The 86,477-nt window shown below is 53.4% G+C and carries 67 protein-coding genes, 1 tRNA gene, 1 pseudogene and 1 riboswitch; of the genes and pseudogenes, 34 read left to right on the top strand and 35 right to left on the bottom strand.

Features of this window, described 5'->3' with window-relative positions:
- Positions 1-208 precede the first annotated feature (208 nt).
- Positions 209-1,228: an alpha/beta hydrolase-fold protein gene (locus RDV48_25890; protein ID MDQ7826260.1), complete on the top strand. Its 1,020-nt coding sequence runs from the start codon at positions 209-211 to the stop codon at positions 1,226-1,228.
- A gap of 36 nt (positions 1,229-1,264) precedes the next feature.
- On the opposite strand, the gene RDV48_25885 is transcribed toward RDV48_25890, so the two are convergent.
- Positions 1,265-1,759: a hypothetical protein gene (locus tag RDV48_25885; GenBank protein ID MDQ7826259.1), complete on the bottom strand. Its 495-nt coding sequence runs from the start codon at positions 1,757-1,759 to the stop codon at positions 1,265-1,267.
- Between the two features lie 193 nt (positions 1,760-1,952).
- On the opposite strand from RDV48_25885, the gene RDV48_25880 reads away from it, so the two are divergent.
- Together RDV48_25880 and RDV48_25875 are read left to right on the top strand one after the other, a co-directional pair.
- Positions 1,953-2,588, top strand: a complete 636-nt coding sequence (locus RDV48_25880) for a class I SAM-dependent methyltransferase (GenBank protein MDQ7826258.1) — start codon at positions 1,953-1,955, stop codon at positions 2,586-2,588.
- A 25-nt stretch (positions 2,589-2,613) separates the two neighbouring features.
- On the top strand, positions 2,614-3,432 hold the full coding sequence (locus tag RDV48_25875) for an ankyrin repeat domain-containing protein (protein ID MDQ7826257.1): 819 nt from the start codon (positions 2,614-2,616) through the stop codon (positions 3,430-3,432).
- On the opposite strand, the gene RDV48_25870 is transcribed toward RDV48_25875, so the two are convergent.
- Genes RDV48_25870 through RDV48_25860 form a run of 3 tightly spaced genes read right to left on the bottom strand, consistent with a single transcriptional unit; the run spans position 3,415 to position 8,714 of the window.
- Positions 3,415-5,949, bottom strand: a complete 2,535-nt coding sequence (locus tag RDV48_25870) for a radical SAM protein (protein MDQ7826256.1) — start codon at positions 5,947-5,949, stop codon at positions 3,415-3,417. The genes RDV48_25875 and RDV48_25870 overlap by 18 nt on opposite strands.
- On the bottom strand, positions 5,936-7,732 hold the full coding sequence (locus RDV48_25865; protein ID MDQ7826255.1) for a YgiQ family radical SAM protein: 1,797 nt from the start codon (positions 7,730-7,732) through the stop codon (positions 5,936-5,938). The genes RDV48_25870 and RDV48_25865 overlap by 14 nt, the downstream gene beginning before the upstream one ends.
- Positions 7,716-8,714: an alpha/beta hydrolase gene (locus tag RDV48_25860; GenBank protein ID MDQ7826254.1), complete on the bottom strand. Its 999-nt coding sequence runs from the start codon at positions 8,712-8,714 to the stop codon at positions 7,716-7,718. The genes RDV48_25865 and RDV48_25860 overlap by 17 nt, the downstream gene beginning before the upstream one ends.
- Positions 8,715-9,179: 465 nt before the next feature.
- Here RDV48_25860 and RDV48_25855 point away from each other — a divergent pair, with 465 nt between their 5' ends.
- Positions 9,180-9,341, top strand: a complete 162-nt coding sequence (locus RDV48_25855; protein MDQ7826253.1) for a hypothetical protein — start codon at positions 9,180-9,182, stop codon at positions 9,339-9,341.
- 51 nt (positions 9,342-9,392) lie between these two features.
- On the opposite strand, the gene rph is transcribed toward RDV48_25855, so the two are convergent.
- Complete coding sequence (rph, locus tag RDV48_25850) at positions 9,393-10,160, bottom strand: ribonuclease PH (protein ID MDQ7826252.1); 768 nt, start codon at positions 10,158-10,160, stop codon at positions 9,393-9,395.
- 29 nt (positions 10,161-10,189) lie between these two features.
- Complete coding sequence (locus tag RDV48_25845; GenBank protein MDQ7826251.1) at positions 10,190-11,566, bottom strand: FHIPEP family type III secretion protein; 1,377 nt, start codon at positions 11,564-11,566, stop codon at positions 10,190-10,192.
- A 127-nt stretch (positions 11,567-11,693) separates the two neighbouring features.
- Here RDV48_25845 and RDV48_25840 point away from each other — a divergent pair, with 127 nt between their 5' ends.
- The 4 genes from RDV48_25840 (at position 11,694) to RDV48_25825 (ending at position 17,079) form a co-directional block, all read left to right on the top strand.
- Positions 11,694-13,193 carry a hypothetical protein gene (locus tag RDV48_25840; GenBank protein ID MDQ7826250.1) on the top strand — a complete coding sequence of 500 codons (1,500 nt, stop codon included), beginning with the start codon at positions 11,694-11,696 and terminating at the stop codon, positions 13,191-13,193.
- A gap of 62 nt (positions 13,194-13,255) precedes the next feature.
- A complete protein-coding gene (locus RDV48_25835) occupies positions 13,256-14,956 on the top strand; it encodes a hypothetical protein (GenBank protein MDQ7826249.1) in 1,701 nt (566 codons plus the stop codon).
- A gap of 105 nt (positions 14,957-15,061) precedes the next feature.
- Entirely contained in the window at positions 15,062-15,955 is an 894-nt protein-coding gene (locus RDV48_25830) for a hypothetical protein (protein ID MDQ7826248.1), read from the top strand.
- A gap of 53 nt (positions 15,956-16,008) precedes the next feature.
- Positions 16,009-17,079: an SIS domain-containing protein gene (locus RDV48_25825; GenBank protein MDQ7826247.1), complete on the top strand. Its 1,071-nt coding sequence runs from the start codon at positions 16,009-16,011 to the stop codon at positions 17,077-17,079.
- Here RDV48_25825 and RDV48_25820 read toward each other — a convergent pair.
- From RDV48_25820 to RDV48_25800, 5 genes are read right to left on the bottom strand one after another with little or no spacing between them, the layout of a single operon-like run.
- Positions 17,054-19,330 carry a transglutaminaseTgpA domain-containing protein gene (locus RDV48_25820; GenBank protein ID MDQ7826246.1) on the bottom strand — a complete coding sequence of 759 codons (2,277 nt, stop codon included), beginning with the start codon at positions 19,328-19,330 and terminating at the stop codon, positions 17,054-17,056. The genes RDV48_25825 and RDV48_25820 overlap by 26 nt on opposite strands.
- Complete coding sequence (locus tag RDV48_25815) at positions 19,314-20,591, bottom strand: DUF58 domain-containing protein (protein MDQ7826245.1); 1,278 nt, start codon at positions 20,589-20,591, stop codon at positions 19,314-19,316. The genes RDV48_25820 and RDV48_25815 overlap by 17 nt, the downstream gene beginning before the upstream one ends.
- A 1-nt stretch (position 20,592) precedes the next feature.
- Entirely contained in the window at positions 20,593-21,390 is a 798-nt protein-coding gene (locus RDV48_25810; protein MDQ7826244.1) for a DUF4352 domain-containing protein, read from the bottom strand.
- 20 nt (positions 21,391-21,410) lie between these two features.
- Positions 21,411-22,712 carry an ABC transporter substrate-binding protein gene (locus RDV48_25805; protein ID MDQ7826243.1) on the bottom strand — a complete coding sequence of 434 codons (1,302 nt, stop codon included), beginning with the start codon at positions 22,710-22,712 and terminating at the stop codon, positions 21,411-21,413.
- Positions 22,713-22,768: 56 nt separating this feature from the next.
- Positions 22,769-24,127 carry a DUF4352 domain-containing protein gene (locus tag RDV48_25800; protein MDQ7826242.1) on the bottom strand — a complete coding sequence of 453 codons (1,359 nt, stop codon included), beginning with the start codon at positions 24,125-24,127 and terminating at the stop codon, positions 22,769-22,771.
- A gap of 406 nt (positions 24,128-24,533) precedes the next feature.
- Between RDV48_25800 and RDV48_25795 the strand changes: the two genes are divergently transcribed.
- The 5 genes from RDV48_25795 (at position 24,534) to RDV48_25775 (ending at position 33,922) form a co-directional block, all read left to right on the top strand.
- Positions 24,534-28,211, top strand: a complete 3,678-nt coding sequence (locus RDV48_25795; protein MDQ7826241.1) for a tetratricopeptide repeat protein — start codon at positions 24,534-24,536, stop codon at positions 28,209-28,211.
- Between the two features lie 83 nt (positions 28,212-28,294).
- A complete protein-coding gene (locus RDV48_25790; protein ID MDQ7826240.1) occupies positions 28,295-30,736 on the top strand; it encodes a roadblock/LC7 domain-containing protein in 2,442 nt (813 codons plus the stop codon).
- 84 nt (positions 30,737-30,820) lie between these two features.
- Positions 30,821-31,168, top strand: a complete 348-nt coding sequence (locus RDV48_25785; protein ID MDQ7826239.1) for a roadblock/LC7 domain-containing protein — start codon at positions 30,821-30,823, stop codon at positions 31,166-31,168.
- Positions 31,168-33,114 (top strand): histidine kinase, encoded by a 1,947-nt coding sequence (locus tag RDV48_25780; protein ID MDQ7826238.1) that lies wholly within the window; start codon positions 31,168-31,170, stop codon positions 33,112-33,114. Before RDV48_25785 ends, RDV48_25780 begins: the two co-directional genes overlap by 1 nt.
- Positions 33,115-33,244: 130 nt before the next feature.
- On the top strand, positions 33,245-33,922 hold the full coding sequence (locus RDV48_25775) for a response regulator transcription factor (GenBank protein ID MDQ7826237.1): 678 nt from the start codon (positions 33,245-33,247) through the stop codon (positions 33,920-33,922).
- A gap of 5 nt (positions 33,923-33,927) precedes the next feature.
- Positions 33,928-34,041: riboswitch (TPP riboswitch) on the bottom strand.
- Between the two features lie 233 nt (positions 34,042-34,274).
- On the opposite strand, the gene RDV48_25770 is transcribed toward RDV48_25775, so the two are convergent.
- Both RDV48_25770 and RDV48_25765 read right to left on the bottom strand, forming a co-directional pair.
- Positions 34,275-36,689: an HNH endonuclease gene (locus RDV48_25770; GenBank protein ID MDQ7826236.1), complete on the bottom strand. Its 2,415-nt coding sequence runs from the start codon at positions 36,687-36,689 to the stop codon at positions 34,275-34,277.
- Positions 36,690-37,031: 342 nt separating this feature from the next.
- Positions 37,032-38,393 carry an ankyrin repeat domain-containing protein gene (locus RDV48_25765; protein MDQ7826235.1) on the bottom strand — a complete coding sequence of 454 codons (1,362 nt, stop codon included), beginning with the start codon at positions 38,391-38,393 and terminating at the stop codon, positions 37,032-37,034.
- Positions 38,394-38,597: 204 nt separating this feature from the next.
- On the opposite strand from RDV48_25765, the gene RDV48_25760 reads away from it, so the two are divergent.
- Positions 38,598-38,672, top strand: a tRNA-Asn gene (locus RDV48_25760).
- A 369-nt stretch (positions 38,673-39,041) separates the two neighbouring features.
- Here the strand turns inward: RDV48_25760 and RDV48_25755 are convergent.
- Positions 39,042-39,215 carry a hypothetical protein gene (locus tag RDV48_25755; GenBank protein ID MDQ7826234.1) on the bottom strand — a complete coding sequence of 58 codons (174 nt, stop codon included), beginning with the start codon at positions 39,213-39,215 and terminating at the stop codon, positions 39,042-39,044.
- Between the two features lie 441 nt (positions 39,216-39,656).
- Here RDV48_25755 and RDV48_25750 point away from each other — a divergent pair, with 441 nt between their 5' ends.
- Together RDV48_25750 and RDV48_25745 are read left to right on the top strand one after the other, a co-directional pair.
- A complete protein-coding gene (locus tag RDV48_25750; protein MDQ7826233.1) occupies positions 39,657-40,973 on the top strand; it encodes a radical SAM protein in 1,317 nt (438 codons plus the stop codon).
- Between the two features lie 11 nt (positions 40,974-40,984).
- Positions 40,985-41,464, top strand: coding sequence for a hypothetical protein (locus tag RDV48_25745; protein MDQ7826232.1), 480 nt, complete (start codon positions 40,985-40,987; stop codon positions 41,462-41,464).
- Between the two features lie 86 nt (positions 41,465-41,550).
- Here RDV48_25745 and RDV48_25740 read toward each other — a convergent pair whose 3' ends face one another.
- From RDV48_25740 to RDV48_25705, 8 genes and pseudogenes are all read right to left on the bottom strand, one after another.
- A complete protein-coding gene (locus RDV48_25740) occupies positions 41,551-42,879 on the bottom strand; it encodes a PQQ-binding-like beta-propeller repeat protein (protein MDQ7826231.1) in 1,329 nt (442 codons plus the stop codon).
- Positions 42,880-43,058: 179 nt separating this feature from the next.
- Positions 43,059-44,072: a PQQ-binding-like beta-propeller repeat protein gene (locus tag RDV48_25735; GenBank protein MDQ7826230.1), complete on the bottom strand. Its 1,014-nt coding sequence runs from the start codon at positions 44,070-44,072 to the stop codon at positions 43,059-43,061.
- Positions 44,073-44,140: 68 nt separating this feature from the next.
- A complete protein-coding gene (locus tag RDV48_25730) occupies positions 44,141-44,611 on the bottom strand; it encodes a hypothetical protein (protein MDQ7826229.1) in 471 nt (156 codons plus the stop codon).
- A gap of 261 nt (positions 44,612-44,872) precedes the next feature.
- Complete coding sequence (locus tag RDV48_25725) at positions 44,873-46,204, bottom strand: AAA family ATPase (protein MDQ7826228.1); 1,332 nt, start codon at positions 46,202-46,204, stop codon at positions 44,873-44,875.
- A gap of 378 nt (positions 46,205-46,582) precedes the next feature.
- Positions 46,583-46,933 carry a DUF5615 family PIN-like protein gene (locus RDV48_25720; protein ID MDQ7826227.1) on the bottom strand — a complete coding sequence of 117 codons (351 nt, stop codon included), beginning with the start codon at positions 46,931-46,933 and terminating at the stop codon, positions 46,583-46,585.
- Complete coding sequence (locus tag RDV48_25715; GenBank protein MDQ7826226.1) at positions 46,934-47,182, bottom strand: DUF433 domain-containing protein; 249 nt, start codon at positions 47,180-47,182, stop codon at positions 46,934-46,936.
- Positions 47,183-48,183: 1,001 nt separating this feature from the next.
- Positions 48,184-48,324, bottom strand: a complete 141-nt coding sequence (locus tag RDV48_25710) for a hypothetical protein (protein ID MDQ7826225.1) — start codon at positions 48,322-48,324, stop codon at positions 48,184-48,186.
- Between the two features lie 3 nt (positions 48,325-48,327).
- Positions 48,328-48,474, bottom strand: a pseudogene (locus RDV48_25705) (DUF4143 domain-containing protein).
- 380 nt (positions 48,475-48,854) lie between these two features.
- Here RDV48_25705 and RDV48_25700 point away from each other — a divergent pair.
- The gene (locus RDV48_25700; protein MDQ7826224.1) at positions 48,855-50,165 is read left to right on the top strand and encodes an MFS transporter; all 1,311 of its coding nucleotides are present in this window, start codon (positions 48,855-48,857) and stop codon (positions 50,163-50,165) included.
- 21 nt (positions 50,166-50,186) lie between these two features.
- Here the strand turns inward: RDV48_25700 and RDV48_25695 are convergent, their stop codons facing one another.
- Positions 50,187-50,567 (bottom strand): hypothetical protein, encoded by a 381-nt coding sequence (locus tag RDV48_25695; GenBank protein ID MDQ7826223.1) that lies wholly within the window; start codon positions 50,565-50,567, stop codon positions 50,187-50,189.
- Positions 50,568-50,865: 298 nt separating this feature from the next.
- On the opposite strand from RDV48_25695, the gene RDV48_25690 reads away from it, so the two are divergent.
- Positions 50,866-52,116, top strand: coding sequence for a hypothetical protein (locus tag RDV48_25690; protein MDQ7826222.1), 1,251 nt, complete (start codon positions 50,866-50,868; stop codon positions 52,114-52,116).
- A gap of 110 nt (positions 52,117-52,226) precedes the next feature.
- Here RDV48_25690 and RDV48_25685 read toward each other — a convergent pair whose 3' ends face one another.
- On the bottom strand, positions 52,227-52,790 hold the full coding sequence (locus tag RDV48_25685; GenBank protein ID MDQ7826221.1) for a hypothetical protein: 564 nt from the start codon (positions 52,788-52,790) through the stop codon (positions 52,227-52,229).
- A gap of 333 nt (positions 52,791-53,123) precedes the next feature.
- Between RDV48_25685 and RDV48_25680 the strand changes: the two genes are divergently transcribed.
- From RDV48_25680 to RDV48_25655, 6 genes are all read left to right on the top strand, one after another.
- The gene (locus RDV48_25680; GenBank protein MDQ7826220.1) at positions 53,124-54,059 is read left to right on the top strand and encodes a hypothetical protein; all 936 of its coding nucleotides are present in this window, start codon (positions 53,124-53,126) and stop codon (positions 54,057-54,059) included.
- A 686-nt stretch (positions 54,060-54,745) separates the two neighbouring features.
- Positions 54,746-55,177 (top strand): hypothetical protein, encoded by a 432-nt coding sequence (locus tag RDV48_25675; GenBank protein MDQ7826219.1) that lies wholly within the window; start codon positions 54,746-54,748, stop codon positions 55,175-55,177.
- 324 nt (positions 55,178-55,501) lie between these two features.
- Positions 55,502-56,569 (top strand): type IV pilus twitching motility protein PilT, encoded by a 1,068-nt coding sequence (locus tag RDV48_25670; GenBank protein ID MDQ7826218.1) that lies wholly within the window; start codon positions 55,502-55,504, stop codon positions 56,567-56,569.
- Positions 56,570-56,595: 26 nt separating this feature from the next.
- Positions 56,596-57,708, top strand: a complete 1,113-nt coding sequence (locus RDV48_25665; GenBank protein MDQ7826217.1) for a type IV pilus twitching motility protein PilT — start codon at positions 56,596-56,598, stop codon at positions 57,706-57,708.
- 25 nt (positions 57,709-57,733) lie between these two features.
- Entirely contained in the window at positions 57,734-58,702 is a 969-nt protein-coding gene (locus RDV48_25660) for a cyclic nucleotide-binding domain-containing protein (protein ID MDQ7826216.1), read from the top strand.
- 489 nt (positions 58,703-59,191) lie between these two features.
- Entirely contained in the window at positions 59,192-59,941 is a 750-nt protein-coding gene (locus RDV48_25655) for a hypothetical protein (protein ID MDQ7826215.1), read from the top strand.
- A gap of 37 nt (positions 59,942-59,978) precedes the next feature.
- Here RDV48_25655 and RDV48_25650 read toward each other — a convergent pair whose 3' ends face one another.
- From RDV48_25650 to RDV48_25640, 3 genes are all read right to left on the bottom strand, one after another.
- Positions 59,979-61,244 carry a serpin family protein gene (locus RDV48_25650; protein ID MDQ7826214.1) on the bottom strand — a complete coding sequence of 422 codons (1,266 nt, stop codon included), beginning with the start codon at positions 61,242-61,244 and terminating at the stop codon, positions 59,979-59,981.
- Between the two features lie 164 nt (positions 61,245-61,408).
- Positions 61,409-62,833, bottom strand: coding sequence for a serine/threonine-protein kinase (locus tag RDV48_25645; GenBank protein ID MDQ7826213.1), 1,425 nt, complete (start codon positions 62,831-62,833; stop codon positions 61,409-61,411).
- A 70-nt stretch (positions 62,834-62,903) separates the two neighbouring features.
- Complete coding sequence (locus RDV48_25640; GenBank protein ID MDQ7826212.1) at positions 62,904-64,508, bottom strand: aldehyde dehydrogenase (NADP(+)); 1,605 nt, start codon at positions 64,506-64,508, stop codon at positions 62,904-62,906.
- A 395-nt stretch (positions 64,509-64,903) separates the two neighbouring features.
- Between RDV48_25640 and RDV48_25635 the strand changes: the two genes are divergently transcribed.
- Positions 64,904-66,583 (top strand): carboxypeptidase regulatory-like domain-containing protein, encoded by a 1,680-nt coding sequence (locus tag RDV48_25635; GenBank protein ID MDQ7826211.1) that lies wholly within the window; start codon positions 64,904-64,906, stop codon positions 66,581-66,583.
- A gap of 258 nt (positions 66,584-66,841) precedes the next feature.
- On the opposite strand, the gene RDV48_25630 is transcribed toward RDV48_25635, so the two are convergent.
- Together RDV48_25630 and RDV48_25625 are read right to left on the bottom strand one after the other, a co-directional pair.
- The gene (locus RDV48_25630) at positions 66,842-67,261 is read right to left on the bottom strand and encodes a hypothetical protein (GenBank protein ID MDQ7826210.1); all 420 of its coding nucleotides are present in this window, start codon (positions 67,259-67,261) and stop codon (positions 66,842-66,844) included.
- A gap of 192 nt (positions 67,262-67,453) precedes the next feature.
- Positions 67,454-67,825, bottom strand: coding sequence for a YccF domain-containing protein (locus RDV48_25625; protein MDQ7826209.1), 372 nt, complete (start codon positions 67,823-67,825; stop codon positions 67,454-67,456).
- Positions 67,826-68,077: 252 nt separating this feature from the next.
- Here RDV48_25625 and RDV48_25620 point away from each other — a divergent pair, with 252 nt between their 5' ends.
- Positions 68,078-68,671 (top strand): ankyrin repeat domain-containing protein, encoded by a 594-nt coding sequence (locus RDV48_25620; GenBank protein MDQ7826208.1) that lies wholly within the window; start codon positions 68,078-68,080, stop codon positions 68,669-68,671.
- Between the two features lie 13 nt (positions 68,672-68,684).
- On the opposite strand, the gene RDV48_25615 is transcribed toward RDV48_25620, so the two are convergent.
- Positions 68,685-70,142: an ankyrin repeat domain-containing protein gene (locus RDV48_25615; GenBank protein ID MDQ7826207.1), complete on the bottom strand. Its 1,458-nt coding sequence runs from the start codon at positions 70,140-70,142 to the stop codon at positions 68,685-68,687.
- 381 nt (positions 70,143-70,523) lie between these two features.
- Between RDV48_25615 and RDV48_25610 the strand changes: the two genes are divergently transcribed.
- Positions 70,524-72,167 carry a YkgJ family cysteine cluster protein gene (locus RDV48_25610; protein ID MDQ7826206.1) on the top strand — a complete coding sequence of 548 codons (1,644 nt, stop codon included), beginning with the start codon at positions 70,524-70,526 and terminating at the stop codon, positions 72,165-72,167.
- Between the two features lie 144 nt (positions 72,168-72,311).
- Here RDV48_25610 and RDV48_25605 read toward each other — a convergent pair whose 3' ends face one another.
- Positions 72,312-72,587 (bottom strand): hypothetical protein, encoded by a 276-nt coding sequence (locus RDV48_25605; GenBank protein MDQ7826205.1) that lies wholly within the window; start codon positions 72,585-72,587, stop codon positions 72,312-72,314.
- 57 nt (positions 72,588-72,644) lie between these two features.
- Here RDV48_25605 and RDV48_25600 point away from each other — a divergent pair, with 57 nt between their 5' ends.
- From RDV48_25600 to RDV48_25590, 3 genes are all read left to right on the top strand, one after another.
- Complete coding sequence (locus tag RDV48_25600; GenBank protein ID MDQ7826204.1) at positions 72,645-72,959, top strand: hypothetical protein; 315 nt, start codon at positions 72,645-72,647, stop codon at positions 72,957-72,959.
- Positions 72,960-73,002: 43 nt separating this feature from the next.
- Positions 73,003-73,974 (top strand): DUF362 domain-containing protein, encoded by a 972-nt coding sequence (locus tag RDV48_25595; protein ID MDQ7826203.1) that lies wholly within the window; start codon positions 73,003-73,005, stop codon positions 73,972-73,974.
- Positions 73,975-74,174: 200 nt separating this feature from the next.
- Entirely contained in the window at positions 74,175-75,068 is an 894-nt protein-coding gene (locus tag RDV48_25590; GenBank protein MDQ7826202.1) for a hypothetical protein, read from the top strand.
- A gap of 45 nt (positions 75,069-75,113) precedes the next feature.
- Here the strand turns inward: RDV48_25590 and RDV48_25585 are convergent, their stop codons facing one another.
- Together RDV48_25585 and RDV48_25580 are read right to left on the bottom strand one after the other, a co-directional pair.
- On the bottom strand, positions 75,114-76,094 hold the full coding sequence (locus RDV48_25585) for a sugar ABC transporter substrate-binding protein (GenBank protein MDQ7826201.1): 981 nt from the start codon (positions 76,092-76,094) through the stop codon (positions 75,114-75,116).
- A gap of 82 nt (positions 76,095-76,176) precedes the next feature.
- Complete coding sequence (locus RDV48_25580; GenBank protein ID MDQ7826200.1) at positions 76,177-77,322, bottom strand: 4Fe-4S binding protein; 1,146 nt, start codon at positions 77,320-77,322, stop codon at positions 76,177-76,179.
- Positions 77,323-77,530: 208 nt separating this feature from the next.
- On the opposite strand from RDV48_25580, the gene RDV48_25575 reads away from it, so the two are divergent.
- Positions 77,531-79,267, top strand: coding sequence for a YkgJ family cysteine cluster protein (locus tag RDV48_25575; GenBank protein MDQ7826199.1), 1,737 nt, complete (start codon positions 77,531-77,533; stop codon positions 79,265-79,267).
- Positions 79,268-79,404: 137 nt separating this feature from the next.
- Positions 79,405-81,105, top strand: coding sequence for a hypothetical protein (locus RDV48_25570; protein ID MDQ7826198.1), 1,701 nt, complete (start codon positions 79,405-79,407; stop codon positions 81,103-81,105).
- 20 nt (positions 81,106-81,125) lie between these two features.
- Here RDV48_25570 and RDV48_25565 read toward each other — a convergent pair whose 3' ends face one another.
- Positions 81,126-83,165: a M15 family metallopeptidase gene (locus tag RDV48_25565; protein ID MDQ7826197.1), complete on the bottom strand. Its 2,040-nt coding sequence runs from the start codon at positions 83,163-83,165 to the stop codon at positions 81,126-81,128.
- Positions 83,166-83,396: 231 nt separating this feature from the next.
- On the opposite strand from RDV48_25565, the gene RDV48_25560 reads away from it, so the two are divergent.
- On the top strand, positions 83,397-84,620 hold the full coding sequence (locus RDV48_25560; GenBank protein MDQ7826196.1) for a galactokinase: 1,224 nt from the start codon (positions 83,397-83,399) through the stop codon (positions 84,618-84,620).
- Entirely contained in the window at positions 84,586-86,142 is a 1,557-nt protein-coding gene (locus RDV48_25555; GenBank protein ID MDQ7826195.1) for a galactose-1-phosphate uridylyltransferase, read from the top strand. The genes RDV48_25560 and RDV48_25555 overlap by 35 nt, the downstream gene beginning before the upstream one ends.
- An 8-nt stretch (positions 86,143-86,150) precedes the next feature.
- Here the strand turns inward: RDV48_25555 and RDV48_25550 are convergent, their stop codons facing one another.
- Positions 86,151-86,399 (bottom strand): hypothetical protein, encoded by a 249-nt coding sequence (locus RDV48_25550; GenBank protein MDQ7826194.1) that lies wholly within the window; start codon positions 86,397-86,399, stop codon positions 86,151-86,153.
- Positions 86,400-86,477 lie beyond the last annotated feature (78 nt).

The following is an 86,477-nucleotide window of genomic DNA, read 5'->3' as shown; positions in this document are numbered from 1 at the left end:
AGTAGGCGCTTGGAGCAAAGCTGACAGATTGCATTTCATTGTGCAGGGGTCTCATGTTGACAATTCCCCTTTGAAAAAGGGGAATGTCTGTTGACAATTCCCCTTTGAAAAAGTAAAATAGTGTGTCTCACTCAAGGGCCTTAATTGCAGAAAACGGAGCAATTAATGGATTTCTTACTCTTTACCGATATAAGAAAGGGATCAGATCATGGTAATCAAGGAAACAATCTATTCGGAATCACTGAAAGGTGACAGGGACATCTACATATACCTCCCTCCCGGCTACGAAGAGGAAAGTGACAGGGAGTATGCGGTCCTCTACATGCAGGATGGACAGAATATTTTCAGCGAATACGGCGATGCCCCGGTCCGCTGGGATGTGGATACCACAGCCACCGACCTGATAGGGAGCGGCGAGATCGAGGAGCTCATCATCGTGGGAGTCTCAAACTCGGAATGGAGAGACGACGAGTATACGCCCACCGCCGACGCCGGCGAAGGCACAGGCGGATATGCCGACGACTACATGGAGTTTCTCATAGATGAGCTGAAGGATCATATCGACAGCCACTACCGCGTGAAGCCATTCAGGCACGACACTGCAATTGCGGGCTCTTCACTCGGAGGGCTCCTCTCGCTCTACGCGGCCATTCAATACCCTGACTACTTCGGGAAAATAGCAGCTATCTCGCCTGCCCTCTGGTGGGATGAGCACATTATTTTCTCCATGGCAAAAGAGTGGCCCGTCACTCCCGATGAGCTCAGGGTATGGATAGACATAGGGTACAACGAGGATGAGGAAGACGATGAGGATGGCGGCGAGGACGCCGAGGTGGGCTCAGGCAGTGAGAATGACGAAGATGCAGGAGTTGACGAAGACGCAGGAGATGACGAAGACGCTGAAGATGACGAAGACGCTGAAGAGGAAGACGTCGAAGAGGTAGACGAAGAGGAGGAAGATGCCGGAGACGATGACGGGAGCGCCGGAGATGACAGCAGTGAAGCCTCCGGAGACGAAGACGACGTTGATTCCGTTGAAGATGCGAGGACCCTCAGGGCAATTCTGGTAGAAAAAGGCTTTGTGGAAGGCAAAAACCTGCTTTACTTCGAGGACCCCTGGGGGCACCATGACGAGATCTCCTGGGGAGGCAGGATCGGCCTGGTGCTCAAGTTTCTCTTCGGAGTCTCACGGGAAGCCCCTGGAGACGACGATGATGACCTCGAGTGACAGGGGCATTCCCGGTGCTTTCTCAAGACAGCGCCTTTAAGGGTTCCCGAAGAGGTAATAATCGGAATCACCACCGCCCATGGGAGGCATGTAATCATCTCTCTCCTCATAGGCCTCGTAGCTTTTGATCTCGCCCGTGCCCTTGTCTACGACCACTTCCTCGATAGAGCGGCACATGGGGAACTCCTGGTACATATCGTCCCTGCGGTATGATACAGTGTTGTCCTCGTGGCTGTGAAGAGCATAATTGACGCCCACTCCATCTTTCTTATCATAATTCCTGGTGACAAAGAGCTCTTTCACTTCACTGGTCTGGGGATCATAGGTGACAGAGCCGCTGTACTTGCCGCGCTCATTCTTTCCGAGGCCTATGAAGTCAACTTCCACCTTTCCCTTTGAGGAATCAAGGTCCACCGTGTCCTGGTTGTCGGCACCGATCATCTTCTGCGCCACCTCGCCGAACTCTGATACCACGCGGCGAGCGGAGTTAATCTGCGACTGCGAGAGGGGTTCATTATTTCCTATCTGCATGGAGCTCATCCTTTCCATTCACCAGAATAAATATCTGATGCTATTATAACACCGGGCCTTACCAATGTATATTAAATATTTGTTACACCTTCGGTTTCTTCCCCGGGAGCCCCGGGGGGCCCGGTGCAGGATTTTTCCCGCCCCTTTCGAAAGTACCGTTCTCAACTACCCTTTGTTCCACCAGGGGAGGACCATGGTGGCGGAAAAATATACTCAGGCTTTTTCACTTCAGGCATCGCTGAAACACTATTACAGTATTCACAGCCTCTTTTATGATCTCTCCAGGCCCCTCTTCCTTTTTGAGAGAGAGCGGGCCGCCCGCAGGATCCGCGTGCCCGAGGGAGGTACCGTCATGGAGGTAGGGTGCGGTACAGGCTTCAACCTTGATACGCTGGTCCAGGCCGCTGGTCCCTCGGGCCATGTCATTGCCCTTGACCTTTCCCCTTCAATGCTTGCCGTGGCAAGAAGGAAAGCAGGCCGGAGAAAATGGCTCACCCTGTCCCTTGTAGAAGGTGATGCCGCCGATTTCACCCCGGCGCGGAAAGCCGACGCCATTCTTTTCAGCTACTCCCTCTCCATGATTGGAAACTGGAAAAAGGCCCTGGACAAATGCCTGTGCTCGCTCAGGGAAGGAGGGCAGCTCGTGGTGCTTGACTTTTACCGGTGGGAGGTGCTGAGGAGCCTATATCCGCTCTGGGAAAAATGGCTCTCCCTCAACCATGTCCATATCCCGGAAGAGCCGCTCCGCTACCTCATGGAGCGGGCTGGCTCCTCCTGCCTCTCCATCTACAGGAAAGGATATAACTGCATCTTGGAAGCGACCCTGTAGCCTTTCAGGCGCATTGGAAGAAAAGATGACCGAAAAAAATGGCTCGGTAAAATGCCCCCACTGCGGCGACACGAACCTCTTCTCCGGGAAGGAGAGCAAGATACAGTGCGAGTTCTGCGGCGCATTCTTTTCCACTTCCGTGGAGAAAACCGTTAATCTGACCTGCCCCGAGTGCGCAGGTGAGGGAAAAGTGAAATGTCCCCGCTGCCGGGGCGATGGTCAGGCAGAAATCAAGTGCGCAACCTGCAGGGGAACAGGCTTGAATCCCCTCATCACCTGGAAGGACTCGCCCTGCGTGGTGTGCGGGGGAAGTAAAACCGAGCTGGAGCCATGCAGCTGCGGCAGCGGCCAGGTGAAATGTGAGTTCTGCTCGGGCCGCGGGAGATTCGGCAGTGCCGGGGAATTGCAGGAGAGGCTCAGTGAGAAGAAGGCTGCCAGCACGATAAGGGAGAAGGAAAAGGAGAGACGCTCCTCCAGGGAGTTCCTCCTTCTCGGCGTGTTCGGCATGGTCACCATTATCATCATTGTCTTCGCCCTTCTCGGCTCATCGGCCAATATCCATAACGCCGTCTATTCAGGCGACAGGCAGAAGGTGGCAGCCCTCATAGAAAAGGACCCCTCCCTTGTCAACAAGAGGGATGACCTCTCAAAGACGCCACTTCACAAGGCAGCTGAGCAGGGATTCACCTCCATTGCCGAGTACCTGCTCTCAAAAGGGGCCGATATTGATGCCAGAGACAGCTTCGGGAAAACCCCCCTCGACTACGCGAGAGCGGGAGATAACACAGAGCTTATCAGGCTCCTTGAGTCAGCAAAGAGCTCCAGATCAGGGCCGTCCCGCTGAACCGCAGGGATGGGAGCTCACAGGCTCTCCGCTCAGGGCATCGACCCAGAGAGGTTTCCCGCATTCCCCGCAGCGCAGGCTTTCGCTTTCCCGCCACCAGGCCACAATGCGGGGAGGAGCGATGGCGTTTTTCTCCCAGAGGGACCTGATGCCGCTCCGCTCAAAGATCTTTTCGCAGCCCCCCCTGTAACGCACCGCACAGTGCAGGACCTGCCTGCGGTAATCAAAGAGCACGTGAGAAATCCCGGTCCTCCCTGAGGCCTTCCCTGAAAAGAGGTAAACCCTTGCGTCCCCTCTTTTCCTTATGGAGTGCTGGAGGCCCAGAGAGGTGAGCATGGTGGAGAATTGCCGTGCATAGTGCTCATTGATGAAGCCTTCCATGGCGAGCTCAAGGATGAAACCGCCCGGCAGGGCCTCAGGGCCTTCCCGATAATGGCCTTTCACAGACCATGCCCATTGAGGCGCAATCCTGGCGATGCCGCCCTGAAGGTCACAGGCCGGGGCATCATGAAATATCAGGCTGAAATGTCTCGTTCCCCACAGTGGAAAGAGCGGCTCGTCAAGGGGAGGACCCGGCTCCCTGTAAAAAGCCGCAAGTGAATCGCATCCGAGCATGAGAGCCCGGGCCAGGGCAACCTGGAAAAACCGGAGGGGCACCCCTGCCAGCTCCCGCCCGCTCTCTACGGTAAACCAGATGGTCTTTTGGGACTTTTCTTTCTCCCTGATGAGAGTGCCCCTTGAAGGGGGACTGCTCCTCACGGCATCCGGAGGGCCCGGCTCATTGAGCTTCTCTTTCAGTGCCAGGTATGCCCGGTAAAGCGCCTCCTTGCCGGCTCCGGCTCCGATACAATCCCATGGGAAGCTGTCCCGGGATGTCTTCTCTCCTTCAGCCCAGAGCTTCCAGGGGGCGGGAAGAGCATCGACAAAAGCCTTGTATATCGCATGGGTGATCTCTTTGCCGTAAAAGCCCTTCCCCGAAGCCTCGATGAGCGCCGAAGCCTTCGTGCTGTCGGCAAAGAGGAGGAGCTGCGCCATGTGCGCCTCGCGGGGCGTGATGCTCTCCCTCACCACCATGCCCATTGATTCTCCCAGGAGGACAAGCTTTCTGGTGCTTTCCGAGAGCGCGCCAATGCCGGGAAAAGGATTGAACTGCATGGGGGTATGGGGCATCGAGATGAGAGGGGTCAGGGAGAGCACAAAGGGCGACTTCCCGCTGCCCCTGTGACGGGACCGGAGGTCTCTCACCCTCACAAGGAAGGAGTGGAACTCAAGATAATCCCTCTCCTCCTCGAAGCCCGTGAGAATGAGGAACAGCTTTACCTGCCTCACAGGGCCCTCATAGAGGGAGGCCAGGGCTCTCAATGCCTGGGCTTCCGAGATGTTCTTGGCGAGAAAAGCCCTCAAGCGGGCGCTTATGCCTTCAAGCCCGAAGGTGAAATTGTTTTTCCCGAGAGCCCTCTGGGCCTCGATAAGCTCAGGGTGACGGGCTGCATAATCAAATCGCTGGCTTTTCACAAGGACGCGGGCAAGAGCCTCTCCCGCCTTCCTGCATATGGCGAGAATATCACGATGGCTTGTCACGTTGAAGGAATGAATGTTCACCGAGTCCAGCCCCTGGAAGCGCTTCGCCTGCTCCAGGGCCGCCGCTATTTCTTCCACGGGGCGCATCCTGTAAGGGCGGGCCTCCCAGGCCTCCTTGCAGAAGGCGCAAAGGTGGGGGCACCCGGCGTCAATGGCAAGACTCCCCGTTCCGAGGGACTCTTCGTCATACCAGAGGGGATTCTTTACAAGGGGCTCCACTCCTTCAAGGCTGCTGCAGAGGGAACGCTCCCTCCCGGCCGATCCCCCTGCGGCGGTGTAAACTGCCGGGATTTGCTGCTGCAGGCTCTTGAGAATCTCAGGTTTCGGCGCTCCCTCAAGGAGGCCTTCCTTGATCAGGGAGAGCATCCCGGCGAAATATTTCTCAGCCTCGCCGAAAAAGAGGGCATCAACCATGGAGTGACGGGGATCTCCGCATGCTGCGAAGGCGGATTGCCCGTTGGCGCCGCCCATGACAAGCAAGGGCATGGCCTTCATCGCCATGCGCTGCTGAAAATCAAGAGGAATACGCGAATTGCCGAGAAGCCAGGGGAGATTCACCAGTTCCTGGGCCACCGAGTTGCTGAAAGCAATCACATGGAAGTCACTGAAGGGCCTTCCCGAGGTGGTACCGAAGAGCGGAGGCATGGACCGGCGGATCAGCTGCCCCGCCTCCATTGAAGGCGGCATGAAACCATAATCCACATAGGTGCCGGCGATTCCCGAGGCGATCTGCCCCAGGAGGCCCTGGGTCATCGAAGTGCTTGTCGTGTGATAGGGCGAAAGGCGGAACACGAGGACCCTGAGGGCGGCACCTTCCCATTGGTCGGGAGGAGCCGTATTGGGCTCATTGCCGATAAGCCATACACCGTATCCAGGGAAGCGGAGCCTGTGGCTCTTTATCCACTCCCTGACAGGCTGATTGCTACTTTTTTCCACTGCCGGCCTTTCTCCCGGGGGCACTTTTCCCCTGAGGCTCCCTTTCTGTGCCCTGCCTCCTTCTCCTGCCGGTGAGCATGGTCTTCTGCCTCTCCCGCGGGCCCGTTCCCTTGATTACGGCCACGGGCTTTCCCGTGGCGTAGTCAAGGCCCGTGAAAAACATTGCGGCAGCCGGCGTCATCGGCAGGGGAATGAAGCTCTGGACCTGCCTGAGATTCCATTTCCTGGCCTTGAGGAAATCCCTGACGGCCTTCATCTCCTCCTCGCCGCACCCGGGAAAGCCTGCAATGAAGTATGGCACGATATACTGCTCTTTTCCCGCCTTCCTGCTCTCTTTTTCAAAAAGCCCGCAGAACTCGTGGAAGACCTCGGCGCGGGGCTTGCGCATCCTTGCCGTCACCGAGGGATGGAGGTGCTCGGGAGCCACTTTCAGGTGCCCCGGCACATGGTGCCTGCAGAGCTCCCTCACGTAGGGGGGACATCTCAAAGCCACGTCCATCCTGATACCGGAGCTTATGAAGAGGTGCTTCACCTGCGGCATCGCGCCGATGGACCTGTAAAGGCCCAGGGCCTTCGCGCCGTCTACGGCGAAATTGCTGCAGATAAAGGGATAAAGGCAGCTCCCTCTCCGGCAGGTTCTGCATTTTTTCGATATCCCGTTGGCGCACCCGTAAAGATTTGCCGTGGGACCGCCAAGATCGCTTATGGTTCCCCGAAACCCCGGCTGCTCAGCAAGGCGCGTCACCTCCCTCTTCACCGAGGGCAAGGTCCTGCTGGTAAGGAGCCTTCCCTGGTGAAAGCCCAGGCTGCAGAAGCTGCAGCCCCCGGCGCATCCCCTCACGACGGTGACGGAGTCCTTCACCATGGTGTACGCGGGGATTTCGCCCTTGTGGAGAGGATGGGGCCTTCCCGTGAAGGGAAGCTCATAGATCCTGTCAAGCTCCTCAGGTGAAAGGGGCGGCTGAGGTGGCTCAACCACCAGGGGCCTCTCGCCGTGAAACTGCACCAGGCGGCGGCCGCACCATGGGTTCTGCTCTCTCTCCACAGCCTTGGTAAGCTCCAGGAGCTTTCTCATGTCTGCCCGGCATTCCTCCCAGGAGGGAAGGAGGCACAAGGCCTCGAGGGAATAATCCCTTCCTTCCCTGGCACCCAGCAGGCGCGCTGTCCCCCTTATCCCCGAGAAGTCATGGCTTCCCCCTGCGCAGCGCCGGGCCACTTCCCTCACTGCCTGCTCTCCCATGCCATAGACAAGGAGATCGGCCTTGGAATCGGCAAGAATTGAGGGCCTCAGCCTGTCATCCCAGTAGTCATAATGGACGGTCCTGCGCATGCTCGCCTCTATCCCGCCTATTACCACCGGTGTCCCGGGGAATGCGGCCCTGACGCACTGCGAATAGACTGTCGTTGCCCTGTGAGGTCGCTTCCCGGCGGTCCCGCCCTCTGTATAGTCATCATCATGGCGCTTATGCTTCTCAGCCGTGTAATGGGCAAGCATTGAGTCGAGGTTTCCCGCGCTTATCCCGCAGAAGAGCCTGGGGAGGCCCATCACCGTGAAGGCATCGCGGGAGCGCCAGTCCGGCTGCGGCAGAACACCTACGCGGAGGCCCTCTGCCTCAAGAACCCTCGCAATGACGGCAGGGCCGAAAGAGGGATGATCCACATACGCATCGCCTGTCACAATGAGCACGTCAAGCTGATCCCAGCCGAGGGCATCCATCTCTTCCCTTGTGGCGGGGAGAAAAGGGCGTGGAGAGCGCGGTGCTCCCTTAATCGGCCGATGCAAGCGCGTTGGCGACCATGAGCATTATCTTGGGATCGCTGAGGATCTTGCCGTGGCGATCCTTCATTGGGCCATAGACAGAGAGGAAGTCGGCACCGTCCATGTGGGCGCTTTTCTCTGTCACCATGTCATCGCCCTGCCTGGTGATGCCGGTGTCGTGGTCCAGGGTGGGCGTTCCCACACCGGTAATGATGGTGACGTTGGCGCGCTTTGCCTGGGTGGGCCATTCGCTGTTGAGCCTGGCAAGAAAAGGATTGATGATCATTCCCTCTTCAACGCGCACCTCCCTGAGCTCGTTGAGGGACTTTATCACGTCGGGATTGCTCGTGGGGGGGAAGAGAGGCACTCCAAGCTCCTGGCGGATCCTGAGCTCCACGTCTGCCCCGTAGGCCCCGTGGTTGGGCGGCGACACCATCACAAGGTTATGGATCTTCTCTCCCTTCTCCATAAGGCAGTAACGTGCATCCAGGCCTCCCATGCTGTGCGTCACAAGGTCAACCTCCCTGGCGCCTGTCTTGCTGCAGATGAGCTCTATGGCTTCCTTGAGCTCCTTTGAATTTTTCTCAACAGGGTTCCATCGCTCGCTGAACCGTATCTCAAAGACGTTCCCCTGGGGGTCAATCCTGTTCCGGGAGCCTGCCTTGATGAGGCCGCCGTACTTGTTGACGGGAGAATCTCCCCCCGTGAGGTACTCCCTGAGGGGCTTGAATTTCCTCTCGTTGCTGTTATAGCCATGGACCATGAGCACAGGACGCTTCAGGGCAGGCGGCGGCACATCGGGCTTTTCGAGGGGCTCGGCAGGCACCTCCTCGTCGGCAGGCAGGGAGGGAAGGGAGACTCTTTCCATCCTCTCCATGTGGTCAAGCCCGTCTTCCACCACGAGGAAGGCCTCCGGTGAAGGCGGCTCAGGCAGGGGCTTGTCGGCCGGCGCCCCCGGCTGCCAGGTGAATTGATTGAGTGGTGCTGCAGAGTGTATTCCGTCCATTGCAAAATGCCTCCTGAAAATACAGGTGTCCGTTTTCATGATACAGGAAGAGAAGCAAAAAATACATTAACGGAATGTTAAAATTTCTCACTGAGCTGTCTGATATATATTTTCCCTGTGAATCCTTGTGCAGGCAGAGGGCATCTGGTATAATAGTGCCATACTAAATTTCCCAAGGAGGATAATGTGAGAAAGTTCTCAACGCAGCTTATTCTTGCCTGCTTTCTTGTCCTGATGTTTGCCATGCCGCCGCCAGTGTGCGCAGGTTGAGGGCCGCCTCCTTCTCTGGGTCAGGGAGCGAGCGCGACTGTCACTGCCGAGGGAGCAGTCACCAGCTATTTCCAGTTCATCAATTCCGGAAATCTCAAGAACGCCTATGATTCCCTTTCAAAAGCCTACCAGGGAAAGCTGAAGTACGCCGATTTCCAGAAGACTTACAAGGACGGGCAGCAGTATACCATAAAAATGCTCTGCAGCGGCGGCAGCAAGCCCACCGCCACGGTGAGCGAGCTGAACACCACATTGGAAAAGTCTTCCAGGAACGGAAGCAACAGAAAATCCATGAGCTATAAAGTGAGGGTCATAAAAGAGGGCGATAAGTGGAAGATAGACTCACTGGGGAACTGAACTCCCCGCAAGGATCCGGAAAACCAGGCTCCCCCCCGGGGGAGCTTTTTTTTACTCTGCGGCGTGGAGGCTCTCCAGGGCGGCGGCGGTAAAAAGAAGGGGCATATCGTCATGGATGGTCTTTTTCTGCAGCCTGATCACTTCTTTTATCCCCAGCGCGCCGAGATCAAGAAGGGCCTCAAGCTGAGGCCTGCTGAAGGGCTCGTGCTCAGCCGTGCCCTGGACCTCGATCATCTTTCCCGAGCCTGTCATGATGATATTCATATCCACACCGGCTTCCCTGTCCTCGAGGTAGTCGAGGTCCAGCAGCACCCTCCCCTCCAGGATGCCCGCGCTGATCGCCGCCACAAAATCAGTCAGTATGCCCTCCTGGAGGGCTTTCTTCTCCCGAAGGTGCTTTACCGCGTCGGCGAGGGCTATCATTGCCCCGTTAATCGAGGCCGTCCTTGTCCCCCCGTCGGCTTCAAGGACATCGCAGTCAATCCATATGGTCCTCTCGCCGAGCCTGCCGAGGTCAATCACGGCGCGCAGAGACCGCCCGATGAGGCGCTGTATCTCGTGGCTTCTCCCCGAGGAGAGGCTTTTCTCCCTGTTGATGCGGACCTGTGTGGACCGCGGAAGCATCCCGTACTCGGCGGTGACCCATCCCTTCCCGCTGTCCTTGAGCCAGGAAGGCACTTTCTCCTCGACGGTGGCGGTGCAGATCACCCTTGTCTTTCCCGAGGAGATGAGGACCGATCCCTCGGCATGGGGTATGTAGTTTCGCTCAAGGGTAACGGTGCGGAGGGCGTCATCACGGCGGTCATCTCTTCTTTTCATAGCCTTCAATCCTCTTCTTTCCTCGCTTATCAGTCGGTCTTGTTCCAGAATTTCCTTGGTTTTCTCGGCTTCCTGTCGGCCCTGGCCTCCTTCTCCCCGCGGGGGAAGAGGCTTCCCTTTACCTGCCCTGCGGCATGAAGCCTGACGCCCGGGGTTATCTCCTCCGTGGAGAGAAATGCCAGGTGGGGGAAGTAGCTCCCCAGGAGCCCGGAGAGGTAAATCCTCACCGCGGGCCCCGTGATGATCACCGGGGGATGCTCATGCTCCTCAAGGGACTTTCTCACCAGAGAAATCAGCTGCTCCTCGCTTTCCTTCTGAAGGGAGAGGTAAGCGCCTCCCAGGGCATCGACAAGCGATGCCGAAAGCTCCTTCTCAAGGCTCTCGCTCAGAGCAAGGGCACTTATAATGCCTTCCCTGTCGGCCAGGGACCAGCATATCTGGTGCGCGAGGCCGCGCCTCACGTGCTCCGTCATAAGGCTTGAAGCGTTCAGGTCCTCGGCATTGTCGCCCACTATCTCCATGATGGTCACCAGGTCTTTTATCGAGACATTCTCCGCAAGAAGGTTCTGGAGCACCTTTCTCACCTTGCGGAGCTTCTTTGCATCGCTCAGGAACTCTTCAACGACAACGGGATGGGAGACAGAAAGCCTCGAGAGCAGGTCATGAGTCTCCTGGAGGCCCAGGATATCCTTCCCGTGGGCAACAAGGACACTGTCTATGTGGGTGATGAGGACGTTAAGGGCGCCCTGCACTATGCACCCCGCCTCTTCGGCCTTCTCCCTCTCACCGGGCTCTATCCACTTGGCATTCATCTTATAGGTGGGCTCAAGCATGCTCCATCCCTTTATGGCGCCAAGCTGATCAAGGCTGCCCATCGCGAGGAACCGCTCGAGGTAAAGCTCTCCTGAGGTGACGGGGGATTCCCTGAGCCTTATGAGATAGGCATTAGGCTCGAGTGAGAGGTTGTCTTTCACGTTGATGCTCGGGATGACAAACCCGAGGGCCTGTGCGATCTCGTCCCTCAGCACGTTGAGGCGCTCAAGGAGGGGCGTTCCCGCGTAGGGATCCACGAGGGGAAGGAGGGATGTCCCCAGCTCTATGGTGATGGCATCACGCTCCAGGAAACGGTCGGTGAGCATGTCGCGGTCACCTTCAAAAGTGACGTGGACCTCGCCCTGGGCGGACCACCCCTCGTTGACGAGGCGCATCAGCGCTTTCTGCACTTCGGCGTGGAGAACCGATCCCACTCCGGCGTAAAGATAGGCTACTTCATCCTTTCTCTTGAGCTTGATGAAGCTCTGCTGGCCCCTGTCGCCAAGGGACCAGGGCAGAAACTCCCCCTTGAGCTCAGAAGTGGTGAGAAGCGAGAATGTCGTGGCCTGCTCCTCGATTTTTCCTGTTTCCATGATGACCTCCCGGCATTGTCTTCGTGATGGGGGCCTTTACTTCTTCGACAGAAGGGGACAGGCTCCTCTCCAGGGTCTCTCCCTTCACCTTGACTCCCCATCGGGAAAATACTATGATGGAAGGGCCATGAAAAAAGAGACCTTTTTCTCTTCCACTCTCTTGGTTGCCGCCCTCCTTGCTGCGGCGCTCTTTGCTTTCACGCCGCCGCCGGAAGCGCAGGAAAATCCCGCGAAGAAGCCTGAAAAGCCTCTCGCCATGGTGATTCCGCTGGGGAAGAGCAGGGAGATAAAAATTGACCGCACCATGCAGGGCGATCTCCGCTTTGAGGAGTACGATGAATCGGTCATAGAAGTGACCTATGAGGGGAAAAGAAAAGTCATCACCGTGAGAGGAATCAATACGGGCTCCACTGATCTCACGGTGCGCTCAAAGAAGGGGCGGAGACTCTATGCCATAACGGTGATGGAAGAAGCCGGGACGCTCCCCTCCGGCGTACGGGTGGAAGTCACGGGCAGCACCGTGCCCCGCGAGGTTATCAGGGAAGCCGTGACGGCCTCGGCGAGGCTCAGGGCCGAGGTGAGGCCCGGGGCCAGGATCTCAGTGGCCATGGGGAAAGGAGACACAATCCCCGCTGCCTTCGAAGGCGAGCGCCTGGAGCTTAAGCTGAGGCTCTCCATTGCGGGCCCCGGCTATATCACGGTGGAGAAGGAGCTCCCTGTGACAGTGGAGCGTGTCGCCGGGGAATACCGCAGGGATGATCTGCTGCTCTTGAGCAACGATCCCGAGAAAATTTCGAAAGAGGCGGTGCTCCTTGAGGCTGCCGTTCCTCTCAACAGGGCGGCAAGGCTCATGGTCCACCACCAGAACTACCGGGAGGGGGGCACAAGGATCATGAGGGTCCTTCTCTCACCTGCGGGCTCCTCGCCGTCAAGGGTTCTTCTGGTACAGTCGCTTGTGGGCCCCAGCACCGACGAGATGTATGCAGGGCACCTGGCCGCCTCGAATTTTCTGACAAGGCTCAGGGCTATGCAGGGGTGGATCGTCGATATCCCCGAGGGGAAGGAGTACGCCGCCGTGGAAGTGCCGATAAAACCGGGGGGGACTGTGAGCGGCCTTCTTTATATCGTCCCATTGAGCGGTGCAGCCCTCAAGGTGGTCGTTGACGCAAAGGGTGGGGAAAACATCGAGATCGGGCCCGACACCTCATCAAGGACCAGGGGGGTGTTCCAGAATCCAGAGATTTCAATCCAGAAAACCCACACGGTGGGAAAAGGATATACCTTTATCTCCCTTGGGGGAAAGCCCTACCTGAGGGAAAAGACCACGGGGAGCGAGAACACCGGTAATTACGGCGTCACGTACCGCATCACGGTGGACCTGGAAAATCCCTATGAAGAGGAAAATGATGTGGAGGTGTGCTTCATCCCGGGAGCGGGCCCCGCCAGCGGCATTATAACGGTAAACGGCTCCCTCATGAACATTCCTCACGCCGTGAACCTCCAGGAGATTTCTCTTTTCAAGGAAAAACTCGGTCCCCTCGAGAAGAAGACCATTGAGCTCTCCATCTTCCCCCAGGCGGGGTCCAACTACCCTGTCCGCATAGTGGTGAAATCAAGGCTTATATGACCAGGAGCACAACAGCGCCAGCACAGGGATTTTTCGGCAGAATGGCAGGCAGGGGCCATTCATTGAAGGGTACTGGGGCTCATGCGGCGATAATGCTCATTTTCCTCCTTGCCTCCCTTTCGCCCTGGGCCTGGGGAGCCGGCGAGGAACTATACGGCCGTGACGCGTGGACGACTCTCAAGCTCAGGGTGATCCCCTCGATCATCGTCTGCATTCAGGATTCCTTTACCACGAAATCAAATCTCCAGAAGTATTACTACAAGAAATATCCCCGCTGCGAGATGGACGCCGCTGAAAAATCGGTGGCTGCAATCCTCCCCCACCTTGACGAAGATCAGCATGACCAGGCGGTGAAGGAGGTCATGGCCTTCCACCACGTGGTCTACCACGGGACGGAATGGCACAGGATGGATCAAAATGTAAAGGTGGCCCGCACCTATGAGAGCATGGTGGAGCGCTATGCCCTCCTCCATCACGTGCCCCCTGAAGTGGCAAAGGCCGTCATCTGCTGGGAGAACAGCGGCGACATCTCAAAAATTTCCTACGCAGAATGCGGCGGCCTCGGTCAGCTGAGCTGGGGCGCCGTGGAGCGCGCCCACAAGCACGGGAAGAAGATGGCAGCGGCATTGAGGGAGAAAGCGAAAGCCTCCAAGGTGCTTTACGAGCAGACTGGCAGCGAGGAGCACCTCAGGGAGGCCAGGAGGCTCAACAGCGAAGCCGATTTCTACCACTTCGAGAAGAAGCACAAGGTGCTCGCAAAAAAATACGGCATTAGCGACGAGCGCCTCGTGCCCGAATGCAACGCCGAGGACACCGTAGTCTTCCTGAGAGTGCTTCTGGATTATTTCCAGGATCGCAGGGACTTTGCCATTGCTGCTTACCACAACGGCGTGGCAAACATGGACGAGCTCACAGTGGATTACCTTAAGCGCCGGGTGCCCTGGACATGGAACAGCGAAAAGCCTGACAGGAGCTTTCTTCTCCAGGCCCTTGAGAAATACAGGATAACGTACCTCACCCTCTGGGATGACACCCGGTGCCGCGAGATGCTCTCAGGCTTCAGAACGATGGATGGCGACATCACCACCGGCGCCAACAGCAGCGAAGCCCTGGGCGATGAGAGCGACATCTACCTCTGGAAAGTCCTTGCCGCATATGGAGCTCTTATCTCCAGTGACGATTCTCTCACCCGCCTCATTGACCGTTACCGGTACCGCTGGGACATTGCAGAATGCATGGGCCTCAGGGTTTACGACAGTGACGGGATCATCGAGGAGGCGATAAAAAAGGGGGAGCTGGTGAGACTCCCCCCGGTCTTCCACGACGGGGGAATAAGCACCATCGAGACGCCTTCCCGTGATTACGAACAGTTCTTCAAGGGATCCAACTATTATGTGACCCCTGAGCTGGCAGGGTTCCTCTGCCGTCTCAGCCACGAGCTCGCGGAGGCAACAGGAAAGAAGCAGGTGCGGATTCCTGTCACTGCGGCCCTGGAAAGCCGCCAGGTGTACCTCGCGCCTGCCGGTGCTCCCGGCGAAAGCGTGAAATACCGCACCCACCTCCAGGGAGTGGCCTTTGACTGCAAGCCTTCTCTCTCATCGCACCGCGAGATGCTCAGGCTGCTCCTTAAGCGCTGGTATCTCAGGGACCGCCTGTACCTCATCGTCGAAGGGGATCACTACCATGTGTGCCTCAATCCCCGTTACGGCACCGAGTTCTACCAGTACTACTGCGAGTATACCTCAAAGCCTGCAGCGAGATGACCTCCCATACTCACCGGCATTACTGACGGCATCATTATACCTGCAAGTATAATGTGCGTCAGCATAAGAAGGAGAAATGCTCCTTCCACCATAACTATTTCCATAATGGAATTCTTCAAAGTCTTTCATCCGCTTTTCCTGATATTTTATATTTCCCTTTTCTTCTGCAGCGTCGCCATCTTCAAGATATATTTCGTCAACAATGAGGTGCCGAGCATTTTCCTCTCCTCGCTCTGCCTCATCTCTCTTTTTATCAGCGTCTGGAAATTCCCGCAGAACCTGGGGGAGAACCTCATGGCCTTCGCAGGCTACATCGCGCTTGCGAGCGCTCCCTCTTCATTTCTTGTCATCATCATGTCCAAGATGCTCGCCGAGTTTCTTGTCGGGGCGAAGGACTTCATGGGCATTTCAAAGCGCGACCTGATGGAGGAGCTTCAGGAACAGGTGGAGGCCCTGGTGATTGCCGGCAAGTTTGACGAGGCCATCGCGCTGCTGCGCGACAAGATGAAGAAATGCCCGAAGGACTTCCGCTTCAACAACGAGATCGCCACCATCAGCCTTATGTACCTCAAGGATTACAAGACCGCTCTCTCGGAGTTCCACCAGGTCCTCAAGAAAACCGACAAGGACGAGCCCGTGGCCTTTGCCCTCTACCGCATGGTGGATATCTACCTCACTTACATGAATGACAGGGAGAAAGCCATCGAGTACCTCAGGAAGCTCATCACGCAGCTCCCCGATACCGAGTACTCCGAAAGCGCCAAGATCCGCCTCGAATTCCTTGAGAAGTCACAGCAAGAGGACGAAATGGGTATCTCTACCGGGGGATGGCGCTCGGGTGAGAGCGAAAAGAAGGCGCCTTTCGATTTCTCACCGGATGAGGAGGGCGGCGAAAAGCAGGAAGAGCCGTTTATGCCCAAGGGGGACTGGCGGAAGGGCTTTACTGAAAGTGAAAGCCCGAAGGCCAAAAGGCCCTATGACGAAGATGACGATTTTTAGAGGAGATTCCCGGGAAATAAAGAACAAGTGTTCAGGAAAGCGAGGCGATAGGTATGCTTCAACAGCGTGGTGCCATTACCTATAATGAAATCAACCAGCAGCGTGATACCCTGCAGGACACGATAAAAATCATCAATGAGATGCGCCAGGATCTTGTCACATGGTTCAGGCAGGAAGCTTTCACCCAGGTGGTCTTCACGGGGGCGGGAAGCTCCTATAATGCAAGCCTGGCAAGCGCGAAGCTCTTTATGAGCCTCACCGGCGTCACCTCTTATGCATTCCCGAGCTCAGAGATACTCTTTTCAGGCAAGCTTCCCTTCGAGGAGAGGAGAAAAACCCTGATCGTCGCCATGAGCCGGAGCGGCCAGTCCTCGGAAACCTTGTGGGCCATCGATAAAATCAAGGAGCTCTCGAAGAACTCCAAGATTATGGTCATCTGCCCCCACCCCGACAGCGAGATTATCCCAAAGGCCGACAAGACCATCGTCATTGAGAAGGCCAAAGAGGAAGCCACTGTATCGACCAAGGCCTTCTCCAGCTTTGTCTTTGCCGTCAAGATCATTACCGGCCTCCTCATGCAGAACATGCCCTTTCTCACGGAGCTCACCAAGGTGCCCTCCATGTTTGAAACCAAGAAATACCAGGTGGAGATCCAGCAGAAAGTCATTGCCAGCAAGTTCACCAGCGTGCTCGTGGCGGGAAGCGGCTCCTATTACGGGCTTGCCTGCGAGGGAAGCCTTCTGATGAAAAAGATTTCCAACACGCCTTCCGAAGCGTGCCATGTGCTGGAGCTCCGCCATGGCAATGCAGCCTACGGAACAAACCAGTCTCTTGTGGTGATTCTCGCGTCAGACTCGCTGAAAAAGGGCGAGGGTGTCGTGGTGGGCGAGCTCGCCGCGATGAAATGCCCCAGGCTGGTCATATGCGAGGAGGCAGACAGCCGCCTGGGCAACAGCGACTTTGTCTTTGAGCTGAAATCAGGCCTTTCGGAGCTCTCAAGGGATATGCTCATGATGCCGATCCTGCAGGAGCTCGCTTTCTATACCGCCATATCCAAGGCTTACAATCCTGACAAGCCGAAGCATGTCGTGCCCTTCATCAAGTGGAAGGAGCCCTACTTCTAGTCTTTTTCCTCTGCCTGAGGCTCCGCTTCACCTTCCTGAGGGCTTTGATGCTTTCCTGGAGCATCATGGTGCTCACAGGCCGGGCTCCATAACGGGAAAGATGAAAATACCTCACAAGCTCCAGCATCTCGCTGCTTTCACCTGTCTCTGCCGCCACCTCGGCAACAAACTCCTGGGGTGTCTGCGATTTTTCTTTTTTCCATCCTTTCCTTGCGAGACATGAGAGCATCCCATGGAACTGGTCCTGGATCTTCCTGCGCAGCGGATCATCTTTTTCCCTGCGGGAGAGATCCTTTCTTGAAGAAAAGCCCGCTCTTTTCTTCTTCAGGCCCTGTAAGGCAAGTAAAACCCCGTGGTAAAGGGAAAAGAGAGTCTTCCTTCTCCTGAAGCAGATTACGGAGATCACAAGGACTGCTGCCACTGCGGAAACAAGAGGCAGCAGCCTGAAGGCTTCTTTCCTGGAAGGCACGATGAACACCGGGCGCAGCAGCAATGAAAACCTGCCGAGAACACTGCGCCAGGCGGCTGAGAGGCGGCTCTCAAAGTATTCATAAAGGGCCGAACCTATCCAGGTCTTCTTCTTCGGGAGGCTTCCCGGGTCATCATTGAAGCCCGGCGTGGGATCAAAAGCCATCCAGCCGTACCGTGCGAAGTATACCTCCACCCAGGCGTGGGCATCTTCACTCCTGACCTCGTAATACCCCGTTATGGGGTTGTAGGTGCCGGGGGCGAAACCTGCCACAAGGCGTGCAGGGATGCCGCAGGTACGGCACATGACCGCGAAGGCCGTGGCAAAGTGCTCGCAGTAGCCTCTTTTCTGCTCAAAGAGGAAATAATCCACGTGCTCCGCGTTTCCGGGAAAGGGGGGGATGTCAAGATCGTAGGGATAACTGGTTTTAAGGAACGTCGAGAGAGCCTGGGCTTTCTCGTAGGGGCGATCATAATTCCTCACTATCTTGCTCACCAGGTTCTTCAGACGGCTGCTCAGGGGAGGAAGCTCCAGGTACTCCTGCTGTGTCAGGCTGAAACCGGGCTGGCTCTCCACAGGCGCCATGTAGAGAAGCCTTCTGCGCTCCGGCTCGCTCGAGACGCTCACGCAGCTGTAAATCATACCTTTTTCCAGGTTGAAGGGGCTTATCAGGGTCCTGTTCCTGTCCATGAAGATGTTCTGCGTGGGGAAATAGAGCTCATAGGGCTGGTAGGCGCCATAGATGATGTTGGGAAGCTCACGCTGGATATAGAATATCTGGATGTTTCTCTTCTGCCCGGGAGATTCTAGTCTCACCAGGAGGGGAGGCTCAACGGTGCTGATCTCCTTCGGCTTTTCCTCGCTGGCGAGCCATGCGCTCCCCGTATACCTGGAAAAGGCCACTCCCCTGTAATAGGCGTATTCCGTGGACTTGACGCGCATCACTATCTCCCGCGAGAGCCTGCCCCGGAAATTGAGGTCCATGATGCTGTTGAAGCCGAAGTAACTGTCCGCGTTGAACCTCATTCTCTTCCAGAGGGGCGTCCCGTCCTGGGATCCGCTCATGGGATAGGCGGGATTCTTTATTTTACCCTGGCTCATGAAAGGGAAATTAGTAATCGAGATAGGCAGGTGCCTGATGCTGAGGGCGTCTCTCCTGGGGATCACGAGGAACACCGCCTGGGTGATAAGCAGGATCATGAAGGCCAGGGAGATGAGAGCCCTCTGGACACTCCATGGCGGCAGGCGTTCACTCTGACGGCGCCCCGGTGACTCTTCGGAGAGGGAGAGACAGTTGTAATAAAGGGCATAGATGCTGAGGAGCACAAAGATCACGAGAAACAGGGCAAAGACCAGGTCCTGGCTGAGAAAAGCGCCAAGGCAGATGAGAATGAGCCCCACGAGCAGCGAGTAATTGAGGTCCCTCCGGGCGGGAAGATCAAAGCTGTGGAGAGTCTGGAGCCACAGGAGCAGGTTGGCCAGCGCGACCCTTGGATCAAAGGGGTTCATCATCAGGTTCCTGAAAAAATCATAGAGGCTCACCATCATGAGGCATGAGATAATACCTTTCAGCCACCAGTTTTTCTTTTCCCTCCGTATCCAGCTTACCCAGAATCCCAGCACTGTTCCGCCTGTGACCACCGGGGTAAATGAGGGCCATTCCTCCAGGTAAAGCACCGCCAGGATTCCCGTCATCACCGTGAGAAGGGTGATGACCCTGTAGGGAACCGAATGCTCCGGCCTGGGCCTGAAACGAAGAAGTTTTCTAAAGAGCTTCAGCATGACCTGCACTCCACTGGCTGAGACGTTCTTCAAGATTGTCGCCCTTGTTCACTGACATTACCGGCACCCCGAGGCCGGAAAGCTCCTCGCGGGCTTTCCGGTAGTCTCCCTCCGGAAAAGAGCCGCGGTGAAACGTGAAGCCCTGGAAGAAAACGACCTGGATTTTCGAGCCCGTTCTCAGGACTTTTTTGATGACCTCATAATCAAAAGCTGGCTCTGTCTGCAGCAACAGGATATGGCCGCGCATGGCGCTCCGGGAAAAAACCTCGTCAAGCAGGGCTGAGGAGCTCTTCCTCCCCCTGTTTTCAATCCCGGCAAGAAACTCAAGGGCCTGGAGGCTTCTTGAGTTTTTCAGGACATGGACCTCATCACCCTCTGACGCGGCGAGCATGAGGGGGATCCTCTGGCGGCCTGCACACTCAACAATGCCGGCGGCCACCTTTATCTCGTATTCAAGCGCTGATTCCTTTCCCTCGCCGAGGCTCGACAGCTCGACGGCATCTATGACCACTATGAGGGTGGTGAGCCTCTCCCGGTAAAATTCTTTCACCATGAGCCTGCCGAGCTTTGCGGTGCTCGGCCAGTGGATCGTCCTTGTGCTGTCGCCCGGCTCATATTCCCTTATCCCGAGAAATTCGTGGCTTGTCCCCGCATAAGAGAGGGAAATATGCCACCCTGCCGAGTTTATCGCGGTCATTACCCCGCTCAGCATCTCGATACGGGGGCCGACTGGCAGAATGGAGATCCATCGTGATGAATTGACATGGCGCTCGGCCGGGAAGAATCCGAAGGGGAAGGAGGTGCGGATCCTGATGCCCTCGAGCTTCACGATACCGCGCCGCAGGCAGGTGAGGGAGGTGGAGACACTCGGCGCTTCATCCTTCTCCAGGGTAAGAACAGGGAATGCCTCCCCGGAAGAGGAGAAAAAGAGGGGGTCTAAGGAGTCCTCCCTGAGAGAGATGAGGTTCTTTCTCCTTCCAGATTCATTCTGCACCCTCAGGGTCAAGGTGATAGTCTCTCCCTCGTAGCAGAAGGAAGGAAGCTCCCTCCATACCTTAATACCCTTTATATTGAGCTGAGGAAGCACTGCTCCGAGCAGGAGCACAGAAATAATGAGGGAGACAATAAAGTAAAGCCATCCGGTCTGCGTGCTCCCCGCGGCAATATAGAGAAAGACCGCAATAAAAGCGAGGGTGAGCTCATCGGTATAGCGCACCAGGAAGGAGAAAAACCAGGCGATCTTCTTGAACAGTGCTTTCATCTTACCGGAGGTTGAGCGTGAGGGGAGGCCTCGTGGTCGTCGAGAGCACCACCTGCATGGGCTGGACATTCACCGGGATTTCAAAGACGAGGTAGCCGAAGTTGTTTCCCCCGGGGCGCAGCACCAGGAGCCAGAAATTGCTCAGGCTCTCCTGGTATTCATAGACCTGCCTGCTGCTGTCCACGAGAGCGAACTTTCCCGTATAGATCTGCACCTCGTTGGAAATGTTCTGCTGAGATAAATATATAATAATGAACTTGTTGCCCGACCTGGAAGTGTTCTGCCCCTTGACGGTGGTAACGGTCTCCAGGTTGGTTATCGTCACTTTAAAGACGTCATTCTCTGCTTTTATCGGTATAAAGGGCTCATTCACGCTCTGGATGGGCGTTGCCACCGGGGTATGGGTCGGCGTGGGTGTCTTTACGCCGATGTCTTTTCCAGTAAATATGCTGAGAGCTTTGCTCTGGGGATCCATTTTGATCCGTCCGTTGGTATTTTCTGCCACAGACACCGACGGAACGTAAAGGACGCCCTGTATCTTGATGGCCTTGCCGGTGAGAGGCTTCCCGTTAAAGGTGATTCTTTTCTTCGAAGGATCCCATTCGTAGGAGACGCCAAGGGCATTTGCTATGGCATCGACAGGGAGATACACAAGCCCCTCGACATAAATGGCTTTCTCTTTCAAAGCCTTGCCATTCACCGTGACAGTCACATAGGAAACCTGTGCCGCTGAGGCTCCCCTGCCGCAGCACCACAACAGCACAATGCTCAGGAGTATGACAGCTAATTTCTTATTCAAGGGAATGCCCCTTTCTTGCTTCACTGCCCCTTCATTCCTTTGAGAAGGTCATTGGAATGGGTCACTGCCTTTTCGAGGGCCTTGGTGGGCGTCGCAGTCTGCGATATGGCCTCGTAAATAGCATCGTTGATATAGTTTCTTATGGTTTCCCAGGCAGGGTTTCTTGGCGGCGACTTCGCGTAGTTGATAGACTGGATTCCCACGCTGAAATCGGGGTGGCTCTTGAGAAAAACCTGGTAGTCCGGACGTTTCACCGCCGACTGGCGTACGGGCAGATAGCCGGTGTTGATGGCCCAGAATGCCGTGTTCTCAGGAGCCACAAGGAAGCGCATGAAGCGCCACGAAGCCTCCTTCTTTTCATCACTCTTTGCGAAGATGGCGAGGTTGGTCCCTGCAGACTGATAGGTCCTCTCGCTCCCCTCAGGCACGGAAGCGATGCCGAAGCTGAAGGGACAGTGCTTCATCAGCGGGGCAATCCGCGAGGTGGAATCGATATAAAAAGCCCCTTTCCCCTTGAGGAAGTCATCGTAGGCATTGAAGCTGGGAAGGGCGGTCCTGTCGCTGTTGGTGAGCTGGACCCAGTACTCCAGGTCCTTCACCCCTCTGGCGTTTCCGAAAGTGGCGACGTCGCCTGAGATAAATTCGCCGCCGTAAGCGTAAAGCCAGTGGCCGAACATATCAACTGACGGGGTGTAGATGAAGCCGTAGACCTTGACTTCATCGCCGCTCCTCACGGTGAGCTTCTTCGATGCCTCGCTGAGCTCATCCCAGGTCCTGGGAACCTTGATGGAGTTCTTCTCCAGCATGTCACGGTTATAGTAGAGCACATAGACGCTTTTGTTGAAGGGAATAGTCCACAAGGCGCCGTTAAAAGAGTTGGCTTCCCTGAAAATGGGGAAGAAATCTTCCTTTTCCTTGTCGGTGAGCGGATATTTACCTTTCCTGAACTCTTCGACGGGGGTGATTGCCTTTATCTCGATAAACTGAGTGGCCCAGTTCTCATAGACCTGTGCCAGGTCGGGAGGGGTGTTCTGCGCAACGGCCTGGAGGAGCTTGAGGTAAAGATGGTTATAATCATTTCCCAGTCCTCTCTCATGGGGGCTGAGAGCAGCCACTTCCTGCACGGTGACATCGGGATTCTCTTTCTGAAATTTCTCAATGAGCTTTGCGAGGGCTACCTGCTTTTCTCCCCTCATAGCGTGCCAGAAAACCACCTGCACCGGGTCCTTGCCGAGGGCAGGCGTGGCGCCGGCGAGGACTGAGCAGGCGAGGAATGCGAGAAAAACTATTCCTGCGATGGTGCGAATTGAGCTCGGGAACATACTCTCCTCCTTGTGACGTGACACCTATTTTATATCCTTCTCTGAGATCTCAGCCTTCAGTCCAGCTTCAGGGTGAGGGGCGACTGGTTCATCGCGTGGAGTATCAGCCGCTCAGGCTTCACATAGTCAGGCACCTCGAAAACAAGGTAGCCGTAATTGATGGCGCCTGGCTTGAGTATCACCAGCCAGAAATTGCTGAGCCCCTCCTGGTACTCATAGATCTTGTTGTTTTCATCGGAGAGCGAGAACTTTCCGGTATAAATCTGCACCTGCTCAGAAACATTCTGCTGCGAAATGTAGATCACCACATACTTGCTCCCGGCATTTGGCTTGTAATAATTCTTGATGGAGTTCAGCTGCTCCATATTGGTCACCGTCACGGAAAAAACCTGGTTTCTCGCGTTCTTGGAGACAAAATTGCCTGCCTGGGGAAAAGCGGGCGTGGAGGTGAGCTCCGCAGGCATCTGGGGGTCCTGGATGCTCCCGGGGAACTGGGGGCCTGAAGGCGGGAGCTGAAGCCCCGCGGGCATGGTAGGCGGAGCATTCATGGGATGAATTATGGGAGAATCGGAAGGGTTTTCGTTCCCTGTGCCCGGGTAGGCGCTGGGGGAAGGGAACGTTTTCATATCCTGGGGCATCTGGGCAAGGCCGCTCTTCCCCGGCGTCTCGTACGAATTCCTTGAAGAGCCCTGTTCCAGAGGGATGCTCGTCGTGTTGAGGGGCTGAAGATTCGAGGGTACCTGCTTCCCCTGCGCGTTGTTGGAGAGCACTGCACCCACATTCTCCTCAAGCCTTGTAATCTTTATCGTGGCATTCCTGTTCACCTGCTCGGTCTTGTTCCTGGCCGAAGCCAGGATAGCCTGCTGATTCCCCTGGGAGCCCTGTGCCGGGGCGGGAACGACAGCACCATCCCTGTTTCCCTGAGAACCGGCTGCCGGGGCGGGAACAACGGCGCCAACCCTGTTCCCCTGAGAACCGGCTGATGGAACTGGAACGACGGCGCCAACCCTGTTCCCCGGGGCTCCCGCCTGATATGAGGCGGCAAGGGGACTGTCAGGCACGTCTATAAGGATGCGCTTCTTCCTGCTGTCCCATTTCACCACTGCATTAATAGCCTGGGCCATACTCTCAACGGGAAGATAGAGTATCCCTTCAAGAGCCAGAGGACGGGCATTGACAATCTGGTCATTTATCTTGATGGTGTTGAGCTTCGAGTTCCACTCAAAGGAGAGCTGGAGCTTTGAGGCGAAGGCCTGCACGGGAAGATAGACGATGTTATCGCGCTCGACGGGCGTCACCTGGAACCTTGTGCCATTGAGAAAGACAGAGTAAATATCCTCCTGGCCCCACGCCGGGAGAAGAAGCATTACCCCGATGCTCAAGAAGATCAGAGCCGCAAGAACCCCCCTGTTCATACAATCTCCCTTCTTCCCTGAATACCACCATTTTGACCGTGATATTCCAAAATTTGCCAATTTTGCTCACTCCCGGAAAAACTGGCTGCGGCGGAACGTAAAAGCGGGCGCCCTCACCTTCCCCTGCTCCAGCATCCCGAAAGCCATCGTTACGGCGTTTTCTCTATGTTCCGATTCATTATAATATAAAACAGGAGATGGTGCAATAGACAAAAAGTAAATTTATGGAAGCCTTTTTCCCTCCCGTCTCTCTTTCCCCGGAGCACTGTGAAGAAGGAATAATGAATTATTTGTCAAAAATTATGTGGAACGCCGCGAAGAGCGTCTGTTCGGTATTCCGCCCATGGAACAGCATGGGGAGCACAGTTATGATGACAATTCTCAGTCACATCCAAGGAGTGATAAGGTGAGCAACGAAAAGTTCCCGGCAAAGAACGGCAAAAACTCGGGAACCGATGAAGCCCAGTATCATTATAAGCAGGCTACGAACTACCTGAACTCCAACAACATGGATCAGGCCATCTCGGAGTTCAAGAAAAGCCTCAAGATCAACCCTGACAATTTCCTGGCCCACTACGAGGTGGGCACTATCTATTACCGTCAGGGTGCCATTGATCTTGCCGTGAGGGAATGGCAGGAGGCCCTTTCAATAAATCCCAACTATCACCGCGCCCATTTCAACCTGGGACTTGCATTTGAAAAAATGGGGATGAAGGACAAGGCCGTCACGGAGCTCCAGATAGCCCTCAGAATTGTCCAGAACCTCCATGACAGCAAGGGAGAGCGGAGAATCCAGCAGGAGCTCGAGAGGCTGCAGCGCATTGAAGACTACCAGAAGGCCGTCATTGACGACCCCAATGACGCGGGAGCAAGGCTTTCCCTCGGTCTCGTGTATTTCCGCCAGGGCAAGAACGAGAAGGCCCAGGAAGAGCTGGAAAAGGTCATCAGGCTCGATCCCAGGAACACCGAGGGGCACTTCCATCTTGCCCTCATTTACGGGAAGCTCGGAAAGGTTGACAGCTCCATCGAGGAGCTCAAGAAGACAATCGCCCTCGAGCCCGGGTACGCCCCGGCCTATATCAACCTGGGCGCGCTTTACATCCAGAAGGAACAGTTCCCCGAGGCCGTTGAGAGCTTTGAGAAGGCGGTAAAATATGATCCCAATGATGCATTCTCCCACTACAACCTTGGCCGTGTCTATGCCAGGATGGAGCGCTGGCCCGAAACCATAGATGAGTACAGGAAAGCGATAAGCATCGACCCGAATGATCCTTACACTCATAATAATCTTGGCCTTGCCTACCTGCACCTTAAAGATCTAAATGCCGCCGTAAGAGAATTCATGAGGGCCATCGATCTGGATCCCAATGATTCGCAGATCCATTATAACCTTGGCCTTTCATACAGCCTCGCCGGAAAGCTTTCCAAGGCTCTCCTGGAGTTCGAGACCTCGCTCCATCTGGAGCCCAAGAACCCCGAGGCTTACTACGAGATGGGGAGAATCCATGCCCGCCTGGGCGACTATAATTCCGCCAACAGGGACTTCCAGAAGGCCATTGAGATAAACCCGGAGATGAGCGATGCCCACCTGGAGCTCGGTCAGAGCTTTGCCATACTGGGAAGGCTTGATCTGGCCATCAAGCGCTTTCAGAAAGCTCTCAGCCTGGACCCTGAGAATCCAAGGATCTTCGTGCAATTGGGCCTCACCTACATGTCCCTGGAAAAGTTTGACCTGGCGGTGAACCAGTTCATCAAGGCCACAAACCTCCAGCCCGATGACAGCCAGATATATTACTGGATGGGCAATGCCTGCGTGGCCCTTAAAAAATACGAGGAAGCCATCACCTCATACCGGAAATCACTCTCCATCAACGCGAGAAACCACTTTGTGCACCGCGCCCTTGGCGATGTCTATGCCAGGATCAAGGACTGGGACAGCGCCATCATAGCCCTGAGAGAATCCATCTCCATCAAGCCCACCGACAGGGCCTATTTCGAGCTGGGACGGGTCTTCGAAGGCAAGATCTTCTGGGACCTTGCAGAGAGCGCCTACAGGAGGTGCATAGAGTACAACCACTACTGGGATGAGCCTTTCTTCAGGAGAGGGCTGGCACTCCGCGAGCAGAGCAGGTATGAAGAGGCCCGCGATTCATTCCTGGGAGCCCTCAGGCTTGACTCGGAGAATGCCGAATATAATTTCTACGCGGCCCTCTGCTATCTCGCCACGGACAACATGGAAAAGGGGATCGAGCTTCTCCTTGCCGCCGTGGCAAAGAGCCCGAAAAATGTGACCTACATCCAGGAGCTCTCGTCGGCATACCGCCGTGCAGGGGACATCAAGAGGGGAGTCGAGCAGCTTCAGCGCGCCATATCAATCGCCCCGCAGCATTACCAGCTTCACCATCAGCTGGGGCTCATATATTTCGAGAACCAGCAGTACACGGAAGCTATCGAGGAGCTTCAGACCTCGCTGAAATACGATCCTCAGAATGCCTTTACCCATTACCACATAGGGAAATCGTACCTCGTGCTTGGTGACTCAGAGAAAGCCGTGGATTTCCTTGAGAGCGCAATCCTGATAAACAGCGAGGAATGGAAATTCCACAGGGATTTCGGCCAGGCCCTCGAGGATCGCAAGGAGCTTTCACGGGCCTCCAAGGCCTATTACAGGGTTCTTGAGCTCGATCCCCCCGGGGACGAGAAGGCCAGGGTCTATTACCGGCTTGCCAGGATCCTCACCCACCTCGGAAGGCTCAGGGATGCCATTGATGCATTCAACGAAGCCAAAAAGCTCGATTCCCATGAGCCCGATATCCCCTATTATCTCGGCCTTATTCACATTGAGATGGGAAACTGGACCGCCGCGGAAAATGAGCTCAAGAAGGCCCTCCTGGTCTATGAGGACGCCGACCTCCATTTCCAGATGGGAAGATTTCTTTACAACCAGGGGAAATGGGAGCTCGCTCTGCAGGAGTTCGAGGAGGCCCTCAATCTTGAGCCCCAGAGAATCGAGATAAAGCTGCTGAGGGCCCAGTGCATGATCCGCCTTGGTGAGCTTGATGATGCCCAGCAGGAGCTGCTGGCCATCGTGGAAAGAATTCCTCATTACTACGAGGCCCTCATAGAGCTCGGCGATGTCTACCGCCTCAAAAGGGACACCGATCTTTCCATAGAGCAGTATCAGAAGGCTCTCACCATCAACTCAAGCGACCTTGACCTCCTTGAAAAAGTGGGGAATGCCTATATTGAGAGGGGAGACACGGAGCTGGCCATCAGGACTTTCGAGGCAGCGCTTGCCATCGGCCAGAACCCCACCCTCTTCACCCTTCTTGGCGATGCGCTCCAGAAGAAGGGGAAATGGGACGCCGCAATCTCCAATTACCGCCAGGCCCTCACCCTTGAGCCCGCCTTCGCTTCAGCCCTCATGGGCATGGGCAATGTGCTGCTGAGAAGGGGGAAAACCGATGAGGCCCTTGACTACTTTGTCAAGGCGAGCTCCTATGCGCCTGCATGGTCCAAGCCATACAGCAGCGTCGGCTTTCTCTACATCCAGAAGGGAAATCTGGATGAGGCCGTCACGGCTTACCAGAAAGCCATCGAGCTCGACCCCCATGATGACCAGAACTTCAGCAAGCTGGGACTCCTCTGCCTGCAGCAGCAGAAATCCGATGAAGCCATCAAGTACCTGAAAAAGGCAATCTCGATAAATCCTGACAATTTCGAGGCCCACAGCCATCTCGGAATCGCATTCTCCGCAATCAACAAGCTTGACCAGGCCATCAACGAGTACCAGAAGGCCATCATGCTCAATCCCAGGGACCCCAAGACATTCTTCAACCTTGGCGTGGCCTATACAAAAGCAGGCATGCTCGACGAGACAATTGAGGCTTACCTCAAGACACTGGAGGTTGATCCGCAGGACCTCTCGGCCCATTTCAACCTCTCGCTTGTGTACAAGAGGAAGAAGATGCTGAAGGAATGCGTAAGGCATCTTGAGACAGCCTACCAGATAGCGACGAAGACCAACAATGAAAAACTGAAAAAGAGCATACAGAGAGAGCTGGAAAAGGCGAAATCAGCATAGTGCCGGGGCGCTTTTCACCAGAGATGTGGCATAGGAAAGAGGACACCTCCTGCCGGTATTTACAAGAATCGAGGTGATGTGAAATGGAGCTTAGCAGGCTGAGACTTCCCATAAAGATAGAACCTCAGGATGAACAGGCCGTGCTCCTTGAGCTCAGGAAGAATTTTCCCTTCGTGATCGGCTTTGCGAAGAACAAGGTCCGAGAGAGCCTGGGACTTGAAAGGATCGAGTCCGAAGGAGAGCCCTGCGGCGAGCTCTTCTGCTCTGAGAGCGGCATAATCTTTTATCTCTTCATTCCCCGGGACAGGACTTTTGTCGAGTGCGGCTGCCTGACGGCTGACAACGAGGGAGTGAACCTCTTCAACGGCTTTAAAAACATCATAAGGAACACGCTCCTCCCGGGAAGAAAGGAGGACGAGAGCCTCTGGGAGCCATACAGACCAGTGAATGAAAACTTCACGACCCTGAAAACCGACGCGATGAGCCTCGTGCCCTCCTCGCAGGACATCACGGCCGTCGAAGCCCTCCAGGATGAGCCCGTCAGGCGCCTCCTCAAGGACATGGAAAAGAGCCAGAACTGCTTTCTTGAGGAGCTTGAGAAGTCCTGGGAAAAGGATGAGCTCACTGAATACATTGAAATGCTCGTCGGCCTGGGCCTCGTGAACAGGGAATTCTACGTCTACTGCAGGGACACCAACAGGCAGATCAGCCGTGTGCTGCAGTTTTCCGCCATCCAGGAGGCCTCCTCGAGGGGCTTGAAATGCCCTCACTGCGCCAGGATACTCTCAGATGAGAGAATCGACCAGAAGCTTTTTGTCACAGCCTTCGGAAAACGCATGACAAAGCCGAATTTCTGGCTCGCCCTCCATGTGCTTCAGCTCTTCTCCGAGCTTCACGTGGATACTGAAAACATCCTGGTAAAGGAAGAGAAGGATTTCAGGGTCATGGACATCCTGGTGAACCAGGAGCAGCATCTCATATTCCTGGAGGTAAAGGACTCACCGGCCACCATCGATGAAGTATTCCTCTTTCACTCAAGGATAAGCTATTACCGCCCGGATCTCTCGGTCCTCATCACCGCTTCCCCCCTGCCGCGCGAGGCGAAGCTCTATCTCAAAAAGCACAGCGACCTTCCCATCGTGGTGCTGGAGGGCACGGAAAAGCTCAAGGAGAGACTGAGTGCGATTCTCCAGAGGACAAAAGCAGACTATCTCAGGGATGTGATCGCCTCCATGGAGTGCTCCACATGCCTTAACATTGAAAAGCTCATCTCCCACCATTTCATTGACAAGGAGCTCAGTGACCTCAAGAAAAAGCTTTTCGGGGAAGAGGCACAGGAGGAGGCCGCACCGCCGCTTCCCCCTTCAGCGCCCCTGCCGCCGGAGCCGGTGATCTTCAAGGAAGAGCAGCAGCAGCAGGAAGAACCAGTAGAGGAGGATGAGCTCCTTATCGAGGAAGTCATCCCGATAAGCACGAGCAACCCCTTTATCGCCATTGAAGAGGAGCGCGCCGACAGCAGCGCCTCCCATGTCCTTATCGATGAGTTCCAGGCAGAAGAAAACGGCCTCTCTCTTGAAGAGGAGACAAAGCCCTATGATGAGGGCAGCCTGGAAGCCCTCGAGGCGGGAGAGGAAAAGGCCTCGGTGCAGCCTGCCGAGCAGGACCAGTTTGCCGGCGAGGGCTTCCTTGAAGAGCAGATGGAAGTTGAGTTCCAGACCGATATACAGCGCGCCGGTGAGATCCCCCAGGAGGAGCTCCTCGCCGACGAATCGAGGGAGCAGGTCGTCGAGCGCGCCATAGCCGCCATAGAAGAATCGGGCCTGGAAGGACGCGCCGCCGAGATCCAGGATGTCTTGAACGAGTTTCTCACCCAGAACGGCACCATTCCTGTCCTGGCCAGCAGTGAAGGCCTCGTCATCCTGTCCCCGGAAGGGAACGAGAGCACTGTGGAGCTGGTGGCGGCACTTTCTTCGGAAATCGCGAGAAGCATCACGTCATCCTTTACCGATGCCCGGTTTGACGCGCCAAAATCAATATACGTGAGCCAGAAAAAAGGGCTCCTTTTCCTTTTCCCCCTCCAGGAGATGGTGCTGGCCCTCGTGGAGCCCCTCAAGGAGAGCAGCAGCGAGGAAGACCTGGGGCAGCTCCAGGGCGCCACGGAGCTGAGAGATACTATCATGAAAAAGGTCCTGGAGGACCTCGGCAGGATAGACGGCGTGATAGGCAGCCTGGTCGTATCGAGGGACGGGCTTCCCATAGATTTTATCTTCAGCGACGACAGGGATATCGACCTTCTCAGCAGCGTGTGCAGCCAGGTGTTTCTTGACAATGAAAAACATCTTGCCCGCTTCGAGCAGGGAGGCGTGAAGCAGCTCTGCGTCACGACGGACGAGGCCCTTTACTCCCTCATCCCCCTTGACGGTGAAGGAATATTCATATCGGTCCTCAGCCCGCAGGTGCCCAAGGAAGTCTGGAAAGCCAGGCTTTCCAGCTCCGCGATGATGATAACCTCGGTGTTTGTATGACATAAAAAATAGAGAGGCGGCCCATAGAGCTGCGCAGGGAGAGCAAGGTGCCTGAGCACAGGCAAGACAAGAGAGGAGACAACAATGGAAGAGATACTGGCAAACCTGGCACAGGTGAACGGGATACAGGGAGCACTCCTCATAGGCAAGGACGGCCTTGTCATTGCTTATGCAGGTGACATCCCCACAGATGCCGACTTCATCGGTGCCACCATATGCGAATTTTACGGCTCGGCTGAAAACATCGTGCAGGAGAAATTCGAGATCGGAAAACTTGGAAGAGTGACTGTCGAAGCTGATTCTGCACGATACTATCTTGAAAACATCAACAATGACACCTTCCTCGTGACTATAGGCACCCCTGTGGCAAACCTGGGGCTCATAAGGCTCGAAATCAAGGCTGCGGCCGAGAACCTGAGGGCAGTCCTCTGATGGTGAAAAGCAGGATACTCATTGCCGAGGCCAACCCAAAGATTCTCGCAGTCATTGAATCAAGCCTCGACTCCCCGGAATACGAGCTCGAAATCGCCAGGGATGGCGTCACGGTAATGAAGTCTCTGCAGAAAAGATATCCTGATCTTGTCATAATGGACCTGCTCCTGCCCAAGCTTGACGGGAGGCAGATCCTCAACATTCTGAACACCCAGCAGCACCTCACTCCCGTCATCATAATCTCGTCGTCAGAAATCTCCCCGGTGGAGCATGATATTTACCCTGTGGTCGAAGGATATTTCACGAAGCCCTTCATCCCCCTTTACCTGAAAGAGAAAGTGAAGAGCATTCTCTCCCGCACCCCGGGAAGCCATGAAAAACTCCCGGAAAAGATCAAGAATGTCCTCTTTTTCAGCGCTGAAGGCCCCGCCAGGGATTTCCTGTCAATGCTCATCAGGAACTGGCATTTCAAGCTGGTCGGGATCTGTGTGAGCCCTGATGACAAGGACACCCAGGCCCTTGCAGGCGACATGGGCATAGCGCAAGCAGGCTCCCTGCAGGAGCTGATGGATATTGAGGGCGCCGACATTCTCCTTTATTCCGCCGGGGATCTGGACGAGAAATTCCTGAAAAAAGCCGGCGAGAAGGGCATTGAAATAATCCAGGGGAGATGCCTTGCCATGCTCCAGAGCCTCCTTCATGAGAAGGAGGTTGTCCAGAAAAGGGAAAGAGCCGTCGTGAGGGAATTCGATGAGAAGGTGAGGGAGTTCGCCATTCTCACCGATCTCTCAGGCATCGTTACCTCCACCTTTGAGATAGAGTCCCTCCAGCAGAAGATCATTCAGCTCTGCCTCAGGGTCCTTGACGCCGCGGCGGGCGCCATCATCATGTATGACGACAGGATAAAGAAGTTCACCGTCTCTTCGTCGTGGGGCCTCTCTGACCGCTTCATCGCCAAGGTGCAGCTCTCGCTTTCGGACACCCTTATCGAGGATTTCATCACCATACGGAAGGAGATGGCCATCCCGAACCTCGAGGGAATGACGTCATCGGTGCTCCTCTCGCAGGCGTCACGCGACGGGATGAAGAGCATGGCCGCTTTTCCCCTGCTGGCGAAAGAAAAGCTTATCGGGATTCTGTGCCTCTTCTCCGACAAGACGCACAAGCTCACCGAGAAGGAGAAGTCGCTCTTTCTCACCCTCTCAGGGCAGATAGCCATCTCCATAGAAAATGCCCAGCTCTACAGGAGCGCGCGGGAAAAGCAGACCCTTGTGGAGCATCTCCTCTCAAAGGTGATCGTGGCGCAGGAGGAGGAGAGGAAGCGCATCGCAGGGGAGATCCATGACGGCATAGCCCAGAGCATGGTGGGCATACTCACCAAGATACAGACCTCCCAGTCCCTCCTCGCAGTGAAGCCCGAGTCGGTGGCCGGCGAGCTCGAGGAGCTCAGAAGGATCGTGGCGGAATCGGTCAAGGAGATCCGCCATATCATCTTCAATCTGAGGCCCTCATCTCTTGATGACCTGGGGCTCGTGCCTTCCATCGAGAACCTGATAAAACGCATTGAAAAGGAGAGCAGCATCTCCATAATGCTCATAGTAAACGAGCGCGAGAAGCGTCTTCCGCCCATGTATGAAACCCTTGCCTTCCGCATCGTCCAGGAGGCTCTGATCAACGTGAGGAAGCACTCCCATGCCCAGAAGGCCTGGGTGGAGATTTACTTCGAGCCTGCCTTTCTCTCCATCAAGATCGTGGACAACGGGAAAGGCTTCCGGTGGGAGAAGGTACATCAGAAATTCACGACGGGCGATTCTTTCGGCCTCCAGACAATGAAGGAGAGAGCCTCCCTCGTGGGAGGCACCCTTGATATCATCTCCGATGAGGCGAAAGGCACGACGGTGAGCGCGGGGATACCCATGGAAAGGAGCCTCCAGCCTTCGGAGTAGGCTTAAGCTGAGCAGCCTGCCGGAGAGAACGGGCTTGAAGCAGGGCCTGAGTGGTGAAAATACCGTGCAGGCTTTTATGGGAAAAGGGCGAATCTGGAAAGTATCGAACCCATGAGGAGGACTTACTGCAGTGGAAAAACAAGACGAGCTGGAAAAAATCAAAATCCTCATAGTGGATGACCACACCCTCGTGAGAGAAGGCTTTGCCAAGATGCTCGAGCTGGAGTCCTCCTTCAATGTGGTGGGCCAGGCAAGCTCCGCCAGGGACGCCCTGGAGAAAACAAAATCCCTCAGGCCCGAGATCGTGCTGATGGACATCAAGCTCCCCGGGATCAACGGCATCGAGGCCACCAAGATGATTAAGAAGGAACATCCCGACGTGGAGGTCATCATCCTCTCCATGTACGACGAGGAAGAGTACGTGATGGAGTCCGTGAAAGCGGGGGCCACCGGCTACGTGCTGAAGGACATATCCCAGGATGAGCTTTTCTCCGCCATCAAGGTGGTCCATTCCGGAGGCTCCCTCATCCAGCCGGGCCTTGCGCGGAAGGTCCTCAAGGAGTTCGCCCACATGGCCAAGGAAGTCCCCGCCCCGGGCAAGACCTCGCCCATCAAGGAGCTGAGCGACAGGGAGATTGAAGTGCTCCAGTGCGTCTCCGAGGGGAAGTCAAACAAGGAGATTGCCGAGCAGCTCACCATCAGCGAGAAGACCGTCAAGGCACACCTTCGCACCATTTTCAGGAAGCTTGACGTGAACGACAGGGCCCAGGCCGTGGCAGAAGCGATGAGGAAGGGGCTTGTGGATTAGGAAAAGTGCGGTGAGCACCGCTTCCCTCCGCTGGCATTACCCAGGTCAGGTATTGAGGGTCGTTGACTGGTTGCCGTCACCCTTTCAGCAGGATACAACCTGCTCCCCTAGCGGTATCCCCTATTATAGCACAAATTTTTTTTTTGTAAATGGGGAAAAGTATCGTATTGCCAGAGGCCATTCTCCCGGCTGTTGAGAACCCTGTGGTGTATCGGGAGTCCAGGGGAATTCTCCCGGCCGGCAGGATTTGTCTGCGGTGCGAATGCCAGTGTAGTGACAAATCCAAATGCCGGCTGAGGAGGAGAATGTCCCCTGGCCTCATGGCACCTCAGTTTCACAGGGATTTCAGGCGCTAAAGGATTCTCCTGTCGCGGGGGAATATGAAAGTGAGATTGTGAGGCGCCGTTCCCCTGATGACGAGGTGGCCCTCGTGGAGGCACCGCAGATGGTGAGCCATGCAGAGGGTGGTGAGATTGCCCTCGGTATCGGGGCCGCCCTGGGAGCGGTACCTGATATGATGGCCGTGGAGGTTGCGCCGGCACCGGCAGCCGGGAGCCTGGCACTGGTAGCCGTCGCGGGCAAGGATGCGGCTGTGGAGGTCCCTTTTTTCTGGTTTGTCCCAGGCGGCAAGGAAGGTGTCAAGGAGTACCTCGATGAAGAGGGGGAGCACCTCTACGCCCTCGGCGGCTTCTCCCGGCCTGCCGGCTTTCCAGAGCCTTACCGCGTGGTTCCAGAGGGGGACGAGATCCTTTTTGAGGAAGAAGCGGATGAGGGTGCCCCTGTCCGGAGGGTTTGACCCGAAGGTCCCTTCTTTTGGGATCTCTCCCGAGAGGATGGAGAGAATATCAGGGAGCTCAGGGTGCTCACCGCCCGCGGTGACCTCCCAGATGACGGCGGGGTTCTCCCCCTGCCGGAAACCTGCATCTCCTTCCATGGTTTTTTCGTGTGCACAAAGTTGGACGGCGGCGACTGAAGCCTTATCAGCATTGGATTCTGAGCATTCAGAACCAGCAACGGCTGCCCTCTTGACGGACCTCCCCGTGACGGCCATCTCGAAGGCCTCGGGCTCTATGTCCCACTTTTTGTGGACCGACCTCTTCGCGAAGCGGAGGAACCCCTCGACCGAAGCCATGAGGGTGGCGACGGGCACCTCCTGGGCGTAGGAGAGCCACGCCCCCTGGACACGGGTCCCCTCAATGAATACCTTGGAGAGCAGGCGTGCCTGCTCAGGAGTGAGCTTCCCCTCCAGGACCAGGTCCAGCATCTCAGGATACTCCAGATAGCTCCTTTCCTGTTTGATGAGAGAATACGCGGTGCTGCGGGACATTCCCAGGCGCTCCCTGGTATAGTGCCCCAGGGAGAGAAAGAGCATGTCCCTGTAAAGCCCGAAATTGTTGAGGGTCCGCAGGAGCCTCCCCTGGTAGAAGGAGAGGGAGTGGCGCAGCGTCGCCATCTTCCGGAGGCGGGCGACCGTCTCGAAGGGATCGACCTGGGGGCGCACCAGGATCCCGTCCGGGGTGACGGCGGTATCGGCGTCGGGCCTGTGGCTCGCGGGAGCCTGAAACTCCCGGGGAAGCTCCACCATGACGGGCTTCCAGGGTAAAAACTCCCAAAGATGAGAGACCTCTTCGAGGTCCTTGTGGACCTGGCGGGCAAGCTCCTTTTCCTTCTCGCCAAAAGAAGCCTCGTCATCGAGGGAAGCGATTGCCCCTGCCATGGCGCCGAGGAGAAGGGCTTTCTTCTCTATAGCGGGATCGGCGCCTCTTGCCCCGGTGCCGGAAGCATCAGGGCCAGTGCTGCAGGGAGCCCCGTCGCCGCGAGTGGTGCGTGCGTATTGGGAGGAATAACGGCCCTGGGAGCCATTCCCCTGCAAGCGGCAGAGAGAAGCTCCATTGGCCTCCTGAGCCTCAGGCCCCTGTGCATCCATGCTCAGGCTCCCGATACCTTCGAGCGGTGCCGAAGCGATGAACTCCCCGAGAAGGGCCTCCACGAAAACATCAGAAGGGAGCTCCGCCTCCTCCATCCTGCGAAAGACCTCGAGGGCCCTGTCCCATTTCGCGGCAACGGAAAAAGGAACCCGCGCGCTTACCGCGAGGCTCCCTTCGGAGTCTTCATCGTCATCGCCGGCGACGAATGCGTTGATGCCGCTGCTGCAGGGGTCCCCGGCACCCGACTTGAATTTCTTCACCTCCTCTTCAAGTTCTCTCACCGTGAGCGACATGGCCTTTGCAAGCCACTCCGCCTCGGTCTCAGGCATCACGACCTGGAGCATATGCCGCAGCGCGCTTTTGCGGAGCTTCCCGCTCTCAAGAGCCTCCCTGATAAGGGGGAACCTCTCGATATCCCGGGCATTCCGCATCAGCTCATAGCCGCTCCTGGACGAAATCCCCAGTTCCTCCCTCACAAAATCGGAAACCCGCACATAGCCGAGCTTCTCGAGCTTCCCGTTGAGGGAGAGGAGAGCCTCCCCTATCAGGAGATCGAGCTTATTGGCGGCTTGAGAGAGGCACCAGAGATTCCAGTCCAGGACCTCCCCTGTGAGATCGCGAAAGATATGGCGACAGTTCGAGCGCGAGAGCACCTCGTCGGCGCCGTACGTGACCAGCGGGAGGCCGGGGCTGGCCTGGAAGACCTGTCCGCCTTTCATGACGGCCTCGTAGCCGGGATACTCGCGGATCACCGAGGGAGATGCCTTCCCGGCCAGGGTGGCCTGAGCGGCCTCCCGGTGCGGGACCTCCCCGAGGTGAGCGCCTGCCAGGGTATTCACGATACTACTCCTTTCGTAAGTTTATTTTTTAGATACTTTTGTATCTTTTTATTATATTATAAACTATAAAGCTCATATTGTCAAAATGCTATAAGCCTAATAAGCTTGTGGTTATAAGGATATATGGCCTTTGAAAAATGGGCGCAGAAGCCTCAAAAGGACGGTTTCTGCGATTTTTCAGCTCTTTGCCCGCGGAAACGCATCCAGCGCAGAGAAAGGGCCTTCTCCGTGAATGCGGAGGGGGAATCGGGTAAAGAGGGGGGGGGTGAATGAAGACTTCAAAAAAATATTTTCGAACCTTCATACCCTTTCAAGAACGACGGTCAGAGCGCCTGATTCCCTTTATTCATGAGCTCCGCTTGATTTAAGGATATCTGCAATCGAAGCGGCATTCTTCTTCATGGCCCTCTTGAGAGGCGTGATTCCCTCCTTGTCGGGCAGGTTGACATCTGCCCCCCTGGAGATGAGAAGCTTGACAATTCTTGCCTGAGCATACTCGACGGCGCTTCTTAAGGGGGTCCAGCCGTCATCGGCCTGGGCATTTATCGCCGCGCCCTTTTCAATCAAAAAGAGCACCACGTCATCCCTGTCTTTTGCAGAAGCCACCATCAGGGCTGTCGCGCCGTCATTTTTCCTGTCATTGACGGCGCCGCCTCTGGATACAAGATATTTCACCAGCTCAAGAAAGCCCTCCTGGGCAGAAATCATAAGCGCAGTATATCCTGAGTCATCTCTAGCAGTGATGTCGGCGCCTTTCTCCACGAGAGGCTTCATCAGGCGGATCTTGCCATTCCACGCCGCAAGATGGAGAGGGGTATTTCCTTTTTCCCCCTTCACATTCACCCTGGCATTGTGCTCGAGAAGATAGCTCTCCATTGCATCGTTTCCCAGGATCAGTGCTCCGTGAAGAGCAGTGGTCCCGAATTTATCAGCGCTGTTAATATCTGCCCCTTTCGAGAGAAGATAATCCGCGCATTTCTTTTTGGAATGCGCGACTGCCAGTGAAAAGGGGGTAATATTGTTATTGTCCTTTGCATTTATGTCAGCCCCGCTGGACACCAGGAACTCAACGATTTCAATGGAGTCCTGGGGCTTGGTAAGAGCCCAGTGGAGCGGCGTCCACCCGCTGTACTGTTCTTTGAAGCTTGCGAGCCCCTTGTTTTTCTCCAGAAACGCCTTCACCTTATCCGCTTCGCCCCTTGATGCCGCGAGGCACAGCTCGTCACCTTCGGAGCGCTGATAAGCCGCCTTCTGCGAGGCGCCCGAGAGCGCTTTCTCCGCTTCCTTGTTGTTATATTGCTTCGCAATGTTCAGGGGAGTCAGCCCGTAACTGTCCTTCTCTCCATTATGAGCGCCTCGCACGAGAAGGAACTCTATCAGGGAGGCGTTTCCCTTCATTGCGGCATAGTGCAGGGGCGTCCTTGAGAGGTCGTCCTTGAAATTGATATAGGCGGGGTTTTGATTGAGCAGCTTCCTCACCTCTTCGAGATTAGCCTGCTTCAGGGCGGTGACGAAGGGAGGCTCCACGTAGGTGCTTTTGGCGGAGGTGGTCTTGCCCTGAGCGGCATTATTCCCTCCCCCGGTCTGGTTTTTCTCCCATCTCTGCCACATCCACTTGTCGTAATCAAGATTCTGCGCCAGGACGCTTCCCGCGAGGATGCCGAGAAGAAGGATAAAAGCAATCGGGATGATGAATGACTTCATACCCACCTCCAGCCTCTTGATGGATAATAATATTCTCTCTCACCGCACAAGAACCTTCGCCGGACCGTTGAGCCTGACCGCATTGAGGGGATTTGCGCCGGGAGGGCTCATGGAACGACCCGCGTCATGGAATGAAGATTTTTCCCGAAGGTATTGAATTTTCCAGGGTCATATGGTATAATCCCAAAAGATAGTTCAGCACGCTCCAGCGTAGCTCAATGGCAGAGCATCCGGCTGTTAACCGGAATGTTGTAGGTTCGAGTCCTACCGCTGGAGCCAGTTTATATACTGCCGCAAAGAGCCGCGCATGCGGTTTTTTTCATGGCGCACCCAAAACGCAACAAAAAGTGCATAATTTTATTCGATTGTTGGATTAGCGCCCGTCAAGTAAGGCCATGGGCCATTCTCCGGGGCAGCAGGTTCTGCCTGTGTTCCGGTGCACCCATAGGGACAGAACCAAACGCTGCCTGATCGGAGAATGTCCCCCTGTCCTCTTGCCTTGAAGTGCCTAAGAACATTTGTCGCCAATCATAATGACAATAGATCCAGATATAGCTATGAACTGCTTTATGCACCGTGTTTACCACGGTGGAATTCGGACTGCAAGGGCGTCGGGCATTATCGCCAAGATCGCCAACTAATCGCCAACTAATCGCCAAGATCGCCAACCTGTTTCAGGATATAATGGCTTTTTCTCCCGCTTCCGACCTGGACAATGAGGCTCCTGTGCATAAGATCCTTCAGGTCGAGAAGTGCTCCTTCATCAGAGAGGCCTGTTATCTTCCGATATTCCCTGTTCGTTTTGCTTACCTGCTCAGCCATGTGCTTTTTCGCCTTACCTGTCACTCATGGAGTCCGTGGATCGCGAGATGCTCTTCTGTCATAATCCAATTTCATCCATTGCCCAGGCGCTCTCTCACTATATTGAAAAGGAGATCTGCCTGAAATTCCTGAACCTATCTCCTCAGGTGGCTAAATGGTTACAAAAAATGAAAAAATCGCAATAGAGAGAATTATTTTTTCAGTTCCTTTAAAGAGCCTTTTCCTGAACGCAGGAGAATAACTTCTAATGACGAAATCTCCGTCTGAAGCAAATAATAAAACTCAATGTACAGGGCTCCTGTTACATCTTTCCATAAACCTGAATAATCGATTACCTATAAAACGCACCAGATCCTATGCTCTGGGTTAAGCTGCATCTGCCGACAGACATTATTAACAGCTATACTTAATACTTCAATAAGAGGAGATTAAAATCAATAAATGAAAATTCTTTTGATTTATCCTCGCCTGAACTATCCGGCAAAAGCAGTGGTAACGCCGCCGCTTGGCATTCTTTATATTGCCTCTGTTTTAAAAAATGAAGGATTTGATGTAGACTTTCTGGATCTCACAAACTACAGTGAAATGCCTGATATTGAGCCATTTCTTAAAGATGTGAGAATCGTGGGGATGTCAGTGCCTTCTGCATTGGCACAGAAAGCTTTTGAGATTGCAGAAAAAGTAAAAAGGCATGGGATTTTCCTTGTGGCAGGAGGACCTCATGCCACTGCGCTCCCGGAACAAACACTGAAATCAGGTTTTGACGCTGTGGTTATTGGTGAAGGTGAGAAAACCATAGTTGAACTTGTAAGAGCCTTTGAAAAAGGACAGGATCTTATAAACATAAAAGGGATAGCCTTTATAAAAGACGGAAAATTCGTAGTGACAGAATCAAGACCATATATTGAAAATCTTGATGAATTGCCTGAACCGGCGCGGGAGCTTGTTGACTGGCCGCTTTATTACAGCCGATCTGTGTACTATGACTCTATTATTGCAAGCAGAGGCTGTCCTTACCGATGCTTTTTCTGCAAACCAATGCAGGATAAGCTTTTTGGCAAAAAAATACGGTATCGCTCACAAAAATCTGTTTTCAAGGAGATAAGCTCTTATAAAAAGATATGGGAGCGTTACAGTCCGCTTGCAAAAGTACCCGGAATGAAATTTCTTTTTGGGTTTTCGGATGATATGTTTCTTTCAAAGCATTCCTGGGTGGATAACTTCTGTAATGAGATATTGATTCAGGGAGTTGATTTCTGGTGGGGATGCAACGCTCGTATTGATGCTATCAGGGAGGAGCAGTTAAGGCGCATGATTGATGCGGGATGCAAAATGATTTGCTTAGGCGTTGAGAGCGGATCGCAGAAAACGCTTGACTTTCTCAGAAAGGATCTGTCAGTTTCAGACATATGTAAAGCCTTGCAGATCTGCAATAAGCTGGGTATAATCACGAATACGAATATTATTATAGGTTCGCCTGAAGAAACGAGAGAGGATCTTGAAGCCACCTACCACCTGCTGAAAGAGAACCGCCCCACTACGTGCCTTGTGTCAAGAGCCACGGCGCTTCCGGGTGCATATCTTTATGAATATGCAAAGGAAAAAGGATTGTTACAGAACGAGGTTTTTGATGAGAGATTTGATTATTTTTATACCAGGAGACCTCTTAAGCTTAAGTATCTCACTGAAGATGACCTTGATGAATATGAGCATAAAATAAGCAGTCTGTTCTCCAACAACGTAAACATGCATTTTTAACGGGGTGAAGAATGATGCAGGTGACTCATACCCCCGCCTACGGACAGTTCTATCTGCAGGATCCCGTGCACTATGACGAGATGGCAACCGCCCGTTTTACAGAGAGGGATTTCAGCAGAAGATTTCACTGCGGCCAGGGTATAGTGAGCATTTTCGTCATCAGCGAATTCTCGCCCATATCAGTTGAGGTGGAGCTCCTTCCGGGGCCGCCGGAACACCTTTTCACCCCTGGATGGGACAGGATCATCGAATGCACCGTCAGCATCAAATCCTCATCCTTCGTCCTGGCCGGATGTCCCGATGGACCCCATTATGGCAGATTCGGCGAGATCCCCTGCACCCCCGGTGAGTATGCCGCCAGAGTATTCTACGGGGGGCAGACGGCTTTTCACCACGATGGAAGCACAGGCGATTTCTACCGTATCGAGCTTTGGAGAAGTGAGCCTTTCGAGGCGCGTGAGATTTTTCCGGGGCCTTCGAAGCTGACATGAAAACCTCCCTGGCTCCGCTGCCCCTGGTCCAAAATTATCCAAGGCCGGCGGAAGAGGAGAATGCCCCCCGTAGCGCCGGGCGTCTCCTACGGCACCTCTTTCCTGATGTTCAGGGAGATGCCGCCGATGCTGACCTTCTGCTCATCGACGACTATCCTGGTGGCCTCTTCCTGCCCGGCGGCGTTCTGCTGCTCCTGGACCTTTTTCTCGAGCTTCTCTTTCGCGGAGGTCTTCTTTTCAGGATTAAGGGCGTAGAGCTTATCCTGGGTTCCTATGAATATGGTGCCGTCCTTCGCCACCAGGGGGCGGATCGTAAGAAAATTGTCGTCGCCGGTCTTCAGGACGTGCTTCTGCCTCCCCGTCTCGTAGTCGAGCACGTATATGTTCCCGTTGCCGCAGGCGGTGTAAATGTCTCCGCCGGGGCCGAAGGATGACGAAAAGTAGTTGTGGTCTCCCACCTCGAAGGACCATTTAGGGCCCGCCTCGGCGCGGCCCGTGTAACGCTCGATGCCCATGATCCTGTTCAGCGATTCGATGATGACCCTGCCGTCAGGGCCCACGAGGGGATGGAGGGGGTTGTTGGAATAAGAGGTGTATTTCCAGAAGATCTTTCCTGTTTCCCTGTCAAGGGAGTACAGGGTGCCGGGACCACCAATGTAGAGCGAGCCTCCCGGCGAGGTCACCGGCGGGAAGAGGCGGTTCTCAGCGCCCTTCCTGAAGGTCTTCAGCTTCTTGCCGCTGGCTGCGTTGAGGGAGAAGACTCTTCCCCTCTCGCAGGCGACATAGACTTTCCCGTCCGCCCCGACGGCAGGCTCGGTGAGCTGCTGCACGTCATCCTTCCTGAACTCCCATTTTTTTTCTCCCGTGGTGCTGTCGAGGGCGAAGAGATTATTCTGCCCCTTCACGTAAAGGGTGCCGTCTGCCGAGAGCACGGGGGTGCTCTCGTAGATTGAGCCCGTGCGGAACTCCCATTTCCTTGCCCCGTCTTTCCCGTCAAGGGCCGTGATGTGCCCGTCTTTCGAGGCAAAAATCACGGAGCCGTCACTGCCGGGGAGAGGCGACGATTCAAAAGCCTCGCCTGTGTCAAAATGCCATTTCTCCTTTCCCGTGGCGCTGTCGATGGCGCAGAGGCGGTTGTTGCCGCCCGCCGTGTAGAGCGTGCCATCAGGTCCCAGGGCAGGCGGGTATTTCATCCCGCCCTCAAGTGGCGCTTCCCACACCATGTGGTCCGGCTGCGGGCGCGTCTTCTGCATCAGGAGCTGCGCGGCGAGCCTCGCGTCCACGGCGGGCGCCTCTTCCTTCCCTGATGGGGTGAAGCAGTCCTGCGGCTGCGCGGCATTCTCATTTCCGGCCCGGGCAGCACTCTTTTCAAAGTGGAAGCGAGCTGTTGAGGGAGATATGTGATCGGCTTTCATAGGGGGCTCCTCTCGCTTGTTTCCTGTTGCAATAGATTATAACATAATAATTTGCTGCTGCATAGCGAGTCCGGCCCGCTTATTTCGAGCCGGTGAAAACAGCAGGCCCATCACTTCAGCGGAAGTAAAGCAGGAGACCCGGCACCCGGGCCCCGCCTTGCCTGCTGCGCGCGGCGCTCTCAAGGATGCCTGCCGATTGCATAGAGGCGGGGAACCAGCTTTGAAGGGAACAGGTTGGAGATATCGGCGCTCGCCGCGGTGCTCACGTACAGCCTTCCCTCCACAAGGGCGGGGTTGCCTCCCCACCACAGCTCCCCTTCCACGGCTGCAGGGTGTTTCCAGCGGGATTTTCCATCAGGTCCCACGGCATGGATGGTCCCCGGCACGCCTTTTGACCTGTCGCCCCGCACGGAATAATAAATCACCCCATTCCTGTCAATGGCTATCCCGGAGATACCTGAGCCTGCGTTCAAGGTCCATTTCACCTCGACTCGGTCTCCCCTGTCAGCCAGGGCATAGAGTTTCCCGAAGTCGGGGTATTTCGCCGCCTCAACCTGTATGCTTTGTGTTCCCATATAAATGGTGCCGTCCCCGGCAAGTCCCATGCAGGATACCCAGTGCTCCAGGGTGCCCGCGGGCCCGGCATGCATCACCCACTTCTCCTTTCCATTCCTGAGGGCCACCAGGGAGGCGCGCTGCTTCTTGAAGCCCTCAATGAATGCACCGGCGGCGTACAGGGTGCCGTCATCTGCAAGAGAGAGATGATCAAACCAGTGTCCCGTCTTGCTGAATCTCCACAGAATCTTCCCGTCCTGTCCCTCGTCACGGACGGCACCCACGGTGCCGGCACGGTCACCATAGTAAACTGCGCCGTCTCTGCCTATGGCACAGGCCGACCAGATGGCTCCCCCGGTTTCAAGCCTCCATTTCTCCTTCCCCTGGGGGCTCACCGCGAAAAGCCTGCCGCGGCCATGATCTGCCAATACTCCTCTCTGCGCTCCCCAGGTGCCGACATAGATTGTGCCATCCATACCTGCCACAGGCGCACAGTTGGATGTCCTTCCTTCAGAAAGGCTCGCTGACCAGAGAATATCGCCACTTTCGGGGCCAGAAGCGCTGCTGCGGGCTGTGCCCTGGTTATCGTGCCGGAAGGTGGACCAGGGAGAGCCGCCTTCTTTTTGTGCGCAGACCATTCCTGGTCCCGGCTCAAAGAGGAAGAGCTGCAGAATCGCAAGCAGCAGAGCAATAAAACGGAAGATATTTACTTGAACCATATCGTGTCGGCCTGCCACCGGTCTCCATTTTTCACCAGCGTGGTGAGAGTGCGGCCGTTTTTCATTTTGATCTTTGCGGTTTCTTTTCCCCCATGGGTGCTTATTTCAAAAGAGTCCACAAGCTCTTTTATGGTGTATCTGCCAACTTCACCCTGTGCTTGTTTTACCATGTCCCCGGTGATTCTGTCTTTTAACCGCGGGGTGAAGCATTCCTTCAGTTTCTCTGTATCGCCCTTTTTTATCAGGGTCATCTGGTAGGCGATCTCGCCTTCGGGCGTGCTTGTGTCCGGTTCTGCACCTGTTTCTGAGACTGGTGCGGGAGTCGCCGGGGAGGAGCTGCCTGCAGGTGATGAAGCAGAGTTATGGTCAGTTGCCGGCTTTCCCTGGCAGCCGTTGATAAAAAGAAAGGCAGCAAGTGCAATTATCACTGCGATCTTAACAGATGTTCCTGTGCACATAAGCTTTTCCCATCCCTTCCCGGTAATGTAGTGAATATGTGAAAGCTGCTTTTCAGCCTCCCCACAAGTGTAACAAAAAAGGCCCCTCAAGGCAAGATTCTCTTATGGAATTTCCCGGCTGAGGTGCCGGCATGGATAAAGGTGCCAACTGCCGGTGGAGAAATGGCATGCCATGAGTGGTTACCCGAGCACGGCTGACGCCCTGCTCGACAGGTTGAAAAGCACACAGGGCCTTGCCTTATTTTACAGGTGCAGCCTTTTTCAAGGCGCACCCAAGCCTGCTGTGCCATTCGTCTTTGCCAGATAGTACGCATAATAAAGCGGCAGATAATTCATCTTCTGTGACGGCTTTTCCTGAAAGGCAGCACTTGACAGAACCAGGCCTGAAGGGCACCCAGGGTATGTGTCCAGAAGGAGCCTGAGGCTTCTTTGCTTTCCTGGAGCCCCGCTCTTTACTTCTACCGGGTAGATGCGGCCGTTTCTCACGATCAGGTAGTCAACCTCAGCGGTACTGCCACTTTTTTCCCGGCTCCAGTAATGAAGGGACTCCTGGCCTCCTGCAAGAAATTCCTGGCCTACGAACTGCTCTGCAAGAGCTCCCCGGTAAATGTCCAGAATGTCAGCCTGCCTGATTTCAGTCTCTATCGGAAGTCCACAGAGATGCTGCATTAACCCCAGATCGACCATCAGAGCCTTGAAACGCTTCTCTGAAGCTGAAGCGCCTAGTGGAAGACCTGATGGCAATGCTGACGGCACTTTCGTGATAACACGCGCCAGACTGAGAAGCGAAAAAGCTTTTTTAATAGTGGGGATTGAATAACTGTCAGTCAACCTGGCATATTTTATCTGCCGGCCCACATTTTTCGCAATAGAAAACAACACTGCGTCAAGGCAATGTTTATCAGCATGGGGTGCATATTTTGAGAAGTCCTGCCGATAGGTGCTTATCAGGTCAGCCTGGATCTGAAAGGAATTGCGGAGCCTCCGGGTTTCTGCGTAAGAGAGAACACACTCCGGCATTCCTCCGATGAAGAGATAATTCCTCATCTCGTTGAGAAGAAGAGCATGGATGCTCTCGGGAAGCGGTTCAGGCTCTGACCGTATCACTTCGGCAGCCTTATCATTGCCTGTTGCCATAAGGTATTCAGGGAAGGACAGGGGATACATGTCAATGAACTGCACCCTGCCGACCGGGAAGGAACTGTCTTTCAGGGCAAACTCCAGCAGTGATCCCGCTGCAATTACATGCAACTCGGGGATCTCCTCATGGAAATAACGAAGCATTGTGAGAGCGCGAGGGCAGCTTTGAATCTCGTCAAAAAACAGTAGATCTTTTCCTGCTTCTATTTCAGCATTGAGAAGTATCTCCAGTTCCGACAGGACGCGGGATGCAACAAGGTTCCCCTGAAACACCTCATGCCAGTCAGGACGTTTTTCCAGATCTATCACATGGAGCCTGCCGGGGAAATAGCTCTGCCCGAAATCCATTACAGCCCATGATTTCCCTACCTGACGGGCTCCGCGAATTATCAAGGGCTTTCGGCGAGCGCTTTTCTTCCATTCGATGAGCCTGTCGGTTACAAACCTCTTCATTATTTCCCTTTCTCAACTTTAAGAAATTAAGGTCAATTTCTTGTTTAACCCTTAACAATTTCGGTGCAATAATTTTATACCCTCTTTATCAGCACCATATACCGCTGGATCAATAGGGTTACCATGCGGTGGATCATTTCAGCTGACAAGTGACGCAACAAAATCTTCTGAAAATCTTCCCCGCCGCAAAACCAATACGCGAAACAATCGTCACGTGAGGCCAGGGGCCATTCTTCCGGCCGGTTCTATTGACGCGTATCATGCTTACCAGCTGCTTGAAGCGTCTGCATTGCTCTTCGAGCAACAATTCGCCAGGGCGCTGAATTACTTTCTACTTCAGATTTTATTGCTGGCTGAAGATAATATCATAAATTCAGCTCAAGCATTCACAATACGCACGAGCTTTTCTGTCGCGACGACGAAGTTCTTATCCAACTGGCAACCATAATGAAGCAGAAGCTTTTCGAGAACATCAATCTTGCATTGTGTACGATCATCCTTCAGTCTGAGGAGAATGACTCCCCTGTGCTCTCTGCGTTCCCGATAAATCAATGAACCGAAGTCTTTATCACAGGTGATTATGATATAATTATCCTCGCATGCTCTTTTGAGTACTTCCTCATCGTCTATCCCACGGGCTTCCTTGTAGACAGAAAAAGCAGTATGTCCCTTCTGCAAGAGCCATCGTGCTACCCCCGGGCCAGTGTTTTCATCAATGATGAATCTCATCTACAAGGCCTCGGCGATGAGCGGCCCAAATGTCGTGTTATCAAGAGTCTCAGATGCGAAGAGAAGGCAGGCTGAGATATCTTCTCTGGAAAGGCCGTCGTACTCCTCAAGAATCTCATCTATTGTCGCCCCATGGGCAAGCAGCCCCAGGATGAAATTGACAGTGAGCCTCGTCCCTTTTACTACCGGCTTTCCTGTCATTACTTTCGGATTGATCACAATCCTCGCCATGAGATCCTGTTCTTTCATACTTCCTCCTCACAGAAGCTTCTCATACTATATTATACTTCCTTTCAGGCAGACTGACAATAAAAACTCAGAATCTAAGCCAGTAGCTCATCTATTACCTTGGCGAGCAACTTCAAGTGATAATATTGCACTGCTCCACTTTTGTCCAACAGGAAAGACAGAATACCAAATGAAATTAGCACACAGGGAAAGGAATGAGGGTTGAAAATGTCAGAAGCATTTCAGAACTTCTGCATATGTGACCTCACTGCACAATACGGCGCCGTCCTTGCGAATAGGATTAACGTCCTGCCAGAGCGACGCAAAGGACTGGAAGAAGAAATTGACCGGCAGGGCTTAACTGGCATCTCTACTGGCGAAATGCTTAAGATATTGCCTTACTGCCATGTGATTTGATTTTGATACACATTTCGATGAAAGAAAACTCGATAGCTTCCTGCGTCGTGCAGATATCTCGAAGGTCCTGAAAACACCTTTGCTTCTCTTCTTCACAGGATAGGATATATAGAAAAAATGGGAACAGGAATATACAGAATGAGAAGATCCATAAAGGAGGCCGGCCTCGCTCTGGATTTTCAATGTGACTCCTTTTTCAAAGCCATATTCTGGAGCCCTGAGTCATCTGTTCAGCCTGCAGGCAAAGAAAACTTCGGAACAAACTGTCACTGATCGCCTTAATCGATCCACCCATGATCGGCTAATCGATCCACCTGATTTCCTTTGCACCCCCTGGTGAAAATCTGACTGTACCCCTCCCTTGTCCTGGGCGCTTACCAGAATAATTTGATTTCTTCCGGGATCCCCCCTTTCTTTTCATAGTATGCTCACCCCTCCTAAGCCGCTATCTCTTTGAGCACATGAGAATTTTTGCAGCTTTCTCCCTCAATGATGAGGCGATATGCATTATCCCTCAGGCGGTCAACCATTGCAGAGGCAAGAATCTGGTTGGGGAAAATGTCGAGCCTGCCATAATGGCCCCGGATCAGTGAAGGGAGCTGCGGTCAGAAAATATCGCCGCCCCATATATAGTCGCTGAAGGAAGGCACGCGGTAACGCCCCACAAGAAAGGCCTCAGAGGTACGGGCTTTTGAAGAGAGCGCTTTGAGACTCCTCGCATCAGTCGGCAGTGGTGACTCCTTCACTTCAAAGGCTGTTTCCCTTTCCAGGATGAAGTCGATCTCCCTTCCCGTCTTTTGTGCATAGTAGGCAAGGCTGCCGTGTTGCCTGAGCTGGGTGAAGACGGCGTTTTCGAACTGCGCCCCCCCTCGAGAGCCTTGGCAATTGCCCTGCAGTCATCCCGCTCCACAGCATTGAAGAGCTCATTTTCCTCCATGTGACGACTCCTTTTTTTCATGACAACGATGGATTTTCCTGGCATGAAAGACATAAAGCATTTCGCGGAAACCGTCATTAATCCCTTATTCAGAAAGGGGCTTAAAAAGGAGTGTCCCCGATAAGCCGCAGGAAGCCGCCTGCTTCTTTTCTGATGGCCTGTCAAATAAGCGGCAGAAATAACGAAATTTCATTCCAGCTCAGCGGACAGTGAGCTCATCACCCCCGACCTCTGAAGCTGAAAAAAGGGTTAGATATTCTTGCCAGGAGAGTTCTTTTCTGATAAGATCGGTGGGAGGCAGAAAGCAAATGCCTATCTCTTGTGTGGAGACCCATGCCGATGGCCTCTGATGACCAGAACATGCATCGCCGTGCGCTCATCGCCAGCCTTATAGGGTCGTCTATCGAGTGGTACGACTTCTTCCTTTACGGAACCGTCACGGCGCTCGTCTTCGCGAAAAGGTTCTTCCCGGGTGGGGATCCCAACGTGGCGCTGCTCCAGGCCTACGCCACCTTCGCCATCCCGTTTTTCATCCGGCCCCTCGGCGGCATAGTCTTCTCGCACCTTGGTGACAAGGTCGGGCGGAAGGTGAGCCTGGTGCTGACGCTTGCCCTGATGGGATCGGCCACGGTGCTGATCGGGTGCGTGCCCGACTACCAGGCTATAGGTGGTTGGGCCCCGACACTGCTCATCGTGCTGAGGTTCGTGCAGGGGCTTGGACTCGGAGGCGAGTGGGGCGGGGCGCTGCTGCTGGCCATCGAGCACGCCAGGCCGGGGCAGCGAGGTTTCTACGGATCGATCCCGCAGATGGGCGTCACGGTCGGCCTGCTCCTCGGCACCCTCGCGGTGACGCTCGTCAGCCTTCTGCCCGAGGAGAGCTTCCTGTCCTGGGGCTGGCGGCTGCCGTTCCTGGCATCGGTCGTGCTCGTCTTCGTCGGACTGTGGATCCGCAAGGGCATCGAGGAGACGCCCGCATTCCGGGAAGCGCGCCACAGCGGCACGATCGCGCGCTTTCCCATTGCGCACACCTTTCGCTATCACTGGCGCGAGGTGCTGCTGGCCGTCGGTCTGAAGGTGGTGGAAACGGGACCCTTCTATATCTTTTCCACCTTCATCATCTCGTACGCAGTTAACCAGTGCGGATTCTCGAAAATGCAGGCGCTGAACGCCGTCACGATAGGCACCATCGTCAGCACGGCGCTCATCCCCATCGGCGGGGTTCTCGCCGACCGCCTGGGGAGGAAGCCTCTCTACATCGCAGGGAGCGTGGGCATCCTCGCGTTCGCATTCCCCTACTTCGCAATGGTGAACGCCGGCTCGGTGCCGCTGCTCGTCGGCGCCACAGTGATCGCTCTCGGCATTCTGTGGTCGCCCGTGACGGCCGTCCTCGGCACCCTCTACTCGGAGCTGTTCGCTACCAACGTCCGTTACACCGGCGTCACGATTGGTTACCAATTGGGGGCGGCGCTTGCCGGAGGCACCGCGCCGTTCGTGGCCACCTGGATGCTCGGGGCTTACCATAACTCCTCCATGCCGATCTCCCTCTACCTGGTGGCGTGCTGCGCAATTTCGCTCGCCTGCATTGCCACCCTGCGCGAGACGAAGGGATCCGAGCTCAACGCCGGAACGGCCGCGAGCGGGCGCGCGTGAAGGGGTGCGAGAGCGGTGGATCTATCTTTTTCGCACTCCTGAACGGAATAACTTGCCGTTTTTGTGAACAGTAAATGATGACCAGTCGGAGCTGAACTTTACCAGGAAAGAGTCAATTGTCCCCAGGTACCTCATGGTTACCCTGTACCCCTCTTCTGTTCTCTGCCAGTTTCCAGTCCACAGCGTGGGTGCTTCAACTGTGCCTCCTGCATGAAAAATCCACGGAACAGGATGTTGATTCACAATCCATGAGGTTTCATCCACCGGATCTCCTTTGGCCTCTTTCAGGAAGCACACATTAACCTGCTCAAGACAGGCAACAATCCAGGTGAGACCTGACGTAATATAAGCTGGTCTCTTTATAGTCTCACTTTTTACCGGATTTGTATTCCTGCTTTTCAAGCTTCCGTTATTGTTTCACCACTTAAAATCAAGATTAACACTGTTCCCGGTCTTGTTGAGAATCTGCAGAATATTCCCGCAGGGATGCCCTTCGCTCCCGGCCTCCTCCTCTCTTTCACTGAAAATGTCCCGCCCTGATGATGCCGGGCCTGCCATAATCACCGGCCTTTTCAGAAGGATTCGGTAACATTGATTTAACATAAAATTTCATTTATCAGGCTTTCTTGATTCTTTTTTGAGGCCTTTTTCAACGGGGGTAATGAATCCTTAGTGATAATTCCGGTGAGGAAGTGAAGCTATGGAAAGTGAAATCTCAGGTTTCAGGCAAGGCTCAATGCTCCATGAGAAGAATCCCTTGCCACCCCGCAGGTCACAGGACGGCCTGAAAGAGGAAGGTGCTCACACCGCCGGCACAGGTTCATCAGATGATTCAGCCCATATTTCCAGAGAGGGCCTGAAAGGTCTTGAAAGCAGCCCCCTCAGGTATGCTCCCCTCTCCCCCGAGCATCCTTCCCCCGGACCACGGCAGGCGGGGAGCGCCGAAACCCCGGTGACGAGTGACCGGGCGCAGGCAGCGGGGAGCGCTGCTCCCGATGCTCAAATCCGGCAGAGCATGCAGCTTATGAGCCATATGCTCGGCGCCATGGGCAACATGCTTTCCATGATGCAGTCAATGATGAGCATGAGGGGAGGGAAAATCGACTACCGCCGGAATACCGATGGAATCACGGCGGACAGCAGGATCACCGATACCCTCAAGAAAGAGCTGGGCGGCTACCGGTACGGCGGCGGCCTTGATTTTACCAGTTACGGCAGGCAGAGGGACGTGACCGGGAGCGACTGGGGCTCTGTGCTGACCGATATTCTGCAGCATATCCATAAGAGCGATCCCGACATGGATCCCTACGATATCAAGAATACATGGGCCCACGAAGCCACCCACGGGATTAACGCCTGCCTTACAGTCTATGAGGACAAATCGGGACAGGGCAGGTCGGGATTCTATGTAGGCAACGACAAAGCGGTGTTCCTTGATGATCCCGGGCTGAAAAAGCCCGTGGGCCAGTATGTGCCGGAGAGCCTGAAAGGCTATCGCTACGATCTCTATATCAAGGATCTCGGGAAGAATCCCAGATTTGATGAGCAGCAGGTCTTCAAGATATTTGACGAGTGGGTCGCTTACACGAACGGCAGCGCGGTAAGCCTTGAGCTCACGAAGAAGGGCATATACAAGGATCCCCCTGAGGATGCCGCGGCCGCTCCGCTTGAATTCACCGCCTATTCTTTTGCCGCAGCCATGGCGGTGGAAAAAGAGAACCCCGAGTTCTTCAGGAATAACAGGCAGTTCAAGGAGTTTGTCGCATGGCAGGGCATAAGGGCAATGGATCTCTTCCGTGAAAGCAAGGCTCAGAAGAATCTTGCGTGGCCGGGCCAGGAAAAATCTCTCCAGGACTTCCAGAGCAGCCCTGACGCGGAGCCTCTCCGCCAGTTCATCAGCAGGAATTTCGGAGAGGACTATTTGAAGCGCCTTTTGTACGGCGGGAAATGACGTCAAGGATCCTTCAGGTGAGAAGCGCTCCTTCATCAGAGTATGTCACGGAGTGGATCTATTCGGCCAATCAATGACATCTCATCTTCATCTCGGAGGATTCTGCTCCCCTATTTTCCCAGATCCTTGATCGCGAGATCCTTGATAATCCCTTTCTCCGGATCTACCTGGAGAATGAGGTGGTGACGGGGATCAGGTTTTCCGAAATAACCTCTCCTGGTCGTCTCCACCACAATTTCTTTTGTCTTTCCATCTAGAGGAATACTTATTTCGGCAGTCATCATGCTGTCCGTGACGATTCCTTTATAATTTACAATGACGTCCTGTGCGGGTCTCTTCTGATTTCCCCTATGGACGGCTATCTTCTTGAAGTCCGAAAATCCCTCCAGCCTGAACTGAATCCAGCCGGGAGCCTGGGAGATGCTTTCGAAGAGGAGGCTATTCCCCTTATCGTAAAGGGACTGGAAATACCTGATGGTAATGAGATTGTACCACCATTCATCCGGCACGGACTTCTTGCTGGCCTTCACATAATACCCCTTATGCCCGCGGACCGTCTTCAACCAAATCTTCCCGGCTTTGCCATAATTGGTGATCTTGACATCGGCGCAATAGCAGGTGTTTCCAAGAAGGCTTCTGTGCTTTTTTACCGTTTCAGAAGGTCCCCTCTTCATACCGGCTCCGGGCACACAAGTCCGGCTCCTCCCCCATCAATGTCCCCGCGGCTAACACCATATGAGAACCTTTCCGGTGAGAAAGTGAAGAACTACGCTCCCCTGAATTCGTTCAGAAATTTTCCACCTTTTGCACGAGTTTTCAGATTAGTGCAGAATTATCTATACTGACACCCAAAATAAACACCACCCAAAAATGGGGTTTATTTTGATAACAGAGCCATATACGCATGGTGTCCCCCTGAAAAATCGGGGACAGAGCCTGCCGATAATGAAGCAGAGCACGCTTTGCTTATGGTGTTTTAAGATCTGAGCTCGAGCTGGTACATTATTATGGAACCTGTAGACGACCAAGACAGCATTCAGAGTGAAATCAAGAGGCTCGAAGAGCTGTCCGGCCTGTTCCGGGTCTCTCCCGTGAATAAGCTCCAAGCTTCATGGACAGGAGTTCTTGAGGGGCAGCTTGATCCTGCCCTTTTCCGCGACAGGATCGCTTCGGAGAGAGAGCGATTTTCCGGCATTTATGAAAGATTCATTAAGATATACAATATAGAGGCGATCACTGGGAGCATCAGGGATGAGATGGATCGCCTGCATTTCTCTCTCACTCTCTATGGAAAGACTCTTGAAGAAATGGAGAGCTCTTTGGAGACTTATGATCCTCAGGTGATCGGAACGGGGCTGGGCAGGCTCTCCCAGTGTGTCCAGTCGGTAGTCTCATCGTACAAGGTGTTTCTTAATTTCAAGACAAAAATCTGCCCGCAGTGCCAGAGCAAGAACCCTGTCGAGGACTTGAAATGTCAAAACTGCAGCACTTTTTTCATTCTCACCGGGGAGGAGATACCCCTGAAATTCACCTCCCTCGCTGCCCTGAGCAGTACCATACCCGTCCCCAAGGGCACCTTCCCCCTGGCGGGGAGCCTGATCGAGGCGTATAAAAATTTCAAAGAGTATTCTTCCGGTTCGCTCACCAGGCGGAAATATGTCGAGCATCTGGATTGGCTCATTACCTCCTGCGAGCTGAGCCGGCGGAAACTGGAAAGGGCCCAGTACAGCGTGCCTCCTGAAGCGCTGAAATATGAAGATTTCAGGGCTGCAGAGCTCCTGTTTGACGCCATTGATTCAGGGCGGAATGCGCTGGAAAAGCTTCGTGACAAAATTTTTCTGGACGATCCCCGCGATTTATCAGCGGAATGGAACAAGCTCATACAGTCAGTCCATATGATTCTTCAATCAAAGTTCCCAGGGGGCACGGGCAATGAGCAGTAATAGCAGCGTGACTTTAACAGCTTGAGAATGAGGTCGTCAGGCAGCTCCAAGATCCAAATGTCTCAAAGGATTACGACAGATTCATTAAAGAGGCGATAGAAGCAGACTGGAAAAGAGATAGAATATGAGCATAGCAGAACACTATGGGGATCAGCCATTCAGGGCTCCAGGCGATGAATGGCGGCGAAAATAAGAGAACCCGACGCATCCATATTATGCGGCGGGCCTGTATGTGAATCGCTCTTGCTTTCCATGTAGGTCCTCCGGGTGAGGGCAACGCCTTTGCGTGCAGGTTCGGAGGACCATATCGTGAATCTTTTTACCTTCAATCTCCCTTCTCTGAGAACATTATATCCTTTTTGCGCCCTTTATTCTGTGCCGCACGGCACACAGCTCGAAAAGGCGGTGACTGCTTTTCCAGGGCACTGAAGTGCTGATTCATTCTTGATGCCGTATCTCTGAGTCCAATCGGGCGGGCAATCAGGAAATCCGGCCGGTCAGCCTTTTCTGATGCCTGAAAAACTGGTATAATAATCTGAGGGGATAATCTCTTTTCCTGTCATCAAGAGCGCCTGCCAGGATATGGGCTATGGGAAACACTCCTGGAACTTATGGAGGTATGGGCTGCAAGAGAAGTTCCAGGCCCCCCCGGCACAGTATGAATTCATAAGAAAGGAAGTGAGACAATGAAAAGCAAAGGATATTTCTCTATTTCAGTGATAATTATTGCAGCGTTTGCTGTGATTGCATGCGCGGGGGACGTCCAGGCCGACACGTTTGGGCTGAGACCGCCTTCCTTTGCGAACAAGACTCCGAATCAAATACCCCACTTGTTTAAAATTACCCTGACGACTGTCGGCTATACCGCTGCGTATCTCTATCTCGACAATAATACGGGATACTACTGGTCCTGGAACGATGCCAGAGGCAAATGGCTGACTTACTACCAATTGGCCGGCAGCGGCGGGTTCATCCGTACTGAAGATAATGTCAAGACCCACTTTGAGCGGGAGCAGTGGGGATCGGATGAAAAAGGAAGAACCACTGCCTGGGGATTTATCAGGAATCAGCGCGGTGAAAAGACGGGACAGAGATGGCATGCATTATGGGAGAATTAATGAGAGCTTCAGGAAGCTCGTCACACAGCGTGAGCTATTTTACATACTGCCGCAGGAAGCCGCGCGTGCGGCTTTTTTCATGGCGCACAAAGCGCAACAAAGCATGTTGAAAAACACTTCTGGCAGCTCATAATGGAACATTACCTGACGGTGTTTCGGTCTGCAGGCCGGGCATGCCGAGTATGCCTGCGGGGATATCGGCATGGGCGGCTGAAAAAGGGCAACCTGTGACTTTTCGCGAACTATCCTTGACTTGAGAATTCATCCTCACACCACTACCATGGAGAGGGACAGGAAGTTCCCGTAAGGAGAGAGGAGGCTTCCATGGAGCAGAAAGACATCTTTCCCGTGCTTGAGCGGGCTATCGAGCTGGGGGCATCTGATATTCATCTGGGAGCGGGAGGTCCTCCCCTTGTGAGAGTGAAGGGAGAGATAATTCCCCTCACCGACCTCGGTATCATCTCTCCCGATGATGTGAAGCATATGATCTACGGGATTCTTTACGACGAACAGAAGCAAAAATTTGAGGAAAGCTATGAGCTCGACGGCTCGTATAACATTCCGGGGCTCTCCAGGTTCAGATTCAACGTCCATATGGAAAAGAACGGTGTCGGTGCCGTTCTCCGCATCATTTCAACGGTGATCCCGGAGCCGGAAGAAATCCTTTTAGGCAAGGCAATCACTGACCTCATCAACCTGGAGAAAGGTCTTGTCCTTGTCACAGGCCCCACAGGCTCAGGGAAATCAACCACTCTTGCGAGCCTCATAGAGCTGATCAACAGGACCCAGAAACTGCATATCCTCACGATAGAGGATCCCATCGAGTTTGTTTACGAGCCGAAGCTCTGCCGCATCACCCAGAGAGAGGTGGGAAACCAGACTTACTCATTTGCAAACGCGCTGCGCTCTGCAATGAGGCAGGATCCCGATATCATACTCGTGGGGGAGATGCGCGATCTCGAGACAATCTCTCTCACCCTCACGGCAGCAGAGACAGGACACCTCGTCTTTGCGACCCTCCATACGAGTGACGCGCCTCAGACAATCGACAGGGTGGTCGATGTCTTCCCGCCTTACCAGCAACAGCAGATACGCGTTCAGCTCGCAGCATCTCTCAAGGCGGTCATATGCCAGACACTCCTGCAGAAAGCCGATGGGAAAGGGCGGGTTGCCGCCAGGGAGATTCTTCTCGCCTCCTCGGCTGTCTCCGCGCTCATAAGAGAGGGAAAGACCCATCAGATATACAGCGCCATAGAGACAGGGGGAAAGCTGGGGATGATCCCCCTTGATAAATCGCTTGCGGAGCTGGTGAAGATGGGCCTCACCAATATTGACGAGGCCCGCTCGAAAGCGCATGATGCGAGAAGTTTTGAGAGCTATCTGACGTTTTAGGCGAATCTTTTGCAAGGAGAAAACCCATGACACTCGATGATGCCCTGAGGTCACTCGTTCAGGTCGGAGGCTCCGATCTTCATATCAAGGTGGGTGCGCCATTGATGCTGCGCCATAAAGGAGATCTTCTTCCCTCAGACATTCCCCCTCTCTCCACAAGCGAGGTGCAGGAGATGCTCTATGCCGTCCTGACAGAAAATCAAAGGCACAGGCTGGAAACGGAACGGGAGCTCGATTTCTCCCGCGATCTCGAAAATGTCGCCCGTTTCAGGGGGAATATATTCTTCCAGCGCGGTGTGCCGGGCGCCGTGTTCAGGGCGATTCCCACGGTCATTCCCTCTCTTGACTGCCTGACAATGCCCAAGGTTATCAAGGAGTTTGCCGATAGTGAACAGGGGCTTATCCTTGTGACAGGTCCCACGGGGAGCGGAAAATCAACTACCCTTGCCGCGGTGGTAAATGAAATCAACGAAAACCACTATAAGCACATACTCACTATTGAGGATCCCATCGAATTTGTCCACCATGACAAAAACTGCACCATCAACCAGAGGGAAGTGGGCTCAGACACTCTCTCCTTTGCAGAAGCGCTGCGAAGGGGCCTGCGGCAGGATCCCGATGTCATTCTCGTCGGCGAAATGAGAGATCAGGAGACAATCAGGATCGCCATCACTGCAGCCGAGACAGGGCACCTTGTGCTTTCCACGCTTCATACGAACGATGCGAAGCAGAGCATCGACAGGGTCATCAACTCCTTCCCGCCGGAAGAGCACCATCAGCTGAGGATGAAGCTCTCTCTCTGCCTTCTCGCCGTCATATCCCAGCGGCTCATAAAGAGAATCGACGGACAGGGAAGAGTAGTCGCCCAGGAGATTATGATAAACTCTCCCACCATCAAGAAGCTCATCGAGTCCGGCAGAATCGGCGCCATCGACAAGGCCATTGAAGAATCATCGACATACTACAACATGCAGAGCATGAACCAGTGCCTCTTCGCTTTATGGAGGGAAAAGCTCATCGACGAGAACGAGGCCCTGGCCGTCAGCAACAACCCCAACGACCTGCGCCTGAAACTGAAGACCGCGGCTCATGCAAAAAAGATACAGGTCCCGGCTGAGGCGTGCAAGGATATAAAATAAGGAGAATTTCAATCCGGAGGGAGCCATGACAGAGGATACAGAACAAGGGTTATTCAGCAGCCTCAAGAAGGTGACCTTTTTTCAGCGTCTCAGCGACGAGGTCATCACGAAGCTCTGCGAGATTGTGTCCGAGGTAACGTTCCAGAAAGGTGAGGTGGTTTTTGAGGAAGGTGATGCCGGTGATGCCATGTACATCATTGTATCAGGGGAGGCAGCCATCCTTAAAATTGTAGATAAAGAGAAGAAGGATTATAAATCCCTGGGCATCGTTGCTGAAGGCGAGCTCTTCGGGGAGATGACGCTCTTTGACCTCCTCCCCCGGTCCGCCACCGTCATGGCAAGGAAAAACCTTCACCTCCTCAGGATCTCCAACTCGAATTTTCAGACCTTCCTCAGAGAGGACACGAAAAGTGCCGCCATCGTCCTCTTTGAGTTCGTGGCAATCCTGGCAAGAAGGCTCAGAGAGGGCGCACGGGAGCAGGTGGCGGTCTATGAGACAGGGAAGACGATTGCGTCATGCGCCAACGTCAATGAGCTGGTGAGCAGTGTTTTTTCAATCGTGCAGCAGGCGGTACCGACGGCCGATGCCGGCTTTATTGCTCTTTACAACAAGTTCACCGAGGAGCTGGACATCAAGATCAGCACAGGTTTCTCACCCGATGAGATGGGCGGCGGGACCCTCACGCTCGATGAGCCGCTTCTGAAGATTCTCATGGAGACCCGCCAGTTTCACGAGGGAAACCCTTCTTCTCAGCTTCTTATCAGGGAAGGCAAGTTTTCCGGGACAAAGTCTGTCATCGCTTATCCTATCTTCTCCCTTGATACTTTCATAGGTTTCCTGGCGCTCTTTTCCAGGACGAAGGAGCAGCTCTTCACGCTTGCCCAGAAGAACCTCCTGCTGGGGATATGCAGCCAGATTGCCCCGGCGATTGAGAATGCGGCGTACCGCAGAGAGGACGACGAGCGCATAAGGCTTCAGAGGATGAGATATTGAGCTTCATCTATGAGAGGTTGTGACAGCTTGAAGATATCAGCGCTCAAAGGATCTGTGTTCGTCATTATTCTCGTGATTGCTTCTTTTTCTCTCAACGCCCCTTCACTGGCGCAGAAGACCGCTCTCAATAAAGAAAAGGAACAAAGCAGCAGCGATAAAGCCGGAAAGTATCCGGCCCCCTGTCAGGCTGAGCTCTATGCGCAAGGGGGTGTTGACCTTTCAGTCTCTCAGGTGATAGAGGGGATAAATAAGCCCGGTGGAGTTCTGGCAGGCCTTGATATCGATTCCGCTGAGAGAACAGTCGTATTTCTTTTCAAGAGGCATGCCGGGTCAGCACCTGCAACTGTACCAAAGCATGAAATGTTCTATACTGCTCTAAGATTGCTGCAAGCCCATGGTGACATACCCAGCATTGGATTCACCCTTGACTATGTTTCCCCGCATGAGAGAGAAGCAAGCTGCAAAGCTGCTTTCAATGAAGGCATGCGGATGCTTGAAACCGGCTCCCCTGAGGGCTATTACCTGTTGAAAGACGTGACATTGCGCTTAAGGCCTGTCTATTATGGAGCTCCTCTCGAAGGGACTGCCATAGGGAAGGTGGTTCTTGATGCAGATCTGGCACTGAAGTCACTTCATTCGGGATTTGACTATCGTAACGGCAAAGCCCTTTTTTTATCTCCGAAACATAAGCAGCTCGTGATAGACTGCGTGAGAGCGCACCCGGAGACTTCCGGCAGTTTTGAGCGATGCTGGCTCTGTCTTGACAGAGCCGATATCAGCGAAGACTCCGGGCGCCTGCTGATTGAGGTGAAGATGAAAGCGAGAGTGGTTGCCCAGAAAATGAGAAAAGGCGAGATAATCGATGATGCAGAGCACACGAGAAAGGAATCAGAGGCTCTTGCAGACTACCTGTCAGGCCATCTCGAAGAGGCGAAGAAGCATTTCCCGGCTCTCGGAGACCTGGAGGAGCTGTACAGAATTCTTGTCCTGCTGGAAGTGCTGAAAGCGAAAGGGATTACGCTTCCCGACGACCCCTCGATTCATTTGAGGACCTACGAGAGTCCTGAAACCGTTAAGGGAAACGTCGCTGCATATATCTATTCTGACTCCGCCTACCTGTGGTGTCTGCCGGACCTCGGAGGCGTGGACCTCTCGGTATCGGGCAGTATTCACAGAACGGGAGCTGGGAATCGAACCTCATCAGATAAGGTTTCCCGCCTGTTTCAGATAAAGTACTGAACAATGGCAGGACAGCCTCTCCGGTCGCCCTGCTGCTTCATCGGGAAGGATCGGTGAGCTTTCCCATGAAGAGGATGGTGCCGGTGCTGTTTTCCCTTATCAGGAAGAGAAAGGGATGGTCGGCCCTGAAGGTAACGGGTCCTTCCTCCTCTCCAGAATCCAGGAGGCCCATCTCCACTTCCGTGGCGCCTGCCGCTTCAGTGCCCTCCTCGTTGACATCTATATAGGCTTTATGGACAATTTTCGATATGAACATGGATTTTGTCCCGTCAATCCCTGAAAAATCGGCGCTCCCGGCGTCGAAGGGAGCCCGCATTCCCATTTTGCAAAAGGTTTCTGTGAGATCATAGGAGGAAGTCGTCGAGAATTTCGGAAAGGAAAGATTCACCTTGCGGAGCCTGAGCTCAGAGCGCAGCACCTCGAGGTCCCCATAACTCAGGGATTTCCCGAGCTTTTTCAGGCTCCTGGCATCTTTCGGAAGCAGGACGAGCATGGAGAGCTTTCCCCTCCTGTAGGGAATCTCCAGGGCCTCGAAGTCCTTTCGCTTCGCGTATTTCAAGGTATCAAACTTGTACATCAAATCGCACTCAGCCTTTTCTTTGCTGCTTCTATGAAAGGGCTGCCTGCTGGTACGGTCCTTTTCAAACTTTGCGTCCCAGGTGCTTTTGAAGTATATCGCATTGGTAATGACAAGGTTCATGGCCGGGCTTACTCCTCCAGGAGCGATAAGATCCTTGATTTTACCCTTTGTCCCGTCTTCAACCCACTTGTTTATGACTGTTCTTGCGCCCTCGGCATCGTTTTTGAAATCAAGCTCCCCAAGGGCGGAATTGTAGTAGCTTTTTCCCTCTTCCAGAAAGCTGCTGAGAAAGGCATGGCCCTTCTGCCCCCAGAGCCTGTTGGCCACGACAAGCTCATAGGCGCCCCCGCGGCCCTCTTCATTGAGCTTCCTGTCAAGAGACCTGAAGCCGGAGTGAAACTCTCCGGGCGGATCACCGAAATGGAGGATCTTCTCCATCTCCCCTGCTGTCGCTCCCCTTGCCCCCAGGAAGGTGATGGCAAGCGCTGACGATATGCTGTAAGGTGAGAAGAATATATTACCCTCATCTTCCGACAGCATTCTATAAAGGTCAAGAGCAAGCTTTGAGTTGTCTTTTTCAATGGAGCCACTTCCTTCAGGGCCGCGAGAACTATGGGAGCCGCTGCTGTCAGGGCCAGGAGATCTCCGGGGGCTTCTCCCGCATCCAATGAAAGCAAGGCCCATGGCAATCAGCACAAGAAACGCTGCAAGACTTCTCTTCATACGAAAGCTTCCTTTATAAGTGATAGCTGGCAGACGGGGCTCCTGCGAAAACCCCGTCCCCATTTAGAACCCGCGACTGCGGGAAGCTCTGGTAGCAGACCAGGCGGGCGAAGCGCTCGGAACGCTACGACACCGCATTCGGGAACGCCGGGGGGGGGACCTCGTCAAGGGGGCGCCTCTTTCCGGCGCGACTGCAGCGCCTTTTTGACGAAGGGGGTCATCACCTTCCGGGCATAGTCGATGAACTGCTGAATCGATTCTTTCGGAACCGGGATTTCAGGATAGTAGAAGATGAGATGAGGGCCTTCGGCTTCCACGATCCAGCATACTCCGCTCTGATTGTTTGGAGGAAACCATTTGAGGCTCAGCATCGGCTTCTCCGAAAAGATCTCTATGAGCTCGGGGCGGAAAAAATCCTCTATGGCCTTCCTGTCAGGACCAGTAAGAAAAAAGCTCGCTGAAAAGTCGGGGTTCTCGCTGAAGTCGATATCGGGATCACGGCCGAAAATATTGAGATCCAGCAGTGATTGGCTCCGCAGGTAGAATTTCGGGAAGGGAGCTCCCTCGAGAGTCACCAGGGCCGCCGTCTTGACATTCAGCCCGCAGTGGCAGTTGGTCAGCAGGCCTGAAAAATGCGGCGATGAAAAGGTGCCGATATTCTCCACGTCTCCCGCCTGAAGGGGGGCGATGGTCCTGAATCTGAGTGGAGCATAGGGGAATGTTGACAGGGAGAACTTTGAGAATATCCCGAACAGCTCACCGGGTGTCGCAGTATTCCCGTGAGATCCGGCCTTCTCCATATCCAGCCTGATTTCTTCAAGCTCCATGAGAATCTCCGTCATCGACTGAAAGCGCTCGCCGGGATTGAGGGAAAGGCATTTCATGATGACGCTCTCAAGCGCGGGGGGAACAAGCGGGTTCTGCCGCCTGAGGGGCGGCATCTTGAAATAATACTGGCAGATGTCCCCGTCGGTGAGCAGGAAATAGAGAGTGGCGCCAAAGGAGTAAATGTCAGACCTCTGGTCTGACTGTCCCGAGCCGTACTGCTCGGGGGGAGAGAATCCAGGGGTGCCGAGAAACTGGGTATCCTTCAACTTATGGGGATTGAAGTAGCGGGCGATGCCGAAATCCACGAGCATGATCCTGCCCGTGGGCGCAGAGAGCATCACGTTGGAGGGCTTGAGATCGCGGAATATGATGGGCTCAGGCCTGTGCTCATGGAGGTACTCAATGATTGACGCAAGCTGAAGGGCCCATTCAATGACCGGCTCAGGCGCCAGGGCGCCCCTGCGCATGGCTTCCAGGTTCTTCCCCGGGATGAACTCCATGACAAGATAATGGCGGTCTTCGAGGGAGAAAAAATCTGTCACCAGGGGGAGGCCCGGATGCTTCAGGCACGTGAGCATCTCAGCCTCGCGGATGAAGAGCTCCAGAATGTGTGCGCGATCCTCAGGGCACATCCTTGCCTCCTCGATTTCCTTGAGAGCACGCCGGGTGCCGGGCTTATCCATCTGCTCGGCGAGGTACACCGTGCCATAGGAGCCCTTTCCCAGGACTTTATCGATCCTGTATTTGTTCGCCAGTATCATGCCGCTCTGCATAAATCCCTGCGTGTTACTCCCTCCCGGAGAATGGACTTACGTGCCTGTCCCGAAGAAATTATCGAAAAGCCTGTGTCACGGTAAAGGGATCGCGGCTGAGCAGGCCGTTCACCATTCGCCAGATTCCCAGGGGATTTGTGTCTTTCAGCTCATCGGGGAGCCGCGACTGCGGGAAGCTCTGGTAGCAGACCAGGCGGGCGAAGCGCTCGAGAGCCCGCCCCCCCACGGAGGTGGAGCGGCTGTCCGACGTCGCGGGCCAGGGTCCGCCATGGACCATGGCGTGGCAGACCTCGACGCCGGTGGGGAACCCGTTGCACACAAGCCGGCCGGCCTTTGTCTCCAGGGCCGCGATAAGCTCAGCGTGCTCGGCGAATTCCTCTTCGGTGCCGTGAATCGTTGCCGTCAGCTGACCTTCAAGGCTGCGGGCGATTTCCAGCAGCTCGTCGCGGCCTTGATAGGTGATCACCACTGCCGCCGGGCCGAATAGCTCTTCATGGAGCCGGGGATTCGACAGATACTCCCGCGCCCTGGTCCGGAACAGGGCCGCCCCTGTCACGGCTGCGGCATCTGCACCGCCTTCCGCCCGCAGCAGGGTGGCGACGCCCGCCTGTGCCCGGCAGTCGGCCACGCGCGCTTCGAAGGCGTGCCTTATCTGCCCGGTCAGCATCGTGAAGGAGCTCTGACCTGCCAACTGCTTATGAAGCCTGGCCACAAATGCTTCCGCATCAGAGGACTCGCGCAGGAAGATCAGTCCCGGCTTCGTGCAGAACTGCCCGGCGCTCCCTGTCAGCGACGCCACCAGGCCGTCCACGCGCTGCTCCCATCCGTCGCCGAAGGCGCCCGGCATAAAGAAGAAGGGATTGACGCTGCTCATCTCGGCGTAGACAGGGATCCGGTCCGGGCGGCTGGCGGCAGCGTCTATCAGAGCCTGTCCGCCCCGGCGCGACCCGGTAAATCCCACAGCCTTAATCTCCGGACGCTTCACCAGGGCGATGGCAATCTCAATGCCTGAATCGTATATCAGCGAGAATGTGCCCTCGGGCAGCCCGCAGGCCTTCACTGCCGCGACTATCGCATCTCCCACAAGCTCCGAAGTCCCCGGATGGGCCGGGTGAGCCTTGACGATCACAGGGCACCCTGCGGCGAAGGCCGACGCCGTATCTCCGCCCGCGACGGAAAATGCCAGGGGGAAATTGCCCGCCCCGAAGACCGCCGCCGGGCCCAGGGGACGGAGCATTGACCGGATATCCGGCTTGCGGCCCGGTTCCGTGGCGTCGATACGCGCGTCCACCCACGAGCCCTCCGCCGCGATTGATGCAAACAGCCTGAGCTGAATGCAGGTGCGTGCCGTTTCGCCCTGCACGCGGGAAGCCGGCAGACCGGTTTCCCGCATCACGCAATCCCACAGAGTAGGGCCGAGGGCCTCTATATTCACGGCGATCTGATCAAGAAAAGCGGCCTTCCTTGCTCCAGGCAGAGATGCCAGGCCCGTCGCCGCAGCTCTGGCAAGCCCAGCGGCGCGCTCAAGATCCTCGAGGCCTGCGCTCTGATAATCAGGTCCCACCGGCTCTCCTGTTGACGGATCAGTGGCTCTGAACCGTGCCCCGCCCTGCCTGCCGCGGCCGAATCCTATCATCGATGTGCCTGATAATGCTGTGCTCATAATATCCACCAAGCCTCTCACATCAGTACTGCTTTCTGTGCGCATGATTTAGATCGTGAGTATACCAGAATCAGGCTGAAATTTCAATGCTTTTCAGTAATCACCCTGCAGCGCTAGAATGATACCGTAAAAAGGAGGTGATTGCATGAAGAATGCCGGAGACACCGGGAGGTTTGACCGGCGGCGGGGGAGAAGCTTTAGTCATAATACTTGATATCATCCAATGGTCCCGGTGCACATCCCCTGGATGCTCCGCTGCACCCCATTGACTGTCACAGAGAAATTCTCAGCGGGAGGTGATACGGCAATTCCTTACGAGAGTCCTGCCGGACGCGGCAGGCAAGGGAGCCCTGAATCTCAATCATTGCGCCACATCATTATGCAAAGGAGAATCCATGAAAGCCACGACACACAGATTGACTCTCACGCTTCTGCTTGTCAGCATCCTGCTGCTCTCCGCTCTCAATGGCTGCGCGGACTCGGGAACGAGCGCCACTTCATACTGGGGAGGAGGCTCGCAGGGTGCGGCGACCTACAAGGTAAGCGGTACAATAGTGAGTCCTATCACGCTTCAGCCCATCCAGGGCATGGCATGCTCCCTCCAGGCTCTTGACGGCTCGAAGAGCGCCTTGACGACAACCGACGCGCAGGGCAGCTACTCCTTCTCTGACCTGGCGGCGGGGAATTACAGGCTTGTCACGACCAGGGACGGCAATATCACCGACAACTCCTATTTCACCGTGACTCAGGACATGACCATCAACCAGACGAGCATCAAAAAGGACGACTGGACGGTCGTGATGGGCGCCGACCACCCTTATGACGCCACCAAGGCCTATGTGAGCGCCGTCGTTGATCATACCGGCGGGGGAACGCCTCCCGTCAAGACAGCCGGAAGCCCCAGGGATGCCGGCAAGGACGGCGTGGTGGTGGATCTCTTCTCGAAAGCCAAGGCAAGAGGGTCAGGCTACCAGGCCCGCTGCTACTTTGACGCGTCGGGCAAGGCCGACTGGAACGCCACCTCCACGTCAAGCTCCGGAGTAGCACTCTTTTACCAGGCATCCTCAAGCGATTCCTACACGATGGTCGCCACGAAATCGGGGCACACCTTCGATAACGTCAACAACATCGCGCCGGTCCAGGGAGAGTTCACCAATTACCTGATGAACTCGAAAAGCGCCGGGTCTGCGGTGAAGCTCACGGGGCTCTGCTTCGGGCCGTATCTCACGGGAGCGCCTCCGGATCAGAGAACAGTAGATCAGCTTACTACGCTCATCACCCCCATCGCGAACTACACAAACGGCATAAGGACCTACTCGATGACAAGCGGCCTGGATCAGATACCGGGAATTGCCAAGGGGCTCGGTCTCAAAGTGGTCGCCTGCGCCTGGCTTGATGGAACCAACACGGCAAATGGCACCATAGCGGCAAATCAGATTCCCGAGATACAGAACCTTGTCACCCAGGCCACGGCTCACAATGTGGACATAGCCCTCGTAGGAAGCGAGACGACCAACAACGGGCTGAGCATTGACAACCTGAAGCAATATATCACCGATACGAAAGCTCTGCTGAGCGGCACGACCACGTCAAGCGGCGCCCCCGTGCAGGTGGCATCAGGGCTCATGTTCAGCGAAGCCTCAAATACGGCCGTAGGGAATCTCTGCGATGTCCTCTTCGTGCACGTTTATCCCTGCTATGCTTCACCCTCTGGAACCGCCCCAACTTCCGCCGCCATCTCAGCCAACCTTGACTGGGCATATAATTATTTCAAAGGACTTTACCCCGATGTCGCAAGCGGCTCGAAGCAGTTCATAATCGGCGAGATCGGGTGGGCGACGGCCGGATCGGACCCTTCCTGCCCGCTTTCCGTTTTCAACACCCAGAACGCTGCCACCCACCTGCAGACAGTCATGACCTGGGCAAGCACCAATAACGTGGAATATTACTACTTCGAAGCCTATGACGAGCCCTGGAAAGCCGCAAATGGAAACTGGGAGGGCAGCTTCGGCCTCTGGGACAGCAGTATGAATATCAAGCCCGATATCTCTAAGGTCCTCGGCATTACTCAATGACCTCAGCGCCGTAAACCTTGCCACAATGATGAATTTCTTTTTTGATGAGCTGTTCCTCGGCGGTTTCGGCTCACGCTTCAAAGAAGTGGAAGAATCTCTCGAGGCCTCGGGGTGCCGATAACATTATCCAGCGGAGGTGCCGAAAAAGATGCCAAGGATAATAATGGCTCCACAGCGCTGCATAATGAGGCTCAGGAAGCAAGCCGGGGAAGAAGGCATGAAAGAGGGCATGGAAAAGGGTATTGCGAAGGGCTGGCGTCACCTTTTATAGGTGAATTTCTGTTTCCGCTCCGGGAGGAACTCAATGGTCATCTCCCTGTCAGTGAGCCCCGTAATATACCAGAGAAGCTTCACCTGTTCTCTCTCTGACTTTCCTGAGCCGTATACTTTCGTGAGCTCGTAATTGATCTGCACAGTATTATCCGCAAGGAATTGATAAGTGCCCTTCAGGATCATCCTCAGGTCAATGCCTTGATATTCCGAGGATCCCCAGAGCGTCCCGTCTTCGGAGAAAACAACCATCGCCGAGGTAATGTATTTTTCCCCGGGATCTATCACGCGATGCCAGGTTCCTGCTATCAGGCCCCTGTTGCCAGATCCTGCGAGGCATTTATCGGAGGCTGCAAGGGCCAGGATAAAGAGCGTCAGGACTGCAGATAGATAAAACCTATTCCTCATATCTCTCTCCTCTTCCCTATCCGTACTGCAGCTATTCCATCAGATTGATTCACCGCCCTGGTTATCCATTCCTTTATAGTCCGGGGTGAGTGCCGGAGTCAGGGAGAAGATGCCGAAGTGCAGGATAGACCAATCAGATGAGGGGGTAACGGCCTCCCTGGACGGCCGCAGCCCTGGCGTTCCGGCTCCGGCTCAGCCCTCTCTGCGTATCTCCGCTCCGAAAGGCACGAGTCCGAGCTTGGCAAGCTTGAAATGCTGATTGCCGAATGGTATCCCTATGATGGTGATATAAAAGATTATACCGAGCACAAGATGCCCTATGGCAAACTCCCATCCGAAGAGAATAATCCAGATGATGTTGAATAGTAATCCCCCCACGCCGAAATTACCGACCGTTATTTCTTTTCCGAAAGGCCACAGCACAAAAGCCGAAATCTTGAAGCACTGAAGGCCGAATGGTATCCCCACGATTGTCACGCACAGGATCAGGCCTGCCAGCGACCAGGCGATCGCTGCGATGATTCCGCCACACAACACCCAGATGATATTTCCCAGAAAATTCATTGTCATCTCCTCATAGTACCGGATTGTTCATCAGTATAGGTGTTCTACTTAATGCAGCCATATCCTCCGGTTGATTCAGAGGGAGAATTCTTGCATCGAGGGCTCTTTTTTGATACAATTGGCTGGAAGCGGAAAGATCCACTCTCGAGGATAACTGGCATGAATCTGAATGACTGCATTCAAAAATCGCCCAGGCAGGGGGAACAACACTCTTGGATCCAAATCTGATAGAATCGAAGCTTCTGGTGAGTCATGCATAAACGCTCAGCATACTTGATGATGATAATCCTGATTGTGGTGATTGGTTCTTTTATTATCATCAATACGATATCATCGGGAGGCATTCATTCCGCTCTGGAATCCGGTGATGTCAAGAAAATCGAAAAGATTCTGAAGAGGAATCCACGACTTGTCAATAAAAAGGGAGATTTTGGATGGACGCCACTGCATAAGGCGGCCTTTAAAGGCAACAGAGAAGTTGCGGAGCTTCTCATATCAAAAGGGGCAGATGTGAATGCGAGAGATCCCAAAGGATCCTCACCCTTACATATTTCTGCCTCCAGTAAAGATGTGGTGTTCAATAAAAATATACTGAACGGTCGTATTGAAGTGGCGAAACTGCTCATATCCAAAGGCGCCGATAAAGATGCTAAAGCTAATAATGGCTCCACAGCGCTTCATATTGCGGCCCAGGAAGGCAGCCTGAAAATCGCAGAGCTTCTGGTAATGGGGGGTGCTGATGCAGATGCAAGAGATAATAACGGCAGAACACCCCGGGAACTGGCAGCAGAGAAAAAGCACCCCGAAATTGTCGATTTTCTTGATAAGGCCAGGAATAATAAGTAATATTCCGAGACCCTCACTTATATTCCCACGGGGGTACCGGGTTTGCTTCAGACCAGATTGCTGCTTTTTTCTTTTTTGCATCTCTTTCCGCAGTCATATATTCATCTTTTGCGGTGCTATAACGATGTTTATACCAGGCCAGGCCGGATTTCAATAATTCACAGCCCACATCTTTATTGCCAATCTTTACTACCGCATAGCTGTTTCTGTCGTGATCGACCTCCATCACCTGTATACTTATCTCTTTATTGAGAATAAGATTTGAGGTGAACTCCTTAGCCTCATTATGGAAGTTCTGCCCTTGTTTTGGGCATTCTGCACCATATAATCTCAAGGTTACTTCCATGCCATTATGTATGACTGTCAATGTACTCCCATTAATTATCTCTTTACATCTTCCTGTGAAAGGCTTGTAAGATGCCCGTGACGCTCCTTTCCTGCCAGGCTCCATCATATCTTTATAACCATAAATCTCCGCTACCTGTAAGGGTGTATATCCTTTCTTGTTTACCGCGTTGACATCAGCACCCTTTGATACAAGAAGATTCGCTGCGTCTTTATGACCTTTTGCCGCTGCCAAATGCAGTGGTGTCAGGTCGTAATTATCCTTGGCGTTTACATCGGCTCCATTGGAGAGTAATACTTCTACTACCTTTACGTAACCTTTGGAGGCCGCGGCATGGAGAGCTGTTTTGCCTGATTTATCCCTGGCATTGATATCAAGGCCTTTGGAGACAAGCAATTCCGCCACATCAGCATAACCTTCAAGTGCCGCCTTGTGCAGCAGGTTCCAGCCATCGTCTGTTTTGACTTTGATATCAACACCTTTAGAAATAAGCAGCTCGGCCATTTCCTTCTTCGCCGCGCAATGAAAAGGCGTCACACCCTTTTTATCTCTGGCGCCTGTATCGGCTCCCTTGGAGATAAGTAATTCTGCCACCTCGCGGCGATCACTCCCCACAGCATAAAACAATGGTGACACGCCCTGGTCATCCCTTTCATTGACATCAACGCCTTTGGAAATAAGAAACTCGGCCACCTCTTTACAGCCCGAATCTGCCGCATAGTGCAGGAGCGTCCAGCCCTCCTTATCTCTGGCATTGATATCAGTACCTTTGGAGATAAGCAATTCTGCAACTTCTTTACTTTTTGCACAATGGAGAGGTACCAATCCATTATCCGCTTTTATGCTTACATCAGCTCCACTTGCCAACAGAATTCTTACGAACTCCGGCCTGTCCGACCTCACGGCAAAATAGAGAGGTGTTGCCACTATTGTCCGCTTTCCATTCGATGACTTCCCTCTTAGAAGGGCATTGACAAGATCCGGTTTAGCAATCAATTCCTGAAATTTTGCCTTATTGCAATTAATTATGGCATCATATAAATCTGATTTATCACTGGCCATGACAGGACCATATATCAGGAGAAAGAACACGGCAACAAGGAATAAACATATTGGTTTCCTCATAAATCCTCCTCATCCTCAAAATCGAAAAAGCACCATATACGCTATAGGAACTGGTGCTGTGATTCTTTCATTTCTCGTGGTGTATATGCTACTATTACGATATATCTCTGAGGAATCCTCTATTCCATGGCCTCCCGGCGAGAAGAAGAAAATCATCCCTGCTGCAGGGCTCCGCTATTTAGCCTTGACTGCCGATTTCCCTGCTGATATAATTGTTGAACCCACAGGGCATACTCTCCACGCAGGAGCATTACTGATGGCACTCCATTTGACCCTGAGCATGATAGCACTTCAGGCTCCTGCGCCATGCATCACCGGTAAGTGCCGCCAGGCTTTCCAGCTGCCCTATATCGGGGAATCATGACAGGGAGGTCAAAGCATTTGAGCCAGAAGGAAAGTATCAGTTACAAGCTTTATTCGGAATATCTCACGGCAACAGGTTACCTCGACGGCGAAGAATCGAAGATAACCTACGTTGAGCACCAGGATGTCCGCGCTGCAGCGATGGCTTTGATGGAGGTATTATTGGCCGGGTACGAAAAGGAAATCTTTTCCCAGGTCTGCGGCTGCTGCGGTCAGTGTTGTATCAACAGGACGGTGCTTTTAAATGCCCTGGAAATAGTGACTGTCAGCCATCACCTGGACATTTCAGAAACCGTTTTCAGGGAGAGCTACCTGATGCCTGCCGCAACATGGAATGAGCACGATGGAGCACTGGCCCTGAAGGATGAAAAGTGCGTCTTCCTGGAACAGGGCTCTTCGGGCATTTTTAAATGCGCCATATACCAGGCAAGGCCTTCGTTCTGCAGAGAAATAATGCCTGAGCCGGAGTGCGGTAAAAAAGATCCGGGGAAACTGCTTACCCATGTGGAAAGGCTTGAAATTGAGCCCCAGGCCCTTACCTGCCACCTCACCTCTGGCAGTTATTACCTTATTGAGCAAAGAACTCCCGAACTGCAGGATGCCCTGAGAAAATTGCATGAGGTGGCTTACCCCTGCCTGGGAATGAAGCAAAGCCAGCTTGATCAAATGTCCGGTGATGCCCACCGGCTTCTTGACTGGCTGTTAAATAATCATAAGGCCGGTGTGTCTCCGGAGGTACTTTTGCCCAGATTCTCGGCAGTAAAAGAGATTATTGAGGATCTTGATACTCTCACTCTGCTGCATGAAAAGGATCCTGAGGACCTTGAACAGCTCTGGTCCAAGGTCAGGCATCTTAACGAGCTATTTGGCAGTGCCGATGGGAAAGGCACTGAGGCAGCCATCGAGAAAGCAGGCAGCTGCCGTGAAGAAGTGCCTGTTGACATATGCTTTCAGCCGACGGCCCTGTCAGTTAAGATAAAGTCACAGGATAAGCCTCTCGCCACAACCCTGGATTATCAGCAGCATGGCAGGCTCCTGGATTTAGTGCGCGAGTTCCTTGAGGCTCTGGTGGCTTCCGGAGAGCCCGGCCTGGTTGATGTGCTGGGACACACCGATCCATATTGTTTCATGTGCGGTGTCTGCTGCGGATCATATGACCTGGAGGCAACGGCCGCCGATATTGAAAGACTGGCCGATTATCTGAAAATCTCCGAGAAAGAGGTATGGGAAAAGCACCTTGTGCCGGGCTCGCGCTCCTGGAATCGGAGAGACGGGCTCCTCAGGAGGCTTGAGAAAGAAGGTCATGAAGGGGAATGTGTTTTTCTCAAGGCGAAAAGCCAGACAGAATCAGTCTGCGGGATCTATGAAGGACGTCCCCAGATATGCAGGGATTACCAGGCGAACACCCGGCTCTGCCAGAAACAAAGCCTTTTGCTGAGGGGATATGAGCATATAGGGAACATAATCTCCTGCCAGGCAGCCGACGACATCGTCCGCATCACTACCCGATATACCCATTCACAGAATAAAGAGCCTTTTGTCATACCACTGAAATATTATGACAGGCTTCGAGAGATGTTCCATAAAGTCAAGAGAGAGGTTCTGCAGATTCTGGATACAGGGTCTGGCCATCCAGACATCATCAAATCTGGTGATGTTTAAAAGCTTATTCGAGTGATGAAGGCTAAGGGAAAACAGGTGATGAGTGGTATCGGGCCGGGCATTCCTGCCAACGGCAGGCATGTGGGAGCTCATGCCACTGATTATTTGCGCTGTCCCGCTCGTTCTCGTGAAAACTCTTCACCATCATGGAGATATGAATATTTCTCTGTCAACCTGGTCGAAGTGAGTGATGATTTCGTGTGAATAGCACGAATAATCATCATTGCTGGAATCTACAATATAGATCTTTCCTGCTCCGGCATTGGGTTTTCCATGTATTTTTTCTCTTTTTTCTTCGTCGGTAAGGTGAATATTATGTTTCTCGAGAAATATATCATGAGACTTGTTGTGATATGCTGTGTCCCAGAGAAGGGTGCCATTAAAATCAAAAATTGCCGCTTTATTTTTCATGTACCTCATTCAATCTTCAGGCTCCTGAGCATGGGGAGTGTTCCTTCAGCCTGAAAACTAAATTCTGTGGAGACCGGAACAAAACCCTTCCTGCCCTGGCTTTTATCTGTCACTTATCCAGGAGCACGATCTCCATGTGCTCTTTTCTTCCAGAGTCCCGGCCGCGGCTGTGCTCTTGAAGAGGGTGAAAATAGCCTGGAGTGCAGGAAATTCGCAGAGCTCTATGGGAGAAAAAAAGCATTGCCAAATTTGATGAGTTCTTTCCTGTTGAATGAATCAACTATGCGGGTGAAGCAGGAATTGGAGGCTTCCCTGACAGAACTTGACAAGATTGCCCTACACGAGGAAGCTTATGTCACAGGTATATTATTCAAAAATTGATTCACACACACCCGTTGCAGAGATTCAAAGGATTACTCAGGCTTTGCTGGACAAAATAATCGAGCGGGAACATATCACCCTTGAGAAAGAGATCCCCCTGAAAGTCCATTTCGGGGAGAAGGGTAACACTACTTTTCTCAGGTCTGAAAACTTCGAGGGAATCATTGAATACCTGAAACAGAGGGGTATTGAAACATGCTATATCGAAACCAGTGTTCTGTATGGCGGCCAGAGATATAAAAAGGAGCTGCACCTGAAAACTGCCGAAGAGCACGGATTTACCCAGCTCCCCGTGGTCATTGCCGACGGAGATCAGGGCGAATCTTTTGTAGAGGTTGAAATCAACAAGAACCATTACAAGACCTGCAAGATTGGCAAAGCGTTTCTTGATTATACGCAGCTCATCGTGATCTCTCATTTCAAGGGACACTTGCTGGCAGGCTTTGGTGGCGCCATCAAGCAGCTTTCAATGGGGCATGCCTCAAAGGGCGGCAAGCTGGCAATGCATATGGGCATCAAGCCCAGGATAATCAATAGAAAATGCAGAAAATGCAGGCTCTGCCAGGAAAGATGTAATGAAAACGCCATTACCATTGATAAAAAATCATTCATCGACCACAAAAAGTGTGTAGGCTGCGGTGCTTGTGTTGCCATATGCCCCCACAAGGCAACATCAATACTCTCACTCCAGGGCATATTCAATGCAGTGATCCAGGGGGGAAAGTTTCGCGAGAAGGTCGTTGAATATGCCTACGCGGCGCAGAAAGGCAAAAAAAACATATACCTGAATTTTGCGATGAATGTCACCAAAGGATGTGACTGTGAAGGCAAAAAGATGAAGCCTGTCATGGAAGACTATGGAATTTTCGCCGCCACGGATCCCGTGGCGATTGACAGGGCCTGCTATGACATGGCACTCCGAAAAGGCCGTAAATTCAAGGGGAGTGAACAATTCCTGTATGCTGAAAAAATAGGGCTCGGTTCAACAAACTACAGGCTCATTCAAAGCAATTAATGCAATATTCCCCGCTCTCCCGGGAAGGGCGGCAGGAAAAAAGGGCCTGTCGCTTTCAGCCTCTCAAGGCCGGCCCCTGGCTTGCCCGGTGTGCCTGCTGTCCCTGTTTTTAGCGGAGGCACATTGACAGAGCCCCCGCCAGGGTGTATTATGAGAAACGGATTCACCGCTTGATACGAGAAATACGAAGGAGGAAAGAAATGATGAAAAGAGTCGTTGCAGCACTGCTGGTTCTCTCGTTCATGCTGATGACGCCTGTCATCGCAGCGGCTGAGGAGACAGGCAGCACCAAGTTCGAGCTGGAAGGTAAGATTGTTGAGGCCCTCAACAAGATCGATGTTGACAAGCTGGTCAAGGAGAGCTCCAGCTTCTTTGACAAATATAAATTCTCAGACGAGGATGTCGCTCAGCTCAAGGAGACAACGAAGAGCTTTGCCGGGACGATAAGTGATTATGCAAAAGCACTGAAGGCAGCAGAGCCTGACAAGAAGGTGCCGGCACCCCATGACGGCCTCAAAGCTTACTGCGACCAGCTTCAAGCTTTTCTTGACAAATATAAGGTCACCTGCGAAGATGTCCTTTCTGTAGGTAAGGCGGCTGCCCTCATGGCAATGAGCAATAAAGAAGGCACGAATAAGGATGGAGGCAGCACACCGGTGACCGCCCCCCTTGCAGGCACTGCCGAAGCTAACACCGCCGCTGCAGACGCAAAGATCCCCACCCAGGATGACATGCAGGCAGCATTCGACCGCCTCATCGCTTTTTCAAAACAATACCAGCTGATGGCCGCCGACCTGGTGCCGGTAATCTACAACCTTGGCGATATCGGTATGACGGCCCTGGAGAACAGGGTGGATTTCAACAAGGCCATGGAGACACAGGGATACTGGAGAAAGAAAGTCGCCGCCCTCGGCGCGACAAAGGAACAGTCCGATGCGCTTTTCAAGAGCATCATGGGCCTGAAGCGGAAATACGAGATCAAGATGAGCGATATCACAAAGCTTACCGACGATCTCAGCTCGCAGCTCAAAATCGCCAAACCCGACAAAGCAGCCGAAGAGGAGAAAGAGCCTGACACTGACAGCCAGAAATAATCCACCGGCCTTCACAAGGAACTGGGCCTTATGAAGGCTTAGTCTTCAAGGACCCTGATCAAAGGGGTGCTGGAAAGATTCTTTTGTGATGAGCGCAGTGTTTATCATATGCACTTCTGGCAGCTTTTGCCCTTTGTGCAGTTTTACCATATAATCTATACTTGCTTTTCCCATCTCATAAGGCTTCTGATCTACAAGAGCATCTATTCTTCCTGTTTTCACAAGCTTATATCCCTCATCGGTTCCATCAAAACCAACGATGAGAGGTTTCCTGACCTTTAAGGAATCGACTGCATCGAGGATACCGAGAAGCATAGGCTCACTGTAAGTGAAAATGGCATCAACGTGGGGTTTTTTCTTCAGCGCCTTGCTGGCGCTTGAAAATGCATCCTCCCTTCTCCAGTTTCCCGGCGGTGCGAAAAGTACCTTGACCTGCGGATATTTTTTTGTGACCTCGAGGAATCCTTCCAGTCTCGATTCCTCGCTCTTCGGACCGCCGGGGCCGCCTTCCATGACCAGTACCGTGCCTTTCCCTTTCAGCTTCCTCACCAGATAATCAGCGGCAGATATGCTTCCCCCTTTTTTGTCATTGGTCACTACCCCTTTGGCGCTCGCACCTGCGGACTTCATGACATCCTCATCAATTGCCGCATGGATGAACACCACAGGGATGTTGTTTCGGTTCGCCTCGAGAATGAGAGGGATAGTGTATTTTTTTGAGCTCTCCGCCGCATCCGGCATCATAATGAGCCCCTGGACTTTTGCGTCTATCAGTTTTTTAGTTATCGCCTGCTGCTCCTTCGCCTGGTACTCCCTGTCCGCAATCACCACGAGCACCATATTCTGATCATTCGCAGCGTCTCTCATTCCTTTTTCAATCCTGTCGAAGTACGGATTCGATTCTGCCTGGATGACCATCGCAATTTTCAGCTTGTCGCGAGTCTGTTTTTTGCCAGCGCAGCCACCCATGAAGAAGAAGAAGACAACCGAGAGCAGAGTGAGAATAAGGGGCATATGGAGTTTCACAGAGATGATATTCTATTCCATGCTGCCAAATTCCCTTAAAGAGATCCCCGGTGATGGAGCAGGGCGCCATTTACGGAGATCATCACAGGAATCTCCTGAGCAGTATTCTCACCGCTTCAGGAATATAGGGGAGAAGCTTGCCGGTTTCAAAGGCTGCCCGGGCAAATTTTTCCGTTACATTTCCTGGAGGAATGATTCTTCGCCGCCGCCCTGCCAGCGTGATTGCCTGGCGGGGACAGGTCACGGCACACAGGCCGCAACCCAGGCAGCGTACACTGTCAATATGGACAGACTCTTCCCGTGGTATCGAGATCGCACCTGCAGGGCATTTTTCCAGGCATATTCCGCAACGCATGCAAGTATCCATGGCAACCTCTGCCTGCACGCTGCTGGGAGCGACAGTTGAGCCTCCCGGGACCCTCTTCATAAAAGAGAGAAAAGCACAGCAGCAGGAGCAGCAATTGCACAGAAAGGCCGGGTTCTCGCGCACATTATCCATTATGTGAACCAGGTTCTCTTCCTCGGCTTTCTTCAGCACCTCGAGGCCGTCATTTATGGAAATTGCCTGGGCAAAACCGCGTCTTACCAGGAATTCAGCCGCCTTGCCGAAAGCCATGCAGACTTCCTCGAAGGGATGGGAACATTTCCTGCCCAGATGGAGGCTCTTGTGGCGGCAATAACACCTGGTGAGGGAAAGATACTCAGAGCGGCTGATTATTTCCCCGGCTCGCTCAAAGGACAGCACCGATGTTGAGAGCAGAGGGAAGGCTTTTTCAAGGGGAAGCATGCGGCCCATTTTGGTCTTCAACGTGGCAAACTGTCTGCCGAGCGGGCCTTTCTCATAGGCATCAATAAGTGCAGCCAGCTTCTCCAGGGGCATATCCTGGGAAGTCTTCATGAAGATAAACTCGAAAAGACCGATGATAAGCGGTGAGAGCATATAATAAGCCCTGCCGCCATAAACAGATTCGGTAACGATGCCTCTCTCAGCCATCTCTTCAATGAAGGGGAGAAGCTCACCTGGCTTTTTCCGGACCCGGGGGGACAGCTCTTCAAGAGTAGTCTCAAGAAGGGGAAATTTCGCCGCAATCGCAGCCGTTTCTCTTGTGTAGATGAGGCTCAGGATCTCATAGAGCTCATCTGATTCCGGGGCTCCGACTGGATAAAGATTCAGGCGCTTTACAAGCGGCAGCAGGTGTTCTTTTTCAACGTGCGAGAGATGTCCCATAGTGCCTCTTGATCAGGTGCCGTTGAAGCCTTGGCGATAGTTCCTGTTCTCATCAGGGATAAAGATGATACTTCGTTTCAGCAGAGAGATTCCCTTCACCGGCCGTTCCTTTCATTGTCAATATAGGCCTTCCACCCCGCTTGAGAATCCAAAATGTATTGACTTGGCACCAAGGCTGTGATATATTTTCGGAGATGATTGCAAAGATATGAGAGACTACCTGGAGCGTGAGCGATCGTGGTGCAAGAAAGCAAGGTGGCAGATGATTGTCAATGAGTCCACATTCTTTGATTTCAACCCCAAATTCCTGGAGATCACGAATCCAATCAATGACGGGATGGTGAGAAAAACAAGGATTCTCCACAAGAAAAACCCCGCAATCCGCGATACCATCAGCAAGCTTATAAAGACAGTCGTGGAGACCTACGAGAAAGAGCTTTTTTATGACACCTGCGGCCGCTGCGGAAACTGCTGCAGGAGGTCCGGTGTCTATGTCACGGCGAGAGATATTCAGCAGATAAGCCTGCATCTGAACCTGGATACAGAAGATGAAGCAAGGGAGCTTTACTCCTCAAAGACTCACACATGGAATGAAAAAGATGGAATATTGAAACAGGAGCAGGGCCGCTGCGTGTTTCTGGAAGCCACGCCGAACGGACTGCATGCATGCCGCATATTTCCTGTCCGCCCCCGGGCATGTATGAATCTCATTCCTGCCCAGGAAATGTGCGTGAAATCACCCGAAAAACTCCTGAAAGGAGTAAAGCGCATCACCATAAAGGGAGACAGCGTTGCCATCACTCTCGATTCAGGAAGAAAGTTTGAAGATCACATGATCAATCCCTCTCTTCTCTCCTCTTTTGAGAAGTTAAAAAGCTCACTTCTGGAATTTGAGGAAGAGACTCTCAGCGAATTCTCACATCTTGTTCGCGAGACTGCACGGATTCTTGACGAAGAGCACGAGGATCTCATTTATTGCGGCCTGACCCCGCGAAGGATTGAGAGAATCATAGAGTTACAGGAGATGGTGGCAAACCTTGAGATGATAGAGGAAGCAGGGGAACCCGGGACACCCCTTGTGGGGGAATTAAAAGACAAGATGAAAGCCATCGGGTCTCTTCTGCAGAATAATCTCACTTACAGGACGGGAAAGGCTCAGGGATCTTCGGAAGCCTGCGGCACATGGATAAAAGCCCTGCGGTTTCTTCCCGAGGTCATGTTTGTCATAGGCAGGAGAAAAGAGGAGTGTTTTCAGGGCACCCTTCTTTACCGTGATAACCAGAACATGCTGTCTTTGAGCCGGGAGCTCATCAATGCAGCTCTCGCAATAGACCATGAGCTCCTGAGGGCACACCTGCGGCATAAAGCTCCCGGCTGCTTCATGTGCGGGGCATGCTGCAGAGAGTATCAGCTGGAGATTACGCGGGAAGATGTGGAAAACCTTGCGGCGCATCTGAAGATGACAGTTTCAGAACTGGAGAATAAGTACCTTGGACCTGGGAGATTTACCTGGAACTCATCAGACAGGATCATCACAAAGGTAAAGAGAGGCGCTGATACATGGGAGTGCCCATTCCTCAGGCAGATCGCGCCTGATAAATTCTGCTGCACAATCTATGAGGGAAGACCGCAGATGTGCCGTGACTACCGATCCACCAACCGCCTCTGCAGAAAAACCAGCCTGTCATGGATGCCCCATACTCACGTCCATAATATACTTTATATAGACTGCTATGATTGCACGCTTCATATAAAGACAATTCATGATGAAGACGAAACCAGCATCCCCTTGCTCATAGATCTGACAGATGAAAAAGAGATCTCAGGAATACTCAGCCGTATAAAAGATGAGCTGTGCCGGCATTTTGACCTCATCGGGGTCATTTCTTGTCCGCCGGCACATGAAAGTCCTCATCTTGAGACCGGTCCCCCCGGCCGGAAATAATTGAAAATGTTACAAAAACGTAACGAATTGTTTAAATTAATATGATATAATAATGTTGACATAAATCAGTGTAAAAAACAATCAGGTAAATCCCCGCAGCAGGGTCCATCCTGAGTTTGGGAAAGGGAGAGTGCAAGATGAGCGACTTTGTGGTTTCCCCCGTTTTTCTTCAGAATAAAGAGGAGAAGCCTCAGGCTCCGGTCTCTCAGAAGCCTGAGACCGACAATCCGGAGCTCTATGATACCGTTGATAATCCTCACGCCACGTATTCATCACAATCCAATGCCCTCACGGAGCCCCAGGATACGCCGATCAGCCAGAGGGCAAGAGTACTGAAAGCGAGCGATACCCGCTACCAGAAACTCATGGAATATGCATCGGCGGGCGGATCGTCCTCCTCGGCGGGAATCCAGGCAGATCAGGGCGGGGCTGGCGGACTCGTTCCCCAGATTTACAACGAGCACATCCAGGTGACAAGCGCCTCGACAGCCAGGCCGCTTGTTCAGGCAGCTCCCGGCGGCGCCATCACCGGTGATGACAGGGTAACCCAGAGCCTCACCGCGGCCACGAAAACCCACGGGGTGGTATCCCACTATCTGGGACGGGATTTCCAGTTTCGCGATGGAAAGAGACTCGATATACGGATTGACAAGACCATGGAGAGTAACGAGCAGTCTCCTGCCGGATACCTTCACACCGGCAACAACCCGCAGGTGGGGATCACGGCCGATATGAGAGAGACGGCCAAGGATCCTGATGTAATCTCCCATGAGACAGGGCACGCCATCCTCGACAGCCAGAGACCGGAGTACGACCACCAGACGAACTACCTGCTGACCTCCCCGGAGAAGAACCAGGTACAGGAGGAATTTGCCGACACTACCGCATTATTCACCGCGCTGAATGACAAGGAGGTGTCCAGGAAAGTCATCTCGAGCTGGGAGAGAGGGGAACGCTCCACGGTAGCATCAAGGATTGCCGAAGGAGGGAACAGGGAGTTTGCCGAGCTCGAGAGAAAGCTGGGGGCAGGCGACACAAGGACTCCCGGTGCGCAGGAAGGGATGCGCGATATTTCTCAGCGCCCGAAACCTGAGGGCCCTGCTGCAGAAAGCTCCGGAGCCGCATCATTAGACGATCTCTTCAAAGGGCAGGATCCGCATAAGCAGGCCTTTTCAAGCGGCGTCTACAACAGCGTGTATGACATCTATACACAGATGCGGGCCGAAAATCCCACGATGCCGAAAGAAGTAGCCTTCATCAAGGCAAGGGACGCGGTGGGCTCCGACTTCAGCAGAACCCTTGACTTTCTTCCCGCGGCGCGGGGGAGCCAGGTATTCACCTCCGATCTCTGCAACGCGATGATGAAGGCCGATACCATTGATAACGGGGGCAGATACCGCGAAATTTATGCGAAAAACTTCAGAGAATCGGGAATCGACATGAATCTCACTGCTTCACTGACCAAGGCACAGGAGGCCTGGACCGGCAGGCTCGGAGAAAACCCGGCCCTTGCCCTGCCTGCAGGCCTTCGCACAGGCAGGGAATTCCTGCGCACCTCAGGGAATGCTTCCCCGGGCGGAGATGAGGCCTCTTCAACAGCCATGGCGCAGCGCTATTTTGACGAGAACCGGGAAGCCCTCGGCATGCCCCCGGGCGTGAAAATGAGCCCTCAGCAGCTTTACCATAATGACCGCGGCGAGACATTCATCGCCTATTCCGGGGGAGGGCACCGGTATGACACTCAATCGATGGAGAGCGTCATTTTGGGCTTTGACAGAAAGGGAAGGATAATTCACTCAGAGGGAAATCTGACACCGGACGCAATGCTGGCGAATTAGCCCTTGCGGAATAAGCGGGTTTAGCTCCCTGTGCAGTATTCAAAGTGCATGCGATCATTTTTCAGCTGCTTGAAGCCGTATTTTTCAAATATCTCTGCAAGCTGGTTCTGGTCCTCTGTCGGATATGAGGTATTAAATCCATTTCCCGGCTGTCCGGCATTCACATCAAAGGCGATGCCCCAGGAATGATTGCTGAGAGACCCGCCACCGGTAGTATCACGATAGTAAGAGCATCCGCCAAAATCCTGCTTGAGAAGATGGGATTTGCCTCTGTCCCTGACCTCTTCAAACATGGTCTTCATTCTCTCGGCAAGCTTCTCATGGCAGGTCACCTCAATCATCTCTCCATTTTTGCCTGCCGGCATTTTCATTTTCGTCTGATGTGATCCCGGTTCACCGAAGGTCTTTGTTTTCTCGCTGTATCCTTTAGGTACCTCAAGAGGCGGCAAGGTTTTTGACGGCTCGACCTTTTCCATGGCTGCGCCTGTTCCCTCTCTTTTTGCATCCTGAGGGCTTTTACCTTCACTGATGGCTTTATTGTAAGCCTCCTGAGAGGCCTTATCCACTGCTTTCTGATCCTCTTCGCTCATTTTGCCTTTGTACTTCTCAACGAACTGCTCGTTTCCGATGTCTTTTATTTCCTGATCTCCGGCTCTGCCTGCAGCCCTCTCCTGCTCGATATCATTTGATCCACCGAGCCGGGCATTCTGCGATGCCTGCTGCATGGCGCCCTGAACTCTCTCTCTCATTGCGGGATCGAGTTTTTCCATCTCCTTGATTCGATTGTGATTCCCCTGAATCTCATTTACTCTTGCCGATGCCGCCTCTTTCGCCGCTTTCACGGCCTTATCATTGCTCTCACCTTTTTGTCTTGCCGATTTATAGGCTTCCTCTGCAACAGTGCTGACTGAAGTCTTTTCCTTTTCATCAAAGCTCTTGTACTGCTGCCTGGTGGTGCTTCCATTTTCAATGGCTCTCTGGAGCTCTTTCAGGCTGGAATGATCCTTCTGGATGTCCCTGCCTGTCTTTCTGGCAGACTCCTCGGCATTCTGCATGGACTTCCGCTCATCGCCGCTCTTCTGCATTTCCTGTTTATAGGAATCGTGAGAAGCCTGATAGACTGATCCTTTTTCATCCTGGTTCATATCCTTCATGCCTGAGCTTAAAGACTTAGAACCATCTATCTTTTCAACAACCCTGCCCCTGTCAACGGCTTCTTTTTTGCACTGTTCATCATCCATACCCTGGCGCATTGCAGCAACATAGGCCTTATCCATTTCGCGCCTCATGGTTTCCCTCTGTTCATCGTTCATCTTTGAAATGGATTCGTCAAGAGCCTTCTCACGCTTCATATTATTCAGCTGCGCGTCAACGGCTTTATCGGCCGTCTTTTTTATTTCTTCGGGGGATTTTTCCTGGGCATTCCCCTCTGAAACTGATCGCTGCCTGATCTTATCGGCTCTTTCCCTGTCGCCGGGGCTCAGGTTTTCTATTTCTTTTGACCTGTCGCTGTCCCTTTTTGCCTCTTTTGACTTTTCATTTCCTGCTTCTGTTGCGGCCCTTAAAGCCTTCCAGTCCTCTGCACCCTCTTTTTTTGCCTTCCTGTAAGCATCTTCTGCGGCCGTGCTCACCGATGCCCTGGAGGTATCATCAAGATCCTTTATTCTGTTTTTAATCTCGCTGTTATTTTCGAGCCTCTTGTGTATCTCTTTCAGGCTGCCGCTCTCTTTATCGTTATCATTGTTCTTCTCTTTGTCCTTATTCACCCCGTTCCAGCTTTCACTGAAAGCTTTGAGGGAATCCGCAGTGCTTTTTGAGCTTTTTTCGGGTCCTTTTATTTCCCTTGATATTGAGACCCTATCAGTCTTTGATGCTTCGCTGCCCTGGCTCTCCTCCTGGTCTGAGGGCGCCACCTGTGAAAGTCCTGATTTATTGGCGCTCTCGGCAGACGCCGCCTCTTTCTGCGGCATGGCATTGTCGTCAGGCTGAGTTGTCTGGCTGCGGTAACTGCCTGCATCCTGAACAGCATCTATCGTGAAGTCGTTATCATCGCTCCCCATAGTCCCTCCATGCATTTATGACGGAATCTGAATGCCCTTTTCTCTTTATCACTCCATTCAATGAAAATTTCTTGAAATAACCATTGCCATTATGTTAAAATATTGTTAATTTATTATGAATTTGCAGGTTCAATAATCAGACATCAGAGAGTCCCCTTTTTTCACCAAAAAAAAGATTGAGGAAAAGCTCTCCGGACGGGAGCAGGAGATGACAGGCAAGGTAAAATGATCATGCAGCAAATTTATGGACAGCTTCAGGAAAATTTCAAAAAAATATTCGGGGCTCACGATCACCCGCGTTATTTCTTCGCGCCCGGCCGCGTAAATCTTATTGGTGAGCATACTGATTATAACGGCGGCAATGTTTTCCCATGCGCCCTGGATATTGGCACCTATGCACTGGCACTCCCCCGGAAAGATGAGGTCATTCGCTGCTATTCCGAAAATTTCCCCGCAACCGGAATCATTGACTTCACGCTGGACAGCCTGATTAAGGAAGACCGGCACGACTGGGCAAACTACCCTAAAGGCGTGCTCAGGGTCATGGCAGATAAAGGTCATAGGCTCAGCAATGGTCTTGATATTCTGTTTTACGGCACTATTCCGAATGGCGCCGGATTATCTTCTTCCGCATCAATCGAGGTATTGATGGCAACTGTTGTGAGACATTACGGCAATTTTGCGGATTTACCGGGTGAAGAGCTTGCCCTGCTCTGCCAGAAGGCAGAGAACCAGTTCATCGGGGTAAAGTGCGGGATCATGGATCAATTCGTCATTGCAATGGGAAAAACGGATCATGCGATTCTATTGGATTGCAATACTCTCTCGTATCAATACGCTCCCCTGAAGCTTGGCGAGCACCTGATCGTGATTGCCAATACCAACAAGAAACGAGGCCTGGCAGAATCCAGGTATAATGAGCGCCGTGCTGAATGCGACCATGCTTTATCTCAGCTGCAGACCAGGGTGCCGGTTAAATCCTTATGTGAGCTGGATGTGGCACAGTTGGAAAAGGTGAGAGACGTGGTAACCAGTCCCGTGGAATATAAGCGGGTGTTTCATGCGGTAAGCGAGAACCAGCGCACCCTGGCCGCATTTAAAGCCCTGCAGATAAATGATTTGACCACCTTCGGCGAACTTATGAATCAGTCGCATATTTCACTTCGTGATTATTATGAAGTAACCGGCAAAGAATTGGACAGCCTGGCGGCAGCAGCCTGGAATCATACCGGATGTACCGGCTCACGAATGACAGGAGCCGGTTTCGGCGGGTGCACCGTAAGCCTGGTAAACAAGAATCAGGTTGATGATTTCATCAGGTGTGTCGGTGCTGATTACAGGCACTCCACAGGCTTGGAGGCGGATTTCTATGTGGTAAAAGCCGGGAATGGCGCCGGTGAAATAAATCAGGAGTTATCTCATGAAACACCAGGCATCAGCAGCAAATCTCTATGAGCTGATCGAGCTCTTTCTGGCCAGGTCCCTTGAGCTTAAGCTGACAACTCATCGCGACATCATTTATCTGAGAAATAAATTATATTTAACCCTGGGCCTGAGCGCACCGCGGCAGTTTCCCTCAATAGCGCCTGATTCATTGGCTGCGCAGAGCCTGGCAACTATAGCTGAAAATATTTATCTGTCACTTGATGGCGCTCGGAGTGCCCGCCTGGGAGAAAATCAAGAGCAGGCGGAAACTCATTTAATTGATTTATTGCTGCCGCTCCCTGGCACGGTTGAGAATATATTCAGGCAATTGCAGCAGAATAAAGGAATCAAGGCTGCAATAGACTGGTATTATCAGTTCAGTAAGGATACCAATTACATCAGAACGGCAGATATTGCTAAAGATCAATCCTGGCAGAGCCGTACACCCTTCGGCCACGTGGAGATAACAATTAATCTCTCAAAGCCGGAAAAAGACCCGCTTGACATTGCCCGGGCCAATCTGATCAAGCCCGAAAACATCGAATATCCAAAATGCCCGCTCTGCATTGAAAACGAAGGATATGCGGGAAGCAGCTCCCAGGCCTCCCGCCATAATCATCGCCTGCTGGAAATTCAGTTAAACAATAAACCCTGGTTTTTTCAGTATTCACCCTATTCCTATTATCCTGAACACTCGATAGTCATAGATCCTGTACATTGCGACATGGCAATAAATCAAAACACTTTCGCCAATCTCTTTGATTTTGTTGATTCAGTGCCTCACTATATTATTGGCTCAAACAGTGATATTCCAATTGTCGGCGGCTCAATACTGTGCCATGATCATTATCAGGCAGGCAATCATATCTTTCCGATTGAAAAGGCAAAAATAAAAAATACCTATAAAATCGACAGTTTTGCCCATGGGGAAGTGAATCATTTATCGTGGCCTGTGACCACTCTGCGGCTCATCGGCTCCCGGCAGGATTTGACTCTTTTGATCACCATCGTTATGGCAAAGTGGTATGGCTATAATAATCACGAATTAGATATAATTTCCCATGATGCTCAAGGGAATCGTCATAATGGCATAACACCGATTATGCGTAAACTTGACAAAGATAAATACTGCGTATACCTGTTATTACGCAATAATCGTACCACTGATCAGCATCCTGAAGGCATTTTTCATCCTCACCGCCATCTGCATCACATAAAAATGGAAAATATCGGATTGATTGAGGCGATGGGGCTGGCTATTCTCCCTGGCAGGCTTGCAGGCGAACTGGCGGAATTGGAGAAGCTCTTGCTGCTCAATGATAAGAAATCAGCTCTTTCGAAGCTGTCATCAGATCAATCGATGGGAAAGCATGAGCAATGGCTGGCTGCTTTATATGATAAATATGATACTTTTCACTCAAGCGACGTCAAGGAGATAATCATGCAGGAAGTGGCTGATAAATTCGTCCAGGTGATTGAATGCTCCGGAGTCTTCAAGGAGACACCGGAAGGAAACAACGCCATGGCTCTATTCATCTCTTCACTGAAGTAAAATATTCTTTATGCGAGCCGGTGCACATAATCGATCACCTCGCGGACCGTGTCCAGGTTATCTGCCCTTATCATGTAGTAATAGTCATTCATCACCTGGGCAAAGATGCCCGGCATTTCGCCTTTTTTGACAATCAGGCTCCCCCATTTCTCCATGATCTGGTCGTGGGAAGAGAGATACGACTTACTGTGTTTTCTCCCGATATAACAGCAGTGGTACTTTCTCTCGACCTTTGCCTTGAACTCGTTGAGGACCACTATGTTGGCCCACTCCTGGTAGACTGCGTATTCCAGAGATAATCGATCGCCAATTCCAGGGCAAGCCGATCACTGATT

Source organism: Candidatus Eremiobacterota bacterium (assembly GCA_031082125.1).
GTDB lineage: Bacteria > Vulcanimicrobiota > CADAWZ01 > CADAWZ01 > Ess09-12 > Ess09-12.
The sequence above is the reverse complement of the archived record's forward strand: the minus strand, read 5'-3'. Positions and strand labels throughout refer to the sequence as shown.

Bases quoted from the DNA above. Each gene is read 5' to 3' on its own strand.
- RDV48_25890 (MDQ7826260.1), top strand. From the start codon at position 209: ATGGTAATCAAGGAAACAATCTATTCGGAATCACTGAAAGGTGACAGG.
- RDV48_25885 (MDQ7826259.1), bottom strand. From the start codon at position 1,759: ATGCAGATAGGAAATAATGAACCCCTCTCGCAGTCGCAGATTAACTCC.
- RDV48_25880 (MDQ7826258.1), top strand. From the start codon at position 1,953: ATGGTGGCGGAAAAATATACTCAGGCTTTTTCACTTCAGGCATCGCTG.
- RDV48_25875 (MDQ7826257.1), top strand. From the start codon at position 2,614: ATGACCGAAAAAAATGGCTCGGTAAAATGCCCCCACTGCGGCGACACG.
- RDV48_25860 (MDQ7826254.1), bottom strand. From the start codon at position 8,714: ATGGACGGAATACACTCTGCAGCACCACTCAATCAATTCACCTGGCAG.
- RDV48_25855 (MDQ7826253.1), top strand. From the start codon at position 9,180: ATGCTCTGCAGCGGCGGCAGCAAGCCCACCGCCACGGTGAGCGAGCTG.
- rph (MDQ7826252.1), bottom strand. From the start codon at position 10,160: ATGAAAAGAAGAGATGACCGCCGTGATGACGCCCTCCGCACCGTTACC.
- RDV48_25845 (MDQ7826251.1), bottom strand. From the start codon at position 11,566: ATGGAAACAGGAAAAATCGAGGAGCAGGCCACGACATTCTCGCTTCTC.
- RDV48_25840 (MDQ7826250.1), top strand. From the start codon at position 11,694: ATGAAAAAAGAGACCTTTTTCTCTTCCACTCTCTTGGTTGCCGCCCTC.
- RDV48_25830 (MDQ7826248.1), top strand. From the start codon at position 15,062: ATGGAATTCTTCAAAGTCTTTCATCCGCTTTTCCTGATATTTTATATT.
- RDV48_25825 (MDQ7826247.1), top strand. From the start codon at position 16,009: ATGCTTCAACAGCGTGGTGCCATTACCTATAATGAAATCAACCAGCAG.
- RDV48_25820 (MDQ7826246.1), bottom strand. From the start codon at position 19,330: ATGCTGAAGCTCTTTAGAAAACTTCTTCGTTTCAGGCCCAGGCCGGAG.
- RDV48_25815 (MDQ7826245.1), bottom strand. From the start codon at position 20,591: ATGAAAGCACTGTTCAAGAAGATCGCCTGGTTTTTCTCCTTCCTGGTG.
- RDV48_25805 (MDQ7826243.1), bottom strand. From the start codon at position 22,712: ATGTTCCCGAGCTCAATTCGCACCATCGCAGGAATAGTTTTTCTCGCA.
- RDV48_25800 (MDQ7826242.1), bottom strand. From the start codon at position 24,127: ATGAACAGGGGGGTTCTTGCGGCTCTGATCTTCTTGAGCATCGGGGTA.
- RDV48_25790 (MDQ7826240.1), top strand. From the start codon at position 28,295: ATGGAGCTTAGCAGGCTGAGACTTCCCATAAAGATAGAACCTCAGGAT.
- RDV48_25785 (MDQ7826239.1), top strand. From the start codon at position 30,821: ATGGAAGAGATACTGGCAAACCTGGCACAGGTGAACGGGATACAGGGA.
- RDV48_25780 (MDQ7826238.1), top strand. From the start codon at position 31,168: ATGGTGAAAAGCAGGATACTCATTGCCGAGGCCAACCCAAAGATTCTC.
- RDV48_25765 (MDQ7826235.1), bottom strand. From the start codon at position 38,393: ATGAAGTCATTCATCATCCCGATTGCTTTTATCCTTCTTCTCGGCATC.
- RDV48_25755 (MDQ7826234.1), bottom strand. From the start codon at position 39,215: ATGGCTGAGCAGGTAAGCAAAACGAACAGGGAATATCGGAAGATAACA.
- RDV48_25750 (MDQ7826233.1), top strand. From the start codon at position 39,657: ATGAAAATTCTTTTGATTTATCCTCGCCTGAACTATCCGGCAAAAGCA.
- RDV48_25745 (MDQ7826232.1), top strand. From the start codon at position 40,985: ATGATGCAGGTGACTCATACCCCCGCCTACGGACAGTTCTATCTGCAG.
- RDV48_25740 (MDQ7826231.1), bottom strand. From the start codon at position 42,879: ATGAAAGCCGATCACATATCTCCCTCAACAGCTCGCTTCCACTTTGAA.
- RDV48_25735 (MDQ7826230.1), bottom strand. From the start codon at position 44,072: ATGGTCTGCGCACAAAAAGAAGGCGGCTCTCCCTGGTCCACCTTCCGG.
- RDV48_25730 (MDQ7826229.1), bottom strand. From the start codon at position 44,611: ATGTGCACAGGAACATCTGTTAAGATCGCAGTGATAATTGCACTTGCT.
- RDV48_25725 (MDQ7826228.1), bottom strand. From the start codon at position 46,204: ATGAAGAGGTTTGTAACCGACAGGCTCATCGAATGGAAGAAAAGCGCT.
- RDV48_25720 (MDQ7826227.1), bottom strand. From the start codon at position 46,933: ATGAGATTCATCATTGATGAAAACACTGGCCCGGGGGTAGCACGATGG.
- RDV48_25715 (MDQ7826226.1), bottom strand. From the start codon at position 47,182: ATGAAAGAACAGGATCTCATGGCGAGGATTGTGATCAATCCGAAAGTA.
- RDV48_25700 (MDQ7826224.1), top strand. From the start codon at position 48,855: ATGGCCTCTGATGACCAGAACATGCATCGCCGTGCGCTCATCGCCAGC.
- RDV48_25690 (MDQ7826222.1), top strand. From the start codon at position 50,866: ATGGAAAGTGAAATCTCAGGTTTCAGGCAAGGCTCAATGCTCCATGAG.
- RDV48_25685 (MDQ7826221.1), bottom strand. From the start codon at position 52,790: ATGAAGAGGGGACCTTCTGAAACGGTAAAAAAGCACAGAAGCCTTCTT.
- RDV48_25680 (MDQ7826220.1), top strand. From the start codon at position 53,124: ATGGAACCTGTAGACGACCAAGACAGCATTCAGAGTGAAATCAAGAGG.
- RDV48_25675 (MDQ7826219.1), top strand. From the start codon at position 54,746: ATGAAAAGCAAAGGATATTTCTCTATTTCAGTGATAATTATTGCAGCG.
- RDV48_25670 (MDQ7826218.1), top strand. From the start codon at position 55,502: ATGGAGCAGAAAGACATCTTTCCCGTGCTTGAGCGGGCTATCGAGCTG.
- RDV48_25665 (MDQ7826217.1), top strand. From the start codon at position 56,596: ATGACACTCGATGATGCCCTGAGGTCACTCGTTCAGGTCGGAGGCTCC.
- RDV48_25660 (MDQ7826216.1), top strand. From the start codon at position 57,734: ATGACAGAGGATACAGAACAAGGGTTATTCAGCAGCCTCAAGAAGGTG.
- RDV48_25655 (MDQ7826215.1), top strand. From the start codon at position 59,192: ATGCTTGAAACCGGCTCCCCTGAGGGCTATTACCTGTTGAAAGACGTG.
- RDV48_25650 (MDQ7826214.1), bottom strand. From the start codon at position 61,244: ATGAAGAGAAGTCTTGCAGCGTTTCTTGTGCTGATTGCCATGGGCCTT.
- RDV48_25645 (MDQ7826213.1), bottom strand. From the start codon at position 62,833: ATGATACTGGCGAACAAATACAGGATCGATAAAGTCCTGGGAAAGGGC.
- RDV48_25640 (MDQ7826212.1), bottom strand. From the start codon at position 64,508: ATGAGCACAGCATTATCAGGCACATCGATGATAGGATTCGGCCGCGGC.
- RDV48_25635 (MDQ7826211.1), top strand. From the start codon at position 64,904: ATGAAAGCCACGACACACAGATTGACTCTCACGCTTCTGCTTGTCAGC.
- RDV48_25630 (MDQ7826210.1), bottom strand. From the start codon at position 67,261: ATGAGGAATAGGTTTTATCTATCTGCAGTCCTGACGCTCTTTATCCTG.
- RDV48_25625 (MDQ7826209.1), bottom strand. From the start codon at position 67,825: ATGAATTTTCTGGGAAATATCATCTGGGTGTTGTGTGGCGGAATCATC.
- RDV48_25620 (MDQ7826208.1), top strand. From the start codon at position 68,078: ATGCATAAACGCTCAGCATACTTGATGATGATAATCCTGATTGTGGTG.
- RDV48_25615 (MDQ7826207.1), bottom strand. From the start codon at position 70,142: ATGAGGAAACCAATATGTTTATTCCTTGTTGCCGTGTTCTTTCTCCTG.
- RDV48_25605 (MDQ7826205.1), bottom strand. From the start codon at position 72,587: ATGAGGTACATGAAAAATAAAGCGGCAATTTTTGATTTTAATGGCACC.
- RDV48_25590 (MDQ7826202.1), top strand. From the start codon at position 74,175: ATGATGAAAAGAGTCGTTGCAGCACTGCTGGTTCTCTCGTTCATGCTG.
- RDV48_25580 (MDQ7826200.1), bottom strand. From the start codon at position 77,322: ATGGGACATCTCTCGCACGTTGAAAAAGAACACCTGCTGCCGCTTGTA.
- RDV48_25575 (MDQ7826199.1), top strand. From the start codon at position 77,531: ATGAGAGACTACCTGGAGCGTGAGCGATCGTGGTGCAAGAAAGCAAGG.
- RDV48_25570 (MDQ7826198.1), top strand. From the start codon at position 79,405: ATGAGCGACTTTGTGGTTTCCCCCGTTTTTCTTCAGAATAAAGAGGAG.
- RDV48_25565 (MDQ7826197.1), bottom strand. From the start codon at position 83,165: ATGGGGAGCGATGATAACGACTTCACGATAGATGCTGTTCAGGATGCA.
- RDV48_25560 (MDQ7826196.1), top strand. From the start codon at position 83,397: ATGCAGCAAATTTATGGACAGCTTCAGGAAAATTTCAAAAAAATATTC.
- RDV48_25555 (MDQ7826195.1), top strand. From the start codon at position 84,586: ATGAAACACCAGGCATCAGCAGCAAATCTCTATGAGCTGATCGAGCTC.